At 62.1% G+C, this 115343-nt stretch carries 96 protein-coding genes, 1 tRNA gene and 1 riboswitch (2 of these 98 running past the window's edge); of the genes, 39 read left to right on the forward strand and 58 right to left on the reverse strand.

Annotated features, from left to right (window positions below; translation table 11 throughout):
- The 3 genes in view from dnaG to dusB are tightly spaced (at most 24 nt apart) and all read right to left on the reverse strand, a layout consistent with a single transcriptional unit that may run on beyond the window.
- Window positions 1-236 carry the start of a DNA primase gene (gene dnaG / locus VVR12_RS09190; protein WP_368550920.1) on the reverse strand. The gene continues 1654 nt to the left of window position 1, outside the view, so 236 of the gene's 1890 nt are visible here — the first part of the coding sequence; it begins with the start codon at window positions 234-236; the stop codon falls past the left edge of the window.
- Window positions 237-260: 24 nt separating this feature from the next.
- Window positions 261-1631: a deoxyguanosinetriphosphate triphosphohydrolase gene (locus VVR12_RS09195; protein WP_409349896.1), complete on the reverse strand. Its 1371-nt coding sequence runs from the start codon at window positions 1629-1631 to the stop codon at window positions 261-263.
- The gene (gene dusB, locus VVR12_RS09200) at window positions 1615-2796 is read right to left on the reverse strand and encodes a tRNA dihydrouridine synthase DusB (RefSeq protein ID WP_409349897.1); all 1182 of its coding nucleotides are present in this window, start codon (window positions 2794-2796) and stop codon (window positions 1615-1617) included. Before dusB ends, VVR12_RS09195 begins: the two co-directional genes overlap by 17 nt.
- Before the next feature lie 154 nt (window positions 2797-2950).
- Between dusB and VVR12_RS09205 the strand changes: the two genes are divergently transcribed.
- From VVR12_RS09205 to VVR12_RS09215, 3 genes are read left to right on the forward strand one after another with little or no spacing between them, the layout of a single operon-like run.
- Window positions 2951-3493 (forward strand): DUF3887 domain-containing protein, encoded by a 543-nt coding sequence (locus VVR12_RS09205; RefSeq protein WP_368550924.1) that lies wholly within the window; start codon window positions 2951-2953, stop codon window positions 3491-3493.
- Window positions 3465-3905: a hypothetical protein gene (locus VVR12_RS09210; protein ID WP_368550926.1), complete on the forward strand. Its 441-nt coding sequence runs from the start codon at window positions 3465-3467 to the stop codon at window positions 3903-3905. The genes VVR12_RS09205 and VVR12_RS09210 overlap by 29 nt, the downstream gene beginning before the upstream one ends.
- A gap of 3 nt (window positions 3906-3908) precedes the next feature.
- A complete protein-coding gene (locus VVR12_RS09215) occupies window positions 3909-4256 on the forward strand; it encodes an MGMT family protein (RefSeq protein WP_368550928.1) in 348 nt (115 codons plus the stop codon).
- A 17-nt stretch (window positions 4257-4273) separates the two neighbouring features.
- On the opposite strand, the gene VVR12_RS09220 is transcribed toward VVR12_RS09215, so the two are convergent.
- The 3 genes from VVR12_RS09220 to VVR12_RS09230 all read right to left on the reverse strand — a co-directional run bounded on the left by VVR12_RS09220 (window position 4274) and on the right by VVR12_RS09230 (window position 7450).
- A complete protein-coding gene (locus VVR12_RS09220; protein ID WP_368550929.1) occupies window positions 4274-5158 on the reverse strand; it encodes an SDR family oxidoreductase in 885 nt (294 codons plus the stop codon).
- 122 nt (window positions 5159-5280) lie between these two features.
- Window positions 5281-6147, reverse strand: a complete 867-nt coding sequence (locus VVR12_RS09225) for a DUF2382 domain-containing protein (protein WP_368550930.1) — start codon at window positions 6145-6147, stop codon at window positions 5281-5283.
- A 334-nt stretch (window positions 6148-6481) separates the two neighbouring features.
- A complete protein-coding gene (locus VVR12_RS09230; RefSeq protein ID WP_368550932.1) occupies window positions 6482-7450 on the reverse strand; it encodes a GNAT family N-acetyltransferase in 969 nt (322 codons plus the stop codon).
- A 178-nt stretch (window positions 7451-7628) separates the two neighbouring features.
- On the opposite strand from VVR12_RS09230, the gene VVR12_RS09235 reads away from it, so the two are divergent.
- Window positions 7629-8255, forward strand: a complete 627-nt coding sequence (locus tag VVR12_RS09235; RefSeq protein ID WP_368550934.1) for a GNAT family N-acetyltransferase — start codon at window positions 7629-7631, stop codon at window positions 8253-8255.
- An 86-nt stretch (window positions 8256-8341) separates the two neighbouring features.
- Here VVR12_RS09235 and VVR12_RS09240 read toward each other — a convergent pair whose 3' ends face one another.
- Window positions 8342-9724 carry a glycine--tRNA ligase gene (locus VVR12_RS09240; RefSeq protein ID WP_368550935.1) on the reverse strand — a complete coding sequence of 461 codons (1383 nt, stop codon included), beginning with the start codon at window positions 9722-9724 and terminating at the stop codon, window positions 8342-8344.
- 174 nt (window positions 9725-9898) lie between these two features.
- Between VVR12_RS09240 and VVR12_RS09245 the strand changes: the two genes are divergently transcribed.
- On the forward strand, window positions 9899-10126 hold the full coding sequence (locus VVR12_RS09245; RefSeq protein ID WP_368550936.1) for an RNA-binding S4 domain-containing protein: 228 nt from the start codon (window positions 9899-9901) through the stop codon (window positions 10124-10126).
- A gap of 6 nt (window positions 10127-10132) precedes the next feature.
- Here the strand turns inward: VVR12_RS09245 and VVR12_RS09250 are convergent, their stop codons facing one another.
- The 6 genes from VVR12_RS09250 to VVR12_RS09275 all read right to left on the reverse strand — a co-directional run bounded on the left by VVR12_RS09250 (window position 10133) and on the right by VVR12_RS09275 (window position 16669).
- Window positions 10133-11632: a tripartite tricarboxylate transporter permease gene (locus VVR12_RS09250; RefSeq protein WP_368550938.1), complete on the reverse strand. Its 1500-nt coding sequence runs from the start codon at window positions 11630-11632 to the stop codon at window positions 10133-10135.
- Window positions 11633-12196, reverse strand: a complete 564-nt coding sequence (locus VVR12_RS09255; protein ID WP_368550939.1) for a tripartite tricarboxylate transporter TctB family protein — start codon at window positions 12194-12196, stop codon at window positions 11633-11635. It abuts the gene before it with no gap.
- Complete coding sequence (locus VVR12_RS09260) at window positions 12193-13233, reverse strand: tripartite tricarboxylate transporter substrate binding protein (RefSeq protein WP_368550941.1); 1041 nt, start codon at window positions 13231-13233, stop codon at window positions 12193-12195. The genes VVR12_RS09255 and VVR12_RS09260 overlap by 4 nt, the downstream gene beginning before the upstream one ends.
- 91 nt (window positions 13234-13324) lie before the next feature.
- The gene (locus tag VVR12_RS09265; protein WP_368550942.1) at window positions 13325-14002 is read right to left on the reverse strand and encodes an alpha/beta hydrolase; all 678 of its coding nucleotides are present in this window, start codon (window positions 14000-14002) and stop codon (window positions 13325-13327) included.
- Between the two features lie 82 nt (window positions 14003-14084).
- The gene (locus VVR12_RS09270) at window positions 14085-15269 is read right to left on the reverse strand and encodes a homoserine O-acetyltransferase (protein ID WP_368550944.1); all 1185 of its coding nucleotides are present in this window, start codon (window positions 15267-15269) and stop codon (window positions 14085-14087) included.
- Window positions 15270-15313: 44 nt separating this feature from the next.
- Window positions 15314-16669, reverse strand: coding sequence for an O-acetylhomoserine aminocarboxypropyltransferase/cysteine synthase family protein (locus VVR12_RS09275; protein WP_368550945.1), 1356 nt, complete (start codon window positions 16667-16669; stop codon window positions 15314-15316).
- Between the two features lie 109 nt (window positions 16670-16778).
- Window positions 16779-16892, reverse strand: a riboswitch (SAM riboswitch).
- A gap of 298 nt (window positions 16893-17190) precedes the next feature.
- Here VVR12_RS09275 and VVR12_RS09280 point away from each other — a divergent pair.
- The 3 genes from VVR12_RS09280 to VVR12_RS09290 all read left to right on the forward strand — a co-directional run bounded on the left by VVR12_RS09280 (window position 17191) and on the right by VVR12_RS09290 (window position 21327).
- The gene (locus VVR12_RS09280) at window positions 17191-19362 is read left to right on the forward strand and encodes a S9 family peptidase (protein ID WP_368550947.1); all 2172 of its coding nucleotides are present in this window, start codon (window positions 17191-17193) and stop codon (window positions 19360-19362) included.
- Window positions 19363-19455: 93 nt separating this feature from the next.
- Window positions 19456-20373 carry a hypothetical protein gene (locus VVR12_RS09285; RefSeq protein ID WP_368550949.1) on the forward strand — a complete coding sequence of 306 codons (918 nt, stop codon included), beginning with the start codon at window positions 19456-19458 and terminating at the stop codon, window positions 20371-20373.
- Window positions 20374-20406: 33 nt separating this feature from the next.
- The gene (locus VVR12_RS09290; protein WP_368550951.1) at window positions 20407-21327 is read left to right on the forward strand and encodes a hypothetical protein; all 921 of its coding nucleotides are present in this window, start codon (window positions 20407-20409) and stop codon (window positions 21325-21327) included.
- 381 nt (window positions 21328-21708) lie between these two features.
- Here the strand turns inward: VVR12_RS09290 and gatB are convergent, their stop codons facing one another.
- The 9 genes from gatB to VVR12_RS09335 all read right to left on the reverse strand — a co-directional run bounded on the left by gatB (window position 21709) and on the right by VVR12_RS09335 (window position 32467).
- The gene (gatB, locus tag VVR12_RS09295; RefSeq protein ID WP_368550952.1) at window positions 21709-23214 is read right to left on the reverse strand and encodes an Asp-tRNA(Asn)/Glu-tRNA(Gln) amidotransferase subunit GatB; all 1506 of its coding nucleotides are present in this window, start codon (window positions 23212-23214) and stop codon (window positions 21709-21711) included.
- Window positions 23214-24812 (reverse strand): Asp-tRNA(Asn)/Glu-tRNA(Gln) amidotransferase subunit GatA, encoded by a 1599-nt coding sequence (gatA, locus tag VVR12_RS09300; RefSeq protein ID WP_368550953.1) that lies wholly within the window; start codon window positions 24810-24812, stop codon window positions 23214-23216. Before gatA ends, gatB begins: the two co-directional genes overlap by 1 nt.
- 3 nt (window positions 24813-24815) lie before the next feature.
- Window positions 24816-25112, reverse strand: coding sequence for an Asp-tRNA(Asn)/Glu-tRNA(Gln) amidotransferase subunit GatC (gene gatC / locus VVR12_RS09305; protein WP_368550955.1), 297 nt, complete (start codon window positions 25110-25112; stop codon window positions 24816-24818).
- Window positions 25113-25242: 130 nt separating this feature from the next.
- Window positions 25243-26025 (reverse strand): transglycosylase family protein, encoded by a 783-nt coding sequence (locus tag VVR12_RS09310; protein WP_368550957.1) that lies wholly within the window; start codon window positions 26023-26025, stop codon window positions 25243-25245.
- Window positions 26026-26517: 492 nt separating this feature from the next.
- The gene (gene ligA / locus VVR12_RS09315) at window positions 26518-28689 is read right to left on the reverse strand and encodes an NAD-dependent DNA ligase LigA (protein WP_368550959.1); all 2172 of its coding nucleotides are present in this window, start codon (window positions 28687-28689) and stop codon (window positions 26518-26520) included.
- A gap of 15 nt (window positions 28690-28704) precedes the next feature.
- Window positions 28705-29793, reverse strand: a complete 1089-nt coding sequence (locus VVR12_RS09320; RefSeq protein ID WP_368550961.1) for a PP2C family serine/threonine-protein phosphatase — start codon at window positions 29791-29793, stop codon at window positions 28705-28707.
- A complete protein-coding gene (locus tag VVR12_RS09325) occupies window positions 29790-30929 on the reverse strand; it encodes an adenylate/guanylate cyclase domain-containing protein (protein ID WP_409349898.1) in 1140 nt (379 codons plus the stop codon). The genes VVR12_RS09320 and VVR12_RS09325 overlap by 4 nt, the downstream gene beginning before the upstream one ends.
- Window positions 30930-31071: 142 nt before the next feature.
- Entirely contained in the window at window positions 31072-31569 is a 498-nt protein-coding gene (locus tag VVR12_RS09330; RefSeq protein WP_368550964.1) for a PH domain-containing protein, read from the reverse strand.
- A 19-nt stretch (window positions 31570-31588) separates the two neighbouring features.
- On the reverse strand, window positions 31589-32467 hold the full coding sequence (locus VVR12_RS09335) for a biotin--[acetyl-CoA-carboxylase] ligase (protein ID WP_368550965.1): 879 nt from the start codon (window positions 32465-32467) through the stop codon (window positions 31589-31591).
- Window positions 32468-32554: 87 nt separating this feature from the next.
- Between VVR12_RS09335 and VVR12_RS09340 the strand changes: the two genes are divergently transcribed.
- From VVR12_RS09340 to VVR12_RS09360, 5 genes are all read left to right on the forward strand, one after another.
- Window positions 32555-32833 carry a YciI family protein gene (locus VVR12_RS09340; protein ID WP_368550967.1) on the forward strand — a complete coding sequence of 93 codons (279 nt, stop codon included), beginning with the start codon at window positions 32555-32557 and terminating at the stop codon, window positions 32831-32833.
- Between the two features lie 178 nt (window positions 32834-33011).
- Window positions 33012-34625 (forward strand): acyl-CoA carboxylase subunit beta, encoded by a 1614-nt coding sequence (locus tag VVR12_RS09345; protein ID WP_368550969.1) that lies wholly within the window; start codon window positions 33012-33014, stop codon window positions 34623-34625.
- Between the two features lie 12 nt (window positions 34626-34637).
- A complete protein-coding gene (locus tag VVR12_RS09350) occupies window positions 34638-34952 on the forward strand; it encodes an acyl-CoA carboxylase subunit epsilon (RefSeq protein ID WP_368550970.1) in 315 nt (104 codons plus the stop codon).
- Window positions 34953-35032: 80 nt separating this feature from the next.
- A complete protein-coding gene (locus tag VVR12_RS09355) occupies window positions 35033-36760 on the forward strand; it encodes a DUF885 domain-containing protein (RefSeq protein WP_368550972.1) in 1728 nt (575 codons plus the stop codon).
- A 73-nt stretch (window positions 36761-36833) separates the two neighbouring features.
- Complete coding sequence (locus VVR12_RS09360; protein ID WP_368550974.1) at window positions 36834-37874, forward strand: Gfo/Idh/MocA family protein; 1041 nt, start codon at window positions 36834-36836, stop codon at window positions 37872-37874.
- Window positions 37875-37948: 74 nt separating this feature from the next.
- Here the strand turns inward: VVR12_RS09360 and VVR12_RS09365 are convergent, their stop codons facing one another.
- Together VVR12_RS09365 and VVR12_RS09370 are read right to left on the reverse strand one after the other, a co-directional pair.
- The gene (locus VVR12_RS09365; RefSeq protein WP_368550975.1) at window positions 37949-39298 is read right to left on the reverse strand and encodes a dicarboxylate/amino acid:cation symporter; all 1350 of its coding nucleotides are present in this window, start codon (window positions 39296-39298) and stop codon (window positions 37949-37951) included.
- Between the two features lie 91 nt (window positions 39299-39389).
- Window positions 39390-41744, reverse strand: coding sequence for an NAD-glutamate dehydrogenase domain-containing protein (locus VVR12_RS09370; protein WP_368550976.1), 2355 nt, complete (start codon window positions 41742-41744; stop codon window positions 39390-39392).
- A gap of 172 nt (window positions 41745-41916) precedes the next feature.
- Between VVR12_RS09370 and VVR12_RS09375 the strand changes: the two genes are divergently transcribed.
- Window positions 41917-42582, forward strand: a complete 666-nt coding sequence (locus VVR12_RS09375) for a nucleoside triphosphate pyrophosphatase (protein WP_368550977.1) — start codon at window positions 41917-41919, stop codon at window positions 42580-42582.
- A 107-nt stretch (window positions 42583-42689) separates the two neighbouring features.
- On the forward strand, window positions 42690-44468 hold the full coding sequence (locus tag VVR12_RS09380) for a biotin carboxylase N-terminal domain-containing protein (RefSeq protein WP_368551152.1): 1779 nt from the start codon (window positions 42690-42692) through the stop codon (window positions 44466-44468).
- Between the two features lie 68 nt (window positions 44469-44536).
- Here VVR12_RS09380 and VVR12_RS09385 read toward each other — a convergent pair whose 3' ends face one another.
- Window positions 44537-45961 carry an MFS transporter gene (locus VVR12_RS09385; RefSeq protein ID WP_368550978.1) on the reverse strand — a complete coding sequence of 475 codons (1425 nt, stop codon included), beginning with the start codon at window positions 45959-45961 and terminating at the stop codon, window positions 44537-44539.
- A gap of 162 nt (window positions 45962-46123) precedes the next feature.
- Window positions 46124-47557: an NAD(P)H-quinone dehydrogenase gene (locus tag VVR12_RS09390; protein ID WP_409349899.1), complete on the reverse strand. Its 1434-nt coding sequence runs from the start codon at window positions 47555-47557 to the stop codon at window positions 46124-46126.
- A 103-nt stretch (window positions 47558-47660) separates the two neighbouring features.
- On the opposite strand from VVR12_RS09390, the gene VVR12_RS09395 reads away from it, so the two are divergent.
- The 4 genes from VVR12_RS09395 (at window position 47661) to VVR12_RS09410 (ending at window position 51589) form a co-directional block, all read left to right on the forward strand.
- Entirely contained in the window at window positions 47661-48497 is an 837-nt protein-coding gene (locus VVR12_RS09395) for a purine-nucleoside phosphorylase (protein ID WP_368551153.1), read from the forward strand.
- Between the two features lie 14 nt (window positions 48498-48511).
- A complete protein-coding gene (locus VVR12_RS09400; protein WP_368550980.1) occupies window positions 48512-50266 on the forward strand; it encodes a phospho-sugar mutase in 1755 nt (584 codons plus the stop codon).
- Window positions 50267-50324: 58 nt separating this feature from the next.
- A complete protein-coding gene (deoC, locus tag VVR12_RS09405) occupies window positions 50325-50981 on the forward strand; it encodes a deoxyribose-phosphate aldolase (RefSeq protein WP_368551154.1) in 657 nt (218 codons plus the stop codon).
- 131 nt (window positions 50982-51112) lie between these two features.
- The gene (locus tag VVR12_RS09410; protein WP_368550981.1) at window positions 51113-51589 is read left to right on the forward strand and encodes a hypothetical protein; all 477 of its coding nucleotides are present in this window, start codon (window positions 51113-51115) and stop codon (window positions 51587-51589) included.
- Between the two features lie 127 nt (window positions 51590-51716).
- Here the strand turns inward: VVR12_RS09410 and mfd are convergent, their stop codons facing one another.
- Complete coding sequence (gene mfd / locus VVR12_RS09415) at window positions 51717-55325, reverse strand: transcription-repair coupling factor (protein WP_368550982.1); 3609 nt, start codon at window positions 55323-55325, stop codon at window positions 51717-51719.
- Window positions 55326-55576: 251 nt separating this feature from the next.
- On the opposite strand from mfd, the gene VVR12_RS09420 reads away from it, so the two are divergent.
- From VVR12_RS09420 to VVR12_RS09475, 12 genes are all read left to right on the forward strand, one after another.
- A complete protein-coding gene (locus VVR12_RS09420) occupies window positions 55577-57937 on the forward strand; it encodes a fibrinogen-like YCDxxxxGGGW domain-containing protein (RefSeq protein ID WP_368550983.1) in 2361 nt (786 codons plus the stop codon).
- Between the two features lie 394 nt (window positions 57938-58331).
- Window positions 58332-59222, forward strand: coding sequence for a hypothetical protein (locus VVR12_RS09425; protein WP_368550985.1), 891 nt, complete (start codon window positions 58332-58334; stop codon window positions 59220-59222).
- A gap of 12 nt (window positions 59223-59234) precedes the next feature.
- On the forward strand, window positions 59235-62198 hold the full coding sequence (locus tag VVR12_RS09430; RefSeq protein WP_368550986.1) for a fibrinogen-like YCDxxxxGGGW domain-containing protein: 2964 nt from the start codon (window positions 59235-59237) through the stop codon (window positions 62196-62198).
- 40 nt (window positions 62199-62238) lie between these two features.
- Complete coding sequence (locus VVR12_RS09435; RefSeq protein WP_368550987.1) at window positions 62239-65100, forward strand: fibrinogen-like YCDxxxxGGGW domain-containing protein; 2862 nt, start codon at window positions 62239-62241, stop codon at window positions 65098-65100.
- Window positions 65101-65437: 337 nt separating this feature from the next.
- Entirely contained in the window at window positions 65438-66193 is a 756-nt protein-coding gene (locus VVR12_RS09440) for a CDP-alcohol phosphatidyltransferase family protein (RefSeq protein ID WP_368550988.1), read from the forward strand.
- Between the two features lie 2 nt (window positions 66194-66195).
- Window positions 66196-67119: a glycosyltransferase family 2 protein gene (locus VVR12_RS09445; RefSeq protein ID WP_368550989.1), complete on the forward strand. Its 924-nt coding sequence runs from the start codon at window positions 66196-66198 to the stop codon at window positions 67117-67119.
- A gap of 13 nt (window positions 67120-67132) precedes the next feature.
- Window positions 67133-68431 (forward strand): O-antigen ligase family protein, encoded by a 1299-nt coding sequence (locus tag VVR12_RS09450; RefSeq protein ID WP_368550990.1) that lies wholly within the window; start codon window positions 67133-67135, stop codon window positions 68429-68431.
- 3 nt (window positions 68432-68434) lie between these two features.
- Window positions 68435-69940, forward strand: a complete 1506-nt coding sequence (locus VVR12_RS09455; RefSeq protein WP_368550991.1) for a lipopolysaccharide biosynthesis protein — start codon at window positions 68435-68437, stop codon at window positions 69938-69940.
- Window positions 69941-69956: 16 nt separating this feature from the next.
- Window positions 69957-71201 (forward strand): YveK family protein, encoded by a 1245-nt coding sequence (locus VVR12_RS09460; RefSeq protein WP_368550992.1) that lies wholly within the window; start codon window positions 69957-69959, stop codon window positions 71199-71201.
- A gap of 19 nt (window positions 71202-71220) precedes the next feature.
- The gene (locus VVR12_RS09465) at window positions 71221-71670 is read left to right on the forward strand and encodes a UDP-N-acetylglucosamine--LPS N-acetylglucosamine transferase (protein WP_368550993.1); all 450 of its coding nucleotides are present in this window, start codon (window positions 71221-71223) and stop codon (window positions 71668-71670) included.
- 65 nt (window positions 71671-71735) lie between these two features.
- Window positions 71736-72350, forward strand: a complete 615-nt coding sequence (locus VVR12_RS09470) for a glycosyltransferase (protein ID WP_368550994.1) — start codon at window positions 71736-71738, stop codon at window positions 72348-72350.
- Window positions 72351-72477: 127 nt separating this feature from the next.
- Window positions 72478-72975, forward strand: coding sequence for a DUF2505 domain-containing protein (locus VVR12_RS09475; protein ID WP_368550995.1), 498 nt, complete (start codon window positions 72478-72480; stop codon window positions 72973-72975).
- A 179-nt stretch (window positions 72976-73154) separates the two neighbouring features.
- Here the strand turns inward: VVR12_RS09475 and VVR12_RS09480 are convergent, their stop codons facing one another.
- From VVR12_RS09480 to rfbB, 7 genes are all read right to left on the reverse strand, one after another.
- Window positions 73155-73580, reverse strand: coding sequence for an adenylyltransferase/cytidyltransferase family protein (locus tag VVR12_RS09480; protein WP_368550996.1), 426 nt, complete (start codon window positions 73578-73580; stop codon window positions 73155-73157).
- Between the two features lie 174 nt (window positions 73581-73754).
- A complete protein-coding gene (sufU, locus tag VVR12_RS09485; RefSeq protein ID WP_368550997.1) occupies window positions 73755-74207 on the reverse strand; it encodes a Fe-S cluster assembly sulfur transfer protein SufU in 453 nt (150 codons plus the stop codon).
- Between the two features lie 41 nt (window positions 74208-74248).
- Window positions 74249-75553, reverse strand: coding sequence for a SufS family cysteine desulfurase (locus VVR12_RS09490; RefSeq protein WP_409349900.1), 1305 nt, complete (start codon window positions 75551-75553; stop codon window positions 74249-74251).
- Window positions 75554-75669: 116 nt separating this feature from the next.
- A complete protein-coding gene (pth, locus tag VVR12_RS09495; protein ID WP_368550998.1) occupies window positions 75670-76248 on the reverse strand; it encodes an aminoacyl-tRNA hydrolase in 579 nt (192 codons plus the stop codon).
- A 165-nt stretch (window positions 76249-76413) separates the two neighbouring features.
- Window positions 76414-77130, reverse strand: coding sequence for a 50S ribosomal protein L25/general stress protein Ctc (locus VVR12_RS09500; protein ID WP_368550999.1), 717 nt, complete (start codon window positions 77128-77130; stop codon window positions 76414-76416).
- 232 nt (window positions 77131-77362) lie between these two features.
- Window positions 77363-78781, reverse strand: coding sequence for a dTDP-4-dehydrorhamnose reductase (gene rfbD / locus VVR12_RS09505; RefSeq protein WP_368551000.1), 1419 nt, complete (start codon window positions 78779-78781; stop codon window positions 77363-77365).
- Entirely contained in the window at window positions 78781-79779 is a 999-nt protein-coding gene (gene rfbB, locus VVR12_RS09510; RefSeq protein WP_368551001.1) for a dTDP-glucose 4,6-dehydratase, read from the reverse strand. Before rfbB ends, rfbD begins: the two co-directional genes overlap by 1 nt.
- An 82-nt stretch (window positions 79780-79861) precedes the next feature.
- On the opposite strand from rfbB, the gene rfbA reads away from it, so the two are divergent.
- The 5 genes from rfbA (at window position 79862) to VVR12_RS09535 (ending at window position 84766) form a co-directional block, all read left to right on the forward strand.
- Window positions 79862-80722: a glucose-1-phosphate thymidylyltransferase RfbA gene (rfbA, locus tag VVR12_RS09515; protein WP_368551002.1), complete on the forward strand. Its 861-nt coding sequence runs from the start codon at window positions 79862-79864 to the stop codon at window positions 80720-80722.
- Between the two features lie 195 nt (window positions 80723-80917).
- Entirely contained in the window at window positions 80918-82351 is a 1434-nt protein-coding gene (locus VVR12_RS09520; RefSeq protein ID WP_368551003.1) for a polysaccharide biosynthesis tyrosine autokinase, read from the forward strand.
- A gap of 162 nt (window positions 82352-82513) precedes the next feature.
- Window positions 82514-83380, forward strand: a complete 867-nt coding sequence (locus tag VVR12_RS09525; RefSeq protein ID WP_368551004.1) for a nucleotidyltransferase family protein — start codon at window positions 82514-82516, stop codon at window positions 83378-83380.
- Window positions 83380-83682, forward strand: a complete 303-nt coding sequence (locus tag VVR12_RS09530; protein WP_368551005.1) for a PqqD family protein — start codon at window positions 83380-83382, stop codon at window positions 83680-83682. The genes VVR12_RS09525 and VVR12_RS09530 overlap by 1 nt, the downstream gene beginning before the upstream one ends.
- Window position 83683: 1 nt before the next feature.
- Window positions 83684-84766 carry an acyltransferase family protein gene (locus tag VVR12_RS09535; protein WP_368551006.1) on the forward strand — a complete coding sequence of 361 codons (1083 nt, stop codon included), beginning with the start codon at window positions 83684-83686 and terminating at the stop codon, window positions 84764-84766.
- Window positions 84767-84827: 61 nt separating this feature from the next.
- On the opposite strand, the gene VVR12_RS09540 is transcribed toward VVR12_RS09535, so the two are convergent.
- The 17 genes from VVR12_RS09540 to VVR12_RS09620 all read right to left on the reverse strand — a co-directional run bounded on the left by VVR12_RS09540 (window position 84828) and on the right by VVR12_RS09620 (window position 105081).
- Window positions 84828-85979, reverse strand: a complete 1152-nt coding sequence (locus VVR12_RS09540) for a glycosyltransferase (RefSeq protein ID WP_368551007.1) — start codon at window positions 85977-85979, stop codon at window positions 84828-84830.
- The gene (locus VVR12_RS09545; RefSeq protein ID WP_368551008.1) at window positions 85980-86924 is read right to left on the reverse strand and encodes a glycosyltransferase family 2 protein; all 945 of its coding nucleotides are present in this window, start codon (window positions 86922-86924) and stop codon (window positions 85980-85982) included.
- A 216-nt stretch (window positions 86925-87140) separates the two neighbouring features.
- The gene (locus tag VVR12_RS09550) at window positions 87141-88205 is read right to left on the reverse strand and encodes a glycosyltransferase family 4 protein (RefSeq protein ID WP_368551009.1); all 1065 of its coding nucleotides are present in this window, start codon (window positions 88203-88205) and stop codon (window positions 87141-87143) included.
- Window positions 88196-89419 (reverse strand): O-antigen ligase family protein, encoded by a 1224-nt coding sequence (locus VVR12_RS09555; RefSeq protein WP_368551010.1) that lies wholly within the window; start codon window positions 89417-89419, stop codon window positions 88196-88198. Before VVR12_RS09555 ends, VVR12_RS09550 begins: the two co-directional genes overlap by 10 nt.
- Window positions 89416-90555: a glycosyltransferase family 4 protein gene (locus VVR12_RS09560; RefSeq protein WP_368551011.1), complete on the reverse strand. Its 1140-nt coding sequence runs from the start codon at window positions 90553-90555 to the stop codon at window positions 89416-89418. The genes VVR12_RS09555 and VVR12_RS09560 overlap by 4 nt, the downstream gene beginning before the upstream one ends.
- Window positions 90546-92789: an N-acetylneuraminate synthase family protein gene (locus VVR12_RS09565; protein ID WP_368551012.1), complete on the reverse strand. Its 2244-nt coding sequence runs from the start codon at window positions 92787-92789 to the stop codon at window positions 90546-90548. Before VVR12_RS09565 ends, VVR12_RS09560 begins: the two co-directional genes overlap by 10 nt.
- A complete protein-coding gene (locus tag VVR12_RS09570; RefSeq protein ID WP_368551013.1) occupies window positions 92786-93505 on the reverse strand; it encodes a cytidylyltransferase domain-containing protein in 720 nt (239 codons plus the stop codon). The genes VVR12_RS09565 and VVR12_RS09570 overlap by 4 nt, the downstream gene beginning before the upstream one ends.
- Window positions 93506-93521: 16 nt before the next feature.
- Complete coding sequence (locus VVR12_RS09575; RefSeq protein ID WP_368551014.1) at window positions 93522-94580, reverse strand: RNA-binding protein; 1059 nt, start codon at window positions 94578-94580, stop codon at window positions 93522-93524.
- Entirely contained in the window at window positions 94571-95581 is a 1011-nt protein-coding gene (locus VVR12_RS09580) for a glycosyltransferase (RefSeq protein WP_368551015.1), read from the reverse strand. Before VVR12_RS09580 ends, VVR12_RS09575 begins: the two co-directional genes overlap by 10 nt.
- Window positions 95581-96495, reverse strand: a complete 915-nt coding sequence (locus VVR12_RS09585; RefSeq protein ID WP_368551016.1) for a glycosyltransferase family 2 protein — start codon at window positions 96493-96495, stop codon at window positions 95581-95583. Before VVR12_RS09585 ends, VVR12_RS09580 begins: the two co-directional genes overlap by 1 nt.
- Window positions 96496-96589: 94 nt before the next feature.
- Window positions 96590-98578: a glycosyltransferase gene (locus VVR12_RS09590; RefSeq protein ID WP_368551017.1), complete on the reverse strand. Its 1989-nt coding sequence runs from the start codon at window positions 98576-98578 to the stop codon at window positions 96590-96592.
- A complete protein-coding gene (locus tag VVR12_RS09595; RefSeq protein WP_368551018.1) occupies window positions 98575-99771 on the reverse strand; it encodes a glycosyltransferase family 4 protein in 1197 nt (398 codons plus the stop codon). Before VVR12_RS09595 ends, VVR12_RS09590 begins: the two co-directional genes overlap by 4 nt.
- On the reverse strand, window positions 99768-101552 hold the full coding sequence (locus VVR12_RS09600) for an ABC transporter ATP-binding protein (protein WP_368551019.1): 1785 nt from the start codon (window positions 101550-101552) through the stop codon (window positions 99768-99770). The genes VVR12_RS09595 and VVR12_RS09600 overlap by 4 nt, the downstream gene beginning before the upstream one ends.
- A gap of 202 nt (window positions 101553-101754) precedes the next feature.
- A complete protein-coding gene (locus VVR12_RS09605) occupies window positions 101755-102744 on the reverse strand; it encodes a ribose-phosphate diphosphokinase (RefSeq protein ID WP_368551156.1) in 990 nt (329 codons plus the stop codon).
- Window positions 102745-104220: a bifunctional UDP-N-acetylglucosamine diphosphorylase/glucosamine-1-phosphate N-acetyltransferase GlmU gene (gene glmU, locus VVR12_RS09610; protein WP_368551021.1), complete on the reverse strand. Its 1476-nt coding sequence runs from the start codon at window positions 104218-104220 to the stop codon at window positions 102745-102747.
- A gap of 73 nt (window positions 104221-104293) precedes the next feature.
- Window positions 104294-104365, reverse strand: a tRNA-Gln gene (locus VVR12_RS09615).
- A gap of 125 nt (window positions 104366-104490) precedes the next feature.
- The gene (locus VVR12_RS09620; RefSeq protein WP_368551022.1) at window positions 104491-105081 is read right to left on the reverse strand and encodes a hypothetical protein; all 591 of its coding nucleotides are present in this window, start codon (window positions 105079-105081) and stop codon (window positions 104491-104493) included.
- A 123-nt stretch (window positions 105082-105204) separates the two neighbouring features.
- On the opposite strand from VVR12_RS09620, the gene VVR12_RS09625 reads away from it, so the two are divergent.
- From VVR12_RS09625 to VVR12_RS09635, 3 genes are all read left to right on the forward strand, one after another.
- Complete coding sequence (locus tag VVR12_RS09625; protein WP_368551023.1) at window positions 105205-107040, forward strand: ABC-F family ATP-binding cassette domain-containing protein; 1836 nt, start codon at window positions 105205-105207, stop codon at window positions 107038-107040.
- Window positions 107041-107164: 124 nt separating this feature from the next.
- Entirely contained in the window at window positions 107165-108064 is a 900-nt protein-coding gene (locus tag VVR12_RS09630; protein ID WP_368551024.1) for a hypothetical protein, read from the forward strand.
- 72 nt (window positions 108065-108136) lie between these two features.
- A complete protein-coding gene (locus VVR12_RS09635) occupies window positions 108137-109162 on the forward strand; it encodes a glycosyltransferase (RefSeq protein WP_368551025.1) in 1026 nt (341 codons plus the stop codon).
- Between the two features lie 50 nt (window positions 109163-109212).
- Here VVR12_RS09635 and VVR12_RS09640 read toward each other — a convergent pair whose 3' ends face one another.
- From VVR12_RS09640 to VVR12_RS09670, 7 genes are all read right to left on the reverse strand, one after another.
- Window positions 109213-110235: an acyltransferase family protein gene (locus VVR12_RS09640; protein ID WP_368551026.1), complete on the reverse strand. Its 1023-nt coding sequence runs from the start codon at window positions 110233-110235 to the stop codon at window positions 109213-109215.
- Window positions 110225-111223, reverse strand: a complete 999-nt coding sequence (locus VVR12_RS09645) for a 4-diphosphocytidyl-2C-methyl-D-erythritol kinase (RefSeq protein ID WP_368551027.1) — start codon at window positions 111221-111223, stop codon at window positions 110225-110227. The genes VVR12_RS09640 and VVR12_RS09645 overlap by 11 nt, the downstream gene beginning before the upstream one ends.
- 2 nt (window positions 111224-111225) lie before the next feature.
- Entirely contained in the window at window positions 111226-112131 is a 906-nt protein-coding gene (rsmA, locus tag VVR12_RS09650; protein ID WP_368551028.1) for a 16S rRNA (adenine(1518)-N(6)/adenine(1519)-N(6))-dimethyltransferase RsmA, read from the reverse strand.
- A gap of 74 nt (window positions 112132-112205) precedes the next feature.
- Window positions 112206-112910, reverse strand: a complete 705-nt coding sequence (locus VVR12_RS09655) for a hypothetical protein (RefSeq protein WP_368551029.1) — start codon at window positions 112908-112910, stop codon at window positions 112206-112208.
- A 430-nt stretch (window positions 112911-113340) separates the two neighbouring features.
- A complete protein-coding gene (locus VVR12_RS09660) occupies window positions 113341-114429 on the reverse strand; it encodes a TatD family hydrolase (protein WP_368551030.1) in 1089 nt (362 codons plus the stop codon).
- A gap of 2 nt (window positions 114430-114431) precedes the next feature.
- The gene (rsmI, locus tag VVR12_RS09665; protein WP_368551031.1) at window positions 114432-115331 is read right to left on the reverse strand and encodes a 16S rRNA (cytidine(1402)-2'-O)-methyltransferase; all 900 of its coding nucleotides are present in this window, start codon (window positions 115329-115331) and stop codon (window positions 114432-114434) included.
- Window positions 115332-115341: 10 nt separating this feature from the next.
- Window positions 115342-115343, reverse strand: a 2-nt sliver of a protein-coding gene (locus VVR12_RS09670) for a dolichyl-phosphate-mannose--protein mannosyltransferase (RefSeq protein WP_409349901.1). 1627 nt of this gene lie beyond the right edge of the window; just 2 of its 1629 coding nucleotides fall inside the window; its start codon lies beyond the right edge, outside the window; the stop codon is cut by the window's right edge — 2 of its three bases fall inside, at window positions 115342-115343.

A 115343-nucleotide genomic window follows, 5' to 3' on the forward strand; every position in this document is an offset into this window, starting at 1 on the left:
TCCATCGCCATGACGAAGGAAATGACGTCGCCCGATTCGCCGCACCCGAAGCAGTGGTAGGTGCCCATTTGGGGGCGCACGTGGAAGGACGGGGTGCGTTCGTCGTGGAAGGGGCACAGACCCTTGAACGAGCCGATGCCGGCGCCCTTGAGGGTTACGTATCCTTCGACGATTTCGCGGATGTCGGTGCGCGAGCGCACCTCATCGATGTCTTCGCGTTTGATGAGTCCAGCCACGCCCATTAGTTTAGCGAACGTTGTCTAGTCGGCTCCCCAGAGCGGCTTGTCCCCGAGCATCCAGTGGGTGCCGTTGATGCGGTTGTACAGAGCAACCGCCGAGCGGTCCGTCAGCGAGGCGACCTGGTCGATGACCAGGCGCAGGCGGGCCGCTTCGTCGTGCGGGCCCAGCTCTCGCATATCGGCGCGGAAGACCGGGTCGAGGTAGCCGGGGTTCTCCATGAGCGCCTCGACGAGCAGGTGCAGAATCTCGTGCTGGTTCTCGTAGTGCGGTTGCGCGTCGCGAACCGTCATCACGAACGCGGTGGCGATACCTTTCATCACGGCGATCTCGTGCTCGGTCTCTTCGGGTACGATCAGCTGCGCCGAGTATCGGGTGAGCGGACGGTCGTTGCCGTATTGCGCGCGGGTTGCCTCCATGGAGGTCGCGGCGAACCGGCCGATCAGTTTTGAGGTCAGCGCTTTGAACGCTGCCATGGACGCGCGGGTTCCGCTCATGTACGGCACCCACTCATCCAGGGCCTCCAGTCGGCTCAGCGCGGCGTCCACTTCGGAATCCTCCACGCCGGGTAGGTACCACTGGCGGGTCTTTTCGAAGACCTTGGCGCGTTCGGTCGCGTCGCGGAGCTGACCCAGTTGCACGTGGGTGCCGAAGACGGCATCTTCGACGTCGTGTACGGAGTACGAAATGTCGTCGGCCAGATCCATGACCTGAGCTTCCATGCACTTCTGGGTGGGCGCGGCCCCGGCGGCCTCGGCGTCGGCGCGGAACCAATCGAAGACGGGGCGGTCGTCCTCGTAGACGCCGAACTTGCGGTTGGGGCGCCCGTCGGGGCGGGCCGGAGCCACGGACGCCGTCCACGGGTACTTGCACGTGGCGTCCAGGGTGGCGCGGGTCAGGTTGAGACCGGCAGAGCCGCCGTCGTGGCGGATGAGCTTGGGCTCGAGACGGGTCAGCAGGCGCAGGGTCTGCGCGTTGCCCTCGAACCCGCCGATGTCACGGGCAAGCTCATTCAGTGCGGTCTCGCCGTTGTGGCCGAAGGGCGGGTGGCCGATGTCGTGGGAAAGGCAGGCGGTGTCGACCACATCGGGGTCGCAGCCGAGCATGTGCCCGACCTCGCGGCCGATCTGCGCGACCTCCAGCGAGTGGGTCAGGCGGGTGCGCACGAAGTCGTCGGTGTCTGGATCCATGACCTGAGTCTTGGCACCCAACCGACGTAGCGCAGATGAATGCAAGACACGGGCACGGTCGCGTTCGAACGCCGAACGGTAGATGTTGCGGTGGTGTTCGGGCACCCAGCGTTCGGCGTCACGGTTGCTGTACCCGGGGGTGCGGGCGACCTCGATGCCGTCGACCAAGCCGTCAGAAGATTCTCGATTAGCCACCGGAGACATCCAATTCAGCGTCGACCAGGCCCAGGCGTTCGGCGTCGCCCAACACGCGTGAGTTCAGCCAGCCGTCGGGCAGGTGCGGTTTCTTGGGGTTGCCGGCGCGGCCGCGCGGGCCCTCGACGGCCTCGCCGGGGTAGCCGATGGAGTGGTCCAGCTCGGAGAGGTATTCGCGGAAGGAGGCGAGGTCGGGAACCGTCGCCATCTTCTGGCGTAGCTGGCCGCCGACCGGGTAACCGTGGAAGTACCACGAGACGTGCTTGCGGATCTCGCGCAGGCCCTTACCCTCGTCGCCGAAAGTTTCGACGAGCAGTTCGGCGTGGCGGTAGATCATGTCGGCCACCTCGGAGACCCCGGGCTTGAAGCGCTTTTCGGAACCTTCGAAGGCCTCCTGCAGGTCGCCGAACAGCCAGGGGCGGCCCTGGCAACCGCGGCCCACCACGATGCCATCCACCCCGGTCTGCTCGACCATGGCGATTGCGTCTTCGGCGGAGAAAATATCACCGTTGCCCAGCACCGGAACGTCGGGGATGGCCTCGCGTAGATCGGCGATGGCCTTCCAGTCGGCTTTGCCGGAGTAGTGCTGTTCCATGGTGCGCCCGTGTAGGGCGATGGCGGCCACACCGGCGTCGCGGGCGATCTTGGCCGAGTCGAGGAAAGTCAGGTGGTCGTCGTCGATACCCTTGCGCATCTTGACGGTGACCGGAATGTCGTTGCGGGATGCCTCGCGCACGGCAGCCTGGACGATGGCGGTTAAGAGGTCGGTCTTCCACGGCAGGGCGGAGCCGCCGCCGAGCTTAGTGACTTTCGGGACGGGGCAACCGAAGTTGAGGTCGATGTGGTCGGCGCGGTCTTCTTCGACCACCATGCGCACGGCCTTGCCGACGTTCACGGCGTCCACGCCGTAAATCTGAATGGAACGGATGGCTTCGTCGTCATCGTGTTCGATGATGCGTAGCGACTCCGGGCGGCGCTCGACCAGTGAGCGCGCGGTGACCATTTCGGTGACGTAGAGCCCTCCCCCGTATTCGCGGCAGAGGCGGCGGAATGCTTTGTTGGTGACGCCGGCCATCGGCGCGAGCACGACGGGTACATCCACGGTGTGCTTGCCCAGCTGCAGCGGCGGCAGTTTGAGCTGCTTGGTCTTGGGGGGTTCAACGGTTTCAGTCACGGTGTAATTTTCGCATATTTGCCGAATACCCGCGGATTGGTTTACTCACACTCTCAATAAAGTGTGCGCCTGAAAATTTTTCTTGACATCCGCACATTTGTAAGAGAAAGTGTGTAATGTAAATAATTCTTGACTAAAACACAAGGAGGCACCGATGGACGACACCGACCCGCTACTACTTCGACTACGCTCGGCACAGCAAGATGTCGAACTCGCCACCCAGCATCTCGAGGACGCAGTGGGCGCCGCCCGCACAGCAGGTGCAACCTGGCAACAGATCGGCTCGGTTCTCGGCGTCAGCAAACAGGCTGCCTCCCAGAAATACCAGAATCAGGCAACCGCCACCCCGCAGGCCTTGGATCACATCCAACGGGAGCTCAATGCCAGGGCCGAGGAACTCTTCGCCGCGGTTTCCCGCTCCGATATCGAGGCGGCGCACGACCTCATGACGTACGCGACCGCGCGACTGCTCTCCAAACGGAAGATCCTCAAGACCTGGCAGGCGGTCACCGATGCAGTGGGTGAACATTTGAAGATTCAGCGCACCGTCATTGAGCAATCCGGCTCCCAGAACGTTCTGACCTATCGGCTCAAACACCAGCACGGCGAACCGGTCGGTCAAATCACATTCAATTCCCGCACCAAAATCACAGGATGGGTGATCTACCTTGACGACTCAGCAGAACTTCCCTGGTAACCACACCTCCGCCCCCTCCCCCTACATCGAGCCTCACCACGCCCGCAGCAAGTGGCTAACAGTGGCGCTCTGGGGTGTCTATGCCGCGCTAGCCTTCTTGACATGGGGGTGGTGGCACCAGTCATCGGAAGATCAGGAGCAGGCACGCCTGATCTTTACGGCCGTTTCAACGCTTTCTTTCGCGGTCGGCAACGTTTTTGCCCTGATAGACACGCGGAAAAACACGCCGTGGATCGCCTGGCGCCCTGCATACACGGCGGTAGGAATCGCGGCAGCCCTGTTCTTGGGTTGGCTCTTTAATTCCCTGGCCACCGGAGGGATCTTCGGCATCTGTGCCATCATTTTGATGCGGGCTTTGTACGGCCCATCTGAATCCAAGCGTCAACGCACAGCCAAAGACATCGGAGTCTAGACCATGGACGACCTGCGTCTCGAGAGAATCCTACGTGCCGTGGAGTGCGTTCCAGCCGGTCATCTGGCCACCTACGGTGACATCGGCAAGGTGTGCGGCGAGAGGCCGCGCGTGGTGGGCTGGGTGCTCTCCCAGTGGGGCGAGAACGTGAACTGGTGGCGCATCTGCAACGCCCGCGGGGAGATCCCCGGACACGCAGAAGCCGCCCGGGGCAAGTGGGCCGAAGAAAACATCGGCACCACCCCGGACGGCTCCCGCACCTTATTGGCGGATCATCGGGTCGATCTCACTCACCTGACCTCCGCGTGGGAGGCGGCGGTCGCAGAACTACCCGAAGACTCCACCGGCTAGGACTAACCGCTGACCGGTTACGGGGTCGGGCGTCCGCCGGTCAGGCCGAGGGTCTCGCCGGAGACGTACGAGGCCTCTTCCGAAGCCAAGTAAACGTAGGCGCCGGCGATCTCGGCGGGCTGGCCAGCACGGCCGAGCGGGGTGTCCTGACCGAAGGTCTGCAACTTTTCCTGCGGCTGACCGTAGCTGGGCTGCAGCGGGGTCCAGAACGGACCGGGTGCCACCGCGTTCACACGGATGCCGCGGGGTCCGAGCTGCTGAGCCAGGCCCTTGCTCATGGTGTTCATGGCAGCCTTGGTCACCGCGTAGTCGACCAGGGTCTCGCTGGGATCGTAGGCCTGGATCGACGAGGTGAAGATGATGGACGAGCCCGGCTTCAGGTGCGGAACCGCGGCGCGGGTCACGCGGTAAGAAGCGTAGACGTTAGCCTTCATGGTCGCGTCGAAGTCCTCGTCGGAGAGGTCTTCGATGGACTCGTGCCACACCTGCTTGGAGGCGTTGTTGATCACGATGTCGATACCGCCGAAAGCCTTAACGGTCTCTTCGACAATCTTCTCGCACTGCTCCTTCTCGCGCAGGTCGCCGGGCAATGCCAGGGCCTTGACGCCTTCCTTTTCGATGAATCCGATGATGCGCTGAGCGTCGGACTCTTCGGCGGGCAGGTAGGAGATCGCTACGTCTGCGCCTTCACGGGCGTAAGCGATCGCCACAGCCGCACCGAGGCCGGAGTCGCCACCGGTGATCAGTGCCTTGCGGCCCTTGAGGCGGCCGTGGCCCACGTAACTTTCTTCGCCCAGGTCGGCCAGGGGCTCGAGCTTCGAATCGAGACCGGGTTCGGGCTGGGTCTGCTTCGGAGGAGCAATCTTTTCGTACTTGGTCCGGGGATCGATGAGTTCAGACATGAAAACTCCTTCTGGATCTATAGGTTGAGTCTGTTAGTGGATACAAAGACTCCCCCACCCCGTGTGAGGAGTGAGGGAGTCTTTTCTTACGTCATGCTAGCTTGCGCTAACCGACGTAATGATTAGAGGCGACCCTTGCGGTCAGCGTCGTTGCGAGCGGTGGTGTCGTCACCCTCAACAACGATTTCTTCCTTGTGAACCTCACCGGAGACGCGCTCCTTGTCGGTGTGAACTTCCTTGGAGACGTTCACGCGCTCGGTTGCAACGGTGTCAACGGAGACGTTCGGACGCTCTTCGTAAGCGGTCACAGTGACGTCTTCGTTCTTCTCGTCGAAGTTGTGGTGGGTCGAACGAGCCTCAGCCGAGTTGGGGTCGATCTTCTCGCGCTCAACGTGGATCTCTTCACGGCGAACGGGAACCTCAACGGTCTCGGTGTCGGTGTGAACAACCTTGCGCAGGCGAACGCGACCGGTCTCACGAGCGGTTGCTGCGTTGTCAACGCGCAGGCGCTCTTCGTGAGCAACGACGTCGCCGTCGCGACCCTCGTGACCAGCATGTGCGTGGTGATCGCGGTCAGCATGCTCGTGGCGATCGCGATCCAGGTCTGCGCCTGCACCTGCAACACCTGCGGTACCTGCTGCGGTGCCGCGGTTGTTGTCGTAACCGGTGTGAGCGGTGTTGTTGTTCAGCGAGTAGTACTCGTAGAGGCGCTGCTCTTCCTCGGGGGAGAGTTCGCCGTCTTCAGCGATGTTCGGTGCGTCCTTGACGAATTCCTTGGTGTAAGGAACGGTGACGTCGTCGCCGTTGAACTTAGCGTCGTTCACGGGAACGAAGGATTCGTTGGTACCGAAGAGACCGGTGTTGACGGTCACGAAGGTGGGCTGAGCCGAATCAGCGTCAACGTATACAACGCCGACCTTACCGATCTTCTCACCATCGGTGCCGAAAACGGTGCTACGACGGAGCTGTTCAACAATGTTCTGAGTCATTATTTCGATCCTTATCTCTGTTAGCGGATTGATACTGAAACGGAGGCCGATCTACACGATCATGCCTGCGTTCTGACGCATCGACCACGACAATCATAAGCAGACATATTTTTTTGATGCAACCATCAAATCGCCATGAAACTGGGTGTCACCTGGGAGTGATCCCAACAACAGAGCTAGTAAGGTATGCCTGAAAAACCCCGGAATCCCTTGCAGAATCACGGTTGACCAAAGTTCAAATAACTTTCCAAATCAAATAATAAAAATTTGAAAATTATTTTCCTAGAATATTGCGCCGCAATCTCCGCACCCCCAACCATGCTTGTGGTAAGAGCTACTGATCGCTGACCATCACCTCGGCCCGATGAAGGATTTTGGCCGATCCCATCTTGACCAGCGGGTTCATCATCGTCTGCAGATCAGCCATGGACTCCTGTACCTCGATCGTGACCGGGTACTGAGCCACCAACAGAGACAACAGCTGCATGATGGCCTCGCGCGCACCGGCATAGTCGAAGTCGTACCCCAGCACCACTTCGGTGGCGTGATCCTCCGGCATCTCAAAGCCCGGAAGGTCGGCTTGCATCGGCCGGTAAGATACAGCGAAGGCCACAATCGGTGCCTTCTTTCCCGTTTTCTGAGCCTCTTGAATTCCATCCCGCAAGACCAAGGCACCGTAGGCCTCGGCCTCGTCCGACAAAAAGATACGGTTCACACGCCCGATCGACTGCTCCGCCGGCGGATCCCATTGATGCGATCGACGATAGAACTCCCAAAAAGCCTGCGTCAGCTCTACCGAACCGGTCGCGCTGTCTTCGACCGCCTGGGTGGGACGATCGTCCTCGTCCACGCGCAGAGGCACGGGCGGCACTCCGCCCGCCTCGACGCGGACGGTATCAATGTGCTGCACGGTCTCGAAACCCTGAGCGGACGCGAACTGGCGGCCACCGGAGTCAGAGATCACCTTGGCGCGCAGAGACGTCACGCCCGAGGGCGCCTCGCCGGCCGCCTCGCGCAGGCGACGCAGCAACTCCGAGCCCAGCCCCTGGCGACGGTGGTCTTCGGCGACCTCGACGTATACCCACAGATGATGATCGTGCAGAGAAGACTCGTACACCGTGCCGGCAGCCACCGGAATGCCCTGGTGCTCAGCCACCAGCGTCCGCGAAAATGGCTCCCCCTCGTTATCCGCCGTCAACAAACCCCGGAAGGCCTCTTGCTGGGGATCTTCAGCGTCTTTCCACAACTGAAGCAACTGAAGATCGTCGCCTTCTTGCCACGGGCGAAAAGTGTAATCCTGCACCGATAAAAACCTTTCTCAGCTCTAGTGTGTCTACACCTTATCCCATCCTCGCAACGGTCCCGCGGTGGGGTATCTCGGTCTAGAAAGACCATTCAAGCGAGGTTGTTCACCCAAAAGTCAATCGACACTCGGCAAGGCCCCCTTGTACGCTCACAGAGTCTGACTAGGCTTGATGTCTATGAGTACTCCCTCCCCATTCCTGCCCAAGCCCACTTTGACCAGCAGACTCATCGAACTCCGCCCCTTTGACGACGAGGCGATCACCGCCATATTGGAGATCCTCGCCGACCCCGTCGTCCTCATGAAAACCGGCTCCGTACACTCCGAAGGGGCCGCGCACGTGCCCCACTCCATAGAGACCTATCGGCGCTGGTACCACACCCGCAACGAACAACCCGATCGCCTCGATCTCGCGATTTGGGACAAGCAACGGCAAGAATACGTTGGCGAGGTCGTCTTCAACGAATACAACGGGCTCAACCGCTCGGTGAACTACCGCATCGCCATCGGCGAGCGCGGTCGCGGCCGCGGCTTGGGCACCGAAGCAACACAGCTGATGATCAACTACGGTTTTCAGGACCTCAATCTCAACCGAATCGAACTGGAAGTCTACGAATTCAACGAGCGGGCCCGCTACGTTTACACGTCGTGCGGTTTCGTCACCGAAGGACGCCGCCGGCAGGCTTTGTATTACAACGGCGAGTTCCACGACGCGCTGATTAAGTCGATTATCCGCAGCGAATGGGAAGAGAACCGTTCGCTGGCCGCCATGCACACGGCGAAGATCCCGAAGGTGACGTTGTAACCCATCACTCTCGGGTCTCGCCTGCGCATAAAGAAGCGGCGGTCTCCCCTGCCGGGGAGACCGCCGCTGAATTGTCTACTGACGAGCTAGCGAACCAGTTTGCCTGCCAGGTACGAGGTGACCTGGTCCAGGCTCACACGCTCCTGAGCCATGGTGTCGCGTTCGCGGATCGTGACCGACTGATCTTCGAGGGTGTCGAAGTCGACGGTGATGCAGAACGGGGTGCCGATCTCGTCTTGACGGCGGTAGCGGCGACCGATAGCACCGGAGGTGTCGTAGTCGATGTTCCAGTTCTTGCGTAGTTCATTCGCCAGCTTCTCGGCGGTCGGAGTCAGCTCCGCCTTCTTCGACAGCGGCAGCACGGCGGCCTTGACCGGGGCCAGGCGCGGGTCGAGCTTGAGCACGGTGCGCTTGTCGACGCCGCCCTTGGTATTGGGTGCTTCATCTTCGACGTAGGCGTCGACCAAGAAAGCCATCATCGAGCGGGTCAGGCCGAAGGAGGGTTCGATGACGTAGGGAACGTAGCGTTCACCGGATGCCTGGTCGAAGTACTCGAGTTTGGTGTTGGAGTGTTCGTTGTGCACACCGAGATCGTAGTTGGTTCGGTTGGCCACGCCCATCAGCTCGCCCCAGGGGTTGCCCTGGAAGCCGAAGTTGTATTCGAGGTCGATGGTGCCGTCGGAGTAGTGCGCGCGGTCTTCTGCCGGCACGTCGAACTTACGCATGTTGTCGGGATTGATACCGAGGTCAACAAACCAGTTCCAGCAGTCCTCGACCCACTGGTCGAAGTGCTGCTGCGCCTCGGAGGGGTGCACGAAGTATTCGATCTCCATCTGCTCGAACTCGCGGGTGCGGAAGATGAAGTTACCGGGGGTGATCTCGTTGCGGAAGGCCTTACCGATCTGGCCGATACCGAACGGAGGCTTCTGGCGGGAGGCGGTGACCACGTTGTTGAAGTTCACGAAGATGCCCTGAGCGGTCTCGGGGCGCAGGAAGTGCAGGCCCTCTTCGTTATCGACCGGGCCAAGGAAAGTCTTCATCAGACCGGAGAAGTTCTGCGGTTCGGTCCACTGGCCTTTGGTGCCGCACTTGGGGCAGTTGATGTCTGCCATGCCGTTCTCCGGCTCTTTACCGTGCTTCTCTTCGTAGGCCTCGATGAGGTGGTCCTGGCGCAGGCGGGTGTGACACGAGAGGCATTCCACCAGCGGGTCGGTGAAGGTCGCCACGTGGCCCGAGGCCTCCCAGACCTGCTTGGGCAGGATGACCGAGGAGTCGAGGCCGACCATGTCCATGCGGGAGCGCACGAAGGTCTGCCACCACTGCTGGCGGATATTTTCTTTTAGTTCGGCACCGAGCGGGCCGTAGTCCCACGCGGAGCGGGTACCACCGTAGATTTCACCCGCCTGGAACACGAAGCCGCGGCGCTTGGCCAGGGTGATGACGTTGTCGAGTGTGGACTTAGCTGCCATGGTGTCTCCTCATTGCCCCGCCGCTGGATGCGACGTGCTGGGGTTTGGTGTTCGTTAGCGCGCGCACCCATCACACGGGGTGCGTCTCACCAGATTACCGTAACCGCACGCCGCGTCGTTATCCCGGGCAGTGCGCCGTATCGCGGGTGCGGGGCAGCCCACTAGACTGAGAGCATGAGTGAAGTTGAAGAAGTGTTTATTCGCGACGAGTCCATCCGACTGGGCCAATTCCTGAAACTGGCGAATATGGTCGAGAACGGGGTGCACGCCCGCGAGGTCATCCAGGACGGCCTGGTGCAGGTCAACGGAGAGATAGAAGAAGCCCGGGGCAAACAATTGCACCCGGGCGATGAAGTCACCTTCGACGGCGTCAGCCTCAAAGTAGCGACCGACGCCGTCTAGGGACGGTTAGACGTTGTTGCGCTCCTTGAACCGCTTGATCACGGTGGCCAGGAGCACCAGCGCCATCAGCGTGTAGATGGTCAAGGTGATCGGGCCCGCGATCAACACGGAGGCGTCGCCGTCTGCGGCAGTCAGCGCATCACGGACGCTGGTTTCGGCCAGCGGCCCCAGCACCATGCCGATGATCAGCGGGGCCAGCGGGTAGTCGTTCATTCTCATCAAGAATCCGATCACGCCGATGGCCAACACGATCAGCAGGTCGAAGATCGAGTTAGAAACCGCGTAAATACCCAGGCCGCAGAAGACGGTGATCCCCGCGTAGAGGTAGTGGTGCGGGATCAGCAACAGTTTCGCCCAGACCATGGCGAAGGGCAGGTTCACGGCCAGCAGCACCACCATGGCGATGAAGAAGCTGGCCAGCAGCGCCCAGACGAGTTCCGGAGCGCGCTCGAAGAGCAGCGGGCCGGGTTGCAGACCGTACTGACGGAACGCCCCGAGCATGATCGCTGCGGTAGCCGAGATCGGCAACCCCAGAGCCAACAACGCGCCCATGGCCATGCCCGTGGTCGCGTTACCAGCCGCTTCCGGGGCGGCCAGGCCGCGGATCGCACCCGTTCCGAAGCGCGGGGTGGCGCGGCGGGCGTCCAGCTTGCGCTCGGCGCCGTAGGCCAGGAAGGTCGGGATGTCGGCGCCACCGGCGGGAATCGCGCCGAAGGGCAAACCGATCAGGGTGCCGCGTAACCAGGCCGGTGCGGCCTCTTTAATCTCAGCTCGGGAGAGCCAGGGGCGCCCCTGCGGGCGAATCATCCGCCCGGATTGGTGATGACGCGCGATCGCGGCCTGATGAATCACCTCGCCCAGCGCCAGCACCGCCACGGTCACCGTCACCAGTGAGATCCCGTCGAAGAGGTGGGTCGAACCCATCGTGAAGCGGGGCACGCCCGTGACCGCATCGATACCGATCACCGCGATACCCAGGCCAAACAACAGGGATAGCAGTCCCTTAATCGCCGAGTCGGTGACCACAGAAGAAGTAGCGACGAAAGCGAACAGCGCCAGAGCGAAATACTCGGCAGGGCCGAAGTTGGTCGAGAACTCGGCCAACAGCGGAGCGAAGAACACCACCACGATGGACGAGATGAACCCGCCGATGAACGCGCCAATGGCGGCCACCGCGAGCGCCTGCGCGGCGCGTCCTGATTTCGCCATGCGGTGCCCCTCATAGGTGGAGGCGATCGCCGAGGCCTGCCCCGGGGTGTTCATGAGGATGCCCATGGTCGAATCCCCGAAGAGACCGCCGAAGTAGACGCCCGAGAACATGATGAACGCGGCAGTCGGGTCCAGTGCGAAGGTCACCGGCAGGAGCAGGGCCACGGCCATTGACGAGCCGAGCCCGGGTATCACGCCCACGGCCGTGCCAAGCAGACAGCCCAGTAGCACCCAGAAGAGGTTCGAGAGCGTCAGCGCGTGGCTGAAACCTTCCATGAGAAGCTGCAGCGATTCCATTTAGAATCCCCCTCCCAGAATGCCCGAGGGCAGCGAGAGCCCCAAGACCATGTCGAAGACGATGTACGCGAACGAGCTCACCGTCAACCCGATGACCAACGTCAAGACGGGGCGGTGTGCGCCGAAGCCGCGGGCGACCAGCCAGAACAGCAGGCCGGCGGCGATCACCCAGCCGAGGAATTTCAGGGACAGCGTAAAGAAGAGAAATCCGCCGATGGTCCAGCCCAGCGAGGCCACGTCGATGCGATGCGTGGGCTGGGCCGCGCCGATCATGATCGGGGCGGTGTATTCGGAGACCTGTTCTTCGACCTGCTCCCGGTTGATCTTTTGAACGTGGGCGCGGCGGAAGATGTCTGCGATATCGAGGGCGGAGAAGATCACCAAACCGGCTGTGATGATCGCCGGGAAGAACCGCGGGCCGGGGAAGGCGGCTGAGTCAGGAACCTCCATGGCGGCAATCCCCCAGCCCAGATATGCGGCGAAGGCGAGCATGACGGCGGGCATCAAAAGCTCACGCCAAATCACGACTTTCTGATGATGAACGGGAATATTCGGTGCGCTCACAGTCCCAGCTCCTCGTTGAGTTTCGCGATCCGGTCGTGTTCGTCTTTCAAGAATTGTTGCAGGTCATCACCCATGATGAGGTTCTCGTTCCAGTGGTAGCGGGAGATGGCTTCGTCCCACTCCGGGGTGTTGACGGTGTCGCGGACGATTGATTCCAGTTGCGATTTTTCCTCGGCGCTGATGCCACCGGGAGCCGCAATCAACCGCCAGTTCGTGAGCGTGACGTCCACACCCTGTTCAACGGTGGTGGGGATGTCCACGCCTTCGGGGCGTTCTTTGGAGACCAGTGCCAGCGCGCGCAGGCGACCGGCTTCAATCTGGTCGATGGTGTCGGGGTAACCGCTGGCGGAGACCTGTGCGGTGCCGTTGAGTAACGCCGCCGTGGCTTCGCCGCCGCCGTCGGAGCTGACGTAAATCATGTCGTCGGGGCTGATGCCGTTGGCGATGGCCATTTCGGCGGTCACCAGCCGGTCGAAGGAGCCGCCGCCGGTCCAGGGCACCTTCGAGGGATCTTTCTTCCAGGCGGCCATCAGATCGTCGAGGGTCTTATAGGGTGAGTTCGCCGGCACCACGATGACGTCCATCTCTTCGACGGTGACGGCCAGGGGCGTGACGTCCTCATAGGTGACCTCGCTGTCGTACTGGATGGACGCCGCAAGCTGGCCGGTTCCGCCCACCATCAGGTTCTGCGGTTGGCCGGAGAGGTTGCCGAGGTTGTTCAGCGCGATGGTGCCTCCGGCGCCGGGCATGTTGATGACCTGGATGTTATTGACGATGGAGTGAGCCCGCTGGGCCTGCTGCATTTCTCGCGCGACGGTATCCCACCCACCGCCGGCGGCCGCCGGGGCGACGATGGTCAGCGACGAGGTCAGGCTGGTGCCCTCGTCCGCCGCTCGCACTGATCCGACCGTGGCGGTTCCGATCGCTGCTACCGCGACGAGTGCGCCAAGGGTTTTGAGTATTTTCGATTGGGGTTTTGAGATACGTATCCCCTGAGTTTCTGGGGACATCGTGTGCAGTGAATTGTGATCTGGCACGGGTATTGTCCTCTGATGTGTATGAACGGTGAGGTGTGAGACAGCCTACCCATGCCAGTATTCCCTGTCACATTTTTCTCGTCATATGACGTTATTGCTGGTGCACCCGAGTCAGGAACTCCGCCACGTCCCGCATCTCCTCGGCGTTGATCGAGTGTTGCAGACCGGGGTAAACCTTGGTCTCCGCCTGGGCGTGGGAGGGCAACCAGCGCTCGGTAAATTCCACGAGGGACTCCGTGATGATCGGATCGGCGTCGCCGCGGCCGTAAAAGACCGGCAACTGCGCCTGCGCCAATTCGTCATCGCGGAAGTAGTCTGAGTCATCGGGCACGGCATACCCGGAAAGACCCACGATGGCGCTGGGCAGGGAGGGGGTGCGGCGGGCCAGACTGGTGGCCATCGCCATGCCCTGCGAGAAACCGAGCAGGGTGACGGAACGGTAGGTGTCTGCCACCGAAGAGAGAAATTCCTCGAGATAATCGGTGGCCAAGCGAATAGCGTGAAACTCCGTATTCAGTGAGCGATCCAGGGGATACCACTGGTAACCGAAGGCCGCACCGGGGATCGCCGCGCTGCTGGCCGTGGCCGGGAGCGTGGCGCCGACCGGTTGCGGGGCGCGCATCGCGGCATAGGTGAAGCCCTTGGCGGGCAGATAGGGAACCAGACCGAGCAGGTCGCGCTCGTTGGAACCGTAACCGTGCAGCATCAACACCAGGTGGCTGTCTTCCCGTTCCTCAGGGCGGTTGGCATATTCAACGAGGTGTTCCATGGCGCTCCTTAAATCCGGTGATAGTGCCTTAAAACTACAACATAAGCCCGGAGGCTATGCACCTCACAAGTATCCGCCCCGCTCACTCGTCCAGTGCCGCCACCGCCGCCTGTAGCACCGCCTTGACCTGTCCCGATTCGATCAAGAACCCGTCGTGCCCCGAGGGCGAGTTGATCAGGATGGCCTCGGTCGGATCGGGCAGGGCGGCGGCCAACACCACAGACTCCGAGGGGTAGAACAACCGGTCGGAATCCACCGCGGCGATCGTCCAGCGACACTGCGAGTGCGCCATCGCCTGCCGCAGGCTCCCCCGGCCGCGGGTCACGTCGTGGCTGCGTAAAATCCCGTTGATCACCAGATAGCTGTTGGCGTCGAAGCGGTCGGTGATTTTGCGCGCGTGGTGGTCGAGGTAAGACTCGACCTTAAACCGGCCCCGCTCCCCTCGCGTCATCGGGCAGGTCAGCGGGCTCTCGAGGTCTTGCGCCTCGCGTCCAAAGCGATGGTGCAGCTCCGCCGCAGAACGGTAGGTGGTGTGCGCGATGCGGCGTGCCAGCCCCAACCCCTCAGTAGGCGGGCGACCGTCGTAGTAGTCACCCCCGGCGAAGTTCGGATCCATCGTGATCGCGTAGTCCTGCGCCTGCGCCCAGGCCAGTTGGTCTGCGGTGGCAGACGGGCCGGAGGCGATGACCGCGCAGGACGCCACTGCCTCCGGATACATCAACGCCCACTCGAGAGCGCGCATGCCGCCCAGAGAACCACCGACCACCAGCTGAAAACGCTCGATACCCAGCATCTGCGCCAGCTTTTTCTCGGCTACCACGGTGTCGCGCACTGTCAGTCGAGGGAATCGTGACCCCCAGGGGCGACGGTTCGGGTCCACCGAGGAGGGCGCGGGGGACGACGGCCCGGTGGAACCGTAACAACCTCCCAGGATATTCGGGGCCACCACGAAGTAGCGGTCGGTGTCGATCACGCACCCCGGCCCCACGGTGCCTTCCCACCATCCGGGCGCTGCCGCCTGCACCGCGGTGCACAGGTCTGTATCGGGCCCGACCCTGCCCGAGGAGACATGAGTGTCTCCGGTTAAGGCGTGCAGAACCAGCACCGCGTTGGAGGCATCTTCGTTCAACCGTCCCCAGGTTTCGAAGGCGATCGTCACCTCGGGTAGCACCGCACCCGACTCGAGGGGCACCTCACCCACCTGGGCAAAATCCAAGACACCGTCGTCGCGAACGGCCTTCTTCTCAACCAACAGCTGTGCAGACATGAAACTCCTGGAATGGGTTCGGATCGAATACGCGGTGCAGATCGTTAGCGGCCGATGGTGGCGAAGCCGCGGCGCAGATCATCGAGGATGTCATCGATGTGTTCGATACCCACCGACAACCGCACGAAAGCGGGGTTGATGCCGAGGGCCAACAGTTCCTCCTCACTGGCTTGCGAGTGCGTCGTGGAGGCCGGATGTACCGCCAGCGAGCGCACATCACCGATATTGACCAACAAGGAGTGCAGGGTGAGCGCATTGACGAAGGCCTGTGCGATGTCGGCGTCAGCGTCCTTGATCGTGAATCCCAGCACCGCACCGGGGCCGTTGGGGATGTATTTCTGGGCCAGCTCGAAGTACGGGGAGGACGGCAGCCCCGCCCATTGCACCGACTCCACCGCCTCGTGCGCCTCAAGGAATTCGGCGACTCGGCGAGTGTTTTCGATGTGGCGTTCGACCCGCAGCGAGAGGGTCTCCAGGCCGATGGCGATATTGAAGGCGTTGGTCGGCGAGATAGACGACCCCAGGTCGCGTAGCAACGAGACGCGCGCCTTCAGGATGTAGGAGAGGTTGACCCCGAACACTCCCTCCGCGCCGAGATCGCGACCGTAGACCAACCCGTTGTATCCCTCATCGGGAGTATTGAATTGCGGATACTTCTCGGGGTCCCGCGTGTAGTCGAAGGTGCCGGCGTCCACGATCACGCCGCCCACGGAGGTGCCGTGACCGCCCAAGTACTTGGTGGCCGAGTGCACCACCACGTCGGCGCCGAACGCGATGGGGTTCAGTAGGAACGGGGTGGGGATGGTGTTGTCGACGATGAGCGGCACCCCGGCGGCGTGCGCGACGGCGGCAATCGGCTCGATATCGAGCACGTCCCCGCGCGGGTTCGGCAGGGTTTCCCCGAAGAACGCCTTGGTGTTCGGGCGCACCGCGTTCTTCCAGTCGTCGATGTTGCCAGGGTCGTGCACGAAGGTGACCTCGATGCCTAGGTTCTTCAGGGTGTACTTCAGCAGGTTGTACGAGCCTCCGTAGAGCGACGGAGAGGCGACGATGTGATCACCGGCGCCTGCGATGTTGAGGATCGCGAAGGTAGTCGCGGCCTGACCCGAGGCCAGCAACAGGGCACCGACACCGCCTTCGAGGGCAGCGATACGGTTTTCGACGGCCTCCTGAGTGGGGTTATTGATGCGGGTATAAATAGGTCCCAATTCCTTCAAAGCGAAACGTTGCGCCGCCTGCTCGGAGTCGTCAAAAACGAAGGACGTCGTCTGGTAGATTGGCAGGGCCCGGGCACCGGTTGCCGGATCGGGGCTTTGACCGGCGTGGATCTGTTGAGTCTCGAATCGCCAACCCGAGGGGTTCTCGGGGTTCGGGACGGTGGTCTGAGGTTGAGTGTTCATCGTTGCTCCCAGTGAACTCGTTGGGGCCGCATGCCTCACACCTCGGGTGTACCGGAGAGGAGCTTGATGGATGCACTACTTCCAGCAGACGCAAAGGCTGGGGGCATCGGTCCCGCGCTTGCGCAATACTTTTGCATTACGCCTGGTCTTCACCCAGGGCACCCCACCGCGAGTGGAGGGTTGCCGGCCAGCAAGCTGGGGCTTTTCGCTGGCTCTCATGACCTAAAACTCATCTTATCCAGCCCGGTAGAGCGGCGAGCAAGAGATTAAACTTTATTGCGCCGGCGTGAAATTCGCTGTTCATATTTCTTCATCTAGCCTCGGGTGGCCATCGTCACTCCAGGTTTGCATGATGAGCTCGCGTTAGTTTCGTATGAGTAGGCCAAACGTCCTCAGTGCACAACAGGTGTAGCGAAACTACACTAGAGCTGGTGAGTGAAACGCTCAGGTCGAGGTTCAGGCCAGGGTATTGCTCCCGCGCTCGCAGATTTGTCATGACCGTCCATGAAGGAGACTGCCTAATGACCCCCGTTGTTCCTCCTCGCCCCCATTCGATCCCGACTGAGCGTAGCCATCACGGAGATTCCTTTTCAGACCCCTTCGAGTGGCTCCGCGACAAGGAAAACCCGGAGGTCATCGAGTACCTGAAGGCCGAGAACGAATTCACCACGGCTCAGACCGCCGCGCAGGATGAGTTGCGGCAGACCATTTTCGAGGAGATCAAGGGCCGGGTGCAAGAGACGGATCTGTCGGTGCCCACCCGTATCGGCCAGTGGTGGTACTACTCCCGTACGGTCGAGGGTGAACAGTACCCGGTCATGTGCCGCGTGGCCGCCGCCGAAGAGGGCAGCGTTCAGGAACGCTTTACTCCCCCGTTCATCGAGGCCGGGGTGCCGCTCGAGGGTGAGCAGGTGCTCTTGGACTGCAACGAGTTCGCCCGCGACCTCTCCTTCTTCTCGTTGGGCTCCTTTGATCCTTCCCTCGACGGGCAGCGTCTGACCTTCTCGGTAGACGACACCGGCGACGAACGCTACACCCAGTACGTCATGGACCTGCAGACCGGCCAGCTGCTGCCCGACCGCATCGAAGACATTTTCGCCGGGGCCTTCTTCACCCCCGACGCCACCCACATCGTCTACACGGTGGTCGACGATTCCTGGCGCCCCTACGAGATCCGGGTCCACGAGGTCGGCCAGCCCACCGCCGAAAACGATCGAGTGATCTACACCGAACAGGACGCCGCCCTGTGGCTGGAGGCGGCACTGTCGGAGGACCGCACGCACCTGGTGATCACCTCTTACTCCTCGGAGTTCTCAGAGATTCGGCTGTTGCCGGTGGGCCAGTGGTCTGCACCGGCGCAGGTAGTGATCGAGAAGGCTCAGCGGGTGCAGTACGCGGTCGAGCCGCTTTCCATTGGGGACCAACGCTGGGTCGTCATCGTGCACGATCACCAGGCGTTGAACTCCGAGATCGTGCTGGCCCCCTACCCCACCGGTGAGCCCTTTGAGACCTACCGGCAGTCGTGGATCAAGGTCATGCCGCATCGCAGCGAGACCCGTGTTGAGTCCGTCAGCTTCACCGCGACCCACCTGGTGGCCAGCGTCCGGCAAGATACTACGCTGAAGGTCTGCCTCACACCGCTGGAGGGCCTGCGCGGGTTACTGGCCGCTCCGTCCGGTGCGGGTGTGGAGTTCGCCGAACCCCACGGTTTCACCGAGGAGATCTATACCACCGCGGTCACGCACACCAGCATCGATTCCCCGGTAGTGCGGATGAGCTACACCTCGTGGGTCACGCCCCAGCAGGTCTACGATTACTACCCCGATACCGAAGAGCTGGTGTTGCGCCGGGCAACCCCGGTGCTCGGCGGGTACCGACCGGACGACTACACCGCGTACCGCATGTGGGCTCCTGCCGAGGACGGCACTATGATCCCCCTGTCGATCATCCACCGGGCTGATCTCGATAAGAGCCAACCTCACCCCGTACTGCAATACGGTTATGGGTCCTACGAGGCCTCGATGGATCCCTACTTCTCCTACGCTCGGCTCTCGTTGCTCGACCGAGGTGTGATCTACGTGGTGGCCCATATCCGCGGCGGCGGCGAGCTGGGCCGCGGATGGTACCAGGAGGGTAAGAAGCTTCAGAAGAAGAACACCTTCACCGACTTCGTGGCCGTCACTGATTTTCTGCGTGAGCAAGCATGGGTCGACGCCTCTCGGATCGTCATCGAGGGTGGTTCGGCCGGCGGGTTGTTGATCGGGGCCACGTTGAACTTGGCCCCCGAAAAGTATGCCGGCGCCATCGCCGAGGTGCCCTTCGTGGACGCGCTGACCACCATCCTCGACCCCGAGCTTCCCCTGTCTGCCCTGGAGTGGGAAGAGTGGGGTAATCCGATCACCGACCCGGATGTCTACCACTACATGAAGTCCTACTCCCCCTACGAAAACATCCGCCCGGTGAAGTACCCGCCGATCGTGGCCATCACCAGCCTGCACGACACCCGAGTTTTCTACGTGGAACCGGCAAAGTGGATCGCTAAACTGCGCGAAACCATCGACCCCGGTTCGCCGACGCCCCTGCTCAAGATCGAGATGGACGGCGGTCACGGCGGCGGATCGGGCCGCTACACCCGCTGGCGTGACACGGCGTGGGTGTACGCGTGGGCGCTCACCCAGCTCTCGGCGGCATAACGCCTCTTTCCCCAGGATCAACACACATCCCTCGCAGAGAAATTGGAATCCTTTATGCCTTTCCGAGAACGGTTGCTCCAGCCGGGAGAGATATTGACCGAGCTCCTGAGTAAACCGCCCTACCGAGAAATGTGGGGTCAATACGTGCAGCGGCGCCGGGGCAACGGCGTGAATGTGCGTGCCGTGGCCACGTTCATGGCCGGTGAGCTCTCGGACGCCGCGGGTCAGGAGATGAACCCGAGCCAGTTCAAGGACTCGGTGCGGCGGGCGCTGGCCGGTGAATTAGTCACCGACCGCACACTGAACCGCTTCATCGTGGCCTTTGGCTTCACCCCGCAAGAGACCCAGGATCTCTGGGTGTCATTGGTTTCGGCACGCAAGCGGGCGGGCTTATACCCCTCGCCCGATCTCGAGCTACCCTCGGATTCCAAGGCACCCAGTGACGATCGGGTCGTCTTGGCGCAGCAGATCATCCTGAACTGCGACGAGTACGGCCTAGGGCAGACCATGGACGTCACCGAAACCTACCTGGTCAAGCAGGATAATCTGACCCTGATTCGACCGGTGATCGAAGGCCACGAGTTGCAATTCGAGGTGCTTGAGGGCGGAGAGGTCACCGGCACCACCTCCGATACCACGTTGCGCATCCGCGATAAAGAGAGCGACATCGTCCGCGTCTATATCAAAACCCCGCGGCCGTTGCGCCGCGGAGAGATACACCGCACCCGCCTTCTCATTCACCTCACCGACACCCCGGAGAAAGATCAATCGATCAACTTCTTCCGGGTGGGTTCGCGCAACAACCCAAAATACGAGGTGACCACCATTATCCGTTTCAAGAAGGCCCCCGAATACATCACCCACTGCGTGTGGGATGAGCTGTTCGAACAACCGGTACTGGAGGAATATCTCACCCCCGGCCACACCCACTACTCGATGTACTACCCCATCATGGATCAGGCCTTCTGCGGTTTCCGGTGGCCGATCGTTACCCCTCCCGAAACCGAATAAAGCATCAGGACGCCTTAGAAGATGGAGGACCGTGTGACCACCCCTGACGAGCCCGCCGACGATCCCCGGGTATCCGCTACGCATAAGGCCAGCGAGTATTTGCGTTCCCTGCTGGCGGCGCCTCGCGCCAAAAAGATCTGGTGTAAGTACCTGCCCGAGAACATCTCACCCGATACCCAGGTGCTCAGTTATCGCGCCATCGCCCGCTCCATCTCGGCCTTCGAGAATCAGCGCTATGGGGTCGAAGACTCACCCAATCGATATAAAGACCGAGTGCGCCGGGCGATTATCGGTCAGCGACTCACCGCAGACACGGTGCAGCTCTTCGCCGAAACCTTCGACTTCAACCCGCAGCAAACCTCCCGCCTCTTGGGGCATCTCAGCGTCGCCAAGAGCAACCCGGAGAAGTCGCAGAAAGTTCAGAACCGTCCCGGCTACGAAATCACCAGCACCTTCAACGATTTCTTCTTCGATAGCCAACAGCGCGTGTACCGGTGTGAATGTTCCATGGTTATCCTGGCTGTCCAAGACGGGGTCGATTCGATGAAGGTGCTCCCCAGCAACGAGGTTCAGCGAATCAATTTATTGGAAGGGGGCACATGCTCCTGGAATGAGGTAGAACAGGTTTACTGTTTTCAGCTGGATTACCCGCTCAAAGCCCAAGAGGTCATGGCCATCCGCTACGAGCTGGAGCTTGATCCGACGGTCGAACAGGAAAACGGGTTACTTATGGTGCAATACATGATGCCGCGCCCAGCTAACTTCTTTCGGTTGATCTTTGACGACCCCGCGACGGCCCCCGAAGAGGTCATCGCCATTCGCGATGTGAAAGACAGCGATGGCTCCCCGATTCCCACGAGATTATCGATGCCCGTATACGAGGGGCGGTGTAGCCTGCACCTGGACACCATCTACCACGAAGACATTTACTTCTACGATCTGAAGGATCTCTAGTGCCAGGGCGCCGCAATAGACCCGACACCGGCGAACTGTTACGGAAATATGACACGTTCTGATGTGCGGAAACACCCTAAATCGCCAGGCGAGGCGGGCTGCGCTATAAGAGCGACAGATCATTACCTAGGATAATTACATCACTTGAAGAGCCTCGACTAAGGGTTCTTCGGAATGAGATGGTTGAGGATGCACAGTGGTTATCTGCATATACTCCCAACTCTCCACAAGTGATGCGGTAATAGATACTTAGGGCTTTTCTGGTGACCAAGTATCACGGTGTGAAGGCATCCCCAACCTTTCATACCAAAGAAGCCGGTAGGAACATCCCCAAGTTCCTACCGGCTTTCTTGTGCTCTAGGGCCGAGCGGGCGCGGCTGATTAGCCTTCTACGCCCAGCTTCTCCAAGATCAGCTCGCGGACGCGGGCGGCGTCTGCCTGGCCGCGGGTGGCCTTCATGACCTGTCCCACGACGGCACCAGCGGCCTGGACCTTACCGGCACGGATCTTCTCGGCGACGTCCGGCATAGCGGCCAACGCCTCGTCGACGGCGGTGTTGAGCGCGCCCTCGTCGGAGACCACCGCGAGGTTACGCTTCTCGACGATCTCGGCGGGAGTGCCCTCACCCTCCAGAACGAACTCGAGTACCTGCTTGGCGATCTTGTCGTTGATTTTCTTCGACTCGATCAGCTGGTTGAGCTCCACCACGGTCTGCGCGGTAGCACCGGTCTCGGTCAGCTCCACCTCGCGCTGCTTGGCCAGGCGGGCGATCTCGCCCATCCACCACTTGCGGGCGACGGCGGCCGATGCGCCGGCGGCAACGGTGGCTTCGATCGCGTCCAGCGCACCAGCGTTGAGGACGTCGCGGAACTCTTCGTCCGAGAAGCCCCACTCCCCCTGCAGGCGGCGGTTGCGCTGCGCCGGCATCTCGGGAAGCTGCGCACGCAGCGACTCGATCCACTCGGAGTCGGTCACCACGGGCACCAGGTCGGGCTCGAGGAAGTAGCGGTAATCATCGGCGTCCGACTTCGGACGGCCCGCGGTGGTCTCACGGGTGTCCTCGTGCCACATGCGGGTCTCCTGCACGATCTTCTCGCCGGCGTCGAGCACGGCGGCGTGGCGCTGGATCTCGTAGCGGACCGCGCGCTCCACCGAACGCAGCGAGTTCACGTTCTTGGTCTCGGTGCGGGTACCGAACTCGGTGGAACCCTTGGGCATGAGCGAAACGTTGGCGTCGCAACGCACATTGCCGCGTTCCATGCGGGCGTCCGAGATACCGAGGGCCTTGACGATCTCGCGGATAACCGCCACGTACTTCCGTGCCAGCTCAGGGGCGTTCTTGCCCGCGCCGACGATCGGGCGGGTCACGATCTCGATCAACGGCACGCCGGCACGGTTGTAGTCGACCAGTGAGAACTCCGCACCCTGGATGCGACCGGCCGAACCACCCATGTGGGTCAGTTTGCCGGCGTCTTCCTCCATGTGGGCGCGCTCGATCTCCACGGTGAAGACCGTGCCGTCTTCCAGCTCAATATCCAACGAACCGTTCTCGGCGATCGGGTCTTCGTACTGTGAGGTCTGGAAGTTCTTCGGAGTATCGGGGTAGAAGTAGTTCTTGCGCGCGAAGTGGCACTTCTCGGCGATGTCACAGCCCAGCGCGAGACCGAGCTTGATGGCCGACTCGACCGCTTTGCCGTTGACCACCGGAAGCACGCCGGGCAAGCCCAACGAGACCGGGGTGACGTTGGTGTTCGGGGTATCGCCAAACTCGTTGGGAGCGGCGTCGAACATTTTGGTGGCGGTGTTCAACTCCACGTGAACCTCGAAACCGAGTACGGGATCGTACTTCTCCATAGCCTCATCGAAGCTCAGGATTTCTTCGGTCATTACTTAACTCCCCCAAAATCAAAGTCACGAATCAGCGATTCGGTATCGGGCATGTTCTTCCAGATTGGTCCGCCCCACGCCTGGTTCAACGCGGCTTCTAGACCGGCGCCCACGCGGTAGAGGCGGGCGTCCTCGTGAGCGGGCGCGGTGAACTGGATGCCCACGGGCAGTCCGTCTTCTTCGGCCAAGCCAGCCGGCAGCGACAACGCCGGTACGCCGGCGAGGTTCACGGGCACGGTGGCGATATCACCCTTGTACATCGCCATCGGATCGGAGGACTCGTCGGTGCTGCCGATCTTGAAGGCGGTGGTCGGGGCGGTGGGCGAGACCAGAACGTCGCACTTCTCGAACGCGGCGGCATAGTCGCGCTGGATCAGGGTACGCACCTTCTGTGCCGAACCGTAGTAGGCGTCGTAGTAGCCGGCAGACAGGGCGTAGGTTCCCAGAATAATGCGGCGCTTAGCCTCGGCACCGAAACCGGCGGCGCGGGTCGCGGCCATCACGCGCTCGATGGTCATGGGGCCCTCTTCGGGAAGCACGCGAAGGCCGAAGCGCACGCCGTCGTACTTCGCCAGGTTCGAGGAGACCTCGGAAGACATGATGAGGTAGTAGGCGGCGATGGCTTCTTCAACGGTGGGCAGAGAAACCTCGATCAGCTCTGCACCGGCGGCCTCCAGGTACTTCAACGACTCGTTGAAGCGGTTGCACACACCAGGGGTGAACCCTTCGGAAGTCTGGTGCAGTTCCTTGATGACGCCCACGCGCAGGCCCTTGAGCCCGCCCTCGGCTGCACCGGCACGCGCCTGCTCAACGTAGGGGCCGACGGGGGTGTTCAACGAGGTGGAGTCCTTAGGGTCGTGGCCGGCAATGGCCTCGTGCAACAGCGCGGCGTCGAGCACGGTGCGGGTGCAGGGGCCGACCTGATCCAGCGAGGATGCCATGGCGATCACGCCGTAGCGGGAGATCGAACCGTAGGTCGGCTTCACGCCCACCGAACCGGTCACGGCCGCCGGCTGACGGATGGAGCCACCGGTGTCGGTGCCCAGCGCCAGCGGAGCCTGGAATCCGGCCACAGCGGCGGCGGAGCCACCACCGGATCCGCCGGGAATGCGGTCCAGGGCCCAGGGGTTGCGAGTGGGGCCGAACGCCGAGTGCTCGGTGGTGGATCCCATGGCGAACTCGTCGAGGTTCGTCTTACCCAAGATCGGCATGCGGGCGGCGCGCACCTTCTCGATGACGGTGCCGTCGTAGGGGCTCATCCAGCCTTCCAGCATGCGCGAGGCAGCGGTGGTGGGTTGACCCTTCGTGACGATGAGGTCCTTGATAGCGATCGGGACGCCGGCCAGCGCGGGAAGCTGCTCTCCGGCAGCACGCGCCTCGTCGACCGAGCGCGCTTCGGACAGGGCCTCTTCGGTATTGACGTGCAGAAAAGCGTTCAGACCGGACTTACCGGCGGCGCGGTTGCCGGCCTCGAGGGCCTCACCGTCGGTTGCGGCAATGCGGTCGAGGTGAGCCTGAGTTGCCTCGACGGAGGACACTTCACCGGCGACCATTTTCTCGGCCAGTTCAGCGGCGCTGAGCTTGAAGATTTCACTCATGAATTACTCCTCTACCAGAATTGCCGGGACCTTGAACTTGCCATCGGCCTGATCGGGGGCACCCGACAGAGCCTCTTCGGCGGATAAGGTCTGACCCACGACGTCTTCGCGGAAGACGTTCTTGAGCGGGATGGGGTGAGAGGTAGCCGGGATATCTTCGGATACCGCCTGCGATACTGAGGCTACGGATTTGACGATGACTCCCAGTTCCGATGCCAGGGCATCGAGCTCCGAGTCCGTCATTTCGATATGAGCCAACTGCGCCAAGTGCGCGACTGTCTCACGGTTAATCTCTGACATGGATTCTCCGTTATCGGCGAAAGGTGTTCCTGTCCAGTTTATCCCATAGCAAAAGACCCTGTTCTGAGCCCGAGGGCACAGAACAGGGTCTTTGAAGTCAATCAGCGGTGGCTGACGATCTCGACCGTGATTAGACGGCGGGGATGTTCAGAACCTGACCGATTTCGATGACGTTGGGGTTCGGCACGGTTGCTGCGTTAGCGTTGGCCAGAACGGTCCAGTCGTAGATGCCGTGAGCAACTGCGATCTCCGAGAGGGTGTCGCCAGCCTTCACCACGTAGGTGCCAGCTACAGCCTGTGCGGGAGCAGGTGCTGCCACGGGTGCCGGAGCAGGTGCTGCCACGGGTGCCGGAGCGGGTGCAGCAACGGGAGCCGGAGCTTCAACAGCCTTGGGGGCCGGAGCGGGAGCTGCCTGGGGAGCCGGAGCCTCAACAACCTTGGGAGCCGGTGCCGGAGCCGGAGCCTCAACGGGCTTTACGGTGTTAGCCTGGGGTGCAACCGGTGCGGGCTTGGGAGCCGGTGCCGGAGCCTGCTGCTGGGGAGCGGATGCTACGCCAGCGCCAGCCTTGCCGTAGAGACCGAGCTTAGCCGAGCATGCGGGCCATGCGCCCCAGCCCTGACCTGCCAGGACGTTCTCAGCAACGCGGATCTGCTCAGCCTTGGAAGCGGTGGTCGGGGAACCCTGACCGCCGAATGCTGCCCAGGTCGAGGGGGTGAACTGCAGGCCACCGGAGAAACCGTTGCCGGTGTTGATGCCCCAGTTACCGCCGGATTCGCACTGTGCCAGAGCGTCCCAGGTGGAGGTGGGCACTGCGTTAGCGGGTGCACCTGCGAAGGTTGCTGCGGCCGCGCCACCGATAGCCAGAGCTACGGCGGAGCGAGTTACGTTACGGCGAATTGAAGTCTTTTTCACAATGCTCCATGAAGGCCACCTAACGCTCGTCCAGTCCCCTGGGTTCAATGCGTCGCCGTCTACCCTAGATGCTATTGGGTATCTGTGTAAGGTTTTGCCCTGTAGACGGACTCAGGTGTGCGGCAAAACCCGGCATGTCGCTCGCTCCATGAGTGTTCATGACAGCGAACTGATGTGCCTCGAGGAACCTCGAGGATTACGTTCGTTGATAACGATACTGTAACGATTTGGTATCCGCCAACCCCTTTCTACTGAGAAAATTTGGGATTTTTCGTGGGAGCACGGTAAGGTGACGCGCGCGATTATGTACGTACCAATTTTTAACCACTCTTCCAGGCACCCCTTATTGCCCTTGTAACCCCAGGTTTAAGTATGCTTACTTCTTCTTAATCAGGGTGTGATCACAGGCGCATTTAAGCCCCGCTCACGGCAGGTGAACGGGGCATAAATTTTTTCAAAAAAGGGCCGTTAAGCGTCTGATTTCACAACGGTCTACACGGTGCCGGTCTCCAGCAGCGTTTCAAACTCGGATTCGTTGAGCACCCGCACACCCAGCTGTTCGGCCTTATCAAGCTTCGAACCGGCCGACGCGCCAGCCACCAAATAGTCCGTCTTTTTGGAGACAGATCCCGTCGCCTTACCGCCGCGTAGCAGGATGGCCTCCTTCACCGAGTCACGCGTGAAGTTCTCTAATGTACCGGTCACCACGATCGTGAGGCCCTCCAGGGTGCGCTCCACCGACTCGTCGCGTTCGTCCTCCATCCGGACGCCGGCTGCGGCCCACCTGTCCACAATTTCGGTGTGCCAGTCGTGGGAGAACCAATCCTTGACGGAGGCGGCGATGATGCCACCGACCCCCGGGACCTCGGCCAAGCGCTCCTGGCTGGCCTCGCGGATCGCCGCCATCGAACCGAATTCCGCGGCCAGTGCTCGGGCCGCGTTGGGGCCCACATGACGAATCGACAGCGCGACCAACACCCGCCACAGCGGTTGCGTCTTGGCCTTCTCCAGCTGCTCCATCAGGTTCTGCGTGGTCTTCGTCGGCTTCGAGGGGTTTTTCACGGTACCCTTCGTCCAGAAATAGGGCACCAGCTCATAGGTGCCGGTGGGTTCGCCCTTGACCCGCTTCTCGCGCTCGATCTTGACGTTCTCCAGTTGCTCGGCGGTGAGGTCGAAGAGGTAGGCCTCCGACGACAGCGGCGGATCGCTCGGCTCGGCGGGGGCGGTCAGCGCCTTCGCGGCCTCGTACCCCAGGGCCTCGATATCGAAGGCCCCACGAGAGGCGGCGTGGAAGATACGCTCGCGCAACTGCGAGGGGCAGGACCGCGCGTTGGGGCAACGAATATCGACGTCCCCTTCTTTGGCAGGCTGCAGCTTCGTTCCACAACTGGGGCAGTGCGTAGGCATCACGAACTCCCGCTCGCTGCCGTCTCGCAGAGCCGTCACCGGCCCCACGATCTCGGGGATCACGTCCCCGGCCTTGCGCAACACCACGGTGTCGCCGATCAACACACCCTTGGCCTTGACGACGTCCTGATTGTGCAGGGTGGCCATCTCCACCGTAGACCCGGCCACTTTCACCGGCTCCATCATTCCAAACGGGGTCACGCGGCCGGTCCGGCCCACATTCACCAGGATATCGTAGAGCTTGGTATTAACCTCTTCCGGCGGGTACTTATAGGCCACCGCCCAGCGCGGCACGCGGGAGGTGTACCCCAGCTGCTCCTGGGTGCGGAAGTTATTCACCTTGATCACGATGCCGTCGATCTCGTGCACCAGCGAGTGGCGCTTCTCACCGAACTCGGCGATGTATTCGAGGATGTCGTCCAGGGACGATAGCAGGCGGGTATAGGGGCTGACGGGCAGGCCCCACTCGCCAAGCTTCTCGTAGGTCTCTGACTGGGTGGCGATATCCAGACCGGTTCGCGCGCCGATGCCGTGTACGAACATCGACAGCGGACGCTGGGCGGTCAGCTTCGGATCCTTCTGACGCAACGACCCCGCGGCGGCGTTGCGCGGGTTCGCAAACGGTGCTTTTCCCTCGGCCACGATGCGCTCATTGAGCTCGCGGAAGTCCTTACTCGAGATGAAGATTTCCCCGCGCACCTCGACCTCTTCGGGCCAGTCGCTGCCCGCCAGTTCGGTGGGGATGGTCTTGATCGTTAGGACGTTGTGGGTGACGTCCTCACCGGTGTACCCGTCGCCGCGGGTGGCCGCACGCACGAGCTTGCCCTGGCGGTACAGCAGATTGATGGCCAGGCCGTCGATCTTCAACTCGGAGAGCCACTCGGGTTCATGCCCGGCCACCGCCGCCGCGTTCTGCTCGGCCTTGGCGAACCAGGCTTTGAGCTCGTCGATCGAGAAGACGTCTTCCAGTGAGTACATGCGGCTGATGTGCTGCACCGGGGAGAAGGCGGCCGAGGCCTCACCGCCGACCTCCTGGGTTGGAGAATCGTTGGCGACGATCTCCGGGTGGAGCGCCTCCATCTCTTCCAGCTCACGGAAGAGACGGTCGTACTCGGCGTCTGAAATCGTGGGGGCATCGTCGACATAATACTGCTGGCGAGCGCTCCGCACCTGCTCGATGAGCTGGGCATAGCGTTCTTTGAGGTCGTCGTTCAGGCCCTCGGGTGCGGCCTGCGGAATTTGCTGATCGTCAGTCACAGGCTCCCCTGTCTCTTATGCTTCTACCGAACCGTTCGCCGAGTTTTTCTTCTCGCGCATCAGGTTGCGTTCGTCTCGGTAAGACTCTTGCTCGTCGGTGGCGGTGTGTTTAGTGTCGAAGTTCTGCGACTCGTCCACAATCGAGAGCACCGTGGTCTCGGTGAGCGGTTCTGCCGAATCCTCGGAGTCGTCTTGCAGTGCGTCCGCCACGATCACCGAGATGTTGTCGCGGCCTCCGGCGCGCAGTGCGGCCATTTGTAACACGTCAGCGGCGTCCTGCGGGTGTTCGACGGTGGCCAGCACGCGGGCCATGTAGGCGTGGGAGAGCTCGCCGGAGAGTCCGTCTGAGCACATCATCATGCGGTCACCGGGGTGGGCAGGGATCACCCAGAAGTCGGGCTCCCAGTAGTTGCCGGTGCCCAGCGCACGGGTGATCACGTTGCGGCGCGGGTGGGTCAGGGCCTCGATCTCGGTGATCTGGCCGGTATCGACGAGGTACTGAACCTCCGAGTGGTCCACCGTGATCTGCTCGAGGGTCAGGCCGTCGATCGAGGCAGCGGACATCGAGATGTCGGCGGCGTCGGTCAGCACCTCTTCGTCGCGTACCAGGCGGTAGGTGCGGGAGTCGCCCACGTTGAAGATGAACCACATGTCTTGATCGCCGATGCTCGTCAGCCACGCGCCGGTCACCGTGGTACCGGCCCGTTGACCGAGCATGTCTTTGATCTTTTCGTCGGCCTCGCCGATGGCTTCGCGCAATTTCTCGAGGGTGCGCATGATCTGGCGGTTCAACGCGGAGGTGTTCTTGCGGCGACGCAGCAGGCCGGCGCCCTCCCCCTCCTCGGAGCTCGCGCCCTCGGCCGAGACCTCGGCATTGTAGGCCTCTTGCTCCTCTTCGGTCATGCCACCGGGGCGGGAAAACATGTGCGAGTAAGCCAGGGTGCGCACGCACAGACGCGAGGCGACCTCGCCGGCTTCGTGCCCGCCCATGCCGTCGGCCACCACGTGTAGGGTGCCCGCGATCGAGAGCGAGTCTTCGTTGTTGTCGCGGTGCATGCCGACGTCGGTTGCGCTACCGGCGCGCGTAGTGAGGTGCTTGCTCATTCGAAATCAATCTCCAGTTCGTGACCTATTCCGGCACCTGGGGTAACAGCCACCGGTGTCATATCGCCAAATCCGCGCACCTCACGTGCGCCCATCGGGGTCATCTTAAAACGGTCATCATTATCTAGGACCTCGGCTGTCGCCTCGTCAGTGATCACCACGCCCGGGGTGGCGTGCGCGACCAAGCGGGAGGCTAGGTTGACAGTTGGTCCGTATATGTCTCCCAGTTTAGGGAGTATTCGACCCCAAACAAAAGAAACGCGTGCCTCGGGCAGGTCGGGGTCTTCGCTGATCAGCTGGGAGAGCATGAGCGAAATGCGCGCCGCGGCCTCGGGGGTTTCGGTGAGAAAGAGAATCTCGTCGCCGATGGTCTTGATGATTCGGCCACCGCCGACCGCGACGATCTCGGCGCAGCGTTCCTCGAAGCGTTTGACCAAGAAGCTGAGGGTCTTTTCGTTCATCCGCCGCGAGAGGGTGGTGTACGAGACCATGTCGGCAAAGCCCACACCGCGCACCAGGGGCAGGTCGGTCGGATCGAGGTTTTCCGAGTTTTCGTCGCGCAGCGCCAGTCGCAACACGGCGGCGTTCATCATGCGCCGGTAACCGTAGGTGAGCACCCGCTCGAGGTCGTCCATGAGCTCAGGTAGCAGTTCCAGCAACTCGTGGCGTGCCTTGGAGTCGCTGATTCCGCGAGTGGCGGTCATGTCTTCGACCAGGGCCTCGATCTGCCAGGCCACCATGCGGTCCATGAGCTGACCCACCGAGCGGGTCAACGAGACCGAGCATTCCGGGGAAACGCCGTGGCTCTCACTAATATGCTTGAGGTCTTTCAACGCCTCGACATCGGCGGCGGTGAAGAAGATATCGTCGGTCTTCAGCTTAGGAAAACCGAGCGACCGCCAGATGCGCCGTGCCTGAATAAGGGAGACCCCGGCCTCTTCGGCCACTTGTCCACGGGTACGGTTGAGGTTCTCACCGAGCAATACGTGCTCGAGGTGCCGCACCGCCTGCTTGTCCTCGGCCGAGTGGTAGAGGTTATCTTGCACGGGATCCGGTGTACGGCGGTTCCGGCGCGGTGCGTCGGGGTTCGGTTCAGGGGTGGGGTTCTCCCCTGCTGCCGCTGATTCCACGTGCATACCTTTCTCGAATGTCTGGAGGTCGCACCTTTCAGGCGGGGACCGGCGGGCGACCGCGCTTCTACCTGTGATGCAGACTACTCAATAGTTACATACTGACGACTCAATTTCATCCACCGCACCCCTGCCGGTGCACCGCAGATTAGTAACGACGGTCAAAACCCGTCGGGGCTCTCCCGAGAAGCTCCTGTTGCGCGCGGCGAATCTCCATCGAGAACTGGTGGCCCGCAGGTACCTGACGTAAAACCAACGTGCCCCCGGGGTGAAACACGCTCAGATGGGCGCTGCCACCGGTGCGCAGGGCCGCGTGTGCGGCGTCCACTCCCTGGATCCAGGCCAGTGGGACCTCCTCAGAGCGGTGATGGAGCAGCCCCTGTTGCACCACCAGACGTTGCGTGGTCAGCGCCACGGACGTACCTGCCCACCACACTAACCGGGAGACCGCAAACCACCCGCACCACAGCGCCAGCGCGTACCCCAGCACCCCGAAGAACGTGGATAGCGGGAAGATCGTCGCCGCGAAACTGGCCGCGGCCGCCGCCAAAAAGGCACCCATGGCCGCGCCGAGTAGCGCGGTGAGATGGGGGCGGGTCATCGTGATGACTTCTTCGGCGGGGTGCAGGCTGGGTCGAAATTTCATGGCCTGTCCATGCTACCCGCTACCGCGGGCGCATATGGACGATATCACCCACCGCGTACGCTCGGCGGCTGCCATCCTCGTGATGCACCACCAGCTCCCCTTTATCGTTGATGTCTTCGGCGGTACCGGTGGCGATCTGATCGCCAGGCAGATGCACGTTGACGTTCATCCCGATGGTCGCGGTCTTCGCGCGCACCAGATCCAGCAGGCTACCCGGGATTCCCTGTAGGTGCAGGTCGGCGTGCACGTTCCCACTGACCGCAGCGAAGGCCCGGTAGTAGCGATGAACCTGTGCGCCCAGCAGGTTCAGGCACTCTTCAAGAGCGTGGTGCCGGCCCGATTCGATGAGTGCGGAGGTGGCGGTCGGCACGGGAAGCTGTTCTGCCGTGAGGTTAATGTTCATGCCGATCCCCACCACCACGGCGAACTCCCCGCTCGGCAGGTTAATCAGCTGAGCCAAGACGCCGCAGACCTTCTTCCCCTGCACCATCACGTCGTTGGGCCACTTGATCTCGGCGCGTACTCCCAGCTCACGCCAGGTTTGCACCGCGGCAAGTGCCACCAGCAGGGTGAACCAGTGATACTGGGCCATCGGGATATTCACGGCGGGGTTGGCCTGCGGCCGGATGATGAAGGACGTCGCCAGGGCGGTACCTGCAGGGGCGGACCAGACCCGGTTGAGGCGTCCTTTTCCGGCGACCTGGTTACCCGTGGCAATCACCGAGAGCTCGCCCCAGCCGCACAACTGGGTCTCGTCGGCAGTGGCGAGGGCGCGCTGGGCGTAGGAATTCGTGGAATCGACCTCGGTCAGAAGCTGCACCCGTTGAAACTGCGGGAGCTGCACGCGGGAATCGTCTAATCCACGGTATTCCTGCGGCTGTTCGGCGCGTTCACTCATATTTATTCTCCCCATCAGTGCCTCTTCAAACATGGTCTGGGTTACATTAGAACATAGGCAGTCACCACCTAAACTCAGGAGCACCCCATGGCACATTTCGCCGTTGTATACACCTACGCCGACGCCGAGAAGCAGGCGCAGCACCGCCCCGCCCACCGCGAATACCTCAGCGAGTTGCTCAACGAGGGCAAGCTCGTGGCTTCTGGCCCGTTCGTGGGCGGCGATGAACCCGGTGCGCTGTTGATCTTCACCGGCGAGACGGCCGCCGAGATCGAGGGGCTGATCAATAACGATCCGATGAACGTGGGCGGCGCCGTTCTCTCCTTCGAGATTCACGAGTGGAACCCGGTGCTGGGCGGCCTCTAATCGGTCCAGCAGGTTCATATAAACGACGCCCCGGTCGGTTTTGTTGCCTAAACTCAGCGTGCACAGCCGTTCCGGGGCTACTCATTTACCCTGCCCTGCGCATATAGTTGGGTAGTTACACCCGTCAAAGATCCACCGTCTCTCCGCGACCGGTGCCTGAAAGTCTCAAGGAATCACAGTGACTGATACTTCTGCTAGCGCCACCAGCTCGGCCCACGATCTGAGCACCACCGCAGGTAAGATCGCCGACTTCTACGACCGCCGCGAGGCCACCTTTGCCCCCACCGGGCAGGCACCGATCGACCGGCAGCACGCCCGCGGTAAGAATACGGCTCGCGAGCGCATCGAGATGTTGCTGGATGAAGGTTCCTTCGTTGAGTTTGACGCCCTGGCTCGGCACCGTTCCACCGCGTTCGGTATGGAGGCCAAGCGTCCGCTGGGTGACGGTCTGGTCTCGGGGTACGGCACCATCGACGGTACCCTGGTGGCCGTCTACGCACAGGATTTCACGGTCTATGGCGGGTCACTGTCTCAGGTCAACGGCGAGAAGATCGTAAAGGTGCAAAAGTTCGCGTTGAAGAACGGCTGCCCGGTGATCGGGATTAACGACGGTGGTGGCGCGCGCATCCAGGAGGGTGTGGCGTCCTTGGCGATGTTCGCCGACATCTTCCGCATGAACGTGCGCTCCTCGGGTGTGATCCCGCAAATCTCGGTCATCATGGGCCCCTGCGCGGGCGGCGCCGCATATTCGCCGGCACTGACCGACTACATCATCATGGTCGACAAGACCTCGCACATGTTCATCACCGGCCCCGACGTGATCAAGACCGTCACCGGTGAAGAGGTGGATATGGAGACCCTGGGCGGCGCCCACTCCCACAACGCGGTGACCGGCACCTCCACGTACCTGGCCGAGGACGAGGACGACGCCTTCGACTTCGTGCGCGAGCTCATCGAGTTCTTGCCCTCGAACAACCTCACAGAGCCGCTCCCGCTGGATCACGATCAAGACCCGGTGATCACCGTGGACGATCTCGAACTGGATACCCTGATCCCCGACTCGGCCAACCAGCCCTACGATATGCGCGCTGTCATCGAGGCCGTTGTCGACGACGGGCACTTTCTCGAGATGCAGGCGCTCTACGCCCCGAACGTGATGATCGGCTACGCCCGCGTGGAGGGGCGCACCGTGGGCATCGTGGCGAACCAGCCCATGCAGTTCGCCGGCACCCTCGACATCAACGCCTCGGAGAAGGCCGCGCGCTTCGTGCGACACTGCGACGCGTTCAACATCCCGATCTTGACCCTGGTGGACGTTCCCGGTTTCTTGCCCGGCACCGATCAGGAGTTCAACGGCATCATTCGCCGCGGCGCCAAGTTGCTCTACGCCTACGCTGAGGCCACCGTGCCGATGGTGACCATCAATACCCGCAAGGCCTACGGCGGCGCGTACATCGTGATGGGCTCGAAGAAACTCGGCGCCGATATCAATCTCGCCTGGCCCACCGCGCAGATCGGCGTGATGGGCGCTCAGGGTGCGGTGAACATCCTCTACCGCCGCGAGCTGGCGGCCGTTGACGAAGAGGGCGGTGACGTCGAGGCCAAGCGTACTGAGCTCATCGAGAAGTACGAGGAAGAGCTGCTGAACCCCTATCAGGCCGCCGAACTGGGGTACATCGACGAGGTCATTGCCCCCTCGGAGACCCGCGTTCGCGTGATCGCAGCCCTGCGTGCCCTGCGCGATAAGCGCGCGGCTACCCCGGCGAAAAAGCACGGCAACATCCCGCTGTAAGAGAAGGTTTATATGTCTGCTCCACGAAAACCCCTGCTCAACTTTGGCGGGCACAAGGGCACCCCCGGCGGGGCCGAGAACACCCCGGACGATGTCGCCTCCGAGGGCAACGCCGAGACCGCTCCGCTGTTGTCGGTGGTCTCCGGCAACCCCACCGAAGAAGAGATCGCCGCGCTGGTAGCGGTGGTGAGCTCGCTCCAGAAGTCCCGCGACCAGCACGACTACTCGGCGCTGGCGCTGTGGCAGCGCCGCCTGAACCGCGGTCAGCGCCTGGGCACGTACCTGCGCCCCGGCCCGGGATCGTGGCGCCGCGCGCGTCCGCAATAAACCCATCCGTGAATATTAGGCGGCCGTCATATTGTGGCGGCCGCTTTGGTGCGCCCCGCCGGGAACCCTAAGATGGTGACATGACTCACCTTCAGGATCTTCCCGGTATCTACACCGAACCACGCCAGGCCACGGCCATCGACGCGATCGCCAACGACTACTACGACAAGCTACTGGAACTCGACCCCACCGCCGCCACCATCGCCGGCCAACCGGGGCACGAAACCGAATACTTCGACTACTCCCCCGCAGGATACCGGGCGGTGCTCGACCTCACTCGAGACACCCTCGCCAAGGTTCGCGACGCCGAGGTGGTGGACGATGTCGATCGGGTCACCGTAGACGCCATGAACGAGCGCCTCGGCCTCGACATCGAACTCGCCGAGGCCGGCCTAGTCGATTGGGAAATCAACAATATCGCCTGCCCCATTCAAGACATCCGCGCAGTGCTCGACTTGATGCCCCGCGAGACCACCGAACAGTGGGGCCACCTCACCGGGCGCATGGCCAACATCCCCGGCGCGATCGAAGGGTGGATTCTGACCCTCAAGCAGGCCAAAGACCAGGGCAAGGTCTCGGCTCGTCGACAGGTCTCCGAGGCGATCGAACAGATCGAAGACTTCGTGCGAGACGGCGGCTTCTTCGCAACTTTCACACAAGAAATCATCGACGCCGCACCCGAGCTAGAAGAACAGGCGCGGTTAGGTGAAACCCGCGCGATCGCCGGCTACCGCACGCTGCAGGCCTTCCTGCGCGACGAGCTATTGCCGGTCGCGCCCGAGGCTGACGCGGTGGGGCCCGAACGGTACAGCCTCTACTCCCGCAAGTTCTTGGGCACCACGGTGGACCTCGAAGAGACCTACCACTGGGGCGTGGACGAGCTAGAACGCATCATCGCCGAACAGCAAGAGACCGCTGAGAAGATCAAACCCGGTGCCAGCATCGACGAGGCCAAGGCGGTTCTCGACGCCGACCCCGAACGGGCTCTGCACGGTGTAGATGCTCTGCAGGAGTGGATGCAGCGGCTCTCCGATACCGCCATGACCGAGATGGCTGAGAAATACTTCGTGGTCGGCGGGCCCATGAAGAAACTCGAGTGTTGCATCGCCCCCACCCACGACGGCGGCATCTACTACACCGGCCCCTCCCCCGACTTCACGCGTCCGGGGCGGATGTGGTGGTCCGTGCCCGAAGGCGACACCGAGTTCGGAACCTGGCGGGAGACGTCCACCGTGTACCACGAGGGCGTGCCTGGCCACCACCTGCAGATCGCGGTGGCCACCGCGCTGGAATCGCGTTTGAACAAGTGGCGCGCCCACGGGTGTTGGACCTCCGGCCACGGCGAGGGATGGGCGCTCTACGCCGAGCGGCTCATGCAAGAGCTGGGCTTTCTCGACGACCCCGGCAACACCATGGGTATGCTCAACGAGCAACGTATGCGGGCCGCCCGCGTGGTCTTCGACATCGGTCTGCACTGCGGATTTGAGATCCCTGAGCAGTGGGTTGAGCGCCTGGGGCTGACTCCCGGCGTCTGGACGCCCGAGGCCGCCTTCGAGTTCCTCAAGGCCAATCTCACCGGCAGTTCCGAATTCCTCCGCCACGAGTACCTGCGCTACCTGGGCTGGCCCGGTCAGGCGCCCTCCTACAAAATCGGTCAGCGCGTGTGGGAGCAGTTGCGGGAACAAGCGCGGGAGGCGGGAACCGCCGGTGAACACGACCGCGACTTCCATACCCGCGCACTGATGCTCGGCTCGATGGGCCTGGACACCCTGCAGCGGGCCCTCTCCATCTCGCCGAAGTCCGCCTAACAGCTCGAGGTCCTTGCAACGTTGCAAGGGCCTCGCTGTGTTTCAAGGACTTCGAGGGGGTATAAAAGAAACCATGCGCTATGGAATCATCTCAACCGGCCCCATCAGCTCCGCCTTCGCACGCGCGCTCGCCCTGACCGACGGCGCGTCGGTGACGGCGGTGGCCAGCCGCGAACTGCACTCGGCCCAGCGGTTCATCGAGGAGCACGGCCTCGACGACGCCGCGGCTTTCGACGACGTGGCCGCCCTCTGTGCAAGCCCCGAAGTAGACGCGGTTTACATCGCCTCCCCCAATTCCCTGCACGCCCCGCACGCACTGATCGCCATCGACGCCGGCAAACACGTGGTGCTCGAGAAGCCGGCGGTGTGGAACCCGGCTCAGTGGGACCAGGTTTTCCAGGCAGCCCACGACGCGAACGTGTTGATTTTCGAGGCCGCCCGCCACCTCTTTGAGCCCGCCCAGCAGTACATCCTCGACGAACTGGCCGGCCGGCGGCCGGTATCGGTGCGGATGAACTACAGCCAGTACTCCTCCCGCTGGAACGCCGTACTCGCCGGCGAGGAACCCAACATCTTCTCGCTGGCCCACGGTGGCGGGGCGCTGGTGGATTTGGGCATCTACGCGATCTACGATGCGGTGTATTGGTTCGGTGAGCCCGACAGCCTCAAGTACTTCCCCACCATGGCCCCGACCGGTGTGGACGCTGCCGGCACGCTGATCCTCTCGTACGAGGACTTTGACGCGGTCATCACCATCGCCAAGAACGGCCACGCCGAGACGCCCAGCGACATCGTCTTCGGACGCGAGGCGCTACGGTTATCCTCGGTGCAGGGTATTGACCGCGTCACCCGTTACAGCGCCGATAACTCCACTCTGCTCTACGAGTCGGGCGCGCGTCCGGGAACCCGCACCATGCCCGAACTCATGCTCTTCGAAGCGGAGTTCTTCACCACCATGTTCACCGCCCACAGCGAGGGCGGGCTGACCACCGAGCAGCAGACCCGCTACCGCGAACTGACCATGCTCTCGCGGACCGTCAACGACGTCTGCACCAAGGCCCGGCAGGTAGCTGGCATCTTCTTCGAGGGTGAGGCTGGCGGCTTCACCCCCTAGCGCCGAAGTCCGCTTAACGCACCGAGGTCCTAGCAAGTTTGCTAGGACCTCGAGCAGTTTCTAGGACTTCGCGGCTAGACCAGCTCCCTCCCGGGAACGAAGCCGTTATCAGACCGGGCGTGATCGTAGGCTCGCTGATCCAAGATCCCCTCGCGCTTGGCGACCACGGCGGCCACCAGAGCCTGACCGGTCACGTTCAGCGCGGTGCGGCCCATGTCCACGATGGGGTCGATAGCCAACAGCAGCCCCACGCCGTCCAGCGGCAGTCCCAGGGTCGACAGTGTCAGCGTCAACATCACGGTCGCACCGGTGGTACCGGCGGTCGCCGCCGAACCCAGCACCGAGACCAACACGATCAGCAGATAGTGGGTGATGTTCAGGTCGATTCCGTAGAACTGGGCCACGAAGATCGCCGCCAGCGCCGGGTACACGGAGGCGCAGCCGTCCATCTTGGTGGTGGCACCCAGCGGCACCGCGAACGAGGCGTAGCCACGCGGCACGCCGAAGTTACGCTCGGCCACCGCCTGGGTGACGGGCATGGTGCCCATGGACGAGCGGGAGACGAACCCGAGCTGTGTGGCCGGCCAGACACCGGTCAGGTACTGCCGCACCGAAAGCCCCGAGGCCTTCGCAACGATCGGGTAGATCACGAACGCGACGATCAGCAGACCCACGTAGAGGGTGACCACGAACTTGGCCAGCGCACCCATGGAGGTCCACCCGTAGGCGTAGACGGCGTGACCGATCAGGCCCACGGTACCCAGCGGGGCCAGGCGGATGATCCACCAGAGGATCTTCTGGATGATGCTCAGGGCCGAGCGGACGATCGCGAGGAAGGGCTCAGCCTCCTTGCCGACCTTCAGCGCGGCGATGCCGACGGCGGCGGAGACCACCAGCACCTGCAGGACGTTGAAGGTGGCCGCCCCGGTGAGATCCCCGGAATCGGCGGTCTTGATCGAGACACCCAGGCCCAAGAAGTTGACCGGGATCAGCCCGGTGAGGAACGCGAGCCACGAGCCCTGAGTGCCCTGGTAGGCCTCGGGTGCGGGCAGTCCGGTGTTGGCACCGGGCTGCACCAGCACGCCGAGCGCGATGCCGACCAGCACCGAGAAGAAGGCGGTGATGGCGAACCACAGCAGGGTCTTGACGGCCAGACGCGCCGCGTTGGTCACCTGCGCCAGGTTGGCGATCGACGAGACGACGGCGGTGAACACCAGCGGCACGATCGCGGCCTTGAGCAGGGTCACGTAGGAGGAGCCGATGGTGTCCAGCGTGGTCATCAGCCAGTTGGGGTTCTCTTTGGCGTCGCCCCCGAGGGACGACGCCAGCAGACCCAAGAGCACGCCGACGATCAGAGCCATGATGATCTGATTGCCGAAAGAGGTCATCCAGGCAGGAAATCGGGATGTGTGTGAAGATTTCATGCTGAATAAGGTACGCCCGGGTTTTCCCGAGCGGGAAACCCATGTGACGGAATGTGACGGCACACCGGCGCGCTACGGCCCGCACGGGGACTTAGAGGCGCCGCCCCGTTCCCTGTTCGGAACGACGCTGCACATCGGTGATCCGTTGCAGCCACTCGTCCACCGAGGTGGTGGGGCTCAGCTGCGCGATCTCCTCGAACTCCTCCCGCAGGCCATCTTCGCGGTAGCTATCCCAAAAGGCCGAGACCACCGCGAGCGCCGAGACCTGACGCGAGGTCACCATCCGGCGCACGAAGGTGATACCGGCAAGGTCGACCACGGTGTTGGCCACGCGAGTCGCCAGGATCTCGCGGCGCAGGGGATGTTGCGCGAAATAGCCCTCGAACTTCTCGGCGATCGCCGAGGGGAAGTACTCCCGCAGTACTACGTCGAAGCGTTCGTCGAAGGAATCGGCGTCGATGAGTTCCTGGGTGAGCCAGAGCTTCACGTAGGCGGCCAGCACCGCCAGCTCGGGGGCGGTCAGCGCGGGGCCGTCGGTGCGCTGGGCGAGCTCTTCGGCGGTGGGCAAGAATTCCACGTCTCGGTCGAGGCCGGCGTGCTCGGCCAAGAATTCAATGAGTTGCTCGGCCTCGGCAGCATCGGTGCGCCCGGTCATCCGCTCGGCTTGCAGCAACATGTTCTGGTGGATATTGGACTGCAACACCTGCTGCCCCACCTCGTCGACCTGCGCCTCGATCATCGCCGCGCGATCGTCGGTGGAGATCTCCCCGGCGTCGATCAGTCGGTCGATCAGGATCTTCAGATTCACCTCGTGGTCGGAGGTTTCCACACCGGCGGAGTTGTCCACGGCATCGGTGTTCAGCAGTACTCCCCGGCGGGCGGCCTCGATGCGGGCCCGCTGAGTCAAGCCGAGGTTGCCGCCCTCGGAGACGATCCGCGCCCGTAGCTCTTGGGCGGTGATGCGCATCGCGTCGTTGGTGTGGTCGGCGACGTCCTCGTCGGTCTCGGCGCTGGCGCGGACGTAGGTGCCGGTGCCGCCGGTGTACAGCAGGTCCACCGGGGCGGCGACGATCGCGCGGATCAGCTCGGCGGGAGTCATCGACGCGGCGTTCCCTTCGATACCCAGGGCCGAGCGGATCTGGTCGTTGAGCTCGATGGCCTCATCGCGGCGCGAGAAGACCCCGCCGCCGGCGGAGATGAGGCTGCGGTCGTAGTCGGTCCAATAGGCGCGCGGCAGGTCGAAGAGGCGACGGCGCTCGGCCAGAGAGGACGCGGCGTCCGGCGTGGGGTCGATGAAGATGTGGCGGGAGTCGAAGGCGGCCACCAGGCGGATCGCCGGGGAAAGCAGTGCGCCGTTGCCGAAGACGTCGCCGGCCATGCCGCCGATACCCACCATCGTGAATTCCTCGGTCTGGCTGTCGTGTTCCAGCGAGGCGAAGTGACGCTTGACGGACTCCCAGGCGCCGCGGGCGGTGATACCCATTTCTTTGTGGTCGAAGCCCACCGAGCCGCCGGAGGCGAAGGCATCGCCCAGCCAGAATCCCCGTTCGGTGGAGATCGCGTTGGCAGTGTCGGAGAAGGTGGCGGTGCCCTTGTCGGCGGCCACCACCAGGTAGTGGTCGGGGCCGTCGAGAGCGACCACGTTCTCGGGGGTCACGATGCGTTCCTCGCCGTCGGTGCGTACCAGGTTATCGGTGACATCCAGCAGGGAACCGATGAACAGCTTGTACGCGGCCAAGCCGGCGTCGGCGTAGGCCTGCGCGTCTGTATCGCGGTCGGGCAGGTTCTGCGGGACGAAACCACCCTTGGAACCGTTGGGGATAATCACCGAGTTCTTCACGCGCTGTGCCTTGACCAGGCCGAGCACCTCGGTGCGGAAGTCCTCGGCGCGGTCGGACCACCGCAGGCCGCCGCGGGAGACCATGCTGAAGCGCAGGTGGGTGCCCTGAACCTCCGGTGAATCGACCCAGATCTCCCACATGGGGCGCGGTTGCGGTGCCAGGGAGATCTCGGTGGGGCGTAGCTTGAACGCCAGGGTCGGCCGATCCCGGTAGAAGTTGGTACGGACGGTGGCCAGCTGCGCCTCGAGCAGGGCCGAGAAGAAACGCTGTGGCTCACCCTGCAACGACTCAACCGCCTCGGTGATCTTCGCGGCGATCTGCTCACGGGCAACCCGACGTTCCTCGGCATCGTGGTGCAACTCGGGATCGAAACCGGTCTCGAAGAGTTCCACGAAAAGCGCGGTCAGCTCGAGATTTTCGGTGAGCCACCCGGAGAGCTGCTCGGGGCTAACCCGCAGGCCCAGCTGTGTCAGGTAGTGGGCGTAGGCGCGGAAGACGGCCACCTGACGCCAGGGAATGTTGTGCTCGGTGGTCAGCGTATTGAGAGCGTCGTCAACCACCTGGTGTTCGGCGAGGGCCTGCTCGAGGGAACGTGTTTCGGTCATAGAAATATCCTCTCCGATTCATCTTCAGCGTCAGCGGAAAACAGTGTGACTCAACTCCCTTATGTTAACCCTGAGAGAGCCTCAGATTCCCCGCCGAGGCCCAACATGTGGATGTTGTCAGGCTTTACTAAGGCTTCGCCGGGTGGCCCGGTAGACAGGTAGACTAGCCAGCATGACAACGACTTCCACCGAGCAGAGCACGCGCCTTCTGCTGGCCTCTACCTCACCGGCCCGCAAGAAGATCCTCACCGATGCGGGCATCGTATTCGACGTCATGCCCTCGGAAGTAGACGAAGAGCAGGCGCTCGCGAGCGCGCAACAAGAAGCCTTCGCCGCCGGGTTGTCGACCATCAGTCCCGCGCAGACCGCGCTCTTGTTGGCCAAGGCCAAGTCGCGGGACGTCGCTGGCCGGGCAGAGGCGTCCGGCGCGTTGGTGCTCGGTTGTGACTCGGTGTTCGAGCTAGACGGCCAGGCTTTCGGCAAGCCCAAGACCGAGCAGGTCGCCCGCGAGCGTATTGCCGCGATGAGTGGCCGCTCGGGTGTGTTGCACACCGGGCACTGGCTCGTGGATACCCGCACCGGTGCCGAGTCGTCCCAGTTGCGTAGTGCCACCGTGCATTTCGCGCAGCTCACCGAAGCGGAGATCGACGCTTACGTGGCCACCGGGGAACCGCTATGGGTAGCGGGATCCTTCACTATTGACGGGTTCGGTGCCGCGTTCATCACCGGCATTGAGGGTGAATTTCACACCGTGGTGGGGTTGTCGGTCAACGCGTTGCGCGAGATGCTCCGCACCCTGAGTGCAGACCTGACCAATTTTTGGAAAAAATCGCAGTAAGTTTCAAAGTGTTCTCCACGAGGGGCTATGTAGAATCGTGTGGAGACTAGCAAGGAGCATTTTCATTGACCACACCATCTGAGCAAGGGGCGAAGCAGTTTACCCCTGTGGAAGGCCGATTAACCGGCCCCGTCTCCAAGGTTTTGATCGCCAACCGCGGTGAGATCGCGGTGCGCGTAATTCGCGCGGCCCAAGACGAAGGCTTGGCTACCGTTGCCGTCTACGCGGAATCCGACCGCGACGCCCTGCACGTGCGTTTGGCCGACGAGGCCTACTCGCTCGGCGGTACGACTGCCTCCGATTCCTACCTCGTCGCCGATAAGTTGCTGGACGTCGCCGCCCGCTCGGGTGCCGACGCCGTACACCCCGGTTACGGCTTTCTCTCGGAGAACGCCGCGTTCGCTCAGAAGGTCATCGACGCCGGCCTGACGTGGATCGGGCCCTCCCCCGACTCCATTACCCTGCTCGGTGACAAGGTGGCCGCCCGTCACATCGCCGAGAAGGTCGGCGCCCCGCAGGTTCCCGGCACGGCCGACCCGGTCAGTTCCGCGGCCGAGGTGGAGGCTTTCGCCGACGAGTTTGGTCTGCCGATCGCCATCAAGGCCGCCTTCGGTGGCGGTGGACGCGGCATCAAGGTGGTGCGTGAGCGCGAGAAGATCGCCGAGCTCTACGACTCGGCCGTGCGTGAGGCCACCGCAGCGTTCGGCCGTGGCGAGTGCTTCATCGAGCGCTTCTTGGACGCCCCGCGCCACGTGGAAACCCAGTGCCTGGCCGATGCGCACGGTAACGTCGTGGTGGTTTCCACCCGCGACTGTTCGCTGCAGCGCCGCAATCAGAAGCTGGTCGAGGAGGCTCCCGCGCCGTTCTTGAGCGAGGAACAGCAGAACCGCCTCTACGAGTCGTCCAAGGCTATCCTGGCCGAGGCCGGTTACCAGGGCGCGGGCACCTGCGAGTTCTTGGTCGGCACCGACGGCACCATCTCGTTCCTGGAGGTCAACACCCGCCTGCAGGTCGAGCACCCCGTCTCCGAGGAGGTCACCGGGCTCGACCTCGTGCGCGAGCAGTTCCGCATCGCCCGCGGTGAAGAGCTGGGATACGACGACCCGGTGCTGCGCGGCCACTCCTTCGAGTTCCGCATCAATGGTGAGGACGCCGGACGCTCCTTCATGCCCTCCCCCGGCACCGTCGAGAAACTGCGCATCCCCACCGGCCCCGGCGTCCGCTGGGATTCCGGTGTGGTCGAGGGCGACGTGGTCGGCGGCTCCTTCGACTCGATGCTGGCGAAGCTGATCGTTACCGGCGCTACCCGCACCCAGGCGGTACAGCGGGCTCGTCGCGCCCTGGCGGAGCTAACCGTCGACGGCATGCCCACCGTGGTCAATTTCCACCGGGTGATCATGAACGATCCGGCGTTCGTCTCTGAAAACGCCGAGGACTTCGCGGTGCACACCCGCTGGATCGAGACCGACTTCGACAACACGATCCCGCCCTACGACGGTGGGTTCGCCGCCCTCGACGACGACGAAGACAACGAGCGCCAGACCGTGGTGGTAGAGGTCAACGGCAAGCGCATGGAGGTAGTCATGCCGAACATGTCGGCCACCCCCGCCGCGCCGAAGGCGGCCACCAAGAAGCGCAAGGAACGTTCTTCACGCGGTGCGGCCTCCACGAACTCCAACGAGCTGACCTCGCCCATGCAGGGCACCATCGTGAAGGTCGAGGTCAAGGACGGCGCCAAGGTCGCCGCCGGGGAGACCATCGTGGTGCTGGAGGCGATGAAGATGGAGCAGCCGATCACCGCCCACAAGGCCGGAAAGGTCAGCGGCCTGAAGGCTAAACCCGGTGACACCGTCACCGCCGGTGCCGTGATCGCCACCATCAAGTAACGCAGCCACAACGACAATCGCCCGCCGACTCCTGTGAGTCAGCGGGCGATGTTGTTTGTCCCCGGAGATTAGTCGCGGTCGTAAAGATCCACGTGTTTGGTTTCGTGAGTGATCGCCATGAAGAACACCGAGACCGCCGCGGCGAAGGCGAGGTACCATCCCACCGCGGCTGAACCGACCGCGCGGTTCAGAGCCACCGCGATGAACGGGGTAAGCGCAGCGCCGATGATGGAGGCCATGTTGTAGGCCACGCCCGAGGCGGTGTAGCGGACATTCGATTTATACAGCTCGGGCAGGTAGGCCGACATCGAGCCGAAAGACAGTCCCATGATGGCCATACCCACAGAGAGCACCACGGTGATCAGCACCTTATTGGCGTGCTCCCCTGTGCCCAGTAGCTCCGGGGTGAGAAAGAACTTGAACCCGAGGCCGAAGAGCCCCATGAGGATCGTGGTGACGATCTGCTGGGTTCGTCGTCCGGCCCGATCGGCCCACCACCCGGAGACGGGGATGAACAGCGCGAAGAAGACAATCGAGATGAGCTGGATGATGAGGAAGTCGTGGTAGGCGATGCCCAGCCCACCGGCTTCGACCTTGGCGATGCCGTAGGAGAGGAACCAGGCCGTCATGATGTAAAAGAGCACGTAGCAGGCGTAAATGATAAAGGTGCCCTGGATCATCGACCACCAGGCGGTCTTGAACGCTTCGACCAAGGGAGTCTTGACCTTCTGATCGTTCTGTAGCACCTGACGGAAGACAGGCGTCTCCTCCAGCTTGAACCGAACGTACAGGCCCAGTACCACCATAACCAGGGAGAGGATGAAGGGAATACGCCAACCCCACACCATGAAGATGTGGTTCAGGTTGCCCTTGTCAGCCGAAGAATCGAACGCCAACCAGCTGGTCAACACCAACACGAACCCGTTAGCGAGGATGAACCCGAAGGGAGCACCGAGCTGAGGCCACATCGCGGCGCGGGCGCGCTTGCCGTCTTCGGCGTACTCACCGGCCAGCAAAGCCGCCCCCGACCATTCACCGCCCAGCCCGAGACCCTGGGTAAAGCGGAGGATGGTCAGCATGGCCGGCGCCCAGAGGCCTACCTGATGGTAGGTGGGCAACAGGCCGATGAGAAAAGTAGCGATGCCCATGGTCAACAGCGCACCGACGAGCGTTGCCTTTCGACCGATGCGGTCACCGAAATGCCCGAAGACCACCGATCCGATGGGGCGAGCGATGAAGGCCGCGCCGAAGGTGGCCATGGAGGCCAATAATTTAGCGGTGTCGTCACTGCCGATGAAGAACAGGGCCGGAAACACCGCTACGGCTGCGGTGGCGTAGAGGTAGAAGTCGTAGAACTCGATGGTTGTTCCCACCAGGGACGCGGTGATGATGCGTGCCCGGGGAACATCGGGAACGCTCCCCCGGCCGGTGGTATCGGGCGAGACCGTGGTGACTGATTCCCCGGTGCGCGGGGTGCCTGAGCTGAGGGTCACGGATCCTCCTGGGTGTGTGGTAGTGAAGGTATACCCAGGGTAGGTTCGCCCCGCGTCCCACCCGTATCCGGTGTTCACATGGTGAGAAGCCGTACAGAGCACAAGGCGGCGCCCCGGTTCTTTACCGGTGCGCCGCCTCTCTCACCGCTGATGCGGCATGTACTAATCCTCGGTCGTGTGGTGCAGACGGCGGGCGACCTCTGCGATCGAACCCGACAGCGAGGGGTAGATGGTGAAGGTATCCGCCATCTCGTCCACGGTGATTTTGCGGTCCACCGCCAGGGTCAGCGGGTAGATCAGTTCGGAGGCGCGGGGACCAACGACCACCCCGCCGAGCACCGTGCCCGAATCCTTGCGCGAGAAGATCTTGATAAAACCGTCTTGAACCGACATCATCTTGGCCCGCGGGTTGGTGGGCAACGAAATCATTGCCGACTCCGCCTGTACCTTGCCCTCGGCGATGTCGGCCTCACTGATGCCCACATTAGCGATCTCGGGCGAGGTGAAGATGTTCGCGGCGACCTTGTGCACGCGCAAGGGACGCACGGTGTCACCGAGCATGTGGGCGACCGCGGTGCGGCCCTGTTTGGCGGCTACTGAAGCCAGCGGGAACACGCCGGTGCAGTCACCGGCTGCGTAGATGTTGTGCACCGAGGTACGCGAGACGCGGTCGACCTTGATGTGGCCGGAGTCTTGAACATGAACACCCGCGGCTTCCAGGCCGAGGTTTTCGGTATTGGGAATGGATCCCACAGCGATGAGCACGTGCGAACCCCTCACCTCGGTGCCGTCGGAGAGGCTCACGATTACGCCGTCGCCGCTGTCGGTGTAGCGGGCACCCTCGGCTCGCGAGCGCGCCATCACGGTGACCCCGCGGCGGGCGAAAACGCGTTCGAGGGTAGACGCGGCGTCCTCGTCTTCGCCGGGTAGCACGCGGTCGCGGGAGGAGATGAGGGTGACCTTCGATCCCAGGCCGTTGTAGGCGGAGGCGAATTCGGCACCGGTCACGCCGGAGCCGACCACGATGAGCTCTTCGGGGACTTCGTCGAGTTGGTAGAGCTGGGTCCAGTTCAAGATGCGCTTGCCGTCGGGAGCTGCGGTGGGCAATTCGCGCGGGTGGCAGCCGACGGCCAGCAGAATGTAGGTGGCGCTGATCTGCTGGGTCGCACCCGTTGAATCGGTGACTTCAACGGTGGTGTTGTCGATGAGACGACCGCGGCCTTCGATCACGGTCACCCCGGCGGATTCCAATCCGGTGCGGATGTCGCGAGACTGCTGTTTCACCAGGTTCCGCAGGCGCTCGTTGACGAGTTGGAAATCGACATTAATGGCGGTGTCTTCGTGGGGTTCACCGAGGGTGATGCCCAGCTGAGCGCCTTCGGTGATGCGCCCCATGAGATCCGCCGATGCGATCAGGGTCTTGGAAGGAACGACGTCGGTGAGCACGGCAGAACCGCCCACCCCGTGTTCTTCGATGAGGGTGACGTTGGCCCCGGTGTGCGCGGCGACCAGCGCCGCCTCGTAACCGCCCGGGCCGCCACCGATGACGACGATTTCTGGTGTCAAGGTCTCGTTATTCTCACTCACATCTTTCATTGTGACCGAGAAGATAGTGCCAGGCAAACCTTAAGCCGGTTTTCAGGTCACGCAGTTTCGGGGGTGTGCCCGAGTTGGTAAGTTGGTTACCGTGATGAATGAAATGCAACAGCGTGCCTCGCAGCGCGCCACCTCAGATCCCGAACACCCCGCTAACCTCTCGGCCCAACGTGCCGCGGCGGCCATCGCCGAAGCCACCGGCGTCGAACGCCACGATATCGCTCTGACGCTGGGTTCCGGTTGGGGTGAGGCGGCGAAGCTCATCGGCGAGACCACCCACGAGATCCCGGCCTCGAAGGTTCCCGGTTTTCACGCCTCGCAGGTTGCCGGTCACCCCGGCACCATCTCGTCGATCCGCACCGAGAGCGGCAAGCGTGCGCTCGTCATCGGCGCCCGCACCCACTACTACGAGGGCCGGGGTGTGGACGCCGTCGTCCACGGCGTACGAACCGCCGCCGCCTGCGGCGCCCAGACCATGATCCTCACCAACGGTTGCGGCGGGTTGAACCCCAAGTTCTCCGCCGGCATGCCCGTGTTGATCAGCGACCACATCAACGCCACCGCTACCTCCCCGCTGGCCGGGGCGCATTTCGTGGATTTGACCGACCTGTATTCGCCGCGCATCCGCGAGATCGCCCGCTCGATCGATGACTCCCTGTTGGAGGGCGTGTACTACCAGGCTCCGGGGCCGCACTATGAAACCCCGGCCGAGATCCGCATGATGTCTACCGTCGGCGCTGACCTGGTCGGCATGTCTACCGCGTTGGAGGCAATCGCAGCCCGCGCCGCCGGATTGGAGGTCTTCGGCATCTCGCTGGTGACTAACATGGCCGCCGGCATCCAAGAGACCGCGCTCAACCACGAAGAAGTGATCCAGGCAGGCAAGGACGCCGGCCCGCGCATTTCGCGACTGCTTGCAGACATCATCGCCGCACTCTAAGAAAGGCCAACACCATGGCAGATAACACCACCGCCCCGGTGGCAGATGAGGCCGCCAACGCTCACCTCATTGCCGAGGCCCAGCACTGGGTTTCCATCGACCCCGACGAGCGCACCCGCGCCGAACTGACGGAACTCATCGAGTCCGCCGAGGCCGGACAGGCCGAGGCCTTGACCGAGTTGACCGAGCGGTTCTCTGGGTTCCTTCAGTTCGGTACCGCAGGTCTCCGTGCCGAACTGGGAGCCGGCCCCATGCGCATGAACCGCGTGGTGGTTCGTCGGGCCGCTGCCGGTCTGGCCGACTACGCCGTGGCCCGCGCCGAGAAGGAGGGGTGGCGCGCCCCCACCGCGGTCGTCGGGTACGACGCCCGCTACAACTCGGATATCTTCGCCGAGGAGACCGCGGCGATCTTTGAGGCCGCCGGCATTCACACCCGCCTGATGCCGCGGGCGTTGCCCACACCCGTCCTGGCTTGGGCTACCCGCGAGTACAACGCCGAGATCGGTGTGATGGTCACCGCCAGCCACAACCCGCCCAACGACAACGGGTACAAGGTGTACCTGGGTGGTCAGGCCGTGGAGGAGTCCGCCGCCGGCGCGCAGATCGTGCCGCCCTTCGACACCGATATCGCCGCGGCGATCGCCGACGTCAAGGACGAAGAGATCCGCTTGGCAGAGTCCGGTTGGGAGATTCTCGACGTGGGCATCGCTGACCACTACATCGAACGCATCGGGCAGCTGAGCACACGCGAGGATCGCGACCTGCGCATCGTTTACACCGCGATGCACGGCGTGGGTGGTGCGACCATCACCTCGGTGCTGGCCAACGCCGGGTTCACCGATGTGACTCCGGTGGCCGAGCAGTTCGAACCCGACCCGGCCTTCCCCACCGTCTCTTTCCCCAACCCCGAGGAACCCCACGCCCTGGACCTGGCCTTTGCGCTGGCTAAGAAGACCGAGGCCGACCTCATCATCGCCAACGATCCCGACGCCGATCGCGCCGCCTTCGCCGTGTACGACCCGGCGGTCTCCGGCTGGCGTCAGCTGCGTGGGGACGAAATCGGGGTGCTACTCGGCCGGGCCATGATTGAGCGATTGGGCGAGATCCCCTCGGGTGCCAACGCCCCGGTCTTCGCCAACTCGGTGGTCTCCTCCCGTCAGCTGGGTGCGATCGCGGCCGCCGCCGGCATCGAGCACCGTGAAACCCTCACCGGTTTCAAGTGGATCGCTCGCATCGAGAATCTCGCCTACGGCTACGAAGAAGCCATCGGTTACTCGGTAGCACCCGAGGCAGTCAAGGATAAGGACGGCATCTCGGCGGGTCTGATGGTGGCCCTCTACGCCCAGCAGCTGAAGTCCGCCGGTTCCTCGCTGATTCAGGTGCTCGACGAGATCGCCTATGAGACCGGCGTGTACGCCACCGACCAGGTCTCCATCCGCGTGGAAGATCTCTCGCAGATCACCACCATGATGGCGACCCTGCGCGGTCAGGTCCCGGCGACCCTCGGCGGTTCGGTGGTCATCGAAGACTACGACCTCTCGCAGGGCACGCCCACGCTACCGCCGACCAACGGCATGCTGTACCTCACCGAAGACAACACCCGGGTGATCGTGCGGCCCTCCGGCACGGAGCCGAAACTCAAGTGCTACCTCGAGGTCGTCCGCGCCGTCCCCGAAGCCACCCCGCAGGCGCTCACCCAGGCGCGCGCCGAGGCGCAGCAGCAATTGAAACAGGTCGCCGCGGACGTCCGCACCGCCCTGGGTCTGTAACCACTACTTTTCAAGGAGAACTACCGTGACTGAACTGTCCAATCAAGAACTGGCCGCGATGATCGACCACACGATCCTGGCCCCCAACGCCTCCGAGGCGGACGTCCGCCGCCTGTGCGCCGAGGCCCGCGAGTACGGCTTCGCCTCCGTGTGCGCCAACCCGGTCTGGGCACCGGTGCTGGCCGAAGAGCTCTCCGGCTCCTCCGCCCTGGCCTGTGTGGTGGTGGGATTCCCCTTCGGCGCATCCGCCACCGAGGTCAAGGCCTTCGAGGCCAAGACCGCCGTGGCCGCCGGTGCACAGGAGGTCGACATGGTCATCAACATCGCCGCTGCCATCGCCGAAGACCGGGAAGCTCTCGTCCGCGATATCCGCGCGGTTGCCGAGGCCTGCCATGAGGGCGGCGCATCGCTGAAGGTCATCATCGAGACCTCCGAGCTCACCGACGAGCAGAAGGTGCTGGCCTGTGAGGCCGCCGTGGAGGCCGGTGCCGACTTCGTGAAGACCTCCACCGGGTACTCCTCCTCCGGTGCGACCGCCGCGGACATCGCGCTGATGCGCAAGACCGTGGGGCCGAACGTGGGCGTGAAGGCCTCCGGCGGCGTCCGCACCCGCGAACAGGCCTTGGAGATGATCGCCGCCGGCGCCAACCGCATCGGTGCGTCCAAGGGCATCGCGATCATCGGTGCCGGCGAGGCAGGCGAGGGCAGCTATTAGGCCGCATATTCGACGCCTGAGATAGGTTGACACACTGTGCATAAAGCCGGGCAACAACCTATACTGTGACTAAGTACCCATCACCACGTTCAGCCCCGCCCACAGCGAGGCGAGTATCGAAAGAGACGTTTATGGCAGACAAGAGCCTGCGAGCCGACAAGATCTCCGACGCCCGCGAGAGCACCCGCGTGCACACCACCGACGCCCGCGCTGAGCGTCGTGGTCACGACCGCCACACCGCCGGCGCGAACACCACCGGCGCAAACCAGGCCGTGACCGCACACACCAACGCCCAGGGTCAGGGTAACGACACCGACAAGCGTTCGAACATGGAGTCATTGGGTATGCAGCACGGCAACGACAACGTAGACGGCCCCACCTACTCGGGTTACGGCAAGACCGGTTCGTCGCTGGTGCTCTTCTTGATCACCTTCGCGCTCTTCGCCTTCGGCATTTACGCACTGGGTTGGTACCCCGGCGGTGGCTGGCTCGGTTGGGTCATCGCCCTGGTGTGCATGATCGTCCCCTGGTTCATCATCTTCCACCTGACCTCGTCGAAGACGAACCGAGCACCGCGTAAGACCAGCACCGAGCTCACCCAGCTCTAAACGGTCTCGCAAACGACACGACGGCGGCCCCTCGCGTTACTGCGAGGGGCCGCTTTTGTGTGTGCGGGTCATCATGTGCGGGCCACCCTGGTGGGCGGCCCGCCCGGTCGAAGGACGCCGCAGTCGGCTAGGCCTCGAAGATGGCGTGGATGAACTCGTTCGTCCAGTCCAGCATGGCCTGATCGGTCAGATCCTTGCCGCCCACACGCGTGGTTTTGGGGCGCGGCACCAAGATTTGCCACAGCTCCGTACCGGGAACCTGCTTGTGCAACGAGCCCGGATACATACGATTCAGGCGCATCAGTTTCGACTCCGGCAGATCCACCGGGTAGAAGCGCACCTTCGGCCCCATCGCCACGATCTCAGTCAGCCCCACCGCGCGGGCACGCAGGCGCAGGGCCGCCACCGAGAACAGGTTCTCGGTGGCCTCGGGCACCGCACCGTACCGGTCGGTCAGTTCCTCACGAGCCTCGGCCAGTTCCTGATCCGTGGTGGCCTGAGCGATCTGACGGTAAGCGGCCAAACGCAGGCGCTCCGAATCCACGTAATCGTGGGGCAGGTGCGCGTTGACCGGAAGGTCCACCTTCACATCGGCCGGTGCGCTGTCTTCCTCGTCGCCGCGGAAGTTCGCCACGGCCTCCCCCACCAGACGCAGGTAGAGGTCAAAGCCCACCCCGGCGATGTGACCGGACTGTTCGCCGCCGAGCAGGTTGCCCGCGCCGCGAATCTCCAGATCCTTCATCGCCAGCTGCATACCCGCACCCAGTTCATTGTGGGTAGCCACGGCCTTCAAACGTTCCAGGGCCACCTCACCGAGAATCTTGTCTGTGGGGTACAGGAAATAGGCGTAGGCGCGCTCACGGCCTCGCCCCACGCGTCCGCGGAGCTGGTGCAACTGCGAGAGACCGTAGTTCTGCGCCTGGTCCACGATGAGGGTGTTGGCGTTAGAGATATCCAGGCCGGTTTCCACGATGGTGGTACACACCAGAACGTCAAACTTGCGCTCCCAAAAATCGACGATGATCTGCTCGAGCCGGGACTCGCTCATCTTGCCGTGGGCGACCGCGATACGGGCCTCGGGGACCAGCTGCTGCAGTTCCGCCGCCACGCGCTCGATGGACGAGACGCGGTTATGCACGAAGAATACCTGACCCTCGCGCATGAGCTCGCGGCGAATGGCCGCCGAGATCTGCTTGTCGGTACGCGCACCCACGAAGGTAAGGACGGGGTGGCGCTCCTCGGGAGGCGTGGCCAGGGTCGAGGTTTCGCGGATGCCCGTCAGCGACATCTCCAGGGTGCGCGGAATCGGGGTCGCCGACATCGCCAGCACGTCCACGTTGGTGCGCATCGTCTTGAGCTTTTCTTTGTGTTCCACACCGAAACGCTGCTCTTCGTCGATGATCACCAGGCCCAGATCTTTGAAGTCGGTGGTCTGCGAGAGGATGCGGTGGGTGCCGATCACCACGTCCACCGAACCGTTCTTCATACCCTCCAGGGTTTCCAATGACTCCTTCTTGGTCTGGAAACGCGATAACACCGCCACGCGCACGGGGAATCCGGAGAAACGCTCCTTAAAGGTTTCGAAGTGCTGTTGGGCCAGCAGCGTGGTGGGCACCAGAACCGCAACTTGCTTGCCGTCTTGCACCGCCTTGAACGCCGCGCGTACGGCGATCTCGGTCTTGCCGTAACCGACGTCCCCGGAGATCAGCCGGTCCATGGGCACTTCGCGTTCCATGTCGGTCTTGACCTCGTTGATCGCGGCCAACTGGTCGGGGGTTTCGGTATAGGGGAAGGCCTCTTCCAGCTCGCGTTGCCAGGGGGTGTCGGGGCCGAACGCGTGGCCCTTCGAGGCCTGACGCGCCGAGTAGAGCTTGATGAGGTCCGCGGCGATCTCCTTGACCGCCTTGCGTGCCCGCGACTTGGTCTTCGCCCAGTCCGAACCACCCATCTTGGAGAGAACCGGGGCGTCACCGCCGACATAGTTGGAGACCTGGTCGAGCTGGTCGGTGGGCACAAAGAGGCGATCTTTGGCCCCGCCGCGCTTCGTGGCGGCGTATTCCAGTACCAGGTATTCCTTCATCGGTTTGGGCTGGCCCGGTTTGACCATGGCCCCGGCGATGGGACGCTGCACCAGCTCGACGAACTGGCCGATACCGTGCTGTTCGTGCACCACGTAGTCGCCGGTCTTCAACGACATCGGATCGACCGCGTTCTTGCGGCGTCGCGCCGGTAGCTTGGCTCCGCGTTGCGTGGCCGAGGCGTAGGTCGAGGAACGCCCCAGGATGTCGGCCTCGGTGAGGAACCCGATCTTGGCGGCCTCCATGATGAAACCCTTACCGGCGGACGCGCAGGTCAGCTCGACGATCGAGTGGTCGGGGGTATCGTCTAGGCTCTCGTTGCGCGCGGCGGGGATCTGTGCCTCGTGGAAGACCGTCAGCAGGCGCGACAACGGGCCGGGGCCGTCGGTGACGGCCACCATGTGCCACCCGTCGCGCACCTTCTTGCCGACCTCGTCCAGCAGTTCGGAGACGTTACCGGCGTAGGAATGTGGGGCGCGGGCCTCAAAAGTGAGGGTGTCCAGACCGTCATCGACCGCGTCGTCCACGCCGAAGCCACTCATGGCCCACCACCCCAGGTTGTTCTCCAGCGCCTGGTCGCGGGTGTCCGCTACGGTGCGGAAGGCCCCGGCGGCGAACCCGGCGTTCTGGCCGAGGTCGATGGGCGCGTTGGAGTTGTCGGCGGCAGATTCCCAGGCGGCCAACAGGAACTCTTCGTTGGTGGCCACCAGGTCTGCGGCGCGGGCGCGCACCTTTTCCGGTTCGATCACCACCGGCAGTGACCCCGCCGGCAGAACGCTAATCAGGGTTTGCATGTTCTCCACCAACAGCGGCGTCAGCGATTCCATGCCTTCGACGTAAATGCCGCCCGCGATCTTCTCGAGCATTCCCGCCGCTCCCGGGAAGTCCCGTTGCAGCTTCGCAGCCTTGGACATCACCGCCGGGGTGATCAGCAGTTCGCGACAGGGCGGGGCGATAAGCTCGGTGGGGTGTTCTCCCGAGGTGGTGCGCTGGTCTGCTACCGAAAAGTAGCGCATGTTTTCGATCTCGTCACCGAAGAATTCGATGCGCACCGGGTGATCGGCCACGGGTGAGAAGACATCGAGAATGCCACCGCGCACCGCGAATTCGCCGCGCTTAGAAACCAGATCCACGCGCGAGTAGGCCGCGTTCGCCAGGGCCTTGACGGTCTCGTCGAAGTCTCGCTCGGCCCCCACGGCCAGATGCACCGGTTCCATGGCGTCCAGGCCGGCGACGAAAGGCTGAATGACGGCTCGCACCGGCGCGACCACCACGCGCGGGGGACGCTGCGCCAGGCGTCGTAATACGGTCAACCGCTGCCCGACCGTGTCGGAGCGTGGCGAAAGACGCTCGTGCGGCAGGGTCTCCCACGCCGGGAAGAGCGCCACCTCTTCGGCGGGCAAGAACGAGGCCAGCGAGGCCACGATGTCTTCGGCCTCGCGCTCGGTGGCGGTGATCGCCAGCACGACGGGGGCCTCCGTGCCCGCGTGCCGACCCACCTGTTCGGCGATCTCCGCCAGCAACAGCGGCCGGGCGCCGTCCACTGCTGAGATCAGTAGCTCGGCGGAACGCTGCGCTACTGGCTGGGCGGCGGCTTTCGAGATCCGGGAGAAGCTGGGTTCGTCGTGCAGAAGTTGGGTCAGCCCTCGCAGGCTCATGGCGGCGCCTTTCGCGGTGTGGAGACAGAAATAGCCCCGCGACCGTATCGGCCGTGAGGTATGCGGCTTACATTGTCTCACGGACTCCCCCGCCCGCACCGGTCGTTTGCGTGCCTTTATGGTGACAACCGCTTACGACACGAGCAACCCGGCGTTGACTAGCCTTATTGATAACCGTCGCCCCCCACGGCGGATTCTCATCAATCATTCGCACCCCACCACTTGAAGCACCTTTAGAGAAGAGAAAATTCATGAATGCCTCCCGTTCACGGCGGTACGCCATTTCGTGCGCCGCTTTACTGGCCGGTCTGAGCCTGGGCCCGGTGGCCCCGGCAACCGCCGAACCCGTGCCCACCAAGACCGCCGTCAAGTACGACGGAAAGACCTCCGAAACCGCGGCCGCCTCGTGTTTCGAGATTAAGCAGAATGATCCCGAGGCACCCTCGGGTGCGTACTGGCTCTACACCCCGGCCATGAGCGCCCCCGCGCAGTTCTACTGCGACCAAGAGACCGATGGCGGTGGCTGGGTCATGATCGGACGCGGCCGTGAGGGTTGGACCGACACCTACGACGGCAAGGGCGACCCCGCTCAGCTGGCCACGAATCCCGATGGTACCGACGCGTTCAAGCCCGTGCAGTTGCCCTCGAAGACGGTAGACGCATTGCTCAACGGCCAGGCGCCTTCGCAGATGCAGGACGGTCTGCGCTTGCACCGCGCGCTCAACGCCGAGGGCACCCAATGGCAGGAGGCGACCGCCACCCGCGCCCAAATTCAGCATTGGTCGTGGGCGCTGTCGTCGTTTGCGAACTGGAAGAACATCTCGTATTTCTACGGCCCCGGTTCGGCATCAAACCGCACCTACGCCGCTTCGATGGACCGCATCGATCAGCACGGCAACACCAACTCGATCACCTTCGCCGGTCGCAAGGTGCAGAACTGGAACTTAGGCTTCGGTTACGGCGGCGATACCCGTTTGGGATCCACCGACCCGGGCTCATACATCTACTCGGCCTCGGCTGATGCCGGCTACCCCATCCCCTTCACCCAGGCGTTCTTGCGTCCGCGGGTGACCCAGGCCGATCTGGCTACCTCGCAGATCCCCGAATCCGGCGCGCCCGCTTCGGCCCGCCGCGCGTTGCCCAATAGCTACTCGCAAGCCATGCTCTGGCGCACCTCGCGAGAGACCGGTACCGGCAACGTGGGTGAGATGAACACCAACGTTCAGGCGATCACCGAGGTCAACGGCACCGTGTTCACCGGTGGCGACTTCAAAAACCTGGTCTCCGCCTCGGGTGAGGTCGTCGATCAGTCGTTCTTGGCCGGTTTCGATGTGCAGACCGGTCAGCTGGTGCGCGGATTCACCCCGAAGTTCAACGGTCAGATCAAGGCGCTGGCTCCCCTGCCCAACGGCAAGTTGGCCGTCGGCGGTGAGTTCACCGAGGTCAATGGCCAACCGGTGAGCAACCTGGTGATCCTCGACCCGGCTACCGGTGCCGTCGACACCACGTGGGACTGGCGCCTGGAGAACCGCAACACCGGCGGCGTGGTGTCGGTTTCTACGCTGGACGTGCAGGGCAACTATCTCTACGTGGGCGGCACCTTCACGCATGCCAAGGGCAACACCTCCACGGTGGCAGCCTACTCGAAGTACGCCACCCGCTTCCGCCTCGATAACGGCGGGGTGGACTGGAAGTGGCGCCCGATCTTCAACGGCTCGGTCAACGGCATCAACGCCTCGGCCGACGGCACCCAGGTGTTCGCGGCCGGTTACTTCTCCACCGTCAACAACGAACCGGCCTTCCGCTTGGCCTCGTTGAACACCGTGGACGCCGCCCGCACCGGGCAGTGGGATTGGAAGGAAAGCTACGACAAGGTCCGTAGCTCCTCCTACAACTACCAGTTCGATGTGCAGGACGTCGGTTCCGCGGTCTTCACCGGCGGCTCTGAGCACCTCATCGCCTCCTATGACAAGAACACCTTCGCCCGGAAGTCATCGTCGATTACCCGCAACGGCGGCGACTTCCAAGACCTGAGCTACTCCAACGGAGTGGTGTACGGCGCCTGCCACTGTGGTGACGGCATGTACCAGGGCGCCGAAACCTGGATGGGTGCCTGGGACGAAGCCTCCGACGTGCACCAGATTCGCCTGCTGGGCGCGTGGGATTCCGAGACCGGCGCCTATCTGCCCGAGTTCAACCCGCAGCTCAAGGGCTTCCGCGGGGACGGCATATGGGAGTCGTTCACCGATTCGACCGGCACGCTGTGGGTCGGCGGTGACATCGCCCAGTCGCTGGGTGCCTACGGCGTGCAGAATACCGTCGGTTTCGCCCGCTTCGCCCCGCGTGACGTGACCCCGGCGTCCGTACCGACCAACCTTCAGGTCACTACCGAGAACGGGCGCGACCGCTTGACCTGGACGGGCGTGGCCGAGGGCGGCACCACCTATCAGGTGCTACGCGACGATCGTGTGATCGCCACCGTGAAGGGAACCTCCTATGAGGTGGACCATCGCGACGGTGCACGCTACTTCGTGCGGAGCGAGGACGTCGCCGACAACTACTCGGCCTCGACCCCGGTAGCCACCGCTGCGGCCCCGGCACCGGCGGCTTAACGGAAGAGTTAACCTGCTCCAGAGGGCGGATCTGTCGAGAAATCTGACAGATCCGCCCTTTTGTGTCGTTCATTAGCAACAGGGCTTACTGATTTCACTTGAGGGGACAACGAACCAGCTTTTCACACCCCGGGCCCGCAAGACCCATCACGTGCCGGGTAGAAACCTTGAAATCACGCGAAATTGACTGCCCCACAAACCTCCTGACGGATATACGCCTATTGGCCCACACCCTGCTGTTCCAGTCAATGTGGGGATATATGTGACCACGTCAGACTCCATAGAATGACAGAGAAAACCAGGGGAATACCGTGGCGCGAGGTCGCAATCGTCGTCACGTTCATTCGCATCGCAAAACTTCAGTTATCACTGAGACAACTACATAGAGGTATTGATGAACCATTCCGTTCGCAAAAAATCGCACTCCTCATTCGTCGTCAGCTCCATCACCTCGGTGGCAGCGGCTACCCTTTTGCTAGCCGGTTGCGCCGCAGGCGACTCCAGCGACAACTCCTCCCAGCCCTCCGACGCCCCCTCGTCCGCGAGCGCCTCGGCGTCCTCCGCCGCGCCCTCGGCATCGGCTAAGCCCTCCGAAAAGAAGTCGGAGAAGCCCGCGGAGAAGAAGTCCGATCAACCGACCGAGTCTGCTGCAGCCGACGAGAAGAAGACCGAGGCCGCCGACGAGAAGCAGAAGGATCCTTCCGCCAATGCGAAGGACCCGGCTGCGGCCGAGGTGCCCGAGAACTATTCCGGCGCCAATGAGATTGCGAAAGCTCCGACCGTGCCCGTGGATCACGAGCAGGTCAAGCAGACCGGGTCGCTGTATAACGAGGTAGAAAACGCCTACGCCGCGGTGAAGACCGTACCCGTCGAGGGCACCGCGCCGAAAGATAAACAGGAATCGGAACCGGGCACCCCCGTCGATAACGGTGTGCCCGAGGTAGACACCCAGACCAAGGACAAGATCAACAAGGCCGCCACCGGCGCGGCCGCCGATGAGTTCCTCGCTCAGGCTCTCGAGTACGGCGTGAATGGATGGAGCCAGGAGGGCTCCTCGAAGATTGTCGGCGAACCCAAGTTGGCAGACACCACCTTCAACGGCAAGAAAGCCAAGATCATGCAGGTATGCGTGGACTCCTCGGCCGTGAAGGTCAAAGATTCCGCGGGCAACATCATGACGCCCGATCACGGCCCCAAGCGATCACTCAACATTTTCACCCTGGTGCAGGAAAACGGCACCTGGAAAATCGCTACCCACGACTTCCCCAACAACCCTGACTGCTAAGGAGCTTTTCTCATGAGCTACAAGACTCTCTCCCGTGGCGTATTGGCTTCCCTGGCAGCCTTGACCGTCACCGCTTCGATGTTGCCGGTGACCGGCGCGGTGGCCGCACCCCGCGTCGACGGCAAGTCCGCCGAGACCGCCGCGGCGTCCTGCTACGAAATCAAGCAGAACGACCCCAATTCGATCTCGGGCACCTACTGGCTGTTCACCCCGCAGATGCAGGCCCCCGCCCAGTTCTACTGCGACCAAGAGACCAACGGCGGCGGCTGGGTCATGATCGGCCGCGGCCGTGAAGGCTGGAGCGAAGATTACGCCGGACGCGGCAACCCTGCAGAGCTGCACAAGAACCCGGACGGCACCGACGCGTTCAGCCCCGTGCAGTTGGATTCCGCCACCGTCAACGAGCTGCTGGGCGGTCAGCGTGTGGATCAGCTCGCCGACGGTGTACGGTTCCGCCGTGCGGCCAACACGACAGGCACCGTCTGGCAGGATGCTTACGCCAAGCGTGCTCACACCGAGTCGTGGAGCTGGGCACTGCGTGCCACCGCGGATTGGAACGACGTACGCTTCGATAACCCGACCCAAATCGGCGCTGACTACTACGCCGGCAATACCACCGGCTTCATCGGTGACTGGGGTAGCCGCTACAACACCCTGATCTTCAACTCCGACCGCAATACCCAGTGGAAGAACGGCTTCAACTACGGCTACTACATCATGGGTAACACCAGCGCGGATTCCTACCTGTGGAGCGCCCAGGGCAACTACGCCCAGGCTTTCACCCAGGTCTTTGTGCGCCCGAAGTTGACCCAGGACAACGCAGGTTTCGCGGCGATCGGTGATAACGGTCTGGCCGCGGAGGCCAAGCGTCAGCTACCGAACTCTTACTCCGCTCCCATGCGCTGGCGAACCTCCACCGAGTCCGGTACCGGTGTCGAGTCTGAGATGAACACCCGCGTCCAGGCCATCTCGGAGGTCAACGGCACCGTCTTCACCGGTGGTGACTTCAAGAACGTGGTCTCGGCCTCTGGCGAGGTCGTCAACCAGGCATTCCTGGCCGGTTACGACGTCAAGACCGGCGAGTTGGTGCGCACCTTCACCCCGACCTTCAACGGTCAGGTCAAGGCCGTGGAGGGTCTCTCCAACGGCAAGCTGGCCGTCGGTGGTGAGTTCTCCACCGTCAACGGTGAACCGGCAGCCGGTTTTGTGGTCTTGGACCCGGTGACCGGTGAGATCGACCGCACCTTTGACTGGAAGATCGAGAACCGCCTGGTCTCCGGTACCCCGCAGGTCAAGTCCATCCAGGAGATCAACGGGTACCTTTACATCGGTGGTGCGTTTACCCACGTCAAGGGCAATACCTCTGCCACCTACACCTATGCTCGTTCCGCCGCGCGCTTCCGCATGGACAACGGTAGCGTCGACTGGAACTGGCGCCCGAACTTCAACGGCACCGTCAACGGCATCAACGCCGCCGAGGATCAGTCGGCTGTGTATGCTGCCGGTTACTTCTCCACCCTGGGTGGGGAACCCGCACGTAAGCTCGCCGAGATCGACCCGAACAACGGCACCCGCAAGCGTGCCTGGGACTGGAAGCTTTCCTACATCTCAACCACCAACCCCGACCGTGCAGGCTTCCAGTTCGATGTTCAGGACGCCGCGTCCACCGTGTTCACCGGTGGCGCCGAGCACCTGGTAGCCCAGTACAACAAGTCGGATCTCTCCCGCGCCAGCTCCTCGATCACCAAGTCCGGTGGCGACTTCCAGGATCTGTACCGCGATAAGACCAACGGCACCATCTTCGCCGGTTGCCACTGTGGTGACTGGATCTATGAGGGTAGCGAAACCTTCAACTCGCCCTGGTCTGAGTCGGACAACATCCACAGCATTCGCCTGTTGGCCGCGATCGATGACCAGACCGGTAAGGTCATCCCCGAGTTCGAGCCCAACATCAGCGGCCAAAAGGGTTACGGTGTCTGGGAGTCCTTCAAGGATTCTCAGGGCGTGCTCTGGGTCGGTGGCGACATCGTCCGCTCCCTGGGTAGCAACGGGGTTCAGAACACCGTGGGATTCGCCCGTTTCACTCCCGCTGACGTCACCCCCGCGGCCGCACCGCGCGACCTGAAGGTCACCTCCGACGGCACTCGGGACACCCTGACCTGGACCCCGGGCACCGCCGGTAAGACCGCCTTCGAGATTCTGCGCGACGACCGTGTCATCGCTACCGTTCCGGCAGGCACCACCACTTACTCGGTGGACCACACCGACGGTGCGCGGTACTTCGTCCGTAGCGTGGACAGCGCCGGTAACTACTCGGCGACCGCCCCGGTGGCAACCGCCGTCGTGGACCCGAACGCGCCGGCGCCGCAGGAACCGACCCCTGCTCCCAACGAACCCACTCCCGCGGAGCCGGCTCCAGCCGAACCCACTCCCGCTCCTACCCCCACGCCCGAACAGAAAGCTGCCGATAAGCAGGTCGTGGCCATGGGAGATCAGTGGAATTACATGAAGGATGCCTGGTACACCCCGCTGAACTGGATGCAACCCGATGTCACCGTTAGCGGCTGGCGTCAGGCCAACGCCGCGATCGGGTGGAACACCACGAACCTGACCACCAACATTTGGAAGAGCATCTCTTATCAGCCGATCTCGATGTACCTCCGCAAGGACGTCACGATCGACAACCCCGGTGACTACACCACCCTTGAGATCAAGGTTCGCTCCGATGACGGAAGCATCATCTACGTCAATGGTGAAGAAGTGAAGCGAGACAACCTGCCCTCCGGTACCGTCTACGCCTACACCCACGCCCTCCAGCCCAAATCTGATGCGGACGCCCAAGACAACCTTGTTACCGTTCAGATCCCGGCCGACAAACTTCGAACTGGCAAGAACACCATCGCGGTGTCTACTCACGCGTACAACAACTACAACGCACGCGCCAGCTTCGATCTTTCAGCAACGCTGAAAAACTAAAAACAACACACGTCACACCTCACCTCTAAGGAATAACCTCATGAGCGCATTCACAAAGCGCTGGAAGGGGTGCGTCGGGGTCACCTTGGCCCTAGCCACCACTTTCAGCACTTTGCCTGTGGCTTCCGCAGCGGAGCAACCCCTCACAGTAGACGGCAAAACCTCCGAAACGGCGGCTGCCTCCTGCTTTGAGATCAAGCAGAACAACCCCTCGGCCCCCTCTGGCTCCTACTGGCTCTACACCCCGGATATGGACGCCCCCGGCCAGTTCTACTGCGACCAAGAGACCGATGGTGGCGGCTGGGTCATGATCGGTCGCGGTCGTGAAGGCTGGACCGAGAACGATAACGGCGTGGGCGACCCAGCCGAGATCGCCACCAACCCCGACGGCACTGACGCCTTCAAGCCGGTGCAGCTGCCTTCGGCCACCGTGGACGCCCTTAACTACAACCAACCGCCCAAGGACCAGTACCAGGGGACCCGTATTCGCCGAGCCCTTGATAACGCCGGCACCGAGTGGCAGGAGTTCCGTGCCACTCGCGACCAGGTAGAGAACTGGAGTTGGGGCCTGTCGGCCTATGCCAACTGGTCGGACATCAAGTTCGACAACCCGCGTCTCTATTACGGTTTTGACCGCACCTGGGGTACGTCCAAAGACCGCATCATCGGGCTTAACCTCAACTACAACGCGATGTACTTCGTGCCTCGCAACGAGCAGAACCGTCAGCTTGGATTTGGGTATGGACCCTTCATTCGAGGTGAAGATAACGACACCTCTTATGTTTACTCGTACCAGCGCAACGGGTATGCCTTACCCTTCACCCAGATCTATCAGCGTCCCAAGGTCACCCAGGCTGACCTGAAGTGGCCCGAGGCGATCGGCGATCAGGGTACCGCACGCAAGGCACGCGTGCAGCTACCCAATAGCTACACCGAGCCCATGAAGTGGCGCACCTCGGAGCAGACTGGAACCGGCTCCAAGGGAGAGATGAACTCCTACGGCCAGGCCTTCGGTGAGGTCAACGGCACCGTGTTCGTCGGTGGCGACTACAAGTTTGTACAGTCGGCGGCCGGTGAGCAGGTGCAACAGCCCTTCTTGACCGGTTACGACGTGAACACCGGTGAGTTGGTGCGCACCTTCACCCCGCGCCTGAACGGCCAGGTGAAGTCGCTGGTCGGTTTGCCGAACGGCAAACTGGCCGTCGGTGGTGAATTCACCCAGGTCAACGGCGAACCCAACAACGGGTTCGTGGTGCTGGACCCCGTCACCGGTGAGATCGACCGCACCTTCAACTGGAAGGTAGAGAACCGCGGTAGCTCGGGAACCTCCTACGTGAAGGACATGCAGGTCAGCAACGGTTACCTGTACTTGGCCGGACGCTTCACCCACGTCACCGGTCACACCAGCGATGTGGCGGCCTTTGCCCGCAACGCAGCGCGTATCAAGCTTTCCAACGGTGGTGTGGACTGGCAGTGGCGACCGAACTTCAACGGCACCGTCAACGGGCTCAATGCCTCTGACGACGGCCAGAACGTCTTCGCTGCCGGTTACTTCTCGACCCTGGGTGGTGAAACTGCCTATAAGCTGGCCACGATCAACCCCGTCGATGGTAGCCGCCTGCGCGAGTGGACCTGGAAGCTCTCCTTCAACCTGATCGGTGATCAGACCGGCTTCCAGTTCGACGTTCAAGACTCCGGCGACACAGTTTTCACCGGCGGTTCGGAGCACATCATCGCTCAGTACTCTAAGGCGGATTACTCACGTCTGTCTTCGGCCATCACCAAGTCCGGTGGCGACTTCCAGGATCTCTCCCGTTCGCCTCAGAAGGACGTCATTTACGGCGCTTGCCACTGTGGTGACTGGATCTACGAAGGTTCTGACATGTGGCAGGACCCCTGGCCGAACTACACCAACGTCTACCAGATCAAGCTGATCGCCGCCTTCGACGCGGTGACCGGACGTGTCTTGGGTGAGTTCTCGCCCCAGATTTCGGGTGCCAGCGGTTACGGCATTTGGGACTCCTTCACCGACTCCAAGGGTGTGCTCTGGGTGGGTGGCGACATCAACACCTCGATGGGCGCCCGCGGTCCGCAGCGCACGGTGGGCTTCGCTCGCTTCGCCCCACGTGATGCTCAGCCGCCGGTAGCTCCCTCGGCTCTGCGTGTGGTCACCGACGGCACCACCGACCAGATGGACTGGGCTCCGGTGGCCGAGGCAGGCGTGAAGTATCAGGTCTTGCGCAATAACAAGGTCATCGCGACGGTCGATGAGCCCTCCTACTCCGTGGCTCATCAGGACGGTGCACGTTACTTCGTCCGCGCAGTGGACGCCGCCGGAAACCTCTCCGCCTCGACCCCGGTGGCCGTGGCGAGCCAGGGTCAGTTGACCGACCGTGAAGAAGCCTCCGGTGAGGTGCTCGCTTACGGCTCTACCTGGGATTACAAGCTGGGCACCGAGGCCTTCGGCGAGGATTGGAATGCCGTCCGCACCCTGGTGACCGGTTGGTCCTCCGGTAAGGCGGCTCTCGGTTGGGGCTCCGCTCCCCTGGCGACCACTCTGGAGAAGGCTACCGCCACCTCCTTTATCGCTCGCCATGATCTAGAGCTCTTCGGCATCAAAGGTCGCGACCTGAAGTTGACCACCTACGCCGATGACGGTTTGGTGATCTACGTCAACGGTCGCGAGGTCAAGCGCTCCAATATGCCCGAGGGCACGGTGACGCACACGACCTACGCAACCGCGGCTCCCAGCACCGCTACCGCTCAGTCCAAGCCGGTCGAGGTGACGGTTCCGGCCGAGTACCTGCGCGAGGGTAAGAACGTGATCGCGGTTTCGGTTCACTCGAACTACCGCAGCACTCCTTCGGTCAGCTTCGATCTCAAAGCTGAGATGGGTCAATAAAATCTGAAATAGTGAGAGATCTTCGGGCTGGGTAGTACAACGAGTACTACCCAGCCCGTCGCTTATCCAGCACACCCCGTCTAAATAGCCCACAAACCCCCGTTTTCCTAGTGCCACTAGGAAAACCCCACACACATTGCCCCACAATCGCCCCAGATAGGCTTATTTGTCCTACTCAAGAGCTGAATTCTAGGTAAAGTTTTCCAGGCAATGCCCCTGACTAACTGGGTCAGCTGGTAGGGGCTTGACCGATTGAACGACTCTCGGATTGCCACTCGCTCTACGCCTCATCGAATTTAGCCGCGATGAGATAGCTAACTGGATAGGTCTTAATTACTTGAGTTCGCACAGTACACATACACCCTCACGTCCTACCGGGTTCCGCGATACCCTCGCGGTGCTGGGCGCCGCCCAGAAACCCGGCCACGGCGTGCCCGCATACACCCGTTGGGTCAACCGCCGCATTGCCCGCTATTTCGCCGCCGCCGCTGTGAAGTTCGGTATTACCCCCAACGGCGTCACCGCTATCAGCTCGGCGCTGTCGCTGGTGGGCATCCTGCTCCTGATCTTCGCCGAACCCACCTTCTGGACCGCCCTGGGCGTGGCTGTATTCTTCGCGCTGGGTTACGCAATGGACTCGGCGGATGGCCAGGTAGCCCGTGTCACCGGCGCGTCCTCACCCGCCGGCGAGTGGCTGGACCACGTGGTGGACTCGATCCGCACCCCCGCCCAGCACCTCGCCGTTCTCGTGGGCTTTATTCGTTTCGAGGACCATTGGCCGGCTCATGGCTGGTCGCTGTGGTGGTTGCCCATGGCATTCACCGTGCTAGTCGTCGGGCATTTCATGAGCCAGATCCTGGCAGAGCAGTTGCGCACCCGCCGCAAGACGGCCGCACCCGCCACCGGCGGAACTATGCGTTCCTTTGTCAACCTGCACATGGACGCCGGTACCTTCTGCTGGATCTTCATCTTCTGGGGTTGGGGTCTCGGCTTCGTCGTCGTCTACGGCCTCCTCTTCCTGGCGCACCTGGCCACCACGATGGTGTCGATGCGTCGTAAGTTCATCACCCTCAACACTCCGCAGGAGGGCTAACCATGTCTCTTCCCACCGTTTCCGCGGTCATTGCGACTATCGGTAGCCGCCCCGAGTTGCTACGCACCGCCGTCCAATCGATCTTCGACCAGGACTACCCCGGCCCGATCGAGGTAGTCGTCGTCTTCGACCACGTGAACATCGACCCCCTGGACGACATGACCGTCCCCGCCAACCGCAGCCTGGTGACCGTCGTCAACCAGCGCGACCAGGGTCTGGCCGGAGGCCGCAACACCGGTATCACCACCGCCACCGGCAGCTACATCGGTTTCTGCGACGACGACGACTACTGGTTCCCGACTAAGGTCACTGCCCAGTTGACCCTCTGGGAGGAGCACCCCAAGGCCGTTGCGATTTCCTCCGGCATCACCGTTCGCTCGGGCGGGCAGGATATTGAACGTCAGGCTCCCGCCACCGCGTCGTTCGACGAGTTTTTGCTCTCGCGCATCACCGAGATCCACCCTTCGGCAATGCTTTTCCAGCGCGCCGACCTGTTAGAGGGCGGCCGTTTTGGGCCGGTCGATGAGGACCTGCCCTCCGCCTACGGTGAGGACTACGACCTACTCTTGCGCGCCACCCGTTTCGGCGATATCCACTGCGTGCCGGAACCGCAGATCCTGGTGCTGTGGGATCGCCCCTCGTTCTTTGCCGGCAAATGGCAGTCCATGGTGGACGGCCTGAGCTATATTCTGCGCAAGTTCCCCGAGTTCGAACGCGAACCTAAGGGGCTGGCCCGCATCGCCGGACAGATCGCCTTCGCACACGCCGCCCTGGGTAACCGCCGAGAGGCCCGCGACTTCGCGTTGGCTACTCTGCGCCGCGATCCTCGCCAGCTGCGCGGGTGGGCAGCGCTCACGGTGGCCTCCGGCGTGCTCAAGCCGCAGATGCTTTTGAATCTGGTCAATAAGACCGGACGCGGTCTCTAGGGAATCGACCGCCATGTTACTCACACTTTTTGAGCCGCGCCGTGGGGGGCGCTACGACGAAGTCGAAGACCCCGCCATTTCCTCGACCGCACGCGAGTTGCCGGCCTGGCCGCTGTACACCCTGCTCTACGGGTTCCCCTTCATTTGGGCCCTGGGCATGGCGCAGTTCATGCCCACCATCTTGGCGCTGATCATGTTGGCCTACATGGTGGCTCGCCGCGAGATCGTCATCTTCCGTGCCCAATGGATCTGGATTGCGCTGTGCATCTGGACGGTGGTCTGCACCGTTTCGCTCCACGGCGGCAGCGACATCCTGGCCTGGGGCCTACGCTTCGTCATCATCTTCAATGCCGGCATCTACAGCATCTACCTCTTTAACGCCCGCGAGCGCGTCACCAGCCACGGCATCATGATCGGTTTGATCGTCGTGTGGTACACCGTGGTCATCCTGGGTTGGCTCTCGTTGCAATTTCCCGATTTCCGTCTCACCACGCCGATGTCGATGATCATGCCCGGTGGGTTGGTGTCGAACGAATTGGTCAAAGATTACGTGATGCCGCCGCTGGCGGAGGTGCAGCTGCCCTGGGGCGCTCCGGAGCCCTACGTGCGTCCTTCTGCGCCTTTCCCCTACGCGAATAGCTGGGGCCTGGCGTTCACCTTCTTGACCCCGATCGTCCTGGCGACCATGAGCGCCTCGAGCTCGCTGTGGATCAAGATCTGCTTGGGCTTCTCAGTAATCGCCGGGTTGGTGCCTGCGGTCGCCACCTCAAACCGCGGCATGTTCATTGGCCTGGCCATCTGCGTGGGGTATGTGATCATGCGTCAGGTGATGGCAGGCAACCTGAAGGTTGCTGTCTGGGCGCTCATTGGTGCGCTGCTGGCGGTGGTCACCCTAGTAGGTTCGGGTGCACTGGCCAAGATTCTGGGCCGTCAGGAATACTCTGATTCCACCGGCGGTCGCGCCTCGCTGTACGCGGCTACCTGGGACGCCGTGATGCAGTCCCCGGTGGTCGGTTACGGCACGGCGCGCATGAATGTCTCGATCGGTGTCTCGATGGGTACTCAGGGGTACCTGTGGGCGCTCATGTTTTGTTTCGGTCTCGTTGGCCTGGGCCTGTTCCTGGCGTTCATGGTGTACTCGATTCTCACCACCTGGGGTGTGCAGTCAGACGCCGGCATGTGGATCCACTCTGTTCCGGTAACCGCGATCTTTGTGTTCGTCTTCTACAGCTTCGACACCATGCAGATGGCAGCCATGATGCTGTGCCTGTCGTTGATGATGCGTTCGGCCGCGTACAGGGAGGGGTTGTAAAGCATGCCCTCGTTGGCTAAGAGCGGCGCAATCTCCTCTGTCTTCGTGATCTACGGGGCCGCCGCGGCATTTGTGGCGACCCTGATCGTGACGAACGGCCTGGGCAAGTCCGCCTCAGGTGAGTTCTTTCAGGTGATGGCCCTCTTCGCTATCGGCACCTCGCTGTCGGTGTTCGGTGCGGATACCGGTTTGGTGCGTACCGTTTCGGCGCAGCGGGCGATGGGCCGCTTCTCGGCGGTGCGTCAGCTGGTGCGCTTCGCGGCGATTCCTTCGCTGTGCCTGTCAATCGGCATCACCGTGGTGGCGCTGATCTACACGTTGCCGGGGGTTTCTCCGCAGCTGTCGGATAACTACCGGGTGGCGTTTAACGTCTCGGCGCCGTTTTTGATTGCGGCCGCCGTGATGACGTTGAGCTTCGGCGTCTTGCGGGGTCTGCACAAGGTCGTGACTTTCACCGCCCTGCAAAACGTGCTCCTGCCGACGTTACGCATTGCCGCCGTCCTGTTGGTGGTGGCCTTCGCCGGAAACATGCTCTCGCTGGCCCTGGCGTGGACGATCCCCGTGGTCGTCGTCGCGTTGGTGGCCATCGTGTTGGTCAAGCGAGGCATGCCGAAGGCTTCCGATGAACTGGTCGCGGACGCCGGCCCGGCCGAGACCGCCAAGTCGTTCTGGGGCTTCAGCGCCGCCCGCGGTGTCTCGGCGGTGGTCGAGGCGATCCTCGAGTGGATCGACGTGCTGGCGGTGGCGCTGTTCCTCGGGGCGGCGTCCTCGGGTATGTACGGTGCGGTCAACCGCATGGTCCGTATGGGCGTGATGGTCGACCATATCGGACGCGTGGTGACCGGCCCCTCGATCAGCGCGGCGATCGCCACGGGCAAGCTTGACCGCGCCCGAAGCATCTTCGTCGGCAACACCCGCGCGCTGATCGCCGTGGGGTGGCCGTTCTACATCACCCTGGCGTTCTTCGGCCCCACGCTCATGGAGGTCTTCGGCCACGGGTTCGCGCAGGCGGCCGGTGTGCTGTGGGTGATCTGCCCGGCCATGATGTTGCAGATGGCAGCCGGCGGTGTGCAGTCGGTGTTGCTCATGTCTGGGAAGTCGCGCTGGCAGCTCTACAACAAGCTGTCGTCGCTGGCGGTCTCGGTGGCGCTGAACCTCTGGCTGGTGCCGCTGTGGGGCCTGTTAGGGGCGGTGACCGCGTGGGCGGCGGCCGTGTTGGTAGATACCCTGCTGGCGGCCTTCCAGGTGATGCGCCTGGTGGGTATTCGGGCCAAGCCCGAGGAGATGATTGCGGTCATGGTGATTTCCGCCGGTGTGCCGCTGATAGGGGCCTTCGGGGTGGCGCAGTTGATGGGCCAGAGCTGGCCGGCGATTTTCACCTACGCCGCGATCGTTCTGCCGATCTACGGTCTGTTGATGTACCGATTCCGCGAGGCGATCGGCATCGAAAACCTCTTCAAGTCTCGCAAGAAAAATAATCGTTCGTATTCCGGTAAACACTTCGCATAGAAAGGCTGTGGTCACAGTGGCAAGTAAATCTCAGGCGATCCGCCGAGCGTCCACCGATTCCCGATCGTCTCGGTCGTCCGCCGCGGTTAATCCCGTTTCTCTTTCCGAGCAGCTCCGCAAGGTTCTTCGCCACCCGTTGGTGCTCCTCCTCTCGGTGCTCACCGGTATGGGTTTGGCCGGGTTGGCCTCGTTGACGCAGGACCAGACGTATAAGGCGACCTCGACGGTGGTGGCGTACCCGCTGACCACCGACCCGAACGCGCAGGCCTCGAACCAGATCACGGTGGATATTAACACCGAGGCGTCCGTGGCTAATTCGCGCCAGGTGGCCAATGCGGCGGCCGAGAAGCTCAATCCCTCGGACACCAACCTGCCGCAGAAGCTCGACGACACCGTTGACGTGGCGGCTCACTCGGGTACCGCGATCCTGGACTTCACCGCGACCGCTGACAGCGCAGACGAGGCCGCTCAGTACGCTAACGCCGTGGCAGACGCGTACCTGCAGGTACGCCGCGATGCGTTGAAAGATACCGTGAACAGCAACGTTCAGAACATCAACGACGCGCTGAACTCGCTGGACGATAGCAAGAAGATCACCCGCAGCCAGCTGGAGGAGAAGCTGGCTCAGGTGCAGATCACCTCGACCTCCGCAGGTCGTGTGGTCTCCTACGCTGAGAAGCCCGATGCTCCCACCAACCTCGGTCTGCCTAAGTACTTGCTGGTGGGCGCGATTGCCGGTCTTCTGGTCGGTGCCCTGCTGGCGTGGCTCGTCGATAGCCGGGAACGTCGCGTGAAGTACTTCGACCGTGCCGGTGAGGCCGTGAGCCAGGATGTTCACGAGATCCGTGGCAACCACCAGGTTGAAGACGCCCGCCGTCTGCTCTTCTCGCTCGGTGCCGCTCGCGGTGACTTCCTCAGCTCCGGACGCCGCGGTGCGGTGATCTACTCCCCCACCCCGTTGGCGGCTGGGGAGTTCTCCACCCTGCTCTCTGAGGCGACCGGTACCGCTGACATCAACTATGCCTCCGGCAACGAGGCAACCCCGTGGAATACGATCCACGCCGGTGCCGAGGCTGGCCGCGCCACCATCCTGACCGCCGGTGAAGACACCGAAATCTCGCAGGTGCTACGCGACGCCTACGAGCTGGGTACCTGCCTGGTCGTCATCACTCCGGAAACCACCATGCGCGATCTCAAGGAGTTCGACGCCGTGGCACACACCGCCGAGGCAGACGTGAAGTACGTCTACCTGCAGAAGTAACAGGAAAGGGATTTTCAGCGTGAAAGCTCTGTATGTAGCCAGCGCCGGAGGTCACCTGGCACAGCTCATCGCCATCGACAAGTTCTGGAAAGAACACGATCGCACCTGGGCGACCTTCGAACTGCCGGAGGTCAAGGCGGCGCTGGAGGGTGAGAAGATCGACTGGGTCTACTTCCCCACCACCCGCAATATCCCCAACGCAGTGCGCAACGTGGGGGTCGCCTGGCGCGTGTTGCGCCGGGAGAAGCCGGACGTGGTCATCACCTCGGGCGCGGCCGTTGCGGTGTCGTTCTTCGCCGTAGCCAAGTTGTTGGGTATTCGAACCGTATTCATCGAGGCCTACGACCGCATTACCATGCCCACGATGAGCGCCCGCCTTTGCTACCCCATGAGCGACCTGTTTGTGGTGCAGTGGGAGGAACAGCAGAAGGCGTTCCCCGAGTCAGTCAATATTGGCCCCATCATGTAGTCCGTTGCGGGGTTCGTTGTCGAGCCCCGCAACGGGCTCCCGGTTTTTAGGGAGAAAGTTCAACCGTGGCAGCACATTCACACACGACCGCCGCCGATGAGGTAACCCCCAGCTACGACCTGGTGGTCTCGTTGGGCACCGATTATCACAAGTTCGATCGCCTGGTGCAGTGGGTAGACGCCTACCTGGCGCAGCACCCGGAGCTGACCTGCCTGTTTCAACACGGGTTCACCGACCCACCGCAGCGTGCTACGGCCACCGTCGATCGCATGCCCCGCAAGGAGCTGCTGAAGATCTACGAGGCCTCGAAGGTTGTTCTCGTACAGGGCGGCCCGGGTTCCATTTTGGACGCCCGCGAGGTGGGCGTTATACCGTTGGCGGTTCCCCGCGTGGCGGAGTTAGACGAGGTGGTCGATAACCACCAGGTCGAGTTCTCGAAGGTCATGGAGTCTTACGGGGAGACGATCATCGTTCACGACGCCGCCGACCTGGCTGCGAAGATCGACGCGGCCCTGGCTGATCCGTCGATGGTGGCCGGCAGCTACCGGGTTCCCGGTGCCGATACCGCCGCAGCAGAGCTGGCGCGCGCTTTCGAGACCTTCGCACCCTCCCCCGGCCACGACGTCCGGAAGTTCGTACGACGCTGGGGGCAGGTACTGCGCGGCATGGCCGGTCGGTAACTCCAACTTCATCTCTGAGCTATACAAGAGCAGAAAATGTGTTTTTTCTGCTCTTGTTTAGTATCTTGAAACAAAGCCTGCTGTGTACCGCACTTCACCGAGCGGTACCTCATGAGAAAGGAAGAACATGTCTGTTCAGGAATCAACCGTTGTCAACGCGCCCGTCGATCGTGTGGCCGCAGCCCTTGCCGACGAGGGTTTCGCTCGTTTCGTGTGCGAGAAGCTGGGAATCGGTTTCGAATCGTTCCAGGTGGCTGGCTCCCCCGAGGGCGCTTTTACCGCAACCACCACCCGTGAGGTCGGCGCCGACAAGGTGCCCGACGTAGCCAAGAAGTTCGTCTCGAAGGGTCTGCACATGACCCAGGAAGATTCGGTTTCGGCTCCCGCGGCAGACGGTGCACGCACCGTGAACTCGAACATCAAGGTCACCGGTATGCCCGTGAACGCGACCGCCACCCAGCAGCTGAAGCCGCAGGGCGAGCAGACCGTCATCAACGTCTCCGGTGAGGTCACCTGCGGTATTCCGCTGGTGGGCAAGAAGATTGCCGCCGCTGCCGAGCCCTATGTTGGTCGCGTGCTGACCAAGCTGGGTCGCCTCGTCGAAGAGTGGCTGGCTCAGAACTAAACGGCTGAGAGCGGGCCGGGTCTGGCCCGCTCCCCTCCGTCGCACGCCCTGGTTGCTCTCGGTGACCGAATACGGGCGACGAACACGTAGATAGCACACGGCCGGTGGAACCTTAGATGAGGTTCCACCAGCCGTGTGCTGCGTTTATCGCTAAACTTTCTCAGCCTAGAAGCTGTGTCTTAGGCGGCTGCCGGAGTCAGCGCCGCCAGAGCCGCGCGGAGCTTTGTGGAGGAGGTGTGCATGGTGTACGGGAAGTAGACCACCTTCACACCCTTCTCGGCGAAGCGGTTCTCCAGGTCGATACCGCGCGGGGTGCCCTTCCAGTCATCGCCCTTGAAGAAGGTGTTGAAGCGAACCTGTTCCCAGGTCTCCAGCTTGTCTTCAACGGTCTCGGCACGTACTTCGTCCACGAAATCGATGTGAGAGACGATCTCCATGCGCTCGGCCAGGGGAATGATGGGCTTGCGACCCTTCGTCAGTTCCAGCATCTCGTCGGAGACCACGCCGGCGATCAGGTAATCGCAGTTTTTCTTGGCCTGTCGAAGTACGTTGAGGTGACCTACGTGAAACAGATCGAAAGCTCCGGCTGCGTACCCAATATTCATGAAGTTTCCCCTAATCAAACTATCTTTAAGGCGCGCACCGGTGGTGTTGTTGAAGACGGTGTGCGGCCACGCCTTATGTCAATAGCTTTCAGATTACATTCAGGGAGAACGGGGTACGGTCACCTCGGATGCGCATAGTTTGGGGGACGCTCCGGGGCCTCTTTGTGGGCGGTATTAGTGCTGGGTAGCTTCCTTGGCGGCTTCCTCGGCGGCCACCCACGAGAGCATGGCACACTTGACGCGTGCGACGAACTTCGAAACGCCTGCGAAAGCGGCGGCGTCCCCGAAGTACTCCTCATCGGGTTCGATCTGTCCGCGCGAGCGCAACATCTCGCGGAATTTGTCCACCAGTTCCTGGAACTCGGTGAGGCTCATGCCCGGCGCCATATCCGACAGCACCGAGGCGGCGGCCATCGAAATCGAGCAGCCATCGCCTTCCCACGAGACGTGCTCGATCGCCGACTTTTCTTCGTTCAGCTCCACGCGCAGGTTGATCTCGTCGCCGCAGGTGGGGTTGTACTGATGGTTCTCGGCGGCAGCGTGCGAGGGTTCGAGCAGCCCCTCCCCCGTGCGCTGTTTGGAGTGATCGAGGATGATCTGCTGATAGAGAGATTCCAGTCCGCTCATGGTGCTTCTTTCGTTGTCAGTCTGCGGTGTCTGCGATCGAGTTAAACCCGGAAGTACTCGCGTACCTTCGCGAGTTCGGTCAGGAACCGATCGACATCGTCGGTGGTGTTATAGATGTAACCGGAGGCGCGGGTCGAGGCGGTCACGCCCAGCGCGCGGTGCAGCGGTTGTGCGCAGTGGTGTCCCACGCGAATCGCAATACCCTGCATGTCTAGCAGCTGCCCCACGTCGTGCGGGTGCACTCCATCCACGTGGACGGCGGCCACACCGGCGCGCGGTTTGCCGGCGGCGGGGCCGAGCAGACGCACACCGTCGATCTCTTCAACGCCAGCGGCCAGGTGCTGCCCCAGCTCCTGCTCCCAGGCGTGCACATTCTCCATACCCACGTGTTGCAGGTAGCGGACGGCGGCGGCCAAGGCCACGGTCTGCGAGATACGCTGAGTGCCCGCCTCGAAGCGGGTGGGCGGTGCCATGAACTCGGCCTCGGTCATGGTGACCTTGGTGATCATGGAGCCGCCGGTAAGGAAGGGCGGCATGGCGGCCAGTAAGTCGGCCTTGCCGTAGAGGGCGCCGATGCCGGTGGGGCCGAGCATCTTGTGGCCCGAGAAGGCGGCAAAGTCCACGTCCAGCGCGTGGAAGTCGACCGGCATGTGAGGGACCGACTGGCAGGCGTCCAGCACGGCGAACGCGCCGACCTTGCGAGCGAGCTTCACCAGCAGGTCAACGTCGGTGATGGAACCCAGAACGTTTGAAACATGGGTGAAGGCCAGCACGCGGGTGCGCTCGGTGATGATGTTTTCGGCCGCGGCGTAATCGAGGGTGCCGTCGGACTCCAGCGGGATCCAGCGCAGGGTGGCACCGGTCTTGGCGGCCAGCTGCTGCCACGGGATCAGGTTAGCGTGGTGCTCCTGCTCGGTGATCACGATTTCGTCGCCGGCTTTCAGCGCGAACTGACGTGCGGCCTCCCCACCCAGGCCCGCCGAGGCGTTGGCCAGCGAATAGGTCACCAGGTTCAGCGCCTCGGTGGCGTTGGACGTCCACACCAACTCGTCCTCGTCGGCACCGACGAACGCCGCGACGGTCGCGCGGGCGTTCTCGAACAAATCGGTGGCGTCTACGGCGAGCGTGTGGGCGCCGCGGTGAACCGCAGAGTTCGCCTTGAGGTAGAAGTCGCGTTCGGCGTCCAAGACCTGCAGCGGGGTCTGGCTGGTAGCCCCTGAATCCAGGTAGGTCAGGCGGTGCCCATTGACCTCAGAGTTGAGAATCGGGAAATCGGCCGCCAGCGCGGTCGCCGCCTCGTTGTTTAGGCGGGTGTTGGCCTCTAGTGCGTAACCTGTGCTGCTCACGGTGCCTCTTTCGTGGTCGTTGTTCTCACGAGTTCTCGGGTCTGCTGTCTGGCCGTATTAACGGCACATTTTTATAGCTTATTCCCGTGAACCTCAAAATGATAGTGAGGCCAGCCTTAACGCGAGTGGTAGCGCTGCTGCGCGTCAGTCAGCCCTTCGGTGATCAGCTGTTGCACCGCGTCCGCGGCGTCACCGATCAAGAACGGCAGCTCTTTCGCCTCGGTAGCCGTGAACGGCTTCAGCACAAAGTCAGACACCTGCATCCGCCCCGGCGGGCGCCCGATACCGCAGCGCACGCGATAGTAATTCTTCGTGCCCAGCGCCTTGGTCATATCACGCAGACCGTTGTGCCCACCTTCTCCGCCGCCGATCTTGAGCCGAATCGCCGCGAAATCAATATCCAGTTCGTCGTGCACCGCGATAATGCGCTGGGGGTCGATGCCATAGAACTGCGCCAAGCCAGCCACCGGGCCACCGGAAGTGTTCATGTAGGTCAGCGGTTTCGCCAAGACCACCTTGGGCCCGCCCATGCCGAGGCGTCCCTCGAGCACCATGGCTCGCGCCTTGTGCCGCTTAAACGAACCACCCACAACCCCAGCCAGCTCGTCGAGCACCATCTGACCAATGTTGTGACGGGTTTTTGCGTACTCGGGGCCCGGATTGCCCAGCCCCACGATGAGCCACGCGTCGCTCATATCTTCGCCCCTTCGAGTTCGCGCCTGAAAGAGACGCCGCAGAATGTTTGCCATGTTCTCAAGAGTATCGGTATTCAGATACAGCGGTGGCCCGCACACCGCGCGAAGCGATCTGCGGGCCACCGGTTAAACGGCTGCCGTGAACACGGAAGCCAGACAGAAACCTTAGTTCTTGTCGTTGTCGGAGTCGTGCGCCTCGCCGGCCTGATCCGACTCTTCCGAAGCCTCGACAACGTCGCCTTCGCCCTCTGCAGGCTCGATGGGGTTGCCGTCTTCGTCGGTCTCGATGGGGTTGCCCTCGGCGTCGGTCTCGCCCTCTTCGCCCGGCTCGGGAACGTCGAGTTCCTGGGGCTCGGAGACGTTGACAACCAGCAGTTCGGGATCAGCAATAAGGGTAACGTCTGCGGGCAGCTCGATGTCTGCAGCGGTAACGTGCTCGCCGATCTTGCGGCCTTCGATGTTGATGACGATCTCGTCGGGGGACTTCAGAGCGTCTGCCTCGACCAGCAGAACGGTCTCTTCCTGGTTAGCGACTGCGCCCTGCTCGACTTCACCCTCAACAACCAGGGGAACCTCGATCTCAACGCGCTCGCCGCGCTTGACGATCAGAAGGTCGATGTGCTGCAGTTCGGGGCGGATCGAGTGACGCTGGATGTCCTTGATCATGGCCAGAACCGACTCGCCCTCGATGTCCAGGTCGAGAATAGCGTTAGCGGTACGGGCTGCCAGGGTGGTTGCGTGACCGGGCAGAACAACGTGCTTGGGATCTTCACCGTGACCGTAGATCACTGCGGGGATGTCGCCGGCCATGCGGATGCGGCGTGCGTAGCCCTTGCCGAAGTCTTCGCGCAGGGTTGCGGAGATCTTGGTTGCGTTCGACATAGTGAACGTCCTTTCGTTACTGGAAAGTATTGCGCCAAGTTGTAAGTGCACTGACGCCAGAAAATATTTTCCAGTCAGCCACCGTCGGTTACGGACCTACCGCGCTTCACGCTCGGCATTCCACCGCCTTGGCTTGTTACCCGGGTGCGGGCAACTTGTTAAGTATGCCCGAGCGTCGCCCTTGTTTTCAAGAACGACGCCCGGTTGCGCGGCTCACAGTCCACATAGTTCGCTAACCCTGTTTGACGTGCTCGGCCAGTGCCTGCCGGTGATCCCGCGGGGTGAAGCCCGCCGCGATGATCTTGCTCAGATCCAGCGCCGAGTTGAAAGGCCGGGGTGAGTACACCTCGGTGTTCGCGAAATACTCGTCGGTGGTGGTCTCGGCGACCCGCGCAGGGTCGTGGCCATCGGCCTCGAACGCAGCTTTGGCCAGGTCGGCCCAGGTGATCACGTCACCGGAGTTCGTCAGGTGGTAGGTGCCGTACTCAGCCCCGTTGTTGAGCAGATGGAGGACGCCGGCTGCCAGGTCCCGGGTGAAGGTCGGGCGGCCGTGCTGATCGGCGATGACCTTCGGGTCGACACCGCGAGCAGCGAGCGAGCGCATGGTATCGACGAAGTTCTTGCCGTCGCCGATCACCCAGGAGGTGCGCACGATGTAGTGTTGCGGCACCGAGCGTGCGGCCATCTCGCCGGCGGCCTTGGACTGGCCGTACACGCCCAGCGGGGCCACGGCGTCCGACTCGGTGTAGAACTGCCCCACGGGTTTGTTGCCGTCGAAGACGTAATCGGTGGAGATGTGCACCAGCGGGATGCCCGCCTCGCGGGCGATACCGGCCAGGGCGGAGACTCCGGTCGCGTTGGCGGCCCAGGAGGCGGTGCGCCCTTCGGGGGTCTCGGCCTGATCCACGGCGGTGTGCGCGGCAGCGTTGATGATGCCCGAGAGCGAACGCCAGCGATAGGCCTGCGCCCATTGCGCCGGTTGCGCGAGATCGATCTGTTCGCGGGTGGCGGCGATGTGGGGCACGCCGGCCTCGTCGAGCTGGCGGGTGAGCTCGCGCCCGAGCTGACCGTTGGCGCCGACCACCAGCACCGGCGCCGGCTTCACCGGGCTGACCTGGGACAGGGGCGGGTGGTTCTTATCTTTCTCGGAGAGCTCGGCCTGCTCCAGCGGGATCGGCCAGGCGATCCCGGCGGTTTCGTCGGCGAGGTTGAGGAAGGAGTATTCCCCCTGAGCGTCGGGCGACCAGTGGTCGTTGACCAGGTAGGTGTAGGCGGTGTTGTCTTCCAGGGTTTGGAACGAGTTCCCGACGCCGCGGGGCACGAACACCGCGGTGTCGGGGCCGACCTCGACGGTCACGGTCTTGCCGAAGCTCTCCCCGGCGCGCAGGTCGACCCAGGCCCCGAAGACGCGCCCGGTGGCCACCGAGACGTACTTATCCCAGGGCTCGGCGTGGATGCCGCGGGTGGTGCCGACCGTGGCGTTGAACGAGATGTTGTTCTGCACCGGGCCGAAGTCGGGCAACCCGGCGGCCACCATTTTCTCGCGCTGCCAATTCTCTTTGAACCAGCCACGGTTGTCCCCGTGCACCGGCATCTCAATGACGAGCAGGCCGGGGATCTCGGTGGTGCTGACCTTCAGCTGACGCGGCATTACTGGCCCGCCTTCGCGTACTTCGCCTCGACCTCGGCCTTGAGCGGCTCCCACCATGCGCGGTTCTCGGCGTACCAGTCGATGGTGTCTTGCAGACCGGATTCGAAGTCGGTGAAGCGCGGCTCCCAACCGAGCTCGCGGCGCAGACGTGAGCCGTCGATCGCGTAGCGCAGGTCGTGGCCGGGGCGGTCGACGACGTGGTCGAAGGCGTCCTCGGGCTGACCCATAAGGCGCAGGATGGTGCGCAACACGGTGATGTTGTTCTCTTCACCGTCGGCACCAATGAGGTAGGTCTCCCCCAGCTTGCCCTTCTCAAGGATGGTCAACACGGCCGAGGAGTGGTCGGAGGCGTGGATCCAGTCACGCACATTCAGACCCTCGCCGTAAAGCTTCGGCCTGATGCCCGAGAGCACGTTGGTGATCTGACGCGGAATGAACTTCTCGATGTGCTGGTAGGGGCCGTAGTTGTTCGAGCAGTTCGACAGCGTGGCCTCGATACCGAAGGAACGCACCCAGGCACGTACGAGCAGGTCGGAGCCGGCCTTGGTCGAGGAATAGGGGGACGACGGGTTGTACGGGGTGGTCTCGGTGAACTTGGCGGGGTCGTCTAGTTCGAGGTCGCCGAAGACTTCGTCGGTGGAGATGTGGTGAAAACGGGTGCCGTGGCTGCGAACTGCCTCGAGCAGGGTGAAGGTTCCCACCAGGTTGGTGTGAATGAAGGGGGTCGGATCGTTGAGCGAGTTATCGTTGTGCGATTCGGCCGCGTAGTGGACCACGGCGTCCGCCGCCTGGACGAGGGGGTCGACGACGTCGCGATCGGCGATGTCTCCCCGCACCAGTTCACAGCGGGCGGGGTCGAGACCTTCGAGCGATTTTTCGTTGGCCGCGTAGGTCATCTTGTCGAGAACAATTACCGAGTGATCAGTATTTTCGAGTACGTGGTGAACAAAGTTCGAACCAATGAAACCGGCGCCGCCGGTTACTAAAATTTTTCCCATGGCCGCCATTTTACGGGAATTAAATCTAAACTCAGCGTTTCTCGGGATTATTCTAAATCGCTAACATGTCACAATATTGCCCATGAAGGGAATTATTTTGGCGGGTGGAACCGGTAGCCGGTTACACCCCATCACTTTAGGGATCAGTAAGCAGCTCACTCCTGTTTACGACAAACCGATGATTTATTACCCGCTGTCTACGCTGATGCTGGCGGGTATTGACGACATCTTGATCATCACTACGCCGGAGGACTCAGAACAGTTCCAGCGCCTGTTGGGCGATGGCTCCCGCTTCGGGGTGCGCTTCACCTACAAGGTGCAGCCCTCGCCGGACGGCCTGGCCCAGGCATTCCTGCTGGGCGAGGAACACATCGCCGACGAACCGGTGGCGCTGGTGCTCGGTGACAACATTTTCTACGGGCCCGGTTTGGGTACCCAGTTGCGCAAGTACAACGAGATCGACGGCGCCGCCGTCTTCGGTTACCACGTGGCCGACCCCCGCGCCTACGGTGTGGTGGAGTTCGATGAGAACTTCAAGGCTGTTTCCATCGAGGAGAAGCCCGAGACCCCGAAGAGCGAATATGCGATCCCGGGTCTGTACTTCTACGACAACAACGTGGTGGAGTACGCCAAGCAGATTAAGCCCTCTGCCCGCGGTGAGCTAGAGATCACCGACCTGAACCGCATGTACCTGGAGCAGGGCAAGTTACAGGTTGAGGTGCTCCCCCGCGGCACCGCGTGGTTGGACACCGGAACCTTCGATTCCTTGGCAGATGCCACGAGCTTTATTCGTACCGTACAGGCTCGTCAGGGGCTATCTATCGGGTGCCCCGAAGAAATCGCCTGGCGCATGGGCTATATAGACGACAGTCGTCTGGCAGAGCTGGCTGAACCTCTGGTCAAGAGCGGTTACGGTCGATACCTGCTGGATCTGCTGAAGTAGAAAATCGACATCGAACGTGGCTCTGTCTAGGAAAGACAGGGCCACGTGTCGTTTAAGGTGGCACCCGCCACGCCCGCGAAGCATTTTTCTTGACAGCCTACGATTGTCCCCCACTTGGGGAACATGCCCTGTTAGCATTGACATAATAGTTCGCAAAATTATTGCCATAATCAGCACCTTTTAGGGAAACAACATATGACCGTTCTTGACTTCGCCCGTTTGATCCGGGCGAATCTCAAATACCTGCTGATCGGGTTGTTGCTCGGTGCCCTCCTGGGCCTGGGATACTCGATGATGCAGCCTCGCGTGTACTCATCTTCTGCCAGCGGATACGTCACCATCGGCGGCTCTACCGGCATCGGAGACGTAATCTCCGGTAGCACCGCCGCCAAAGACAAAGCCGGCTCCTACCTCTCACTCGTCACCTCTGGGCCGGTAGCCGACGAAATCGTCGCTAAGAACCCCCAGCTGGGTCTGACCAAAGAACAGGTCATGGGAAGCCTGTCGGCCAAGCTCGAGGGTGACTCCGCGCTGATGCGCGTGACCGCAAAAGCCGACTCCCCCGAAAAAGCCCAGGCTCTGGCTAATTCCTCGCTGGAATCCACCGCGAAGGTCGTGAACGATCTCGAGGGTTCCACCGCGGTACGCGTGGTCCCGCTGGACGACGCACCCCTACCGGGCGCACCGTCCAGCCCCAGCTTCAAGAAGAACATCGCACTGGGCGCACTGGCCGGCCTGGTACTCACCTTCGCGATCATCTTCCTGCGCCGCCAGCTGGACGTGAAGGTTCGCACCCGTGACGACGTCACCAAGGCCACCGAGGTGGGCGTGCTCGGCACCCTGCCCGAGACGGAGATGCTCGACGAAAAGAACCTGCTGCAGAATCAGGACGACCACGTCTCCCAGGAGGCCGTACGTCAGATCCGCACCAACCTGCGCTTCGTCAACGTCGACAACCCGCCGAAGTCGATCATCGTCACCTCCTCCGATCCGGGCGAGGGCAAGTCGACCGTGTCGGCCTCGCTGGCTCGCTCCCTAGCCGAGTCGGGTCAACCCACCATCATCATCGACGCCGACCTGCGCCGTCCTACCGTCGCTAAAAAGTTCGGCCTCGACTCGAAGATCGGCCTCACCCAGGTGCTCGCCGGTCAGGTGGAACTCTCCGAGGCGGTCCGTCAGTATGAGGGTTCGCAGCTCTTCATTCTGCCCGCCGGTCGCATTCCCCCGAACCCTTCAGAATTGCTGGGTTCGGACAAGATGCGCCAGCTCATCAAGGAACTCTCTCAGGAGTTCATGGTGATTGTGGACGTTCCGCCGGTTCTTCCGGTGACGGACGCTTCGTTGCTTTCCACCGCCGTGGACGGCGTGGTGCTGGTGGCCACCGTGGGCAAGACCCATAAGGAGCACCTGACGGAAGCATCCAACATGCTCAATAAGGTGGCCGCGCCGTTGATCGGTACCGTCATCAACCGCACCCCGCTCAAGGGTCTGGGTAGCTCCTATTACGGCTTCGGTTATGGCGGATCGTATGGCGGATATTCCAGCTATTACGGTTCCGACGAGAGCAAAAGTGGAAAAGGTCATAATAAAAAGGGCCTCGGTTCTCGCCGAGCCAAAAGAAGTAAATAGCAGACAGAGGCCTCGCCTATAATTCGGTTAGGTTCACAGAGAATCTGATGCAGTATGTGGCGTGAAACATATGGGGATGTTTCACGCCACGTCTGTACAGAAAATAACTTATTTCGCTCATTTGTTAGGTACCGCACCATCGGAGAAGTGGGGGTTCGCACGATGGTTGAATTTGATCAGGATTTACCTGATACGCCGCTATCGATACGTATCAAACTCGCGCACGCATACTTCCAGCGCCTCGCCGACCAGCACGGCATCGACATCCTGCACGTCAAGGGTTACGCGTTTGGGTCTGATACGTACGATGTCCACCGCAACAGCACCGACGTCGACCTCTTGGTGCGCCCTTCGCAGGTACAGCAGTTCAAACAGTTGCTCATCGCGTCGGGGTGGAAGGTGATCGCCCACTTCAACTCGGGGTCGATCTTTGAACATGCCTCGACGCTGTATCACCCGTGCTGGGGTCTGACCGACGTCCACCGTTTCTTTCCCGGTTTGGACGACCGCAGCCCACAGTACGCCTTCGATCAGCTGTGGGAGCAGCGTCGTTATAAATCGATCGCCAATTTTGAGTGCGCGGTGCCCTCACTCGACGACTCCCTGTTGCTGGTCGTGGTGCACGGGGCCCGCTCCACCGCCGATACTAACCCCGATATCGAGCATCTGAAGAAGGTTCTCAGTCAGGACGATTGGGAGCGGCTTCGTACCCGCGCGCATCAACTGCGCGCCGAGGTAGCCTTCGATACCGCGTTGGGCCGGTTGGAAGATCATCGCGGCCACCCAGATTATCTGATCTGGAAAGCCGTCTCTCAGAACGTGCCGATCTATACCCAGTGGTGGGCCCGGTTCCGCCGTGCTAGGGGGCCGCGTGCCAAGTTGCTGTTGCTCTGGCAGATCGTGACCGTCAACGAGGATCATCTGGCGATGACGCTGGGCCACGAACCGACTCACTCTGAGAAACGGCGCGTATTCTTCCGCCGGTTTGAAAAGCTCAAGGCCGCCCAGATCTTCAGGAGGAAGATTTAATGTCTATCGACCCCGCAGCCCAGCTGGCGCAGGCCGCGCATACCGCGTTCGTAGTTGAAGATCAGGAGAATGACGCCGCCGATACCGTCATCCACATCGCGCACCTGGATGAACCCAATATCGTGATGGTGCAGGGTTCCGGGAGCACCATGTGGGAGCTCCTGAGTGAACCGATGACTATGGGGCGGCTCACCGAGCGCGTCGCCGAGATCTACGGGGAGGACGTCGCCACCGTCGCCCCCGGCGTGCAGCAGTTCGTCGAAAGCTTGGTGGCTCAAGACCTCGTGGCGGTCAGCGCCTGACATGGGTTTTAGTTCTCGCGCTAGTCTCAACGATGGTCTCCTCCGCGGAACCAATTCACTAAACCTGCTTCGCTTATGTCTAGCCTCTCTGGTGATAGTTGGCCACGCACCGTTGCAAACTCTCGGCACATTGGAAAATCACAACGTAGTCTTGCAACGAATAGGATCTATAGGTGAAGTAGCTGTCAGTCTTTTCTTCGTCATCTCCGGGTATCTGATCCTGGCAAGCGCTAATCGTTCGCGATTGAGGGATTATATTGTCAGTAGAGTTCTGCGCATCTACCCCGGATATTGGGGTTCCATGCTGTTTGTAGCTTTCGTTGCCGCTCCCCTAACGCTCTTGCTCGACCCTACTCATTCCTCGTGGAAGTTCACAGATTCGCTGTCGCATCTCGTGCACTCCTGGAACCTTTTCGGCCCCGGCTTTCAATGGAACGTAGGGCTTACGCCACAGAGTATTCCGATTCCGATGGTGTGGAATGGACCATTATGGACTCTGCGCTACGAGCTTGTGATGTACGTGCTTCTGATGCCATTCGCATACGTAGCTGTCTTGAGAAACCACCAGAAAGCGGTCATCACGGGGGCGTGGGTTGCCGCCATGGCTCTGACCGGACTGGATCAATTCACCCCTTTTGTATTTCCGGTCTTCGAGAATTTTCCCTGGCTTCTCGCCTATTTCCTGAGCGGTTCCATGATGTATGTGTGGGGTGACAGGATCCCTGTGCATCGGCCCTTGAGCATCAGCCTCTTTGTCGTGGCTTTTGTGGTCTATTTTTTCTTCCCTGTCTCCCTCAAGGTGATTCTGGTTCCTCTCTTCGCTATGGGCATTCTCTGCCTTGGTGTGGTTCTGCGTTCTCGCTTCGCACAGAAACGGGATCTTTCGTACGGGATGTACATCTATGGCTGGCCTATTCAACAATTGCTGTTAATCGCTGGTTTCGGTGTCTGGGGCATTACGGCAAACGCCATTGCGACATTGGCACTCAGCTTCGTTTTCGCTTTCCTCTCGTGGACGGTGATCGAGAAACCGGCACTCTCTCTGAAACGCACATTGAGGAAATCTTCAGTCACAACTAGCTGAACACGGATAAGACAAAGGCCCGCGTGAATACGCGGGCCTTCAACGTATCTTTGAGAGCGTCTTATTGACTGTCGAGGAATACGCGTAGCTGGCGGATGAAGCGTTCCTCCGAGAAGCCGCGCATGTGTTCTTTGATGGCGGCGGCGTCCCACTCCCCTGCGTCGAAGTTGAAGACGGCATTGCGGATCTCGGCGGGTGTGGACTCGTCGATGAAGCTTCCGTTGAGACCCGGGGTAATCGTGTCGAGGTATCCGCCGGCGTGCAACGCGATCGTCGGTTTACCGAACGAACCGACCTCCAACGGGGTCAGGCCGAAGTCTTCGTAAGAGACCGCTAGCAGGGCCGCACAGTGGTGGTAGGCGTAGCGCAACTCGGCGTCCGAGATATTCGAGGCGAACTGCACGTTCTCCCCGCTCATGGCCCGCAACTCATCGGCCATGGGGCCGGCGCCGATCACCAGCAGTTTCTTGTCGCTACCGGAGAACGCCTCGACCGCCTTGTCCACGTTCTTGTACGGCAGGAGTCGAGAGACGATGAGGAAGTAATCCCCGTCGGCGAGAAAATCCTCGAGACCGGCGATCGGCTGCTCGGGGGCGTCCTCCGCCACCGAATAGGGCGGGAAGATCACGTCGGCAAGTTTGTCGTAGACGTTGGCGATACGACGCGAAATTGTAGTGGAATTCGCCACGTAGGGCCCGGCCTTTCTGGCCGCCCACTGATCCCAGCGGATAAGGGCGGGACGAAGCACCCGGATTGCCGCCGTCGCCAGGCGGCCGCTGTGGTCACCGAGGTATTGGTCGGTCAGGTACAGCCAACGGGCCGGCGAGTGACAATAGATGTAGGACTGCCCGGTGAAGTTAAACCCGTGTGCCCAACCGGTCGACGAGACGAGGGCCTTCTTGGCGGGAACGCGCAAAAGGGATGAGGCGATAGGAAGCAACGGCAGGGCGAGCCGATGATTCTTGCGGAACACCGCCACCTTGTTAAGCGGTGAGACCACGATCTTGGCGTCTTTGAACTCCGGGTAGGTGTTCTCGGGGTCGTAGAGGGTGGTGTAGATGGTGGCCTCGGGGAACGCCTGATGCATGGAGAGCACCACGCGTTCGGCCCCGCCCCGCTGAGTGAGGTAGTCGTGGGCGATAGCCAGCTCTGCGGTGGCCGCTTTCCCACGCAATGGAGCAGTCAGGGAGTGAAACATCGTGGAGAGCATCATTTAGAACACCTTCCGGGCACGCTGGGGGTAGACGATCCCGGCGTAACCTGCCGATTCGACGAGCAAGGAGATCAGTTTTTCTGCCACCGGGCGCGGGAGTTTGTCGGCCACCCGGTCAATCCCTCGCCCGGCCAGGTTGATCGTCCGTTCGGTGGTCACCGCTGCGGCAGTTTTGACGGCTTTGCCCCAGAGACCTGCCGGGTTGGGGGTAGGCAGCACGTCTTGGCCGTGTTTCTCCACGAACGTCGCTCGAGCGGCACCGGAGTGCAGGGCGCGTGTGGCGCGCATGGATGAGGTGGTGGCTGCGATGTGGTGGTTGGATTCAAGTTCGGGAACGAGCAGGATCTCAGCACCGGCTCTGTGCATCATGTACCCCATATCGACGTCTTCCCAGCCGTAGCGGCGATAGCGTTCGTCGTACCCGCCGAGCTTCTCGAACATCGTTCGGGTGAGGGAGGCGTTGGCATTCCAGAAATGCCAGCGGCGGTCAGGGGCCGTGGCGTAGGCATCTGCGCGGAACTTTTCGTCCCGAGAATATCCATAGGCGCGGGCGTAGGAGTTGTCCGGGTAGATATTGCGCACCAAACCGACCACGCCGGTTTCCCGGTCGCCCTCGTGATGAGCCACGTGCTGAGCGACGAAATCGGGGCCGGGTTCAAGATCGTCATCGCAGCGGATGAGGACGTCGGCGTCGGCCGCGCGGTGGCCGGCGTTCAGCGCGGTGGAGCGTCCCCTATTTTCTTCGAACACGATCGCCTCGATATTCAGCACTCTGCGGGCACGGTAGTCTTCCACGACCTCGGCGGTGCCGTCGATGTCACCGTCGCAAACAACGATGACCTGAAAATTCTTCTCGGTCTGGTGTTCCAGTGCGTCTAACGGGTAGTGCAGTTTTGCCGCTCCTCCCCTGGTGGGAATGATGACGGCGGCTTTGTACAGTGCCATGTTTATCTTTCAAGGTGCCGAGTTGGTAGGCGAGTAACTGACGGATAACAAAGCCACAGTCTCCTTGAGACCCAGCAAGCAAATAATCCCTAATTATTTGCTCAACTCAAAAAGAAACGAGGGCTAAGTCATTCTCATATTACCCAGCGAATTGTCCTCCTCATAGCCTACAAGGCGGCGAGAGATAAATATCGCACCCGTTGATTGCGTCTCAGTCTATAAAACGCCTGTCTCCAATGAATCCATGAGTTCAGTGACCCTTTGTCGCCCAGCTTCGGGTGAAAACATTTCGTACCAGCGCCAGTAGGCCTCCACGACAGAATGGCCCACAGTGTCGTCCTTGGTATAGAGCTGAGAAGCCACAGAGGAGATCATCGCTGTTAATTCAGACGCCGACCCTTTCTTCGCAACAAACGGGTAAGTCTCTCCGACGACTTCGGGGAGCGCACCTGCATCTGAAACAATCAACGGCACCCTGGCACTCATCGCCTCAGTAGCTACCAATCCAAATGTTTCTTCAACGACGGAGGGAACCACCAGCATATCTACCTGTTTCAGCAGTTCCGCGGGTGGGACCCAGCCCAACGAGATTACGCTGTCGCCTGACTCGTCGAGTCGTTCGGCGATTTCGCGGGCACCGTCTTCCTCCACAAATTTCGGCTCTCCTGCGAGAACCAATTGATACTTCACCGCTGTCGAGCGGGTAGCTGCATCCCGGTTTAGTTCCTGGATCGCATCTGCGAGAACATCGGTGCCTTTATCGAAGGAAGGACGCCCCACGAAACCCACGCGCACAGTCTCCTCAACTACACGTTCGGTGAGCGGCAGATCCACCGCCTCAACCCAGTTATAGAAGACTGCGGCGTCTTTGAACCGCTCTGCGGCGAACTTACTGGGCAATAAGGTCGCTAATGCCCCTCGTCGTGCAGGACCCACCAGAAGCTTTTGTGCAGTTGAGCGGGGCAATTGATGAAGATGCACGATGCGGTTCTTGTGGCCAGCCGTGGCAACGGCCGGCACAAGACCGTTGGCCCACAACATACCCTGCCGCTGCCGGGCATCCCACACCCGCAATGCCGCCATGTACTGTTTCCGGTCTCTTACCGGCAGAACCACCGTGTCGAATCCCTCGTCCTGCGCTGCATCGGCAACCTCGGCAGGTTTGGCTGGAGCGACAATGGTGACGTGATGTCCCGCAGACCTTGCGGCCCGGGCAATGTTGAAGAGCATCACTTCGCCACCGCCGATGTCACCGTTATTTGTGGCGATATTCAATTGCATGAGGAGACCCTCGATAAGTACTCGATTTCACGTCTGTTCTTAAAAACCCCCAATTGCGATAGCGCTAATCCCACTGCCATTGCCCACGGTGTTGTCAGCAAGACCTCTCCCAGACGCCAACTACAGATGAAAAGCAATACCAAGGCAGCTTCACCGATTACCACGCGCTTTTTCCCGCGCAACTCTCCCGGTTGCTTCCAGGCATACACGGCAATAATCATGAGGGCTACTACCGCAATCATGTAAATGTAACCGCCCTCGACGATGAGGCTCCAAAAGGAGTTATGGAAAAAGAACGTGAGGTTTTCAACGTCGACAGTTGCCTGACCGTACCCCAATCCAGACCACGGTGTGTTGTTGAGTTTTTCCAGGCTGGCGGCGTCGATGCGCTCTCGTAGCGCGTCTGTTCCGGTACGGTCACCGAACGCCGCGGTATTAGCGAAATTGGCCGTTAGATATTCAACCGCCCACACCACAAACGCTCCGAGACCTATCTTCGCAATGAGATTCAGACGCCCGGCCACGAGTAGCCAGATCAGGCCAAAGATGAAAGCCGCTGTCGACGTACGTGAACCTGTCAGATAAATAAAAACTCCGAAAAACAACACGGCCAAGATTTTGTGATGGCGCTTATCGAGAGATACGACGAGAAGCAATCCGATAATCGCATACCAGAGACCTGAAACGTTCTTATCGGGAATCCACCCCGTTAAGTAACCACCATAGGTATTCGAGCTCAGCCCCGCATAGAACACTGGAACGTTTGCTACCAGCGCGCTGGCCGTACCAAGAATCATCGACTTAAAGTCCACGCGGCGGTCAGCGATCACACCGACGAAGGCGATCACGATCATCAACCGCACGACTCGTCTGATGACGTCCCCGGTTTCAGATTGCCCCAGGGTTATGGACGTCAGTGCCGTGAATCCCACGCAGAGCATCATCAGCATAACGAACACGTTGGCACGAGGATTCTCGAACTGTGCCTTCCGCATAAAAGTATAAATGGTGTAGATGACTACTGCCACCGTGCCCAGCGGAAGACCACCTGGTAACTGCACAGAGAGAAAGACCATCGCGAACCCGAAGAGAAAATCCGGGATCTTGATCTTGCCCGTCGAATCCGCCAGGTCCTTGACCTCGGCGCCGGCCCGTTGGCTCCAGGTCTTCTTCGGCTGAGCGGGGGTAGGGTGGGACGTCACCACGTTGCTCATCGGCGCGCCTCCTTCCAGTAACCACGAGCGATGCGCTCGCTCATCTGCGCGTTCGTCATCCATCTAAAGTCGGCGGCCGGTTCACGTCGCCACGCCTGAGTTATCGACTCGGCGATCTCGGCAACCTGCCGGTTGCGGTCTCCCCCGGTCAGCGATTCAACCAGCTCCGTTTCCGAGACGATCTCGGGGTTGCCGCCCACGGCGGTCACGACCACCGCAAGCCCTGCCGACTTCGCATCCAGCAGCGTGTAGGAGCAGTTCTCCCACACCGAGAGCTGCACGAGCACGTCGGCGCGTCCCATGGCCTGGATCGGATCTACGAAACCGGGAAAACTCACCCGATCGGTCAGCCCCCATCGGTCAACCTGCTCCCGCAATTGCTGTTCGAGCGGACCGATTCCGGCCAATTCCAAGTGAGCCTGCGGGTGTTCCTCCGCAACCCGCGCGAAGGCGTCAACAAGCACGTCCAGTCCCTTCTCCGGGGCCAGGCGCGAGAGCGAAAGAACCCGCGGACCGCCTTCCACCGAAGAGGACGCCCGCGCCCGCTCGACCGCCGAACGCACCGCCGCGGCGTCCACCCCGTTATAGATGGTTTCCACGCCGCGCGCGCCCCACTTGGCGGCCATCTGCTGAGCCGTCGATTCCGAGACCGCGATCTTCCGGTCCGTACCCCACAACCGCACACGGTGCATCAGTTCACGCCCGCGTGCTTTGAGGTGCGTGCCGTGATAGACCGCGTCGTCACCGGCGATCCCGTGTTCGGTCGTGACCAGTTGCGGCACGGTGACCGGGCGGCGTGCCAGGCGCTGGGCCTTGCGCGCGTTGATCATCGCGGCCGCCACAACATCCGCATAAGCCAGGTGGCTGTGAACGGCCACCGGTTGAAGCTCGTCAATGGCGGCATTGAGCGCCTTGAACGAGGCAACAAACCCGGCGGCCGGTCCGAAATCGGCGGTGATCACCTGCACACCCAGTTGTTCAAGGCGCTTGGTCAGGGCCCCTGCCGGGGCGAGCACCGCAAGGTCGAACCCGGGTAACCCGGCCGCGGCGACGTCCGCCACGTGCCGGGCTACCCCGCCGAATTCGGGTACGGGGACGACCCAGAGAACCACCGGATGGTGGGTGTCTACAGCCACTTTTCCAACCGATCCAGGGCGGTGAAGAAGCCCTCACCGTTGTTGATGTGGCCCTGCCAGATTTCGGGGATGAAGGAGGAGTTCGGGGTCAGCTCGCGTAGCTGTTTGCCCAGCGATGCCCAGTCCACGTCGCCCTCGCCGACCTGCACGCCTTCGCCGTCCACGCCGACGCCGTCCACCAGGTGCAGGTGAATCGAGCGGGGTGCGAGCAGTTCCACGGCCTCACTCAGCGGGATCTTCAGGAAGTTCGCCGCCAGCATGGTGTGGGAGATGTCCAGGCAGAGCTTGGTGTCGTAGGCGTCCGAGAACTCGGCGGTGTCCTTCGGGTCCAAGAACAGGTTGTGATACTGCTGCCCGCCCATCAGCCAGGGGTACGGGGGCAGGGTCTGGGCGGCGATGCGCACACCGGAGCTGTCGAGGCGCTTCAGGGCCTCACCGATGCGTTCGTACTTCTCGGCACGTGCCGCCGGGGCGATGTGGCCGTCTTTGGTGAAGCCGCCCATGGTAACGACCATGACGGGGTCGTCGTCCACGGTGAAGTAGCGGGTCAGGTCGCGGGTGATGTCGATGGTGCGCTGCACTTCGGCGATCGACCGCTCCCAGACGTCCTGGTCCTTGGATGCCAGGTCCACCAGAAAGTCGCCGGCGAAAAGGTCCGGCAGGTGGGTGGTGAAGCTCATCGGCAGCTTCTCGTCGAAGATCTCGTCGATGTTCATCTCGAGATCCTTGTACGAGAAGTGGAACTCCAGGAAGTCCGGCTTAGCTTCGGAGATCAGCGGCTTGAAGTCGTGGTAGCGCACCGGCAGGCCCCAGGGGCGGTCGAAGGTGAAGTCGCGGCGGGTCACCAGATCGTCCTTGAGGTCGCCCTCGAAGAAGAAGGTGCCCTCTTCGACCTCGCGGGCCATGGTGCGGCCCACGAGCTGGTTGAGGTAGTTCGGTTGCAGGCCTCGACCGGGTGACTTCACGGCGACGTCCGCTTCGCGCACGACCTCGCCCTTGGCGATGGTGCGGGTGGCCACCAGGGATTTCGCCAGGTTGACGCGGTTCATCAGCTCACCCGTGGATACCTCGCGCGGGGCCGCGGTGCCGATGGCCTCCTCGACCTGGCGGATCTGGGTCACCATGGCCTTGAATTCCTCGGGCAACAGCGAGACGGTGTGGTCGTTGCCTTCCAGGGTCTTGTCGACGGTGAAGTGTTTCTCGATGATCTTCGCACCGCGCGCCACGGCGGCGATCGGCACGTGATAACCGCGTTCGTGACCGGAGTAGCCAACCAGGCAGTTACCGATCTCGGCCAGACGATCCATGTAGGCCAGATTGACGTCCTTGAACGGGGCCGGGTAGGCCGACTGGCACTGCAACAGGGCGTACGAGGCCCCGTGGTTTTGTAACAATTGCACCGATTCGCGGATCTCTTCTTCGCGGCTCATACCAGTGGAGACCAACATGGGCAGACCACGGGAGGCCACGTCGTGCAAGAGTTCGTGATTGGTCAGGTCGGCGGAGGCGATCTTCATACCGGCAATGCCGTAGTCGACCAGTGCCTGCACCGAGGGAGCGTCCCAGGGGGTGCACATGATGTCCATGCCGTGCTGCTTGACGTGGTCGAAGACCTCGTACATCTGCTCCACGCTCAGCGAGAAGCGGGAGAGCAAGTCGAGGGTGTACTGCACACCGAGGTCTTCGCCTGCCGAGCCTGAGCCTTTCTGGCGGTAGAGAGCTTCCATATCGCGCAGCTGGAACTTCACGGCATCGGCACCGGTGTCCACGGCCAGGTCTACCAGCCGCTTGGCGAGGTCGACATCGCCCTGGTGGTTGTTGCCGATCTCAGCGATGATGAAGGACGGCGTATCCTCCCCGATCTCGTGCTTACCGATGCGCAACACGTTCTGGTCGTCGGTGGCGATGGCGATGAGGTGGCCGCGCTCGTCCACCAGCGGGATGTGGGTGATGCCCCGGGAGAACTCCTTGTGCAGCTCCGAGTGGTCGGTTCCCACGGGGTAGGTGCGCACGTCCTGATGAGCTACGTCCAGTGCCGAGGTCTGCAGGGACGCCCCCGGGTTAGCGATCAGCCAGCGGCGGAAGTCGCCGTCGGAGAGGGAGCCCTTGAGCACACCCGATTCGTTGACGAGGAAGATGATGCGCTGTTGGTTGGCGGTAATTTTCTGTAGGGCGGCCAGTACGGGGTCTTCGGCGAAGACGATAAACGGGGTGATATTACGATCGATGATCATGCTATGCGTCCTTCTTTTCGTAGGATCTCTTGTAGCTGATGTTCTGCAACGGAGAAATCGATCATGACGTCGATATCGACGCCCTCGATATCGTCCAGCATAAAGAGTTCAATGCGCCCAGCGAGGCGATTGTGGTATTTCTCGTAGATTTCCGTCTTGGTGATGTACATGGAGCCGTTCTCACGGTAACGGTAGGTCTCCCTCGTCAGGTCTTGACGGCGGGGCCGGTTCATCACCTCGTATTGAGCGGTCGGCGGCTCGGTCGCCGCCCAGATGAAGGGGCCGATCGGGATGACACCGACCATCGAATCCGCCCCGGAGTCAACGAACTGACGCACGGCGCGTTCCAGCGTGCCGGGTATACGCACAGGGCTGGTGGCCTGCAACAGCATCACCGCATCCGGACGCCGCCCATCGGCGGTCATGAACTCGATGGCGTGTTCGATCACCGGCTCGGTGGCCGCAGTGTCGTTGGCCAGGTGTGCCGGGCGGATGAAGGGCGCCTCGGCGCCGTAGTCGATCGCGATCTGAGCCAGTTCGGGGTCGTCGGTCGAGACGATGACGTCCATGTCGAATTCTTCGGCGAGTGCGGCCTTCGCTTCCAGGGCCTGATCGACTGTCCACGCAACCAGCGGCTTGCCGGCGATCGGTTTGAGGTTCTTGCGCGGGATTCCCTTAGATCCGCCGCGAACCGGTATGACGCACAGAATGCGCATGGATTGTTCCCCTGTTCTACAGCTGTTGAGTGATGTGTTGTGCGATGAGCTGGGCGGGCTCCTCTTCGATGAAAGCCGGTGCCGGCGTGGGCGCTTGGCCGTACTGGTTCATCCCGTACCGCGCCCAGAATTCCTGAAGCCAGGCCGGCGGGTTGGGGTGGTACACCCACGAGGGCACACCGCGCATGGCGGCTTCGAGCACGCCGGTAGAAAAGATCGAGACGACCGGGTCGTTAAGCTGATTCAGCGGCGACTTCGAGCGGTCGATCGTCACCCCGCGTTTCTCCCACAGGGCGTGGGTGAGAATGGAGAGCTTGTCGGTCTCCGCTGGGTGCGGGCGGTAGACGGCATCGTGTTCGCTGCAGAAGGTGTACGAGGCGTGGGCGAAGCTGTAGCGGGGCAACTCGGCCCCGTGCATCTGGCCGAGGAAGGTGAGCCGGTCACCGACGTCCTCGGGTGCGACCTTCGGTTTGTCTTGGGCCTCGAAGAAGAGCTGCGAACCGACCACGTGGGTGTTCACATCGGTGCGGCCGGAACGCCAAAACTCGGCGTCTTCCGCGGAGAACGCAAAGAGGGTGCTGTGAGCCGGTAGCGGCGGCACGAAGGGGGTGTGGATGCCGTGTTGAACCACATTGAATCCCCAGCCCTGGCGTTGTGCTTGCTGGTATAACCAGTCCCCGACTGGCAGGTAATGGCCGGCGGCGATGACCTGGGTCACGGCGTGCAGTGCCGGTGCGGTGGCCGGGGTGAAGTTGATCTGGACGTCGAACCCGCGACGCGTGAGCCAGTCAGCGTGGGCGGCGGGCGCGATCACACCGGTCGGCACGTCCGCGAAGAGCAGGGATTCACCCGGCAATAGCAACGCCGCTACCTGGGTGGGCGTGGTGGCGTCCAGGCCCACCAGCACCTGCGGTTCGATATCGGTCGCCCGGGCAAAGACGAAGCTGGGGTCCGGGCTGGCCTGGTGCGCCCCCGGCATCCACTGGGTGAGCTGGGTCTTGAGATAGCGGGCGGTGTTCTGTTTGCGCGACCAGGCTCGCCATTCCTCGAGATTTTCAGGGAATTTTAGACCCATAGCTGATCCATCTTCTGTGCTCGGTGGAAGAAGGTGTGCTCGGCGAGACTGCGGCGGCGACCGGCCTCGCGGATGGAGTCGCTCCACTGCGGATCGGCGATCACCCGGCGGCAGAGCTCGATGAGCTCATCCATCGAGGTGTACAGCAACACTTCGCTACCGACCTCGTAGAACTCGCTGACGTCGGGCCGGTCGATCAGTTGCAGGCCGTTCATGCCGGGCACCTCAAAGGTGCGCATGGCCAGACCGGCCTGGAGCCCGTGGATGTTCAGTGCGCCCGCGGCGCCGGCCTGCACCTGGTAGGCCTGCGCGAGCGGAATGTCGCGTTTGGCGGGCAGGTCGGGGCGCTTCCACTCCCACATCCGTAATCGATCGTAGGGGTGGTGCGACCACCCGCGTCCATAGACGCGCACGGGAATGCCGGCGGCGTGCAGCTGTTCCATCATGCGCACGCGATTCTCGTAGCGGGATCCCACGAACACGATCTCCTCGGTGCGATGCGTGGGCAGCTGAGCGAGCTTCGGATCGTACCCGTTGGGGATGTAGTGAGCGTTGGCGCCGGCGGCGGCGAAGCGTTCGGCTTCGGAGCGTGCGTAGCTGAGTACCACCGGCATCTCGCGGAGGAATTCTTCGGTGTAAAGGTGCCGTTTGAGGTCGTCGTACAACCAGAGCATATAGGGGATCTTGCGGTCGGCTACTTTCTGCCAGAAATCCTCGCCGAGGGTGTCTGCCTTGATGACGATGAGCTTATCGGGGTTCACCTCGTCGAGCACGCGTAGCGCGGTGATGGTGGCGTGACGCTCAGCAGCCTTGCGGCCGTCCAGTCCGAGTTTCGAGGGGAATTCGTACTGCACTTTGTTACGCAGCTTGGCCTGCCAGCCGTCGAAGGCGTCGTAACGGTGTACGTGGACGTCGTACCCCAGCTGCGCGAATCCGTCTGCAATGGAGTAGCAGTAACCGTGAAATGCCGGTGAGATGATGAGTAGTTTTTTGGAAGACACTATCGAGCCCTCGATTCTGCTGTGTTGATGAGGGATAACTCTGAATCCTTGATCGCGCGGGCATCCACCGCCGGATTGAAGCGTTGCCGCAACACGTTCACACAAAAGTTGGCCCAGGTGGTCGCCTTTAGTGCGGGGGTGAGGTACTTACCCTGCCGCCATTTGCGAGAGTAGATGTAGCGGGAGTTCAGTACCCACTGGCGGCGCAGATCGGAGGCCCCCGAGGACGCTCCCCCGACGTGCTCAACGGTCAGGTCACCGGCGAAGACGCGGTCGATGCCGCGGTTTTTCAGCCGTCGCTGGAAGTCGACCTCTTCGGAGTTCATGAAGTAGCGTTCGTCCATGCCGCCGATGCGCTCGAAGGTTTCGCGGCGCAGGATCATGCATGCCCCCATGACCCAGTCCACACGTTTGGTGACACCGCTGACGCAATCGGTGTCGTGGCCAACGGCCTGATGCCACCAGGTGGTGTTGCGGAATCGGGCAAGCGGGGTGAACCATTCCCAGGCGAACTGAAAGGTGCTGGGAAAGGAGCGGCCCACGTACTGCGATTGACCGTCCTGGCCGAGCACCTGCGGGCTAAGCAGGACATCCCCTTCGGCGCGGGCAACCGCCAGCGTCTTTTCGGCGAAGTCGGGGGTGAGCGACAGGTCGGAATTCAGGATAAACAGCCACTCACCGGTGGCGGTTTCTGCCCCGGTGTTGACGTTGGAACCGAAGCCCCCGTTAGTGGATCGTCGCACCACCTTGACCCCTTCCGTCTGCGGGAAAGGGGTGGGCGAATGGTCGTCGGAGACGACGATTTCGATGCGATCGGCAATGGTTTGCGCTTGCAACTGTGCGATCAGTTCAAGCGTGTCTGCCGGGTCTCCATAGAACGGTATAACGGCAGATATCTCTGGATTGGTGCGCAAGATTTTCCCTAATTTCATGCACGCGATGCGAATACTTTACAGATTATGCCACAGAACCGCCCACAAACTTTGTGCCCCACACCGGCTATACGAGCTATTTTGGCAGAACGCTCAGAAGCCGTTCAGCCCAGCCCTCCCAGTTCAGGTACGCCGCGGCCCGCTGCCGCGAACGCGCCTGCGCATCAGCGATCTGCTCCACCGTGAGATCGGACAAGAGTTGTGCCGCCTGCTCCACCGCTTGATCGGCGGGAACAAGCCAACCGCTTTCCCCCACGATGGTGGGCAGTCCGCCAAGATCCGTGACGATGAGGCTCAACCCGTGCGCCACCGCATCGGTGGCCACCACGCCGCCGGCACTGGCGGAGCTGAGCTCTAGTAACAGATGATTCCGCGCGTATTCGGCGGAAAGCTCCTCACGACTCAACCGCGGCAGGTGACGAACCCAACCCGGCAGGTCAGCCGGCACCTTGCCGACCACGGTCAGCTCGATCTCTCGGGTGCCCCGGGCCCGCTCGACGGCGTCCAGCACCTTCTGCCCGCCCTTGCGTTCCCAGTGGGAAGAGACGAACAGAACCTTCAACGGGTGCTCCGCCTGTGCCGGGGACGCAAACGCCACGGGAGCCACGCCCGGGCCGAAAGGGTTGAGCAGGATCTTCTCGGGTGCGACCCGCACATCGCGGCCGATGACCTCGCTCGACCACCGGCTCGCCACCGAGAATCCGCGCGAGCGTGCCGCCACCACGCGATCCAGCACAGTGCCCTGCACGCGCGAAACACCTGCCAACCGGGTGCTTCCGCCGAAATAGGTGGCCGCCATGGCGGCGAACGAGGAATCGGTCACCTGCAGAACCGGAAACGCGCGGGGGATCAGCAAAGACTCGGTGGACGCTGCGAGCGCGACCACCGGCTGGGCGGGGTACCGGCGCACCACCCGGCGCACGGCCCAGGCCCGCTTGAGACCCGTCGCTAGGGCGTGGTGCGGAAGGTACACCACCCCGGTTTTGCCCAAGAGTTTGGCGGATACCCGATCGACGAGGGCGTCCTTGACCTCCGGCACGGGCACCCGGGTGACCTCGGCGTGCTTCTCCAGTTCCCGCACTGCGGGGTACACCACGCCGGACCACGCGTTGGGGTCGTCCATGTTCCAGGGCGAGAGAACCAGAAGCCGCCGGCGGCTCCCCATGCCGATGGACGAGGTGAGCAGCTGCCGCTCGGGCAGGCGGTCGAGCGCGCGATAGGTCAGCGCTCCGCCCAGCCGGCCCGCGGTCCACCCCAGCCCCTGAAGCGCCTCACCGGCTGTGTCCGTGCCCCGGCGCGACCACCAGTTCAGCGCGGCGTGGCCTGCCTTGCGCGCCAGGAGTTTGTATCCGGGCACGGATGAGCCCAGCTCGTCGGGAAAGTTGAGCGCCAGCTGCACCGAGGTGCGCCCATAGTGGTACTTCTGGCGGATGGCGGCCTTGGTGTTAGAGCGCTGACGGTAGCGGATGACCGGTCGATCGAGCCACGCGAAGCGCCCACCACACCGATAGGCGCGCATAGCGAAATCCACCTCGTCGTGGCCGCCGACGTAAGATTCGTCGAACCCGCCGACCCGTTCGAAGAGGGTCTTGGTGAAACCTAGGGCACCCCCGATCCCATAGGGTCTGCCATCCGCTGTGGTGGGAGCTTCCAGCATCTGTTCACCCTCGTGATAACTGCGTGTTGCCGGGTCCCAGAGATAAAGCGTGTACCCACCGCCGAAGAAGTCCGCTTCGTCGAAGAGCTGCACGAAATGCTTGAAGTTCTCTTCGATCACCACGTCGTCCGCGTCGAAGATCACGATGTTTTCGTGGTGCGCGGCCGAGACTCCGGTGTTGCGGGCGTAGTTCACTCCGGCCCGCGCGGGGGCGTCGATCAGCCGGATGCGCGGGTCCAGCTCGGCGGCGTCCTCCACGACCTGTCGGGTGCGGTCGGTGCTGCGGTTGTTCACCACGATGATCTCGGAGGCGCTGTCCATCCGGACGTTGCTCAGAGCCTCGAGTTGCTCGCCGATGAATGGTTCGGCGTTATAGGCCGGGATCACGATCGATACTGGCTGGGTCATGCTCCGTAGACCTCCTGGACGCGGCGGCGGTAGTCCGCCATACCGTAGACGGCGCGCACCTGTTCCACCTGACGTTGCGCGGCGCTGGCGAAGTGGGCACGGTTTTCGATCACCGTGCAAATGGCCTGGGCGAAGCGTTCGGGCCCCTCGGCGATGCGGGCCAACCACGAGGTATCGACGATTCCCTCGGCCCCGGCATAGGTCGCGATGCACGGTGTGGCGTTGAGGAGGGCGTCCACGGTCTTGAACTTGACGCCGGCACCCAGGCGCAGGGGCACCACGGCCGCCCACGGGGAAACGTAGGCGTCGCTGATCCGCTCGACCTTGCCGCGATAGACTACGCGCTCGTCGGTCAGCGACTGGGCCAGGGCCGGGTAGGCGGGGCCCACTACGTCGATCGTGGTCTCGGGGTGTTTCTCCCAAACCCGCGGCATGACCTGTTCGATGAGCCAGTGCAAGGAGTCGAGGTTCTCCCACCGCGCCAACGACCCCATGAGCACCAGCGAGGGCTGGGCGCTCAGGGTCTTGGCGGGCAGGGGTGCCTCGTGCGGTTCGTCGTAGATAGGCGGGGTGACGACCCGGAGTTTATCCTGCGCTCCCCCGGCGGGGATCAGCGCGGCGTCCTTGTCCGAGAGCACCACGAGCGTATCCAGCCACCGTACGACCGCGGTCTCCAGGAGGGCCGCGGCCCGCGACTGAGCACGCCAGGCGGCTGCTTTCAGCGGGTGGGTCTCCACCTGGGCGCGGCGGGCAAAGCGCTGTGAGTTGACGTCGTGCAGGGTACCGACGAGGCGGGCACCCGGGTTGAGCCGCCGAATCCACGGTGCTAACAGGACCATGGCCGACCACTGCAGGTCGATGACGTCCGCCGCACACAGAGCCGCCACCGCTCGGTCGTTCTCCTGAATGGCCCGCCAGAGCTCAAGGTGCGGGGTGAAACTATCAAACGGCGCGCGGCAACGACGAAGCACCTCGTGCTCCCGATGCGCCCGACCTGCTTCGGGGGACGGGACGACGATGGCGGTGAAGTCGGTCTGTTTCTGCGCGTTGTGATTGGTGTCGGTGGCGATGAAGGTCACCCGATGACCCAACGATTCCAGCGTGGTACCGAGGTTCCGCACCAGCTTCTCCCCCGCGTTGAAGGGATTGGTTTCAGGAACAATCGGCGAGAGGATCACGATGTTCTTGCTCATGAAAGCTTCCCCAATCTCACCAGCTCGGCGAACTCCGGCACTGCGGCTTCCAGCTCGGTGAAGGTACCCTGGCCGGCGACCACGCCGTTCTTCAGGTAGTAAATCTGGTCGGCGTCGCGAATGGTGGAGAGTCGGTGGGCGACCACGATGGTGGTCACCTTACCGCGCAGATTGTTGATGGTCTCGGTGATGCGATACTCGGTCTTGTTGTCCAGCGCGGAGGTTGCCTCGTCCAGCACCAGCAACTGCGGGGCACGGTAGAGGGCGCGGGCGATGCCCAGGCGCTGACGCTGGCCGCCGGAAAGCCGATTGCCGTCTTGCCCCAGGTCTTCGTAGATGCCCTCGGGCAACGAATCCACGAGATCCCCCAGGTCGGCATCGCGGGCGGCCCGGAGCACGGCCTCGTCGTCGATGAGGTGCGAGTCCAGCCCGAAGGCGATGTTATCGCGCAGGGAACCGGTGATCATGTAGACGGTCTGCGGCACCACGCCCATCTGCGATTGCCAGGCGCGAACGTCGTCGTGAATGTTCTTGCCCGCCGAGAGCACCTCGCCCTCCTGCACCGGTAACAGACCGAGAATGACGTCCACCAGAGTCGACTTGCCCGAACCCGACGACCCTACGAAGGCAACGGTGCTGCCCTGGGGTATCCGCAGCGACACTTTGTTGAGCACCGGTTGATCACGGTCATAACCGAAGACCAGGTTGCGCACCTCGATGTCACCGGCGAACTCGGTGCCCGAGGTCGGCAGGGCGGAGTTCGGAGTGTTGCGCTTGATCTTGTCGACCTCGTGGCTGAGGATTTCGAGACCCACCGAACCGGCGCGGATCATGTTGACCGTGGCGATAGCGCCGTTGACACTGGGCATCATGCGCATCGCAGCCACGGTGAACACGCCCATCACCGAGATGGCCTCTTCGGCCGGGTACAGGTTGAACAGCAAGAGCGCCAACACCACCACGCCGAAGACGAAGACCACCTCGATGAGGTACTTGGGTAGCTCCGAGAAGAAACTGCTGCGGCGCATCGCTCCGGCGCGCAGGGTGGCCCCGGTGGAGTAATCGCGAGCGAAGTTATCGGCGACGTTGAAGAGTCGCATCTCGCGGAAGGCCTGGAAGGCTGGGATCGAGGCGTACCAGGAGATGCGGTCGGCCTCGGTCAGGTCGCTGCTGACCGCGCGGAGCTTAGTCTTTAAAAGCATCGGCAGGAACGCACCGGCGCCGGCGAAGAGAACGATAGCAACCAGCGCCGCCAGCGGAGAAACCACGAACATCACGATGGTCAGCGTGGTGATGGTGAACAGCTGGGCCAAGAAGCTGATGGACCCCAAGATCACCTGGTTAAAGGCCTGCGAGACGGCGGTGACCAGGTTCGTGTGCAGGTCAGGGATCTGCTTGGCGCGGTGTTCGATGAAGGGAACGTCGAGATATGCCCGAAAGAGGTTGGTGCGGGCGGTTTTCTCCAGGGTATTCACGAAGCCGAGCTGCCACCAGCGGAAGGCCATCATGACCAGCGACTTCGCGATGAAACAGGTAGCCACCAGGGCCGCCGTGATCACGATGAGCCGTTGCCGGTCGTCGGTGGCGAAGAATCCCGAGATCATCCCCTGGACTCCCTGGTGGACGTCCGCCCCGGAGACCAACATGAGTAGCGGGTAGCTGGCTGCCACGCCGAACATGTCAATCAGCGATACAATGGCCGACCCGATCACCGAGAAGATGACTTTTCCCCGGTACGGATAATCGATGAGCTGTAGAACGTTCTTTATTTTGTCCAGCACAACATAACCTAATTCCCTTGGTGCGAAAAGGGCACGCAATGCCCTCGAATCCCCTCTCGAAGGCTGTCCCCAGTTTTGACCATTTTAGCGGTATTAGGGGGACAACCGGCGGAACGGTTCACTGTGACTTCCGCCGGCCAACCGAGCACAGAAAAACCGCGGGGCCTGTGGGCCTCGCGGTTTTTCATTAGCTCAACGTGGGTTAGTTCGAACGTCCGTCGAACAGGCTGGTCACCGAACCGTCGTCGAAGACCTCGCGGATCGCGCGGGCGATCAGCGGCGCAATAGAGAGCACGGTGAGGTTCTCGAACTGGTGCTCTTCCGGCACGGGCAGGGTGTTGGTCACCACGACTTCGCAGGCACCGCACTGCGAGAGACGCTCCACGGCGGGGCCGGAGAACACCGGGTGCGTCGCCGCGATGATGACGTCCTTCGCACCGTTTTCCTTCAGCACACGCACAGCACCGGCGATGGTGCCGCCGGTGTCGATCATGTCGTCGATCAGCACGCAGGTGCGTCCCTTGATGTCACCGACTACGGTCTTCGACTCGGCCTTGTTCGGCACGCTCAGGTCACGGGTCTTGTGCACGAAGGCCAGCGGGGCGCTGTCGAGTAGCTCGGCCCACTGTTCCGCCACGCGCACGCGGCCGGTGTCGGGGGAAACCACGGTGACGTTCGAGACGTCGTCCACCACGGAACGGACGTGCTCGGCGAGCAACGGGATCGCCATCAGGTGATCCACGGGGCCGTCGAAGAAGCCCTGAATCTGAGCGGTGTGCAGGTCAACGCTCATGAGGCGGTGCGCGCCGGCGGTCTTGTACAGATCGGAGATCAGACGAGCCGAGATGGGCTCGCGGCCCTTATGCTTCTTGTCCTGACGAGCGTAGGGGTAGAAAGGAGATACCACGGTGATCGAACGAGCCGATGCACGCTTGAGCGAGTCGATCATAATGAGCTGCTCCATGAGCCACTCGTTGATGGGTGCCGGGTGCGACTGAATCACATAGGCATCGGCGCCACGTACCGAATCCTCGAAACGAACATAGGTCTCGCCATTTGCGAAGGTGTAGGCAGAAGTGGGCAGAACCTCGTTGCCGAGCTCGGCCGCGATTTCCTCCGCGAGTTGGGGATGTGCTCGGCCGGAAACGAGCACCATCTTCTTTTCGCCGGGATTGGTAATCTCCGTCATGATTTACTTGTCGCTTTCCTCAGATGAGTTTTGAGCTTTCGACCCCGCGGCTTCGGCCGCCGCAGCGGCGTCGGTACCCGGGCGATTCTTGATAACCCAGCCATCGATGATGCGCTGGGGAGCTTCGTTGACCGTCAACGCGCCGGCCGGCACGTCCTTGCGGATGGTGGTTCCCGCACCGGAGTAGGCGCCGTCGCCGATGTTCACCGGAGCGACGTAGAGGTTGTCCGAACCCATGCGGACGTTATTACCCACGGTGGTGTGGTGCTTGTTGACTCCGTCGTAATTGACGAAGACGGAGGCCGCGCCGATGTTCGAGTTCTCGCCGATGGTGACGTCTCCGGCGTAGGTGAGGTGCGGAATCTTCGAACCCTTGCCGATGGAGGCGTTCTTGGTCTCGACGAAAGTACCGATCTTGCCGGACTCACCGAGCACCGTGCCCGGGCGGAGGTAAGCGAACGGGCCGACGGTAGCGCCGTCCTTGATCTGCGCATCGGATCCGTGGGTGCGGGCGATGGTCACGTTCTGGCCGATCTCGACATTCTTCAGGGTCGAGTCGGGACCAACGACCGAACCGGTGCCGATGGTGGTGGTGCCCTGCAACTGGGTTCCCGGCAACACGGTGACGTCGTTGGAGATGGTCACGGTGGAGTCGATCCAGGTGGTCTGGGGATCGACGATGGTCACGCCGTTACGCATGTGAGCCTCAACGATGCGGTCGTTGAGCTTGCGGCCCAACTGCGCGAGCTGAACGCGGTCGTTGGCGCCCTCAACTTCCCAGCGATCGTCGATGGCCAGGGCCGCGGTGCGGTGGCCGGCCTTCCGCGCAATTTCCAGGACGTCGGTGATGTACTTCTCGCCCTGCGCGTTGTCGGTCGTGACCTGGGTCAGCGAGTCGCGCAGAACGGCGGCGTCGAAAGCGTAGATGCCCGAGTTGATCTCGGTGATGGCGAGCTGTTCGGGGGTGGCGTCTTTCGCCTCGACGATGGCGGTGACCTCACCGGCGGCATCACGCACGATGCGGCCGTAGGAACCGGGCTGATCGATATTGGCGGTCAAGACAGTCACCGCATTATGCCCCTCTTCGTGGAAAGCGATGAGATCGCGCAAGGTCTCTGTGCGCAACAGCGGGACGTCGCCGTAGGTAACGACCACGGTGCCGGATACCTCGCCGGATTCGTCCAATCCTAACAGGCCCACCTCGACGGCGCGGCCAGTGCCGGGGATGTCGTCCTGGTCGACGATGGTGACCTCGGAGTCAAAGTTCAGGATGTGTTCGGCGACCTTATCGCGCTGGTGCCGCACGACGGCGGCCAGACGCTGGGGGCCCAGATCGCGGGCCGCAGCGAGCGCATGCTCCACCATCGAACGCCCGCCGATGGGGTGCATCACCTTAGGGGTCTCGGATTTCATGCGAGTTCCAGCCCCTGCGGCAAGAACGATTACTGCGGATGGGCCATTCTGAACTGCATTTGCCACGGGTTCGAGACTCCTCAATGGTGAAACACTAGCTGTGATAGCGGTGATTTTATGGGGTGCGATGCTAGCGTAGCTCCGCCACTAGGACTCGAACCTAGAATAACGGCTCCAAAGGCCGCTGTGTTGCCGATTACACCATGGCGGATCATGCGTTTCACCCAGCCCAGCACGTGTGCAGGCGGCGTGAACTCACATAGGAAACAGAATACCAAAGACCTCTCTCCCATGCGAAAAATCGGCCTTGACTCTAACGTTTTCCCTGTCGGACCGTTATTTACCGAGCCAGGGGACGATCACTTCGAGCGAGCTCTCCACCTGGCTGACAGCGGTGGCCGCGGCGTCTTCACCTCGCCGGTAGGGGTCGGCGATAGCGTCCCCGCGTTGCGGGGCGACGTCTTGTTGCATCATGAACGAGACCGGGTCGGCGCGGCGTCCGGCGTTCTCCCGCAAGCGGGCCATCTGTTTAAGCAGGTGCACGCGCGAACGGTACTTCGGCCACTCCCGCACGATCCAGTCGAGGTGCTCTTTCTCCATGCACAGCACCAGAGCGGAACTGGCGACCATATCTTCGGTGAGCTGCTTGGCGCGGTGGCCGGTGTGGTTGACGCCGCGGCGATCCAGTTCGGCATCGATGTGTTCGGCCACCGGCGCACCCACGACCGCTCCGATGCCGGCGCTGTCGAAAGTCCAGGTGGTCTCCCCCGCCAGTTGTGTGGCGATGTACTGCGCCGAAGCGCTACGAGCGATGTTGCCCGTGCATACGAAGAGGATCTTCTTCTCTGGCTCCGCGAGAGAATCCGCGAGGGGGTCGCGCTGGTGGCCGAAACGGCTTAGCAACGAAGACACGTTGAAGTTAGACATCTTCCTCATCTCACGAAGGTGCGGGGGCGGGGGCTGAAACCCATGCTAACAAGCTCCAACACCGTCTGACCCGCCCAACGCGCTTTCTGCACGCCGTTGGCACACGCTAAAATCGTGCTCAATATGGCACATTTACTCGGCGGCGAAAACCTGCATCTAGAATTCCCCACTCGCACGATCTTCGAAGGCATCACCGTAGGCGTGAACGAAGGCGACCGCATCGGCATTGTCGGTCGTAACGGCGATGGTAAGTCCACCCTGCTCTCGCTCCTGGCGGGACGCCTGACCCCCGACTCCGGTCAGGTCACCTACCGCTCGGGAACGCGCATCGGTTTTCTCGACCAGTCTGACGTTCTCGACGACGAGTTAACCGTGGGGCAGGCCATTGTCGGTGACACCCCCGAGTACGAGTGGGCGTCCAACGCGCGCATCCGCGATGTCATTCACGGGCTGGTCAGTGACCTGGACTGGCACGCCAACGTCACCGCGCTCTCTGGCGGTCAGCGGCGACGCGTGGCACTGGCCAAGCTGTTGACCGGTGACTGGGACGTCCTGATGTTGGACGAGCCGACCAACCACCTGGACGTCGAGGCGATCACCTGGCTGGCCAACCACCTGAAGAACCGCTGGGCCAAGAACGCCGGCGGCCTGCTGACCGTCACCCACGACCGCTGGTTCCTCGACGAAATCTGCACCGACACCTGGGAAGTGCACGACGGCATTGTCGAGCCCTTCGAGGGTGGCTACGCCGCCTACATTCTGCAGCGCGTGGAACGCGACCGTCAGGCGGCCGCCGCCGAGGCTAAGCGACAAAACCTCATGCGCAAAGAGCTTGCCTGGCTACGCCGCGGCGCCCCCGCTCGTACTTCTAAGCCGAAGTTCCGCATCGAGGCCGCCAACGAGTTGATCGCCGACGTGCCTCCGGTGCGCAATACAGTGGAACTTTCGCAGATGGCCCTCTCTCGCTTGGGTAAGGACGTCGTGGATATCGAGGACGCCGATGTCTCCTACGACGACCCCACCCAGCCGGACGGCCGCCGCCAGGTGCTGAAGAAGGTGACCTGGCGCATTGCTCCCGGCGAGCGCACCGGTATCCTGGGCGTGAACGGCGCCGGCAAGTCGACCCTGCTGGGATTGGTGACCGGCGCGGTGACTCCGTCGCGGGGCCGGGTCAAGCACGGCAAGACGGTCAAGGTGGCCACGCTGACTCAGCAACTGGACGAGCTGAAAGAGGTCGAGACCGATCGGGTCTCCGATGTGATCGGGCGGAAGAAAACCTCCTATGTGGCCGGCGGCAAAGAGATGACCCCGGGTCAGCTTCTCGAACGCTTAGGCTTTACCTCGGCCCAGCTCGCGACCCCGGTCAAAGATCTTTCCGGCGGCCAGAAACGTCGCCTGCAGCTGTTGCTCATTCTGTTGGACGAGCCGAACGTGTTGATTCTCGACGAGCCCTCGAACGATCTGGACACCGACATGCTGGCTGCCATGGAGGACCTGCTCGACACCTGGCCGGGCACGTTGCTGGTGGTCTCTCACGACCGTTACCTCATGGAGCGTGTGACCGACCAGCAGTATGCGATCATCGACGGCACGTTCCGACACCTGCCCGGTGGCGTGGACGAGTACCTGCGCCTTTCGGCCGCAGGAGCCGGTGGCAGTTCGGCGGGCGTGAGCAGTTCTGCCTCTCCGCTGGGTAAGCAGGACGCCACGTCCTCACCTGACGATGCGCCGAAGGCCTCGGGTGCGGAGATCCGCGCGGCACAGAAGGAGATCAACCAGATCGACCGGAAACTGGCGAAACTCGCCGACCGCAAGGCGAAGGTTCACGAAGACATGGCCGCCCACGATCAGTCTGATTACACGGGATTGGCCGAGTTCTCGGTGCAGCTGGCCGAGATCGACGCCGAGGTTGAGGAGCTGGAGATGCGCTGGATGGAGCTCTCGGAAATCGCCGGTTAATCATTCGCCTGCATTCTGTTTGTAGGGGAGCGCCACCCCGTGACCGGGGTGGCGCTCTTCTTGCATGTGAGGGAGGTTATATAATGGTTACCCCCATCCCCCATTAATCACCGCAGGAGCTCAGGTGAATACTCCCAATTCGCTTACCCTCAAGAGACTCGCGCAAAAGGCTAAACATTACTCATATATTGGCATCAAGAAGAGCAATCATCTTTCGGCCGCTGCAGGCAATGTTCTGCTCGACCGCTACTTCCATGCATTAGAACCGCTGACTGATTACCGGTTTGATCCGAGTCGTTATCGACGATCGTTTATTCTTCGAGAAGACCACACACATATGGTTTCTCCCGAGAACATACCTGCCGAAGTGCCCCGCGTTGCGTATGCGTTCTGGACAGGTAACAACCCGCTGACCCCCAACCGCGCCAAGAACATCGATGCCATGGAGGAAATCCTCGGTGTTCCGGTGAAGCTCATAACGCCGGATAATTTGGACGAGTTTCTTGTGGAAGGTTTTCCGTTGCACCCTTCTTACGAGAAGCTTTCTCTTGTGCACCGCTCCGATTATCTGAGAGCTTATTTGGCTGCTTATAAAGGCGGAATGTATGTAGATGTTAAAAGGCCTAAGGGAAATGTAGCAGGCCTTTTCGCACAGTTTGACCAGAACCCCCAGCTGTGGTTTTTAGGCACCAAACATCATCACAACATGGACGTTGCCCACATGAGCGGAAAACTGGGCTGGGACTTGAAGAAATTCCACCAACGGATACCCGCCAACGGGCATTTCATTGCCCGTGCGGCAACACCTATGGCTCTTGAGTGGATGCGCGAGGTCAACCGTCTATTAGATTATTTCGCACCTCAGTTGGAGACCTTCCCCGGCAATGTGGTGGGAGACGTCGTGGGTTACCCGATCTCCTGGAACCGGTTACTCAACCAGGTGCACCACCCATTGTGTTTGAAATACCTGGAACATACTCAGGTCACCGACGAACTTGGATATCCAGAACAGCAGTATCGTTGATCGGTGACCCCATATCGCCTACCAACCGGTATGGGGCTCTCCCCTTCCTCTACGAAAGTTACTCAGTCCCCTATGTCTCAGGTACTTGTTTTGACGGCGGGCCACGCCTCTGACGGCCCCTACGGTGTAGATCTCTTATCTTCTTTTGGCCTGAAGATGATCGAGGTTCCTCCGGCAAAAACTCGCGCGCACGTTAAAGTGCGTGACGTTTTCGAACACCGGTTGGGTTACCCCGTCGATAAAGCTGTGCGTTCCTTGATCAAAGCGCAACGTTCAGACGTAGTCCTCGCATTTTTAGAACCCGAATCGATCTTTCCAGCAAAACTCAAGAGGTTGCCCTTCGGGTACGGCAAGAAGCCGCTGGCGACCATCGCGTGCTGGTTGACCGAAGAGCTCTCTCAACTTGAACCGCATCAACGTCAGGATGTTCTGAAACGTTTTGAGAACGTTGATCTCATCTTTGTCTTTAGCCAGAACCAAATACCCTTGTTGGTCGAATACGGTGTACCGCGCGATAAACTTTTTGCCATTCCTTTTGGGTTCGACCCATCTCAATATTCTTTTACGCCCCAGTCGGAAAAAGACATTCCCCTCTTGGCGGTTGGTTTCGATCGGGGTCGAGATTACCCCACGCTCATGGCTGCCATGCGCGGGGTTGACGAAGAGCTGTTGATCGCTTGCAAAGAGGGCAACTTGCAAGGCACCGAGGTCCCGGAAAATGTAAAGAAACTGGGCGTGGTGCCTTATGAGGAATACAAGGCGCTGATACACCGCGCACAGGTAGTGGTGGTTCCCAGCAAGGAGCTCGCCTACCCTACCGGCCAAACGGTGGCGTTGGAGGCGGCCGCAACGGGTGCCGCTGTGGTGGTAACGGGCACCGCCCCCATGCGCGAATATTTCGACGAGACGACGGCCCGCATGCCGGCACCAGGAGACGTCGATGGTTTGCGGAATGCGATCAATTCACTGCTGAACGACGAACAATTGCGGCAAGATTTAGGACGCCGAGTCTGCGACCACGTGCAGAGCCACTACCCTTACCGGCGAATGTGGTCTTTGATCACTGATGAGTTCGCCCGGCGCGGATGGCATAACTGATCTCTCTTTTACTCTGTGCATTTAACCAACAGCCATTGCACGGTTGCCTTTCAGTTGATGAGCCGCTTCAATGCCAGGGCCGGTTTCTCTACGAATCTCCACGAGAGGTAGGCCATTCCTAGAGAGAGTATGGTGGCGAGGAGGGTATTACCCATGATCCCTAACGGGGTAGCACCCATCATCACCAGAAGCTGTTGTAGCGGAAAAGCGTAAATATAAACTCCGTACGATAGATCGTTGTGGGAACCCCAGTAAATCTTTATCATGCACGCCAAACCGAGTATGGCATAAGCGAAGATGAGCTGAGTGAATTGGCGCAACGCCAGTGAATCGAAGCCAAAGTAAATTATTAGACTGAGTGCGAGACTGGCGATAACCCATAGGGGACGTACGGTAATCTTTTTTCCCCAGACGTAGAGCAGGCTCCCAGCGAGAAAACAGGGGAATAACCGTGCATATACGTAATAGCGATTCGTGGTGGCATCGGCCAATTCGAGCACGGGAAACATCATAAGACTGAACAGAAAAGCAACGGTAACAGCCGTTCGAGGGTAGCGCCGAACCGCAGGAAGGTATGCGATGGGTATCAAGAGCAGATAGGCGAGAAATTCATAACCTAAAGTCCAGATGGATTCGTTCCACGCGTCAGGATTAGGGACGTTGATCGGCCCCAATAGCTCGTATTGAATTCCCATGAGGTCGAAATTCCTAACCATAAATCCCAAAGCTTCTGAGAGAGTCCAAGGGTGGGTAGCATAACCGAGTAATGATCCCAGCGGGGCGCATACAAATGCCACAAACATCAGCGCAACCCAATAACCAGGAAAAATACGTAGTACTCGGCGCCAGAGATACCCCAGCGCACTGTTGCGTTGAGCAGATGCCAAAATCAAAAAACCGGAGATCATAAAGAACAGATCAACGGCCAGCCCAGCAAACCCTTCCCACCGTGAATGTCGAGCAACGACCACCTGAAAAGAATGCCCAAAAATAACCATGATCGCCAAACACAGGCGAATGAAATTTAAAGCATTTCGACGGTTTAGAATTCCGTCATAGAGGTTAATTGACATCAGCTGAGAAAGTAGTCGTACAGAACACTCGGCGGTGGCCGCCAGGGGCCTGAGCGAGGGACCGAGCGGTCTCGTCATTGGCGACCAGCCACGCCACCGTGGGACCTGAGCCCGAGACCAAGGCGGCGGCGACGTCCTCGGTGTCACCTGCGGCGAGGGTCTGCCGCAATTCGGGTGCCAGGGCCAGCGCCGGGGCCTGCAGATCGTTGCGCATCAGCTCGGCGATGCGTCGCACGTCGAGTTCACCGCCGCGTGTCAGCTCGTCGACCAACTCAGCAGGAACGGTCAGCTCCCCGCCGGCCGGCAGGTCACCCGCCGCGCGGGCACGATCCAGTTCGGTGAAAACCGATGGGGTCGAGAGCCCTCGGTCGTTGAGTACCATCACCAGCGGCAGCTGCCGCGTCCCCTCGGGCACTGTGATCGGGGTGAGTTCCTCCCCCACCCCATAACCAACGGCCAGGCCGCCGATCACGCAGAAGGGGACGTCTGCCCCCAGCCTGGTGCCGAGGGCCATCAGTTGCTCACGGGTCAGCTCGGTATCGGCCCAGCCGGCCTTAACTACAAACTCGTTGACGGCCTTCAGGGCGGCGGCTGCGTCTGCGGAACCACCGGCCATACCACCGGCCACGGGAACTTCCTTCTCGATGTGCAGGTGCAGGCCGGCGGCGGGCGACGATATGCCGTGAGCCTCAAGAACGGCCTCGGCGGCGCGATACGCCAGGTTTTTGTGGTTCAGCGGCACCGCGGCACGGTCGAACTCGCCGGTTTGCTCCATGGCAGCCAACGCAGAACCGGGCACGATCTCAAGGCTTAGCGAAATGCCGCTGGTCTCCGCCGCGGTCACGGTCACCCGCTCTTGCAATGACACAGCGCTATACAGGGAGGCCACCGGATGATAGCCATTAGCCTGCACATCACCGACGGCGAAGTAGAGATTGATCTTGCCCGGCGCGGTCGCCGCAACGCTCAGCTGTTGAAAATCGCTCACGGCTACTCGCCTCGCACGGCGTCGAACGGCTGCACCTCGCCAGAGTCGGGCTCGGCGAAATGGTCTCGATATGCCTCGGCAATTTTGACGAAGTCGTGAATATCGAGTTTCTCACCGCGCAGACTGGGGTCGATGCCGGCGGCCTCGAGGATTTTCCCGGCACGGGCGGTCGAACCGGTCCAGGGTCCCAGGGCGGCGCGGAGAGTCTTGCGGCGCTGCGCAAAGGCGGCGTCCACAATTTCGAAAACCAGCTGCCGCGGGACGTCCGAGAGCGGATCGGGGCGGCGGGTAAAGGCAACCAGGCCCGACTTGATCTTCGGGGCCGGCCAGAAAACGTTGGTGCCGATCACTCCGGCCTTCGATACCTCGCAGAACCAATTGGCCTTCACGGAGGGCACACCATAGATCTTGGAACCCGGCTTGGCGGCGAGCCGGTCGGCCACCTCGTCTTGCACCATCACCAAAGCGTGAGCGATGGAATCGAACTGGCTGAAGAGGTGGATGAGCACCGGCACCGCCACGTTATACGGCAGATTGGCCACCAGTGCGGTGGGGGTGACGGGCAACTCGGTGACCTGCATGGCGTCGTTGAGCACCACGTCGATGCGGTCTTCGGAACCCGGCCGGAACTTTGCCACCGTGTGCGGTAGCTGTTCGGCCAGTGGCGGGTCGATCTCGACGGCGACCATGCGCGCGGCGGCGTCCAAAATACCCAGGGTCAGCGATCCCAACCCGGGGCCGACTTCAAGGACGGTCTCGTTCGGATCGATGTTCGCGGCGGCGACGATGCGGCGGATCGTGTTCGGGTCGATCACGAAGTTCTGCCCCAGCGTTTTGGTGGGGCGAATGCCGAGGGTTGCCGCGAGTTCGCGGATTTCTTGGGGGCCGAGTAGCTGCTGTTCAGTCACGGGTCTAGTTTACTGGGTGCAACCCAGGGGCTGAGAACCGTGACCGAACAGCACGCCACACCGGCGGATCAGCACTACGGCTGGATGACGTTGGACGAGGTGTTCTTCGTCCAGGTCTTGTTGGCACCGGTGGCGTCGGTGTAGTTCATGGTCACCGCGGTGGACACGGTCACGGTGGAAGTACAGGTGCTGGCCACGCGGAAGTTGATGAAGTAACCGGTGGCGAAGCCCGAGCCGGCGACCGCGGTCGAGGCATCGATGACGCCGCTACCCGAGTAGGTCAGGGTGATGGAAGTCGAGCTCTTCGAGGTGATCGACCATCCCGACATCAGGATGTCGTTGCTGTTCCAGCGGGAGTTACCGGTGGAGTTAGCGTTACCGGTGGCGTAGGTGGTGCCGTCGAAGATGACAGCGGTGCTGAAGGTGTAGGTCACCGAGATAGAGTTGATGATCGCGGTACCTGCGGTCGTGGACTCCAGCCAGAAACCGTCCGAGGTGTTCGGATCCTGCTTACAGTCAGAATTCGAAGCACCCTTGATACCTGCAGTGTAGGTGTATGCCGGTGAGTTACAGGGCAGGGTGTCCAGGTAACCCTTGATCGGGTTGGTGGTGGGGTTACAAGAAGTGGGCAGGCGCGCGTAGCGGGTCTGCCACATCTGCGGGGTGACGGTGGCCGTCACGCGGGACGCCGCGTAGGCGGGAATCGCGGAGGTGGCGGCGATAACGGGTACGGCCCAGGCGGCGCCCTTGGCCAAGTTGCGACGTGAAATGTCGGTCATTTTCTATCTCCCTAAACATAGAAAATCATCGAGAGCGAGTGAAAGCCCCCGGAGTTGCGGTAATAGACCGATCGCACCATTCCCCAAAAGTAACCCGTGGATACGGGCCCTAACTTATTTAGTTAGGTGGCGCAATCAATGATCTAAAGCTACTCCGATGAAGTGTCGCGTATCGTCGCTCCACCCCGTTCCCCTAGTGCGCCGCGGGGAATATGTTTTGCCACCTGATGAAATGCCCCTTACTAATTTTTTGGGGGGCAAGCGTGTCGCGGCGTGTTACGAGATGTTACGCGATTACCCGCTAGTTAGCCGACAGGTGTTTAGTAAATAACCGGCCCTTGAAAGTACACCCACGTCAGAATATGAAATGGCCGCAACCTCTGTGAGGTTGCGGCCACCACGGCGTGAGATCAGAGCGATGAGAAAGTCATCAGCTCTCCCACGAGCCGTAGACCTCTCGGGAATTTGCGGCAATCTGTCGGCACAGCTGCTCGAGGTCGGTCCCGAGATGCTCGGCCATGAATCGCACGGTGTAATTGGTCATGTACGAGGCGTTAGGACGCCCGCGGAAGGGATGCGGCGTCAAAAACGGCGCGTCGGTCTCGGCGAGGATCAGTTCCGGACGGGCCAGGCACAACGACTCTTGGATTCCCCGGGAATTCTTGAAGGTGACCGTGCCCGAGAAGCTCATATACCACCCGTGCTCGTTGCAGACGCGAGCCAGGTCAGCATCCCCCGAATAGCAATGGAAGACGGTGCGCTCCGGGGCGCCCTCTTCAAGTAGGATGTCCACCACATCGTCGTGGGCGTCTCGGTCGTGGATCTGTAGTGCCAGGCCGTGCTCTGTGGCGATGCGGATGTGCTCGCGGAAGCTCTGCTTCTGCGCCGCGACGCCCTCGGTCCCGGTGCGGAAATAGTCCAGGCCGGTCTCCCCCACCGCCCGCACGCGCGGCTCGGCCGCCAACGTCTCAATCACCTTGAGAGCGGCGTCCAACTCCCCGGCCTCGGCCAGCTTCGGTGCCTCGTTCGGGTGCAACGCCACCGCCGCGAGCACACGCGCATCGGCTGCGGCCGCGGCCACCGCAAAGAGCGAACTGGGCACGTCGCACCCGACCTGAACGATCGAACCGATGCCCAGCGCCTCGCCGGTGTCGAGGGCATCGCGGGCGGAAATAGCCACCTCGCCGTCGAGCAGATCCATATGGGTGTGATTGTCGACGATCGGATACGGCAACGGCTCAGGGGCGGGCGGAAAGACCAGGTTACGACGACGGCCACCGTCGCCCTCGGTCGAGCGGCGCCGCGTGCCCTCCCCCGATTCTTCATCGGCCACGCTGTATCGTTGCGCTTCATACGCCGGCGGCACCTCACCGGCGCGCACGGAGTCCCGGTCGTCGCCTGTGGCCCGCTGTTCGAAAATTGTGGACTGCAACTCGTCACGGCTGGGCACGCTCGCGCCCACGGTTCGTGCGAATTCCGCCAGTTCGGCCTCAGTCATGCCGCAGTGTCCCTGACACATCGTTACTCCTCCTCGTCGGATCGAGCGGCCAATACCGCCTGGTACAGATCCCGCTTTGACACTCCGTGTGCCTCGGCGACCTGCCCCGCTGCGGCCTTCAACCGTACACCTTTGGCCACCAACTCCTCGACCGCCTCGGTCAGATTCTCGACGGCCTCGGGGGTGGGCTCTTTGGCGCCAGCCACCACGATCGCGATCTCACCGCGTACCTCGTGCTCCTCAGCCCATCGCTGCAACTCGGCGAGCGTGCCGCGCAACACTTCTTCGTGTAGCTTCGTCAGCTCGCGGCACACCACCGCGCGGCGCTCGGGGCCGAAGTATTCGACGAAATCGGCCAGGGTGGCGGCGGTGCGATGCGGGGATTCAAAGAAGACCATCGTGCGTTGTTCGTCTTGCAACGACTTCAACCGCTGCGTGCGGTCCGACCCCTTACGGGCCAGGAATCCCTCGAAAGTAAAGCGGCCGGTGGGCAAACCCGAGACGGCCAGCGCCGAGAGCACTGCCGAGGGCCCCGGGGCGACCGTGACCGGGAGGTCGGCGTCGGCGACCGCCGCGGCGGCGGCAAAGCCGGGGTCCGAGACCGTCGGCATGCCGGCGTCCGACAGAAGTAGCACCACCTGACCGGCCTCCACTGCCTCGACGATCTGCGCCGACCGCGCGGCCTCGTTGTGATCGTGGTTCGTCACCACCCGTCCGCGGGTCTGCACGTCCAGCCCCGAGGCCAGCCGCCGTAGCGTGCGGGTGTCTTCCACCGCGATGACGTCTGCGGTGGCAAGGTAATGCTTGAGCCGGTCGGTGGCGTCGGCCAGGTTACCGATCGGGGTGCCGCCCAGCACTAACACACCGGCATCGTGGGACGCCGCACCCCCGCTCGGTGCGGGATTTGAGAGATCTGCGCTCATTGAAAGCTCCTT

The organism is Rothia sp. LK2588 (assembly GCF_040946465.1).
Taxonomy (GTDB): Bacteria; Actinomycetota; Actinomycetes; order Actinomycetales; family Micrococcaceae; genus Rothia.

Coding starts and splice junctions, on each gene's coding strand:
- VVR12_RS09425 (WP_368550985.1), top strand. CDS start 58,332: ATGAACCATTCCGTTCGCAAAAAATCGCACTCCTCATTCGTCGTCAGC.
- VVR12_RS09235 (WP_368550934.1), top strand. CDS start 7,629: ATGAGTACTCCCTCCCCATTCCTGCCCAAGCCCACTTTGACCAGCAGA.
- pth (WP_368550998.1), bottom strand. CDS start 76,248: ATGAGCGACGCGTGGCTCATCGTGGGGCTGGGCAATCCGGGCCCCGAG.
- gatC (WP_368550955.1), bottom strand. CDS start 25,112: ATGTCAGAGATTAACCGTGAGACAGTCGCGCACTTGGCGCAGTTGGCT.
- VVR12_RS09450 (WP_368550990.1), top strand. CDS start 67,133: ATGTTACTCACACTTTTTGAGCCGCGCCGTGGGGGGCGCTACGACGAA.
- VVR12_RS09620 (WP_368551022.1), bottom strand. CDS start 105,081: ATGTCTAACTTCAACGTGTCTTCGTTGCTAAGCCGTTTCGGCCACCAG.
- VVR12_RS09535 (WP_368551006.1), top strand. CDS start 83,684: ATGGGTTTTAGTTCTCGCGCTAGTCTCAACGATGGTCTCCTCCGCGGA.
- rfbA (WP_368551002.1), top strand. CDS start 79,862: ATGAAGGGAATTATTTTGGCGGGTGGAACCGGTAGCCGGTTACACCCC.
- VVR12_RS09540 (WP_368551007.1), bottom strand. CDS start 85,979: ATGATGCTCTCCACGATGTTTCACTCCCTGACTGCTCCATTGCGTGGG.
- VVR12_RS09205 (WP_368550924.1), top strand. CDS start 2,951: ATGGACGACACCGACCCGCTACTACTTCGACTACGCTCGGCACAGCAA.
- VVR12_RS09435 (WP_368550987.1), top strand. CDS start 62,239: ATGAGCGCATTCACAAAGCGCTGGAAGGGGTGCGTCGGGGTCACCTTG.
- VVR12_RS09475 (WP_368550995.1), top strand. CDS start 72,478: ATGTCTGTTCAGGAATCAACCGTTGTCAACGCGCCCGTCGATCGTGTG.
- gatA (WP_368550953.1), bottom strand. CDS start 24,812: ATGAGTGAAATCTTCAAGCTCAGCGCCGCTGAACTGGCCGAGAAAATG.
- VVR12_RS09395 (WP_368551153.1), top strand. CDS start 47,661: ATGCAACAGCGTGCCTCGCAGCGCGCCACCTCAGATCCCGAACACCCC.
- VVR12_RS09280 (WP_368550947.1), top strand. CDS start 17,191: ATGACCCCCGTTGTTCCTCCTCGCCCCCATTCGATCCCGACTGAGCGT.
- VVR12_RS09365 (WP_368550975.1), bottom strand. CDS start 39,298: ATGAAATCTTCACACACATCCCGATTTCCTGCCTGGATGACCTCTTTC.
- VVR12_RS09570 (WP_368551013.1), bottom strand. CDS start 93,505: ATGCGCATTCTGTGCGTCATACCGGTTCGCGGCGGATCTAAGGGAATC.
- VVR12_RS09625 (WP_368551023.1), top strand. CDS start 105,205: ATGGCACATTTACTCGGCGGCGAAAACCTGCATCTAGAATTCCCCACT.
- sufU (WP_368550997.1), bottom strand. CDS start 74,207: ATGAGCGGACTGGAATCTCTCTATCAGCAGATCATCCTCGATCACTCC.
- VVR12_RS09430 (WP_368550986.1), top strand. CDS start 59,235: ATGAGCTACAAGACTCTCTCCCGTGGCGTATTGGCTTCCCTGGCAGCC.
- VVR12_RS09335 (WP_368550965.1), bottom strand. CDS start 32,467: ATGAGTGAACGCGCCGAACAGCCGCAGGAATACCGTGGATTAGACGAT.
- VVR12_RS09525 (WP_368551004.1), top strand. CDS start 82,514: ATGGTTGAATTTGATCAGGATTTACCTGATACGCCGCTATCGATACGT.
- rfbB (WP_368551001.1), bottom strand. CDS start 79,779: ATGGGAAAAATTTTAGTAACCGGCGGCGCCGGTTTCATTGGTTCGAAC.
- VVR12_RS09360 (WP_368550974.1), top strand. CDS start 36,834: ATGCGCTATGGAATCATCTCAACCGGCCCCATCAGCTCCGCCTTCGCA.
- rfbD (WP_368551000.1), bottom strand. CDS start 78,781: ATGCCGCGTCAGCTGAAGGTCAGCACCACCGAGATCCCCGGCCTGCTC.
- gatB (WP_368550952.1), bottom strand. CDS start 23,214: ATGACCGAAGAAATCCTGAGCTTCGATGAGGCTATGGAGAAGTACGAT.
- VVR12_RS09520 (WP_368551003.1), top strand. CDS start 80,918: ATGACCGTTCTTGACTTCGCCCGTTTGATCCGGGCGAATCTCAAATAC.
- VVR12_RS09355 (WP_368550972.1), top strand. CDS start 35,033: ATGACTCACCTTCAGGATCTTCCCGGTATCTACACCGAACCACGCCAG.
- mfd (WP_368550982.1), bottom strand. CDS start 55,325: ATGAGCCTGCGAGGGCTGACCCAACTTCTGCACGACGAACCCAGCTTC.
- VVR12_RS09660 (WP_368551030.1), bottom strand. CDS start 114,429: ATGTGTCAGGGACACTGCGGCATGACTGAGGCCGAACTGGCGGAATTC.
- VVR12_RS09445 (WP_368550989.1), top strand. CDS start 66,196: ATGTCTCTTCCCACCGTTTCCGCGGTCATTGCGACTATCGGTAGCCGC.
- VVR12_RS09575 (WP_368551014.1), bottom strand. CDS start 94,580: ATGGGTCTAAAATTCCCTGAAAATCTCGAGGAATGGCGAGCCTGGTCG.
- VVR12_RS09545 (WP_368551008.1), bottom strand. CDS start 86,924: ATGGCACTGTACAAAGCCGCCGTCATCATTCCCACCAGGGGAGGAGCG.
- VVR12_RS09215 (WP_368550928.1), top strand. CDS start 3,909: ATGGACGACCTGCGTCTCGAGAGAATCCTACGTGCCGTGGAGTGCGTT.
- VVR12_RS09595 (WP_368551018.1), bottom strand. CDS start 99,771: ATGAGCAAGAACATCGTGATCCTCTCGCCGATTGTTCCTGAAACCAAT.
- VVR12_RS09250 (WP_368550938.1), bottom strand. CDS start 11,632: ATGGAATCGCTGCAGCTTCTCATGGAAGGTTTCAGCCACGCGCTGACG.
- VVR12_RS09655 (WP_368551029.1), bottom strand. CDS start 112,910: ATGACCGACATTTCACGTCGCAACTTGGCCAAGGGCGCCGCCTGGGCC.
- VVR12_RS09550 (WP_368551009.1), bottom strand. CDS start 88,205: ATGCAATTGAATATCGCCACAAATAACGGTGACATCGGCGGTGGCGAA.
- VVR12_RS09390 (WP_409349899.1), bottom strand. CDS start 47,557: ATGAAAGATGTGAGTGAGAATAACGAGACCTTGACACCAGAAATCGTC.
- VVR12_RS09240 (WP_368550935.1), bottom strand. CDS start 9,724: ATGGCAGCTAAGTCCACACTCGACAACGTCATCACCCTGGCCAAGCGC.
- VVR12_RS09500 (WP_368550999.1), bottom strand. CDS start 77,130: ATGTCGAACGCAACCAAGATCTCCGCAACCCTGCGCGAAGACTTCGGC.
- VVR12_RS09565 (WP_368551012.1), bottom strand. CDS start 92,789: ATGATCATCGATCGTAATATCACCCCGTTTATCGTCTTCGCCGAAGAC.
- VVR12_RS09410 (WP_368550981.1), top strand. CDS start 51,113: ATGGCAGACAAGAGCCTGCGAGCCGACAAGATCTCCGACGCCCGCGAG.
- VVR12_RS09375 (WP_368550977.1), top strand. CDS start 41,917: ATGACAACGACTTCCACCGAGCAGAGCACGCGCCTTCTGCTGGCCTCT.
- VVR12_RS09340 (WP_368550967.1), top strand. CDS start 32,555: ATGGCACATTTCGCCGTTGTATACACCTACGCCGACGCCGAGAAGCAG.
- VVR12_RS09555 (WP_368551010.1), bottom strand. CDS start 89,419: ATGAGCAACGTGGTGACGTCCCACCCTACCCCCGCTCAGCCGAAGAAG.
- VVR12_RS09370 (WP_368550976.1), bottom strand. CDS start 41,744: ATGACCGAAACACGTTCCCTCGAGCAGGCCCTCGCCGAACACCAGGTG.
- VVR12_RS09590 (WP_368551017.1), bottom strand. CDS start 98,578: ATGACCCAGCCAGTATCGATCGTGATCCCGGCCTATAACGCCGAACCA.
- VVR12_RS09195 (WP_409349896.1), bottom strand. CDS start 1,631: ATGTCTCCGGTGGCTAATCGAGAATCTTCTGACGGCTTGGTCGACGGC.
- VVR12_RS09420 (WP_368550983.1), top strand. CDS start 55,577: ATGAATGCCTCCCGTTCACGGCGGTACGCCATTTCGTGCGCCGCTTTA.
- VVR12_RS09455 (WP_368550991.1), top strand. CDS start 68,435: ATGCCCTCGTTGGCTAAGAGCGGCGCAATCTCCTCTGTCTTCGTGATC.
- rsmI (WP_368551031.1), bottom strand. CDS start 115,331: ATGAGCGCAGATCTCTCAAATCCCGCACCGAGCGGGGGTGCGGCGTCC.
- VVR12_RS09400 (WP_368550980.1), top strand. CDS start 48,512: ATGGCAGATAACACCACCGCCCCGGTGGCAGATGAGGCCGCCAACGCT.
- VVR12_RS09635 (WP_368551025.1), top strand. CDS start 108,137: ATGTCTCAGGTACTTGTTTTGACGGCGGGCCACGCCTCTGACGGCCCC.
- VVR12_RS09270 (WP_368550944.1), bottom strand. CDS start 15,269: ATGTCTGCACAGCTGTTGGTTGAGAAGAAGGCCGTTCGCGACGACGGT.
- VVR12_RS09330 (WP_368550964.1), bottom strand. CDS start 31,569: ATGAAATTTCGACCCAGCCTGCACCCCGCCGAAGAAGTCATCACGATG.
- VVR12_RS09640 (WP_368551026.1), bottom strand. CDS start 110,235: ATGTCAATTAACCTCTATGACGGAATTCTAAACCGTCGAAATGCTTTA.
- VVR12_RS09350 (WP_368550970.1), top strand. CDS start 34,638: ATGTCTGCTCCACGAAAACCCCTGCTCAACTTTGGCGGGCACAAGGGC.
- VVR12_RS09265 (WP_368550942.1), bottom strand. CDS start 14,002: ATGGAACACCTCGTTGAATATGCCAACCGCCCTGAGGAACGGGAAGAC.
- VVR12_RS09530 (WP_368551005.1), top strand. CDS start 83,380: ATGTCTATCGACCCCGCAGCCCAGCTGGCGCAGGCCGCGCATACCGCG.
- VVR12_RS09325 (WP_409349898.1), bottom strand. CDS start 30,929: ATGCACGTGGAATCAGCGGCAGCAGGGGAGAACCCCACCCCTGAACCG.
- VVR12_RS09320 (WP_368550961.1), bottom strand. CDS start 29,793: ATGAGCAAGCACCTCACTACGCGCGCCGGTAGCGCAACCGACGTCGGC.
- VVR12_RS09225 (WP_368550930.1), bottom strand. CDS start 6,147: ATGACTCAGAACATTGTTGAACAGCTCCGTCGTAGCACCGTTTTCGGC.
- VVR12_RS09275 (WP_368550945.1), bottom strand. CDS start 16,669: ATGAACACTCAACCTCAGACCACCGTCCCGAACCCCGAGAACCCCTCG.
- VVR12_RS09220 (WP_368550929.1), bottom strand. CDS start 5,158: ATGTCTGAACTCATCGATCCCCGGACCAAGTACGAAAAGATTGCTCCT.
- VVR12_RS09245 (WP_368550936.1), top strand. CDS start 9,899: ATGAGTGAAGTTGAAGAAGTGTTTATTCGCGACGAGTCCATCCGACTG.
- deoC (WP_368551154.1), top strand. CDS start 50,325: ATGATCGACCACACGATCCTGGCCCCCAACGCCTCCGAGGCGGACGTC.
- VVR12_RS09480 (WP_368550996.1), bottom strand. CDS start 73,580: ATGAATATTGGGTACGCAGCCGGAGCTTTCGATCTGTTTCACGTAGGT.